The organism is Rufibacter sp. JT3400010 (assembly GCF_054956755.1).
On sequence record NZ_JBUDXA010000013.1, the window covers coordinates 1 to 115,343 of the forward strand.

Genomic DNA, 115,343 nt, shown 5'->3' on the forward strand with positions numbered 1-115,343 from the left:
CTCCTCCCATTTGTCATCTTGGAAAGATCTTGTGGGCGAACTAGAAAGGCGTTTTAGTTACGCTAATACTGCTCGATCACAAGGTCCTTACAGGATGACATAAGAAGGGGAATAGTATTGAATAATAAGGTTTAGAGGAAAGAGCAAATGAAAGCCAACTACACTTAAAAACCTGTCCCTGCTGTTTCAAGCCTGCTTTCCCAAAAACTACCCTAAACCAGCAACCTACTTCTTACCCAAACAAGCTATTAGTGAACTGCACCTTGATGCCCAGTTGAAAATCACTTATGGTTTTGAAGATTTCCTTCAGGGTGACTTGCTCAATTTTGGTCAGGCTTTGAACATCCAGGTAATTGTCTGGATCTTTTTTGTCGTGCATGATTTGGCTGGCCTGTTTACGGAGGCGCAGGCCCATGAGGTAGTAGTACGACTGCATGAGTTCCTGGCATTGTTTCTCCGTGAAAACACCAGCTGCGGCTAAGGCTTCAATCCGCTCGCCGGTGTTGGTTTTGAAGATACGGTTTTGCAGGGCGTACACCCGTACCAGATCCACAATGGGGGTCATGGCCTTCTTGATGTCGAAGACCTGTTGCGAGCCCACGGTGAAGGTTCTGATATTTTTGAAGAATGACGTGAGCGGCGGTTCGTACTGCAGGGCGTTGTTGGCCATGTGGTAGAAGAGGCGCGGCATGGGTTTCTGCAGTTCCTCGTCTAGGAAAGAAACCAGCTCTTTCATGATTTCGCCATCGCCGTAGATGAAACGGCAGTCAAAGAAGGTGGAGAACTGGATAGCGGTTTCGGGCACAATTTCCTGCATCCAGGCGTGGTAGTTGCGTTTCCAGTGCGAAAGCGAGTGCGTCCATTTGGGGTTCTTGGCCATATAGCCGCCGGTGCAGAAACTGAACCCGATGTAGTCCAGCTTTTCGGAGACCATATCGGCGAAGCGCAGGAAGTATTCCCGCACCAGTTCGCGTTGCTCGTTGGCTTTGTCTTCGTACACAATGGCGTTGTCCTGGTCGGTTTTGAGGGTTTGCTCTTTGCGGCCTTCGCTGCCCAGCACCATGAACACGAACTTGGCCGGGGCCGGACCGCAGATGGCAATTACTTCCTCAATCACTTTCTGGGCAATAGTATCGGCTACGGTGGTGATGACCTGGTTGATGATCTCGGGTTTGGCGCCGCGCAAAAGCAGTTGCATCACAATTTCGGGCACCTGCTGCCACTTGGCCCGCAGTTCGTTCCCGGAGCGCGCCAGCTTCACCGATTGGATGAACACGAACGGCGACTGGGCCTGGTCGCTCAACAACTTGCTTCGGCTAATCATGCCTATGTATTCTCCTTGTTCCTCAATGAGCAGGTAACGGGTTTTGGTGCGGAACATCAGTAGAATAGCCTCATACACGTAGGCGTCTTTCCGGATGGACACAATGGGATTGTCCATGATTTCCTTCACCGGCCCGCGTACGTCTTCCTGCGCAGCCACCACGTTATCGCGAAGCGTGATGTCCGTGATATAACCTACAATATGCCCAACCTCGTTCTTCACGAAAACACAGCTGGTCTTGTTTTCCGCCATGAGACGGGCCGCAGTGTAAATAGGGGTGGTAGTGGAACAGGTAATAATAGTACGGTACTCCACGCTTTCAATACGGCGGGAATAGAGTTGGTCGGTGGCAATGTAGTTTTCCTCAAAGGAGGTGGGCCGCTTCACGAAATGGGCGAACTCCTCATTGAGCATGCGCAGGCCGAACTCATGGGTGAAATGGTGCAGGAAGCCCTCATTGGCTTTGGCCAGTGCCCTAAAGTCTCTGCGGTGCAGAAAGTACACCACGGTTCCTTTCTTGGCAATGACGGTGCGCAACGACTTCTTGCGGTTGAGCAACATAGAAATGCCACCGTAGCAATAGCCGGGGCCGTGCGGTTCCAGCACGCGCTTATTTTGGGCACTATCATAGAAAAACGACTCATATTCGCCTTCCACAATCAGGTCCACGCCCCGTAGTTTGGTCACGCCCTGGTGGTAGATGAGCGTGTCTTTGGAGTATCTTACTTCCTGCAGTAGGTCTATGACCCCTAACAGAATGTCATCTCCTAACAGGTGGAACGGCTTTACGCTTTTTAGAAATTGCAGACGGTCGTTCATAGCCAGTAAATAAGTAAAATGATGAAAAGTAAAGCTCCCAGTCCGGCTCCAAGCCAGAGCAGGATGGAGCGTTTAGGCTGTGGTTGTTTGTTAGTGGTGTAGCGTTTTTCCTGTTGTTGGGCAACGGACTCCTCCGTCACCACCCTGCGTTTACGTAATTCAAAAAAACTTTCGGCAGTGGCGCGGGCATCGGTCACCGCGTTGTGCTGGTTCTCCAAGGATTTATGAAACAGGTGGCTGTAGAGTTCGCCCAGGCGCAGGTGCTTTTTACGGGGCAGGTGCGTGAGCCCTGAAGATGCAATCATGGTGCAGAACACCGGCAGGTTCTCAAAAGGATTAGGTAATCCTTCACGGTAGAAGTCAGCACTGAGAACGTGGTAATCAAACTGCATGAAATGCCCAATGACCATGGGTTTGTAACGCTGCAATTCTTCCTGTAATAACAACAGCACTTCCCTTCTGCTTTGCCCGTTGCCGTGCAAGAAGTCGGGTGTAAGATGGTGTACGGCAATGGACGAAGGCTTCACCTCAAAGCCCTCGGGCCGGATGTAGTGATTCTCGCTTTTTACCTGCTGCCCGTCTTTGGTATAGACAAACCAAGCTACCTGCACGGTATGCGGCCAATTCTCCTCATCAGAGTAGGGCACATCCCAATGTTCGGGCAACCCCGAGGATTCAATGTCTATAAACAGCAGGTGGTCTTGCATGGTACGTCTCTCTTCCTAAGCGCATCTGCCGAAACAGATTCCTAAACTTACGTATTCCGCGGCAAAGTCCGCTGGCATTGCAGAAAGTAGGGGCAATCCCTTGTGGTTGCCCTTGCGTTTTGCAACGACATCGGCACAGACGCTCGCAGGTCCTCCGGACGCTACGAGGTCTTTTGAGTTAACGGCATGCTCCTCCATTTCGGGCATTCACTTTCATTTATAGGGAATTCCCCTTCCACGAAGGAGCAGGGGTGGGTAGCATTTTGCAGCTACTTTCCTGAAAACAGCCTTAAAACAGCATCGGCTCCCATTTCTGAGAGCCGATGCTGTTTTAATTATCTGTTCATCTGGTAGAACATTTCGCTCCAGCGAAGTTCGTTCTTCAGTTGGCTTAATTTGGTGTCTCTGCCGATGACCACGCACTCAATGCCGGCCATCTCCGCGAAGTCTTGTAATTGCTCTGCGCTGATGTTCTGGCTGTAGCAGGTATGGTGGGCTCCTCCGGCCAAAATCCAGGCGGCGCAACCGGTTTTCATGTCCGGTAACGGTTTCCAGAGAACGCGGGCAACTGGTAGATTCGGCAAATCGTTCTGCGGCTCTACAGCTTCTACTTCGTTCACGATTAACCGGAAACGGTTGCCCATGTCTACCACCGATGCGTTCAAAGCCGGACCAGAACCTGCGTTGAAGACCAAACGAACCGGGTCGGCTTTACCACCAATGCCTAAGGGGTGCACTTCGCAGGAAGGTTTGTCAACGGCCAAGGCTTCGTCAACCTCCAGCATGTGCGAACCTAATACCAAAGAATTGTTCGGATCGAAGTGGTAGGTGTAGTCTTCCATGAAGGCGTTGGCACCCGGTAAGCCGCTGCCCATTACTTTCATGGCGCGTACCAACGCGGCGGTTTTCCAGTCGCCTTCGCCGGCGAAACCGTAACCATCGGCCATGAGGCGCTGCACGGCAATACCTGGTAACTGCACCATGCCGTGCAAATCTTCAAACGTATCGGAGAAGCCTTTATAACCTCCTTTTTCCAAAAAGGTGCGCAAGCCTATTTCAATTTTAGCGGCCTCGCGCAAAGAAGCCCGTTGGGCACCACCTTCCAGCAGACCTTGCGCTACGGTGTATTTGGTTTCATACTCCTGCACCAGTTGGTCCACGGCTTGATCGGTCACCTCGTTGATTACCTGCACCAGGTCGCCAATGCCGTGGGTATTCACGGCGAAACCAAACTTCAATTCAGCCTCTACTTTGTCACCTTCGGTTACGGCTACGTAGCGCATGTTATCCCCGAAACGCACAAACTTGGCCCCTTGCCAGTCATGCCAGCCGGCGGCCACGCGGCACCAGTTGTTGATGTCCTGAATCACTTCTGGGTCTTGCCAGTGACCTACCACCACTTTGCGGTCTTTGCGCATGCGTGATACCATAAACCCGAACTCACGGTCGCCGTGAGCGCTTTGGTTCAGGTTCATGAAATCCATGTCAATGGAATTCCACGGAATATCGCGGTTAAATTGGGTGTGCAGGTGCAGCAAAGGCTTCTTCAGGATAGACAGACCTCTAATCCACATCTTAGCGGGCGAGAAGGTGTGCATCCAGGTAATCACGCCAATGCAGTTTTCAGCAACGTTGGCATCCTGGCAAACCTGGAAGATTTCTTCCGTGGTTTTCACCGTTGGTTTGAAGACAATCCGTACCGGAATCTGCTCAGCGCTATCCAGACCTTTCACTATCTCCTGCGAGTGGGCAGCAACTTGGTTAAGGGTTTCTTCGCCGTACAGATGCTGACTTCCGGTAATGAACCAGACTTCAAATTGTTTTAAGTCAATCATAGTATAAAGTTTAGAGCCGAAATCTCCTTTGGGAGAAAAGAGATTCACGGAGTGCTTGTATCGTTTCTAGTTGATATTACTGGCCGTAGTAAGAATCTGGCCCGTGTTTTCTCTCAAAGTGCTTCTTGATGAGCGAGTCCTGCAGGCGGGGAACTTGTGGTCTTATCTGCTCCGTCAGGAACGCCATGCGGGCAATTTCTTCCACTACGGCGCTGTTGTACACCGCTTTCTTAGCGTCTTTGCCCCAAGTGAATGGTGCGTGGTTTCCTACCAATATCATCTCCACCTCTTCATAGCTCATGCCTTTCTCCTGCAGGTAGTTCATGATTTGGAAGCCGGTCTCGTACTCATAGTTGCCCTGAATCATGGCATCATCCATGGGTGGGGCACAAGGTACATCGGTGGTGAGGTGGTCGGCATGGGTGGTGCCGTAGATTGGAATATCGCGTTGGGCCTGGGCCCAGGCAGTGGCGTAGGTGGAGTGCGTGTGTACAATACCGCCAATGGTTGGCCAATGCTTGTAGAGCACCGCGTGGGTTTTGGTATCGGACGAAGGTCGCAAAGTACCTTCTACCGTGTTGCCGTCAAAATCCACAATCACCATTTTCTCTGGTGAAAGGTCTTCGTACGGCACGCCGCTGGGCTTAATGGCAAACACGCCCTGTGACCGGTCTACCGCGCTCACGTTCCCGAAGGTGAATAAAACCAGCCCTAGTTTGGGCAATTGCATGTTGGCCTGGTAGGCCTCTTCTTTTATGTGTTGGAAAGAACTCATGGGTGCTTATCGGGTAGCCTCAGAAAGGCCTTGCAGTGCTTCTTGGTTTTGAATAGATTCTCTGGTCTGGCCGTCCTGGGCTGGGCTGCTCACTTCTGGCAAATCAGACAACGTAGTCTGTTTAGCAGACATGCTATGAGTTTCCAGGAAACCGCCTAGTTCGGTGTATTTCTGGTAACGCTTGGCGTACAGGTCTACTTTCTCAGGGTTAGGGAAATACTCCAGGTCAAAGCCTTGGCCCATGGCCTCCATGGCCTCTTCTACCCTGGTGTACAAGCCAGCCGCGGTAGCCGCGAACATGGCCGCGCCAATGGCGCAGGTTTGCTCTGATTTATGTATCCGGATGGGCATGTTCATCACATCAGCCATCATCTGCATGATGAACGGCGATTTACGCGCTACGCCACCCAAACCGATAAGGCCTTTTACCGGCACGCCTTGTTCGTTGAAGCGGTCTACAATCTTTTTGGCACCAAAGCAAGTGGCTTCCACCAAAGCTCTGAACACACGCGGGGCATCACTGCCCAAGCCTAGTCCGGAGATAGCACCTTTCAATACCTGATTGGCATCTGGCGTCCGGCGACCGTTGAACCAGTCAATGGCAAACTCGTTGTTTTCTGACAATGGAATTTGATCAGCGGCAATGCTCAACTCAGGGATGATTCTAGCGGATACTTCCTCTACCAAGGCCTCGGCGGTAGCGGCGTCAATGACTTGGGAGCTAGCCAGCAGGTTCTGCAACGGCCACAGCAAAATCCGCTTGAACCAGGCATAGGTATCACCAAAAGCCGATTGACCTGCTTCTAGTCCCATCATGCCTGGGATGACAGAACCAGGTACCTGGCCGCAGATACCATTTACTAACGTATCACCAATTTCTTCTAAGGGAGCTACCAGCATGTCGCAGGTAGAGGTTCCCATTACTTTGCTCAGGTGGTACGGCTCAATTTGTCCGCCCACGGCGCCCATGTGTGCATCAAAAGCACCAACGCCCACCACTACATCCGTGGACAAGCCCAGGCGCTCGGCCCATTCTTGGCTCAGCTGGCCCGCAGCCTGATCTGCCGTATAGGTTTCTTTGAACAAGCGGGAAGTGAACCCATCCAACACCGGGTCTAAAGAAGAGAAAAATTCATTGGGTGGAAGTCCGTCAAACTCTTCAGCCCAAAGTGATTTATGACCCGCCGAGCAAACGCCGCGTTTCATGGCATCTACATCGGTACCACCGGTTAACAAAAATGGTATCCAATCGCAGTGCTCTACCCAGGAATAGGCAGCTTCGCGCACTTGGGCATCTGCCCGCAACACGTGCAACAGTTTGGCCCAGAACCACTCAGATGAATAGATTCCGCCCACATATTTCAGGTAATTCGTATCGAATTTGGTGGCGTGCGCGTTGATTTCTGCCGCCTCCTGCACGCCGGTGTGATCTTTCCAGAGCACGAACATGGCGTTCGGGTTTTCGGCAAACTCCGGCAGCAAAGCCAACGGCGTTCCTTGTTTGTTCACCGCTACGGGTGTAGAACCAGTGGTATCTACCGAGATGCCTTTCACGTTGGCAGCTACTTCGGCCCCGGCTTTCTGAAGGCATTCCTTAATGGTTTTCTCCAGCCCTTCCACGTAATCTAAAGGATGCTGCCTGAATTGGTTTTCAGCCGGAATACAGTAAGCCCCTTTGTTCCAGCGGGGATAGTTGAACACAGAAGAAGCTACTTCCTCCCCGTTCCGGGCATTTACCAGGACTGACCGTACTGAGTCTGATCCGTAGTCAACACCAATTACAAAAACATCTTGCGCCATATCTATATTATTGATGTCAAATTAACGCTTATTTACTTATTGCCAAATTCTTGATAGCAATCTTTTATTGAATTTAGAATTCTGCTACGTACTAAGGCATTTACATTACAAGTATAGCAACAATATTTTACAAATGTAAATATGACACTTAATTTAATTTTCAAGCGTCCTCCTTGTAAACCAAAAATCAAACAACGCCAGATTCACTTCATTTAACTATTTCATAACCAGCAATTCCCGTTTAGAGGCTGGTTTCAATAAAGTAACCTCTAGACGGGAATTGCTACAAATGCTGTAGGGCTTGATTCCTCTTCCCCACTGCGGAACGCCTACATCAAGAATTTCTCTGGGTTGGGAATAAACTTCAGGAACGCCTCAAAGTTATCGTAGTACTTCTCTTTGTCTAGTTTAAAGTAGAAGGCACCTTTTCTGGAGCTTTCTTTGTCTTTGTCTTCCTGCCGTACTAGCAGGCCAGTGGAAAGCACCTTCCGGCTGAAGTTCCGCTTGTCAAAGGTAGTTTCGTAAAGTTTTTCGTAGAGAATCTGCAGCTTGGGAAGCGTGAATTTTTCGGGCAACAATTCAAACAGGATAGGGTGCAAAGCCGCTTTGTATCTGAGTCGCATTTTTGCCATCTCTACCATTTTGTTGTGGTCGAAAATTAAGTCTGGCATCTCAGTGAGCAGGAACCATTCGGCGTGGTAGTCTGAGCTTAGCTGGGTTTCGTATTTGTGGATGTCAATCAGGGCGAAGTAAGGTACCACAATGGTGCGCTCCACGGGGTCGCGGCTGGGTTCACTGAACGCCGGGATTTGCTCCAGGTACACGCCTTCTAAACCGGTGAGCTGTTTCAGGACGCGCTGGGCACCCGCCTCCAAACTTTCGTCTGATTGGACGAAACCACCCATCAAACTCCATTTATTTTTCTCCGGCTCAAAGCCACGTTGAATCAAAAGAAGTTTGAAGTTCTCTCCGTCAAACCCAAATATGATACAGTCTACCGCAACAAGGACCCTTGTCTGGCCCGAATACTCCATCATTCCGCTGATATTTTATTACGAAATCCCTTAGTTCAAAATAGAGGCAAGCGCACAAGGAAGCTTTTTATTAGAGTCTTCCCCTACACTCGTTGCCCTGTGTAAACTTATTGGCCTCTTAGAAAAAGACCGAATGTTATCGTTGGTACCAAGAAAGAATACTTCCTTAATCCAATTCTGAAGCAAATAAAGAAATAGTAGGTGATTTTTAAGCTATTTTAAAGAAAACGACCTAAAAACAGGTACAATCCGCAAGTGCCCCATACCGAAGGCGAATCTATCAGCCACAAAAAATCCCTGAGACTCCTATAGCAGGAACACCCAGGGATTTTTGTTAGACGAAAACCCAAAGCTATTTAGCAGAGAATTTGTGCACGGTGGTGGTGTTATACGTCTGCCCCGGCTTTAACACAGTAGACGGAAAAGCTGGGTGGTTAGGAGAATCTGGGAAGTGCTGGGTCTCTAAACAGAAAGCCGTTCTGAATTCATCCTTTACGTTGGTTTTAAGGGTGTGTGATCCTTCCATGAAGTTACCGCTGTAAAACTGGATGCCTGGCTCCTGGGTCCGGATTTCCATGGTAATACCGCTCTTGTCACCGGTTACGGTAGCGGCTAATTTCATCTCCTTGCCCGCGTTTCCGCCAGTCAGCACATAGTTGTGGTCATAGCCATTGCCGTATTTTAATTGCTGGTTCTGCTCTTTAATTCTGGCTCCAATGGTAGTTGGCTGCTGGAAATCAAACGGGGTCCCGGCCACTGGCTCAATACCCGTTGGGATCAAAGTTGAATCTACCGGATTGTAACGATCAGCGTTTATCTGCAAGGTGTGACCCAGCACGTCGCCGCTTCCTTCGCCGTTCAGGTTGAAGAACGTGTGGTTAGTAAGGTTTACAATAGTGGTTTTATCAGTAGTAGCCTGGTAATTCACAATCAGTTCGTTCTCGTCGGTAAGGGTGTAGGTTACTTTCACGTTCAGGTTGCCCGGGTAGCCTTCTTCCATGTCTTTGGCCAGGTAAGTCAGCTCCAGAGTTTTGTCATCTACCTGCTTGGCATCCCACACTACGCGCGAGAAACCTTTCACACCCCCGTGCAAATGGTTAGCTCCGTTGTTGGTGGCCAAGGTGTATTCCTTGCCATCTAGGCTGAATTTTCCTTTGGCGATGCGGTTGCCGTAACGGCCAATAGTAGCCCCAAAATACGTATCGGCACCTTCGGTGTAATCTTCCACGTTGGCAAACCCGATGGACACATCGGTTAGCTTTCCATTTTTGTCTGGCACCAATAGGCTTACCACGCGACCACCATAGTTGGTGATGGCGGCCTGTACGTTGTTCTTGTTTTTGAGCACAAACAGGTCGGTCTGTTTGCCGTCTATGGTCTTCTGGAAATCGGCGCGGGCAGGTAGTTTCACTTCGTTGGCAGTGTTTGTGGTTTGGTTTTCAGTGTTCGCTGTTTCCTGTTTGCCGGCGTTCTGATTACAGGCGCTCACTAGCAGCATAGAAGCTACCAGTAACGTGGAAACAGGTCTTAGTACGTATTTCATAGACGAGTTATAGGGTTAAACGGATTATTTTTTGAATGTAAGATTTTTTCCGACGATTTCAGCCGTCCGCAAAAATTCACCGGATTATTGCGCAATGGCAACCACCGGCCATTGGTCTTTGCCCCAGGTTAGTTTCTCTATTCTGAGTTTAGGCCTTCCGTTTTCAGCGGCGTCATACCCGTGGAAGATGATGTAATCTGTCTTGTCAAAGGTATACACCGAATTATGTCCTACCCCGTTCCATTTCTCGTTTCCTTCTAGCAAAATAGTACCGCCACCGGCATCCAGGGCTACGCCGTTTTTATCCAGGTAAGGCCCCTGCACGGTTTTAGCCCGACCCACAATCATTTTGTAGTCACTCTTGGCGCCTTTGCAGCAATAGTCAATGGAAGCGAAAAGGTAATAATAGCCGTTTTTCTTGAAAACGAAAGGCGCTTCAATCGCATTTCCACCCGCATCGGCGGGGTTGCCCGGCAGTGGGGCCGGATTGGTTTGCATTGTCAGACCTTTTCTGCGGCTGGCGATGGTGGGGATTTTGGAGATGTCCTCGGCCACACTCAGGCGGTCTTTGTTCATTTTCACCAGCTTCAGCCCGCCCCAGAAAGACCCGAAGGTCATCCACGGCGTCCCTTTTTCATCCGTCACAATATTCGGGTCAATGGCATTCCAGTTGGTTTGTCCCGGAATAGACTCAATGATTTTACCATGATCCACCCACTTAAATTTCTTATCCTGTGGATCTAAGGTAGTGTTCGTCGCCAGCCCAATGGCTGAGGTGTTTTTCCCGAAGGCCGAGATAGAGTAGTACAGGTAATATTTCCCGTTGTAGAAGCTGATGTCCGGCGCCCAGATGTGGTTGTTCTTGAAACCAGCAACGGCCTTAGTAGCCCACTCCGGGGCCGTGGCGAACACAGGCGCTTCCTTTTTCCAATTCTGCATATCGGTAGAAGACCACACCGAGATGCCGTTTCCCGTACTGAACAGATAGTACGTTTTGCTCTGCTTGGCCATAACTGGATCATGTACCGTTATGTTGCTCATAGGCCGAACTTCGCCTATTTGTTGTCCCTGCGTTTGCTGCGCCTGCACAGAACCAATGCCCGTAAGCAAGAGTATACTGAAGATGAAATTCCTTACCATCATATCAATCCTGATTATCTTTCGTTTTGTAGCTGTTTTAGCCAAAATGCACCAGAAGCAGGCTTTACCTGCCTTAGCTTAATTGCCTATTCCGCCGTTGGCGCTTTTGTCAAACACCATCACAAATCCACCGTTAGGTTTAAGTTCTACCGTGGTTTTTCCGTTGGCGGCAATCTCTACTGCTTTTTGTTGCATGCCCGAGGCATCGGTACCATCAGAGATATAAGAGCCTTTTTTGCCTTTCAGGAAAGCTAAATCCAATTCCAGGGTTTTGGCGGAATTCTCACCGTTGATGCCCGCCACGTACCACTTGCCATTCGCCTGACGCGCCATGACCACCTGCTTGCCCGGATAACCGTCAATAAACTTGGAGTCTTCCCATACGCTGGGCACTTCCTTCAGGAAATTCTGGGCATAGACGGGTGCCTTGGCCATACCCTGCGGAATATCCACGTAATGCTGAATGCCGGAGATAAACAGAACAGACAACGCTAATTCAAAGCCTTTGGTAGTTCTGCGGTTGATTCTCGGAATCTGGTCTAAATTCACCGGCGTAAAGTCCATGGGGTCAAAGACGTTGCGAGTGAAGGGAATTACCGTGGCGTGCGCGGCTTCTTCATCGGCATTTTGCTGCTCAAAAGTGATGAACTCGAAGCCTTTGATAGACTCCATGGTCATGAGGTTAGGATAGGTGCGCTGCCAGCCTCGGGGCAAGGTACAGCCGTGGAAATTCACCAGCAGTTTGTTCTCGGCGGCGTCTTTCAGAATGTCTATGTAATACTGCATCACGCTCTGGCCGTCGCCTCCGAAGAAGTCAATCTTTACGCCTTTGATGCCCATGTCACGTATTCTGGCAAACTCCTGCATACGGCTTTCATGCGTAAGCATTTTGTCTCTGGGGGTGTAAGGGGCCGTGTTCCAGGGTCCGGCCGAGTTGTACCAGAGCAGCAAGCCTACGTTCTTGGTTTTAGCGTAATCAGCCAATTCCTTCATTTTGTCATAGCCAATCTTTTGGTCCCAGTTAACGTCAATGAGCGAGTAAGACCAGTTCATGCGGGCAGCGTAGTCAATAAACCGTTTCTGCACATCGTACACAATGGAATCATCCTTCAGCAAGGCCCAACTCCAGGCCGCTTTACCAGGTTTTATGAAGCTTTGGTCTATGTTTATGGCTGGTTTTGCCAAATCAGTGCCCAAGGTAGACTCTGCAATGGTTTTGAGAGAGCCCACGGCAACAATGCGCCACGGCGTGTACCACGGCAACTCAGACTCGGGGTTCACCACGCCACCGGGCATTTTCTCAGCTTCCTGCGGAAACGCGAGGCGATACTCGCCGCCTGGCGCGTTCTGTGCCAGCCTGGAAGCACAGTAATTCCCCTCGGGCGCCGTCTCCGTGATCAAAGCCCAATTCTCGCCACTCTGAAAAAGCGCTGGGAACACCCAACCCGCCTTTATGGGCGACGGCGTACCTACCGGAATGCCTTTCAGGTAATATTCTTCATAAGACGGGTTGGTGCTCTCCCAGCCAGTCTTGGCATCAGACATGGGTTGCAACCAACCTTTCGCGCCCTCCGGAAACTTGAAAGAGGTCAACTCCTGACTGATTTTCTTGATTCCCGCGCCCTGTCCCGGAAAGTAGTACCGGAACGCCACGCCGTCATTAGACACCTGGAAGATGACATCCATCTGCTGCCCTTGCGCATTCTTCAAATGGAAGGTTCGTTTATTGGCCCGGTAGGAGTTCTTCTTCCGCTTGGCGGTCAGGATCTCATAATCATCTTTCACAGACTCCATTTTGGAAACCGAAGCCAGCGTTAAGCCTTTAGTCAAATCCGCGTCTTCCATGCGCACCCCCAACCTAGAATCTTGCAGTACCTCTGTTCCGTTGCGTGAGATGGCGTAGGTGGCGCTCTGATCAGGCGCAAGACTAAACCGCACCGCAATGCTTTTATCAGGGCTTTCTACCAAGTACTCTTTTTCAAGAGTTGAACTACTGGTACTACTGCTTTTTTGCGCGCAAGCAACCACCACCAGCAGCATAAGTGCTGATAGAGTGGCCTGTAGCTTGTTGAATACAGATTGGTTTTGTTTGTGTGGGAAGAACATGTACGTTTCTGTTAACTGGGGGAAGCGTTTTAGGGCTAGTTTTTAGAAAGAGGCGGCTAGCAGCATTTTTGGACATTAGTGCCCGAATTTACTTCTGGACCTGAAGCAAGCTCCAGGAAAGCCACGCCAATAAATCAGCGCCACAGAAGAAAAGCAAAGAGCGTTTACAAGCCAGATTTTCAAAAACAGCTTGTAAACGCCCACTCCTTTTACTTTGTATTCAACGAGTATTGTCCCGCGTTTGGAGTCACTTTCACCTTAATCACATTCACCGAATAAGGCTCCAGTGCCAACTTTACGCGTTTGTTTTTCACCTGCACCGTTTGCTGCACCGGGCTGATGGCTGTAGGATTGGCGAAGGAGTTCATCTGCTCCAGGTTGTTGCTTCTCAGTTTCAGCACGGTGCCTTTGCTTTGCGTGCTCTTCACGCCATCCAGCACAAACTCTCCGTCCTGCGCTTTGTCTGAGGTATTCACCACTTTCAAGATTAGCTCGTTCGTTTTCTGGTTAAGGCTGGCCGAGGCAAAGAGTTTGTCCTGACCGGTCACGTTGGCGTTGTTGCGCTGGATAGGCACCAGGTGCGTACCCACGTTGGTGGAAAACAGCTTCTGCACGTAGTAGTTGGGTGTCCCGAAGGATTGCAGGTTGTTTACCCAGATCATGTCTGGAGTCCATTGCCAGCCTTCTTCATGGGCAAACAAGGGGGCGTAAGAAGCCATCACCACTACATCGGCGTTGCGCTCCAGGCCGGTCATAAACGCGGCTTCTGACAAAGCACCTTTCCAGTTGTTCTTGTTGTCTGGGCTGGCGATGGCTACGGTTTGCGACGCGTATTCCCCGGCGAAGATTTTAGGGCCTTTGCGGTCATAATTGTCGTAGCGGGTCACGTTCTCCTGGAACCACTCCGGGGCACGATAGTAGTGCTCGTCAATGATATCCGCGTTGAGGCTGCGCATGGTTTTGTTCAGGTAATCGAACTCGGGGCCATCCGGGAAAGGACCGGTAGTGGTAATCAGCTTCACGTCTGGGTACTTCGCCCGAAGGGCTTTCTCAAATATTTTGTAGCGCTCTACGTACTGCTCACCCCACTGCTCATTGCCCACACCCAGGTATTTCAGGTTGAACGGAGCCGGGTGCCCCATCTCTGCTCTTATTTTCCCCCATTCAGAAGTAGCTGGACCATTAGCGAACTCAATCAGATCCAAGGCATCCTGAATGTAGGGGTCTAGTTGGTCTAAGGGCACTACCTCACCAGTGTTGAACTGGCAGGCCATGCCGCAATTCAATATAGGAAGCGGCGCGGCGCCAATGTCTTCGGCTAACTGGAAGTACTCAAAGAAACCCAGCCCGAAGGTCTGGAAATAATCTGGCGTGTGGCGGTGCTTGAACTCGGTGTTCCAGCGGTTCACCAAGGTAGCGCGGTTCGCTACTTCGCCAATGGTTTTCTTCCACTGGAAACGCTCATCCAAAGTACGGCCTTCTACAATACAGCCGCCCGGAAAACGGAGGAAACCCGGCTTCATGTCGGCTAATAACTGCACCATGTCAGCGCGGAGACCATTAGGGCGTTGCTTCCAGGTATTCTTCGGGAACAGGGAAATCATGTCCAGGTCTACTGTGCCTTTGCCTTGCGCCACTACTTGCAAGCGGGCTTTGGGGTCTGTGTTGGTAGCGGTGATGCTGGCCTTGTATTCTTTCCAGTCGGTACCGGTTGGGGTGATGGTGGCTGCGCCTAGCTTTTCGCCTTTGGCGGTCAGTAACTCCACCACTACCGGCATGCTGCTGCCGGGTTGCTGGCGGGCCATTACGGTGAAGTTGTACTGCTCTCCTTTCTTGATACCCATGCCCCGGAAGCCCTCGTTCAAAACACCGTAGCCACCCTGGTCTGATTTAGAGGCCAGGCGCAGAAACCGGCGGTTGGCGCCGTTGAGCTCGCCGCGGTTGTGCACCAGCAAGCTGCCCTCGGCGTTGTTTTGCTTTTGTTCTTTCCAGCCCATCAAAGGCGTATCGAACTCAAAAGAACGGTTCTTCACCAACTCGGCGTAGATACCGCCATCGGCTCCCAGGTTGATGTCCTCAAAGAAGATGCCGTACATGGTAGGGGCAATCTCGCCGTACACCTGGTCGGCTTTCACCTGGAAAGTCTTCACTGGAGATTTTGTCTGCGCCGACAAGTTGAAGGCCATCATACAGCCCGCAGCCAGGGCAACAAAGGAAAAGGGTTTGTGCGTCATGGGGTTCACTAATAAAGTATTCTCAATTTTGAGTATCAAACTGGCAGCCTAGTAAGCCACCTTCAATGCACAGGAAAGCACTTATTTTACTAACCTGACCTCGTAGATGCCGGCTGTGGAGGAGCCTTCGTTTGCCTTGAACTTCACATTCAAGGTATTGTTCGGGGCTTTCGTCAACACCTCCGCAGGAATATCATATTCCACGTCAACAAACTTGTCACCACCGGAACCGTCGGTTTCCACGGTTTTCACCAGTTTGTCATTGATCAATATTTGGAAGTTGCGGCCTTTATCTAACCCGAAATAAGTTACCCGCAGTTTGCGAGGTCCCTGACCTTTGTTCTTTAAGTTATAGCTGAACCAGCCCTGAGCATGGCGCCAATGGCGGTCCCGGTGCACGCCGGTTTCAGTGCGCTCGCCCTGGAAACCGTGGTCTGATTCTGGTTGCTGCTCGCCGGCTGCCACCTGGTCTACCGTCCGTTCGGCCAAGGCCAACTGCTCTTTTTCTTTTTCTTTAATGGCGGCTTTACGGGCTTCTAATCCTTCTGGGGTAGTGACCGGAAAGTACACCATGTAGCGGGCATCATGAATCTGGTAAAATGGCACCAACTCCAGCTTCTGCTCTGAGTTTTGCCCAGTCACGCCAGATAAAGTGAAAGTAAAAGGCTTATTAGGTAAGGGAGAAAGATGCGTGGTAAGGTCTTTACTTGAAGACACCAGCAAAGGCGCTTCTTCCAGTGAATACAGCTTGCCGTTGGCCACGTGCCCCATGCGACTACCATCGGCTAACAAGCCAGGGAGGTCTGATGTGCTGGTCACCGCTGCTAACACAATAGGGCCGTGCACAAAAGAAATCCAGGGAGAATTATCAGGCAGAGGCTCGGCTTTAGTTTCCATGGGCAGCAGCACCGTTACTACGTCACCAGATTTCCATTTGCGTTCAATGCCCACATAGCCGTTGGTGGCAGTGCTTGGGCTAACTTCTTTGCCGTTCACCAGCACTTTCAGCTGGTCTCCTTTTACCCACTCGGGCTTCCGGATGAAGAATGTAAATTTGTTTGCTCTTTTCAGCTTCAGCTTCACCTCTGTTTTTTCTTCAAAAGGGAAACTGGTTGTTTGGGTGAGTGTGAGGCCTTTCTCTTTCCACTCCAGCTCCGACGGGATGAACAGGTTCAGGTAAAGGTTTTTGTTTGCGTGCGCGTAGATGAGCTCGCCGTACTTGCCGTGATTTTCCAGGCCAGAGCCTACGCAGCACCAGAAATCTTCTTGAGGATTAGAATACACCCGGTAGTGTTGCGGGCGCATGGAGGTAAAATATACAAAGCCGCCTTTGGTGGGGTGCTGCGAGGAAAGAATGTGGTTGTAGAGCGCGCGCTCATAATAATTGAGGTAGCTGGCCGATGCGCTGTTCAAATACAATTGCTTCGTGAGTTTAAGCATGTTGTAGGTGTTGCACGTCTCGGGGCCTTCCTTGCTTTCCATCATGGACGTAAAGTTATTGGCCGGGTGGAAGTGCTCGCTCACGCTGTTGCCGCCAATAGACACCGTGCGGTTATTCACCACTGTTTTCCAGAAGAAATCAGCGGCGTTGGTCCAGGTTTTGTCCCCAGAAACTTCGGCCACCCGCTGGTAACCAATTACCTTCGGGATTTGGGTATTGGCGTGCATGCCGTTCAGTTGGTCTTTGCCTTGCAGCAGAGGATTGAGCACCGAGGTCTGGGAAAAGCGCTTCGCGAGGGTCAGGTATTTCTGATCTCCGGTAATCTCAGCCACATCGGCAAATACTTCGTTCATGCCGCCGTGCTCGCTGCGCAACATGTCCTGGATTTGGGCATCAGTCAACTTAGCCGTGATGTCCAGGGCCCAATCTGTGAGTTTAACAAGCATGTTTTTGGCCTTCTCGTTTCCGGCAAACCAATAGGCATCGCGCAGGCCCGAGTAGGTTTTGTGGATGTTGTACAAAGGCACCCACTTCTTGTTTAGATCAAAGCTTCCGGCGTTTATTTTGCCCGCTTTAATATCCTGCCACATCTGCTTGCCGCCGGGTGTTCCACCCAGGTAGCCATCACCGCTCTTTTGCTGACAGGCTTCCAGTTGGTCTACCATGTAGTTGATGCGGCGCAGAAGTTCGGGGTTACCCGTGGAGGCGTACATCAGAGACAAAGCGGAAAGATAATGCCCACCAATATGCCCGTCTAGTCCGGTATTTTCCCAGTTGCCGTAGTTCTCAGCCTTCGGCTGAATTCCGGCTTCTTTCTGAAAAGGAGCCAGTAAACGGTCCATGTCCAGAGCCAAGATGTACTTCAGGTCTGTTTGCTGCGCCTGTTGGAAAGGGCTTTCCAGCAGCCGGACAGAAGATAATGGAAAGCTTTCTAATCCCTTTTCTTGGCTAAAAACAGAAAAAGGAATTAGAGAAAAAAAGCAGATGTATAAGCTTATAAATTTTGTATTCATAGCGATAATAAGCAATGTTGAATCGACAAGATTTAGTAGAGTACTTGGGTGACTAATACACTTTTTTACCCCACAATGGTAGCCCACTTGAGGTTAGCCCAGAATAAGTGATGGTGGTGTTTCGTGGGGAAGCTTCCCAGTCCCATGCATCTGAAAGCAGAAGCTTATTCTCATTAATAGTGAGAGTACCTTTAGTACTATCAAAAGACCAGGTACCCGTTATGCTTCCACTCACCTTTTTATCTGCACTTAACACAATTCTGGCAGACCTTTGTATTGTCTGGTATTGATACTGCATGGTGATTTCCTCCCAAGTTCCTACTAATGCTTTCTCTGTGATAGTAGTTTTTGGCACTCCTGCATACCTTTCAGGCACTACAACCGGCCAACCATCTTCTGTCCATTGCATTTCTCTGACCTGGCCCATCATGACTGCATTGGAAACATTTATACCTGGCACTCCCACAGGCAACCGGCCCTGGGAAGAGAAAAACCATTCTTTTGTATCTGGGTTCTGAAACAGGGCGCAATGAGCTATTCCTACCCAGCCAGTATGGTTTCCAAAACTATAAGGGTGTGTTAACATGGGCCAGCACTCTGCTCCCTCAGTAACATTACCTCCATCAATTCCTAGGTAAGGCCCTGTAATACTTCTTGACCTTGCTACACGGGTATTGTAAGCGATTGAGAGCTCGTCATACGCCAGGAAAAGGTAATAATACCCTGTCGCCTCATTATAAATAATCTCCGGCGCCTCCAATGCTTGCCAACGGTTGGTACTCACATTTCCCCGCCCTGCAATCCGCACACCATAATCCTCTATATTCTGAAGTTTATCAGGTTTACCGGTAGTTGCATTAAGCTTCAATGCGGCCACACCAGAATGCCAGGAGCCATATATCAACCAATGCTCCCCTTCTGGAGTAACTATAAAGCTAGGATCAATGGCGTTGAATTTATAATATCCATTCCAATCATTTGCCCCGTCTCTTATAAAATCCACAACACCATCTGGCTCTGAACTAACAACCATTCCTTTATCGGTCCAGACATTACTAGCAAGATCATCTGTCTCAGCAAGGCCAATGAATGCTCGCTCTGTCCAAGAATTCTCAAACTCGGAACCCACTATTGGATTGTCCACTATTACACTATAATACATTCTGAATTTAGCACCAACCTTTCTGATACAAGGAGCCCAAAAGCCATATCTTGGGTTTACAATTGGAGGAAGGTTGATTCTGGCTCTCTTGTTATTTAAAGAGTCTTTTATCCAAGCAGGAGGGGTTTTAAAAGCCATTCCTAAAAACTCCCAGTTTACCAGATCTTTTGAGCGCCTGTAAGGGTAATGCCCTTGCCCTTCATGCGAATTCCCATAAGAAGCATCTGTCTGATACATGTAATAGTAATCACCGCTCTTTGCTATTGTAGGATCATGCACATTGGCCAACCCCCACTGAGAACGTTGTGCCCAAGAAGCCACCGAGGTATAATTATCTGGGTAAGCAGGACCTTTGAAAGTACTTAGTACAGGAGCAGGTGCTACCATTTCCTCTTCTTTGTCCTTACAGCCTGCTATACCAAGCACAACACCTAAAACAAGCACTAATAATCTGTTGTTCAACTTTAGCTAATTTAGAGCTTCCCCTATCGGGCTTACTTAGTTTTTTAATAAAAAAATTCCTATCCACCCCTAATCACTCTACTCCAATAGAAGCTATATCCTTCTCTGAAGATATTTAATGCCACCCCCTCCTATTTACCATAAGAAGCTCCAACAGGTAGCTGAAGCAATCAAGCTGTGTTGGTTATATTCTAAGCAGGGTCTCCCATAGCAACTTCCTTTGTTTAGCCTGCTTTTAGGAAAACAAGTTAAAAACGTTTTCACCCAAGAGTTTCTTTAAATGAAAATGCAAGCAAGAGAATGTGTAACCAGTACAGGCTCTACCATTTATGAGGTTTTCTATTGTTGAGCTTTTTTGGCACCTATATAAAAGAGCTGTATGAGCAATGTTGCTCCTCCGCAACTAAACCAACCTAACCTTTGGTTAGAGAAGGCTCTGTATAGAGCAATGAACACACTTAAAGCATCTGGCAGAACAAACCATGCCCTCTGATGCAAACCCTTCTAAAACGCCAAACTTAAGTGTTAACACTACAATTATTTATTTTTCATAAATGTAGCTTCATTTTGAATTTTTAGCAACAAAAAAATAAATAACTGTGTATTCCCCCATATTTTAGGCTTTTAACAACCCCAACACCACCCGTTAACCAGAGGCTACAAAGTCTATACACTTGATTATCAGATCAATTCCATCAATACACATCATTGATTTCCATTTTTATATGTGGGGAATCATCAAGAAGCAGTGTTTCTTCTCATAGAGCTTACAGATTCTCAAGTTTCGTTCTTATAGATTTGAAAATAAACTTGTGCCACCGCAAAAATTATTTGATAAAACATGATTAATATTTCTTTATTATTGATATTATTGCAAAGCATTTAGGTCCTTCTGCCCCAATATTAACAATGTCATAAAGAGGAGTTCTATGCCAAAGCATGATTTTTCATGCTTTTTTTAGTACCTATCCAAATAAATGTATTATGCACACTTATTTAGAACTTATAATAGAAGCCACCTGGTAAAGAGTTCATCAAGGCATTGATGTTTGGTACTGTACAAAGAGCACACACCATTCACCCAGATGAAATCTTTTGATCTTACTGAGATGGAATTAATTTTTTATAAGGTTGACTATTTAGAAAGGAGGGAAAATCAAGGAAATGCGAAAAGATTACCCACTTAAATTAATTGGGGATCTTAGCTACTCATGCACAAGCACAATTTTCATTTAAGAATTTTAAAATCAACCATTTAGAAACATGAAAAAAAAACTACAATGTTCTTTAAACAAGATAAGGTACTTGCTTGTACTTTGTTTTAGTGTCTTTGAAATCTATGGAGCCTTTGCCCAAGGCGTTCCTGTTACCGGAAAGGTAGTGGATAAAAATGGAGGTGCTTTAATAGGGGTAAGCGTATCTGTAAAGGGTACAACCGTAGGTACTAGTACAGATGCGAATGGCAACTATTCAGTACAGGTCCCAGACAGAGAAAAGACACTCGTATTTTCGTATATAGGTTACATTTCGCAAGAGGTACCTATAAATAACCGTTCCACAGTAGACGTGACCCTTGCCTCTGATGCACAACTAGTGGATGAGGTGGTAGTTGTTGGTTATGGTACCCAGTCAAAAGAAACGTTAACAGGTGCGGTTAGCAATATCAGATCTGAAGACATAACCAGAACAACTTCCGTTACAACATCTGGGGCTCTGGTTGGAAAAGTAGCGGGTCTTAATGCGCGTCAAGCTGATGCAAGACCAGGTTCAGGTACAACGCTGCAGATAAGAAATATGGGCACTCCCCTCTATGTTATAGATGGAATCCCTTCTGACGAAGGAAGCTTTAACAACTTAGGGATCAATGATATTGAAAGCATTTCTTTGCTTAAAGATGCATCTGCCTCTATTTATGGATTAAGAGCTGCAAACGGGGTAGTACTTGTTACTACTAAAAAAGGCAGAGCAGATAAAACAACCATTAACTTATCTGGCTATTACGGTTTACAAAACTTTACTCGCTATCCAAGACCCGCAAATGCTTATCAATATGTACGCGGGCTTGCTGAATCTGACCAGAACAGGGGCATTAGAACCACCTGGACTCCTGAGCTTCTGGAGAAATGGAGACAAGGAACAGAACCGGGCTTTCAAAGTTTTGACTACTATGATTTTGTTATCAAACCAAATGTTCCACAGTCCTATTTAAATGCAAGTGCTTCTGGTGGCTCTGATAAGATGAAATATTACTTTTCTGTAGGCCATCTTAATCAAGAAGCAATGATTGAAGATTTCAACTTCAACCGCTCTAATATTCAAGCCAATTTAGAAGCAGGGTTGGCAAAGGGGTTAAAAGTTGGAACACAAATCAGCGCAAGAATTGAGGATCGTCACCAAACAGGCGTACCAGGCTTAGATGACTATTTCAATCCATTCTTGAGTATTTTCACTATGTGGCCTACGGAGCGTCCTTATGCAAATGACAATCCTAACTACATTAATGGTGCGGTGCATAATGTGAACGTAAACCCTGCTACCTATAAAGAAGATATTACAGGTTATGTGGATGATACTTGGAAAGCCTTCAGGGGGAATCTCTTTGCTGAGTATGATTTTGGTTTTGGGTTAACAGCAAGAGGAACCTACTCCTACACTTATACAACTAATGTCTTCGAAGGCTTTGAATATACCTATGATGCTTATAGATATATTGCAGAAACGAATAGCTATGAAACTTTTGGAGGGAACCCTAATCCTTGGCGAAACAAACGGAGAACTGATCTTAATGAACGTGTAGCTCAAATACAGTTGAACTATGCAAAGCAATTTGGCGATCACAACTTTGCAGCCTTATTAGGTTATGAGCGCTCTGATAGGGAAGAGACTTTCTTACAGATTGCCACCAACCCACCTAACAACTACATACCACTTCAGCGGTTTGAAAACCAGATTGGATTAGCCGATACCTGGAACATACAGGCAAGAGCAGGCTACATTGGTCGTATCAACTACAATTACAAAGAAAAGTATTTGTTAGAGGTTTTGGGGCGTTATGATGGCTCTTTCCTTTTCCCTAAAGACAGCCGTTACGGTTTTTTCCCAGGTGTTACCGCTGGTTGGAGAATCTCAGAAGAGTCTTTCTTAAGGGACAATGTAGGGGATTGGCTATCAGAGCTAAAGCTGAGAGGTTCTTATGGTGAAACAGGGGCTGATGTGATCAATAACAACTTCATTGTTTCACCCTTCAGCTACCTGGGAGGAACTACTTATGGAAATGGAAGCTCTGTACTTGATGGCGTACTGATTACAGGGTCACGCCCTAGAGGCATTCCTGTCACTAATCTGTCTTGGGTTACCAATATATCTAAGAACGTTGGTATTGACTTAGGCTTCTTGAACAACAAGATTACAGCCCAATTTGATGTTTTTGAGAGAAAACGCACAGGTTTACCAGCTGCAAGGTATGATGTACTGCTACCAAGTGAAGTAGGGTACGGTTTACCAGCAGAAAACTTAAACTCTGATGCTATAAGAGGCTTGGAAGGTATGGTCATGTACAGGAACTCTATTGGTGAGTTTAGCTACAGCATAGGTGGCAATGCAACTTTTGCCAGATTGAGAGTACTAGAGACTTATAAGCCAAGATTTGGAAACTCATGGGGTGAGTACCGGTCATCTATAGAAGACAGATGGGCTAGCGTGAACTGGGGCTACGAGTACATTGGCCAATTCCAGTCACAAGAAGAAATTGACAATTATACTGTTGATATTGATGGCAGGGGCAATACAACCTTATTACCAGGTGATTTGATCTATAAGGACATTAACAATGATGGCCTCATTAATAATTTGGATGAACGGCCAATAGGCTATGCTCAGGGTGCTACTCCTTACTTCAGCTATGGTATAAACGGCAGTGTGTCTTGGAAGAACTTCTCCTTGGCAGTTGACTTTGCCGGGGCGAGCAACCAAAGCTATACGCGTGAATGGGAACTTAGATTTCCCTTCCAGAACAATGGTAACTCACCAGCCTTTATGCTTGAAGACCGGTGGCATCGTGAAAACCCATTTGATCCAAATAGCGCTTGGGTAGCTGGCAAATACCCCGCCATCAGAAAAGATGATAATGGCCACTCAAACTATCGTCATAGCACCTTCTGGCTAACAAATGTGAAATATATCAGACTAAGAAATCTAGAGCTTGGATATAATTTCCCTAGTGCATGGATTAATAAAATGGGAATATCTGCCTTAAGAATTTATGCTAACGGCTCTAATTTGTTCTCAATTGATAATTTGAAAGATTACGAGATAGATCCAGAGGTGGCTTCAGGCAATGGTTTGGTGTATCCTCAGCAACGGGTATATAATTTCGGTTTCAATCTTTCCTTCTAACTGTTATTTAAATGAAAAATATACTAAAGTGCTTTTTATTAAGTGCCGTTCTAATCACTTCCTCCTCTTGTGAGAAAGATTGGCTAGATCGTGATCCTCAAGAAATTATAACAGATGCCCAAACCTGGAACGATCCAGATATCATCCTATCGGTATTAGCTAACTATTATGATCGCATTCCAGCTCACCAGTCGCTTACGGGTGGTTGGCAAGCATTTGCAGAGTATGATGAGGCTATGTGGTCTGGCTTTGGCAATGACGAGTGGAGAAACAACCAGCCCATTTATAATTATGATAGAATGAGGTTGTGGAATTATGACCTTGTTAGGGATATCAACCTTGCCATAGAAAAAATAGGCGCCTCCACAACTCTGACCGAGGCTCAAAAGAATGCATTCATAGCTGAGCTAAGGTTCTTAAGGGCTCTTAACTATTTTGAATTAGTTAAGAGAATGGGCGGAGTACCTCTGGTAACAACTCAATTGATATATGATTTTAGCGGCGATCCTACCCCTTTGCAGGTAGCAAGAAGCAAGGAAGAAGCTATTTATGATTTTATTTCTAGCGAAGTAGATCAGATAAAGGACCAATTGGGAAATGCAGGCAGCAAGACGAGGGCAAATAAATTCACAGCCCTAGCCCTTAAGTCCAGAGCTTTGCTTTATGCTGGCTCAATAGCAAAATACAACAACCAAATGGGTTCCCCCATTACTACTCCCGGTGGTGAGGTGGGAATACCTGCCTCTAGAGCAAATGAGTACTTCACAGAATCTCTTAAAGCCTCAAGAGAAATCATTACATCAGGTTCATACTCTTTGTATCAGGGCAATCCAGATAAAGGGGAAAACTTTTTTGAGGCTTTGACCAAGAAATCAAGTAATCCAGAAGTGATTCTGGCGCAAGATTTCGCTAAGGGAAAAACCCATTTCTTCACGTATGACAACATCTTTTTCTCAGCAAGAGAGGATAACCTTAGCCCAGGCGCCATCACTCCTTCTCTTAATTTAGTAGAAAAATTTGAGTACTTAGATGGTTCAGTGGGTACGTTAAAAACCAGAACAGCCGATAATAGCGACTATATCTATTATAATAGCCCTGAAGATATCTTTGCTAATAAAGATGCTCGCCTATATGGTACAGTTATCTACCCAGGAACGTCATTCAGGGGAGTAAAAGCAGAAATACAAGCTGGTGTTAAGGTTTGGAATGGTTCTAGTTACCAGAATGTTGAAGGCAATCTTGGATCAAGATATACAGATGGAGGCTTGTTAACAGGTGCTGATGGGCCACGCCGTTCACAACTGGAAACCACCAATACAGGATTTTATCTTAGAAAATACTTAGATCCTCAAGCAGGGGCTGGTTCACGCAGTCAACTAAGTACTATGTGGTGGGTAAGATTCAGGTTTGCTGAAGTGCTATTGAATGGGGCCGAAGCTGCGCTTGAACTTAACTTACAGAATGAAGCCGTAGGCTATGTGAATAGAGTAAGAGAGAGAGCAGGTTTTGGCGCCAACAGCTTAGCCACTTTAACAATGAATAGGTTAAGAAATGAACGTACGGTAGAATTAGCCTTTGAAGATCATCGTGTATGGGATGTTAAGCGCTGGAGAATTGCCCATGAAATATGGGATGGAAATGCAAATAGCCCAGATGCCGTAATCTATGCATTATACCCTTACAGAGTAGTACGCCCTGGTTCTCCACAACATAATAAGTATGTTTTTGAGAAACTGAGAGCGCCTCGCTTTGTTTCTCCGCATACCTTCAGATTAGGTAATTACTACTCATCTATTGATCAAAACGTGATCAATAACAACCCTAAAATTGTAAGAAACCCCTTCCATTAATAGAGGAATCATGAGAATTAAAGCAATATTTTTTCTGATGCTGGCATTTGGAATAATGCTAGTCGGATGCAATGAACATGACAATTTTGAACCACCAAAGTCAACGCTTACAGGCCGTGTTGTTTATAATGGGCAACCGATTAGTCTTAGAAGCGGAGGCGTACAGTTAGAGCTTTGGCAAAAGGGTTATGCCCTTCGTGAAAAGATACCTGTATATGTAGCGCAAGATGGCTCCTTCTCTGCTACTTTATTTGATGGCAACTATAAACTGGTATTACTGCGAGGCAATGGACCTTGGGTAAATAATAGTGACAGTATAGATGTACAATTAAAAGGCTCTGCTAATGTAGATGTTCCGGTACAGCCTTATTACGTAATTGAAAACGAAAAATATCAGCGCAATGGAAACAATGTTACAGTCTCACTTAACGTGCGACAAATAACTCCAGGAAGGCAAATTGAAAGGATCACGTACTACTTAGGAAAGACCACAATTGTAGATGCTGGAGATTGGGCAGCCGTGACTGATATTTGGTGGCCAACTCCTGAGTCACTTACTAATGCGCAAACACTTACACTAGCTGTTCCAGCTGCCCTTGCGAGTAAAGGCTATGTTTATGCAAGAGTAGGTTTAAAAATGGCTGGTGTAGAGGAAATGATTTATGCTCCTGCCCAAAAAGTTCAAATTAATTAAATTCCTTTAAGGCATTTTCTTATACAATAAAAAGGGCCTGATCTATATAGAACAGGCCCTTTTTATTGTATAAGAAAATCTAAATGATCATTCTATGCATTCTTATTCACCTGAGCTATGCTTTTCCAATTATAGAAATTTGCTGTTTTATTGATGATCTTCAGATAACAAGCCAAGAACCTGCGACAAATGATGCGGAGGTTGTCACCACTGCACTGTGGCAGTACGCTACTTAGGTGGCAACATAACTGCGGCTAGCATCTACATGCAGCAGCACCTAAGATGCCAACGCACAAGGGCAACCCTGGAAGGCACTCTCATGCTCATTTTAGCTTATACAGTAAATAAAGGCATTGAACTGCTTTACGTTACTTACTAAAACAATGAATCTGTAGACTATTTCTATATACTTTTTATCACAAATTCTTAAGCTATCCTTTAATTAATCATTACTTTATTATTGCAAAGCAGAAGAAGTCCTACATCTAACCTTTTAAACACGCAAGTACAAACCTGTATTATAAACCTAAAAATTCTACAAACTTTATTTTATAATTGTAATAAACACACTTATATTTATTACAAATTTAGTAGTTCGGCAACCTGCACGAGTAGTCACTTTGACATTAACACCAATGAATAAAGCTAAAAGTATGAAGAACGCAATCCTGAGTTTCCTCCTTGTTTTAAGCAGCCTGGGCGCTTACGCGCAAAATACGGCCACGCTCACCATACCCGCCAAACCAGACCGAACCATCAGCAGACACATTTACGGGCATTTCGCAGAACATTTGGGCCGCTGCATCTATGGTGGTTTCTATGTAGGAGAGAACAACACCAAGATTCCGAATAAGGATGGCGTGCGGCTAGATGTGGTGGATGCCTTGAAAAAACTGAAAATTCCTAACCTGCGCTGGCCGGGCGGCTGCTTCGCCGATACGTACCACTGGAAAGACGGCATCGGCCCGAAAGCGCAGCGACCAACCATTGTGAATACCTGGTGGGGTGGCGTGACCGAGAACAATAGCTTCGGGACGCATGACTTCCTGAACATGTGCGAACTATTAGGCACAGAGCCTTACTTGGCAGGCAACATGGCTACCGGCGGGGTGCAGGAACTGGCAGATTGGGTGCAGTACACCAACTTTGCAGGCGTAAGTCCTATGTCTAAGCTCCGCAGGGAAAACGGCCGGGACAAACCCTGGAACGTGAAGTACTGGGGAATTGGCAATGAGGCCTGGGGCTGCGGCGGCAACATGACTCCTGAGTACTATGCCAACGAATACCGCAAGTACGCCACCTTTGTCTCTGATTGGACTAACTCTGGCGGAATATTCCGGATTGCCTCCGGCGCTAACTCTGCTGATTATAACTGGACCGAGGCTATCATGAGAATTGTGCCTAAAAACCTGATTGAAGGCATGGCCCTGCACCACTATTCTGTTATTAAATGGGATAAAAAAGGCCCATCAACCACTTTTAACGAGCAGCAGTACTTTAGCACCATGAAAAGCGCGCTGTTTATGGACGAGCTGATTCAGAAGCACAGCGCCATCATGGACAAATACGATCCTGGGAAAAAAGTAGCGCTGGTAGTGGATGAATGGGGCGGCTGGTACGACGTTGAACCCGGCACCAACCCCGGTTTCCTGTACCAGCAGAACACCATGCGCGATGCCATGATTGCCGGTTCTACCCTGAACATTTTCAACAACCACTCAGACCGCGTACGCATGGCTAACCTGGCCCAGGCAATTAACGTGCTTCAGGCCGTGATTCTAACCGACGAGGAAAAGATGCTGTTGACGCCCACGTACCATGTAATGGAGATGTACAACGTGCACCAAGACGCCACCTATCTTCCTTTCACGGTGAAGAGCGCCGATTACACCTTGGGCACCGAGAAACTGACCGCGGTGAACGGCTCGGCTTCCCGTGACAAGAACGGCCTTACGCACGTATCGCTCGTGAACATAGACCCTACCAAGAAACAAGCGGTTACGGTCAATATTGAAGGAGCCAACTACAAATCCGTGTCGGGCCGAATTCTGGCTTCCAAGACGTTGCAGGACCACAATACCTTCGCGAAGCCAAACCTAATCACTCCTACTGCTTTTAAAGGCGCTAAACTGAAAGGCAATAACCTGACAGTAGAACTTCCGCCGTTCTCAGTGGTGGTGCTGGAGATGAGATAATTAGAAACAAGCGTGTTTGAGGCAATGAACCTGCTTCAAACACGCTTGCCCTGTTTAAAGGCAGAATTTCCAAAAACAGGCTAAAAATACCAGCTTACTTCCGGTTCTTCGGCACTTTCAGAAAAGCAGGCTTTAAACCCAAGGGCTGCTCTGCGCATTGCTTCACTCAACCTTTCACCAGAATGAAAAACATCCTTGGCTTTCTTTACGCTTCCGCGTTTGCGGCGGCGCTTTCAACCTGTTTCACGGGCGAAGTATTGGCTTCTGCCCCAAACGTGGCTGACACCACCATCAAAGCGACCAGCAATCCCATTTTCACGCATAAGTACACGGCAGACCCGGCTGCCCTGGTCTACAAAGACAAAGTGTACCTATACGCCGGCCATGACGAGGCACCTGCCCGACAAGAACGCTATGTGATACATGAATGGCTGGTCTTTTCCTCGCCTGACATGGTTACCTGGACCGAACATGCGGTGCCTCTGCGCGCCAAAGATTTTGCATGGGCCAAAGGGGAAGCCTGGGCTTCACAGGTGGTAGAGCGGGACGGAAAGTTCTTTTGGTACGCCACCGTAGAGCATGGATCCATCCACGGGAAAGCCATTGGGGTAGCGGTCTCAGATAGCCCTACCGGTCCGTTCAAAGATGCCCGCGGCTCGGCTTTGATCACCAATGACATGACCAAAGAAGCCAAAATCAGTTGGGATGACATTGACCCTACTGTTTTCATTGATGATGATGGGCAGGCGTACCTTTTCTGGGGAAACACCACGCTGCACTATGCTAAGTTAAAAAAGAACATGACAGAACTGGACGGACCGTTCCACAGCATCAAGCTTCCTAACTTCACAGAAGCGCCTTGGGTACACAAGCGCAAAGGTTGGTACTATCTTTCCTATGCCTACCAATTCCCCGAGAAGATTGCGTATGCTATGAGCAAGAACATTAATGGTCCCTGGGAATTTAAAGGAATTCTGAACGAGGTAGCCGGCAACTCTAACACCAACCATCAGGCCATTATTGATTTCAAGGGGAAATCGTACTTCATTTACCATAACGGCAGCATCCCTACTGAAGGCGGAAGCTTTAGGCGCTCAGTCTGCATAGATTACCTGGATTACAACAAAGATGGCACCATGAAACGAGTAATCATGACTTCTGAAGGCGTAAAGCCTGCGAAATAGAAGACCAGAAGTACTCAATGGTAAAAGCGCCAACACTGCTTCAAAATTTAGAGCATGTGTTTTAAGCCTCATTTCACTAAAAGACATCAAAAAGCCTTGCAGGTTAAACTTGCGAGGCTTTTTGATTGCATCTGGGCAGCACTAACTCCGCTTTTTGGCACTTACTAGTTTGGTGAGCGTCTCCTGGTATTTCAGATGCGTGGTTCCCAGCCACTCGTCCCAGTACCGGAAGTAGAGCCCGTAGTTGCCTTTGAAGAACTTGTGGTGCATGTTGTGGTTGGTGGAGGTGTTCAGCCACTTCCCTACCTTACTTTCTACCAGCCACTGCGGGTAAATCTCGTACCCCAGGTGCCCGTACACGTTGTACACCGTCATCAGGAACAGAAATAGCACAATGGCTACCGGATGAATGGGAATGAGCAGCGCTACTACAAAGATGATTCCGCCTTCCACTACCGCTTCTAAGGGACTGAAAGAGAAAGCCGCCCACGGCGATGGATTCACTGATTTATGATGCGTTAAATGAAAAAGCTTAAACAGGCGCGGGTGGTGCATGAGCCGGTGCGTCCAATAGAAATACGTATCATGGATCACCAGCGCCAAGAGCACACTTATCCCAAAATAGCCCCAGCCGTGGTCAGAGAAGTTGGTATACACCTGCGTGTGGGGCAAAATAACCGGAGAAGATAAGATCACCCCGTACAAGGCGAACACCACAAAGGTGAAGAACGAATACCCCACCTCCCTCATGTAATCTTTCCGCTTCGGGAACAAGGCCTGTATCTTTCTCGGGGCGAACTTATGGGGCAGAAAAACATAAAACACCAGAAACGGCAACCCGGCAACTAACAGGTAACGGGCCGCCAGCACGGCATAGAGTAGCCAAAATTGTGCTTTCATTTCAAATTGTAAACTTAGTGAAAGAATAAAGCTATAATTATAATTACCTTTAGTGGTGGAACATTTCAATACCATTGATAAGTTTACTGAACATCAGACATATACTTCCGACGAAGAATACAAAAATCCTGTCTTTTTCACTGATAAATCCTTTTACAAATAATATAACTATCGCCAAAGCTGTCTTTATCCTTACATAATTACCGATTACACTTCGGCAAACAAATTACTTTCCAGCTGGTCTATACAAGGCTTCCTTGATTAATCTATCCTAGAAAACTGAATTACCCACATCCTATTACCTATTAGATTCCATTTTTCAGCTCATGCACATTCAACGCACCCTGTTTGGCGCTTTTCTGGTCGCTTTTCTCAGTCTTCTGTTCTTTGCAGTAGTGGCTTATTTCAATCTGAAAGAAAATGAAGCCCTTGACCACCAGAAAGAAGTCTCCTTGCGGGTACTTAAATCGGCGGAAGGGCTTTACCACAACTTGCAGGACATAGAGGCAGGCACCACTTCTTTTATAACTACCCGCCAGAAAGCGGCTTTGTTAAAGCAACAGGTAGCTTTATCTCAGTACACGCAGCACTTACGGGAACTCCAAAGCGCGGGCGTAACAGATAGCGTGGAAAAAAGCCAGATCAAGGCCATTGCCACGAAAACAAAAACCTTTATACAAGCGGCAAACCAACTGGTTTCGCAGGTAAGTGCCCCTGCGGCCACCCCAGGCCGTACGATGTCCAGTGACCAATTGAAGAATCAGCTAAGCTCTATTGGCTTTCTGGTGCAGACCGTGGAGGAAAAAGAGAGAAACATGCTCCATTTCGCAGACGCTGAAGCCACTGTCAAAACAGAGCACATGTTCTCCTCTTTTGTAGTCTTCTCTGCATTCATGTTCTTTTTTCTCATGACTACTTATTGGTCTATTAACAGAACGCTGGCCAACAAAAACAAAGCCGCCGCCATTCTCAGGGAGAAAGAACAACTCTATTCGGGCCTGTTCTACAAAAGCCCAGTCATGCTTTCTCTGGTAGAGGCCGCTTCGGGTAAGATCATAGACACCAATGAAAGAGCCCTTGATTTCTTCGGGCACACCCGTGAGCAGGTCATAGGTACTACCGCAGAAAGTGCAGCCATTTTCATGGACCCTTCTGCCAGGCCGGCCATGCTCCGGCAATTAGCCCAAGACCAGAAAGTAGTACGGTTTGAGACGCAAGTAAAAGCCAGAAACCAAATCAGAGACGTCATCTACAACATTGAGAAAGTAGAACTAGGCAACCAGGAGTGCTTTCTACTGGCTTTTGAAGACATTACCGAACAGAAAATAGCCGAGAAGAAACGAAAGGAAAGCGAGACCCTTTTCTCTACCATCTTCTACAAAAGCCCCATCATGAAATCTATCTCAGAGGTGAGCACCGGCGCTTACCTAGATGTAAATGAAAACTACGCCCACTTCTATGGTTATGAGCGAGAGGAATTCATAGGGAAAACCAGCAGTCAGATGAATATCTGGAAAAAGGAGGAAGATCGGGTTGCCCTTGTCACAGAGCTGCGGAAAAAAGGAACCGTGAAGACGTTTGAGGTGGAAACCAGAATTAGAAATGGCGAATTCCGGCATGTTTCCGTTCACGCAGATTTAGTGCAATTGGAAAACAAAGAATGTCTGGTAGGGGCGTTCATAGATATTACCGAACAAAAAAAGGCCGAGGAACTGATAAAAAGCCTCAATCTCTCGCTGGAGAAAAGCGTGGCCAAGCGCCTCAAAGAGATTTCTGACTACAAATACGCGCTGGACCAATCTTCCATAGTAGCCATTGCCGACACAAACGGAATTATTGTTTTTGCCAATGATAACTACTGCGCCATTTCTGGCTACACGCCGGAAGAACTTATTGGGTCCCATTACAGCATCACAGACTCTGGGCAACACCCGGACGAGTTTCTGCCTTACCTCTGGAAAACGGTTTCAAGCGGCAAGATCTGGAAAGGCGAATTGAAAAGTAAAACTAAAAGTGGTACCTTCTACTGGACAGACGCCACCATCATTCCAATTCTGGACGAAACCGGCACCCCTTACCAGTACATGACCATTAGGTGGGACATCACCGCCAAAAAGAATACCGAAGCCGCTTTGCTGCAAGCGTTTGATGAGCTCAGGAAAAGCGAGGCCCGGCTTAAACAGGCGCAGGCGTTATCACATCTGGGTAGCTGGGAATACACGTTTGAAACCCAGGAGTTACTCTGGTCAGACGAAATTTACCGCATCCTGGGCACCACGCCCGCTGAAACCGAGGCTTCTTTCTCCGCTTATCTGCAATTCATCCATCCGGAAGATAGCGCCATGGTAGAAAAAATAGTGCGGAAAACAATTGCCTCTACCTGCACCTCCTGCCAGTATTACTGCCGAATAGTGCTCCCAAATGGTGATATCAAGTACCTTTTCAATGAATTCACCAAAGAACCTTCGGTGCCAGGGCAACCCGATAAACTTTTAGGCATTATTCAGGATGTCTCTAATGAAAGCCGGGCTCAACTGGAGAAAGAACGCATCACTTCTGATTTGCTGCAACGGAACAAGGACCTGGAGCAGTTCGCCTACATTGTCTCGCACAACCTCAGAGCCCCCGTCGCCAATATCATGGGTCTGTCTAATCTCATGCGCACCCTGGCCCCTGGCACGCCTGCCTTCTTTAAATCTATGGAAGGTTTGCAGATCTCCGTCAATAAACTGGACGCCGTTATCAATGACCTGAATAATGTCTTGCAAATACGGCAGGAAGTGAATGAGCGCAAAGAACTCGTCAATCTAAACCAACTGGTAGAGGATATCAAAACAATGACTTCTGGCTTAATGGCAAAGGAAAATGTCTCCATCAGCACCAATTTTTCTGATGTAGACAAACTCTACACCATTAAAAGCTATTTGCATAGCATTTTCTCTAACCTTATCTCCAACAGCATTAAGTACCGGCAAGCCCACCAGGTACCCGCCATTGAGATTCTGTCCTACAAGAAGGACGGCAAGAAGATCATCACCTTCCGCGACAATGGCTTGGGCATTGACCTGAAAACCCATCAGCACAAGATCTTCGGGTTGTACAAACGGTTCCATTTCCATACCGATGGCAAGGGCATGGGCTTGTTTATGGTAAAAACCCAGGTAGAAGCCTTGGGCGGTAAAATCCATGTGCAAAGCCAGATAAACCAGGGCACCGAATTCTCCATTGAGTTTGACGAGACCTACACCTAAAGACCTTTCCACATATCGCGTACTTATTTAATTCGTTTTAAGTCTGATTTTTCAAAAGCAGCTTGAAAACATGCCTCTGGTAAACCACGCCAGCAACAAGCCTTGTCAAGCAATTGGATAAGTACCTGGTTACGGTAACCGGCGGGCGGAAGTATTCGCTGTGGGGTTAGCTTTTACTTTCAGTGCATTGACTTCTGAGCCATCTGCCTTATATTTCTGGAACAGAACCAAATAGCGGTACTTTTAACAGCTAGGAGCATTATGCAGCCGTTCTGCTTCGGAATTCGTTTTTAGCGTTCTTTGGCAAAAAGGCCTAAAAACGGAATGCGGTACTTGTTTCTAAAAAGGCTTTCCCATGATGAAGACATACCTTTGGCTTGATATCTCCTTTTCTTTCCTACTTGGACTGGCTGGCTGCCAGAAATCTGACGACGAGGTGAAAGCTGATCCGGTGCAGCAGGTAGCTCCTTCAAAAACGCCGGTTGTGCCCATGATTCTGGAAGCCTCTGGCATAACCGACAGCAAAACCGTTCCGGGCCATCTTTGGGTGCAGGAAGACAGTGGCAATCCGGCTCAACTTTATCTGTTAGCGCATACCGGAGCCGTCTTAAAGAAGGTTCCTCTAAAAGGAGCCGAAAACAGAGATTGGGAAGACATGGTCCTTTCCGGCGACCAAGTATATATCGCAGACATCGGGGACAACAATCAGACGGCCAAAGAATACTTTATCTACCACTTCAAAGAACCATCTGCGGCTACAGATACCATCAGAAACGTCTCTGTCATCAAATTCCAATACCCCGATGGCTCTCATGACGCAGAAGCTTTTCTTGTAGACCCTAGGAGCAAGGATATCCTGATCTTTACCAAAACAGACACCAATTCCCGTCTCTACAAACTGACGTACCCTTACGCCGCCACTTCCCTGAACACGACAACATTGGTAGGAAACCTGCCCCACCCCTACGTGGTAAGCGCCACCCTCTCCCCCAACGGAAAGGAAGCCATTATCAAGACTTACGGCGCGCTGTACCGCTACGCGCAAAAAACCAATGAACCCCTAGAGGAGTTTCTACTGAAAGACTACACCACCCTGCCCTACACCATAGAACCCCAGGGAGAATCTGTCACCTTCGCCGCAGATGGTTCCGGGTACTTCACGTTAAGCGAGAAAGGCTTGGCTTCTGCGGTGCATCTGTTCTTTTATAAGCAGTAGGTATTGTTGCAGTTAAACTCTGAGGTGTAAAAACAGAAAAGCCGCGCACTGTGGCACATATACGCCTCAAAAGGTTTAACCTTACAAGGCTTTCTACGCTTCAGCAGTCATCAACTTTTCCTTCTTGGCCCTTTTTTCTTCCTTATTGCCTTACTTATAGTTTTAAGTAAGGCATCACGTTTACTATAGAGCTTTTCAATAGAATACTCCAATAAAGTATAGGCATCTATAACATCCCCTCTTTCAACTTTACCAATATGGCTACCGCTATTTCCAATCCACTTTATTGCTAAGAGATGATCAGCAATATCTGGCTGCTTTGTTTTAAATTTCTCAATCCGAGAATGCAGGTTCAGCCTTAATCTTTCCTTCTTTTTTGTGATAATTGTCTTCTGTACTCTTTGTTGATCCATTATTAACTCTAGAGTAGATCTGATTTTATTAACACAAGAAGCCGTGTCACACCAGTATAGTTTGAAAGATGCTTCTGTTTCGTTTCTTATTTCTACAGGACAATTCTCATTGATTCTAAATATGTGAAGAGCAGGAACAAAGAACTCAGGTTTGAATTCATCGGTATACCCACCTACCTCATCATACAAATACTCTACAGAACCATAACCAGTAAAAATTACTACGTCTTTACAATATTTGTTTGTACATTTTAATAATCCAATGAATCTATATCTTATAAATTCAAAATCCCAATCAGGTTCATCCTTCAACCTTCTAGATTCTGCAGTTTCCTCTTTTATAAAATTTTCTTCTAGTAGCCCCAAAGAACCCTTTTGACATATTGGGCATGGCCAAGAGGGAATATTGTCTAAAGTGAAACGATCCTGCTTCCAAATAGCTTCTTCCATGATATTGAGAATGTAAAACAGCTTACAATATATTCCACAAAAATGAAAATGCTTGTTATTGCCCTATTACTCACACAATAAAAAAAGCCCTGTAAATATTTAATTTACAGGGCTTTTTTACTACTCAATAAGTACCAGGAGCGGGAATCGAACCCGCACTTCCTAATGGAAACAAGATTTTAAGTCTTGCGTGTCTACCAGTTCCACCATCCCGGCAACCTCGTTTCTGGGCAGAAACGAAATAGGCAGATAAAGAAAAGACGTTACCGGGGTAACGTCTTTTTTCTTGGAGCGAAAGACGGGGTTCGAACCCGCGACCTCGACCTTGGCAAGGTCGCGCTCTACCAACTGAGCTACTTTCGCGTTTTGTTTTCTAATCCGCTGTTTGAATTAGTGATACAAAGGTAAGCACAAAATTCACGAAGTCAAGTCCTGCCACCAAAAAAATCTTCTCAAAAAGCTAATGTTTCTGAAAATCAGGGAGAAAAATTTTCAAGAAACTTGGCATACAACTGCATTTACAGCCTTTTCCCTAAAAACAGATGCCAAATGTAATGCCTCTTTTGAAACTCACACACTTGTTCAAAAGAAAAGCAGCTAAACTTTCGCGGTGAAAGCAGGGCCAAAACGTAAAAACCTGTGAGGTCTCCAATATCTCACAGGTTTAAAACAGTTCAATCAACTGGCGCGGGACTCCTGTCTAGTGACTTAGGATGAAGCGAGTCGCCAGACTCGCCGGAAACCTCTGGCAGGTGATTAAGACTTAGGAGAAGTATTCTTATTAAAAGAAGAAAGTAAAGTACATGCCCACAAAAAAGCCGTATTTAGCTTGTTTTCATCAAAACAGCCCAAACACGGCTTTTACAAAAGCTGACCTAACTCAGGACTCAGAACTATAGACTCAGAACTACTTCCTATCTACCAGCATCTTCAGCTCATTCAGCTTTAAGAGTGCCTCTACCGGTGTAATGGTGTTGATATCCAGCTTTTCGAACATTTCTTTGATACGCACCAGTTGCGGGTCGTTGAGTTCAAACATGCTGAGTTGGTACGGCTGCTTGGGCAGGCTTTTCAAAGTTTCCTGCGGGTCTTGGTGCGGATGGCTGATTTTCTCCTGCTCCAAATGGTGCATAATCTCGTTCGCCCGTATCACAATGCTGTTGGGCATTCCGGCCATTTGCGCCACCTGAATCCCGAAACTGTGGGCACTGCCGCCTTCCACCAGTTTGCGCATGAACAGAATCTTTCCGTTGCTTTCCTTCACGCTCACGTTGAAGTTGCGCACGCGCGGAAAATCTTCGGTCAATTGGTTCAGCTCATGGTAATGGGTGGCAAAGAGCGTTTTGGCCCTCCCCTTTGGGGCGTTGTGCAGGTGCTCTACAATGGCCCAAGCAATGGAAATCCCGTCATACGTACTAGTACCACGGCCAATCTCGTCCATAAGCACCAAACTTCGGTCCGAAAGGTTGTTCAAGATGCTGGCCGTCTCGGTCATCTCCACCATAAACGTACTCTCGCCGCGGCTCAGGTTGTCTGAGGCGCCCACGCGGGTGAAAATCTTATCAATGACGCCAATCTGCGCTGCCTCGGCGGGCACAAAGGAGCCAATCTGCGCCATGAGCACAATAAGGGCGGTTTGCCGCAGCAGGGCACTTTTACCGGCCATGTTGGGTCCCGTAATGATAATCACCTGCTGGTCCTCGTTGTCCAGCCTGATGTCATTTGGCACGTAGCGCTCGCCCAACGGCAACTGTTTCTCAATAACCGGGTGCCTACCTTGCGTGATGTTGAGGACGGTGCTTTCATTTACCTCGGGCTTTATGTAGTTGTTCTGCGTAGCCAGGTGTGCGAAATTGGCGAGGCAGTCCAGCATGCCAAGGGCTTTGGCGTTCTGCTGAATCTGCGGCACAAACTCGGCGGTGCTTAAGACCAGTTCATTGAAGATGCGTTGCTCAATCACAAACAAGCGGTCTTCGGCGTGCAGAATCTTTTCCTCGTAGGTTTTCAGTTCTTCGGTGATGTAGCGCTCGGCGTTTACCAAGGTCTGTTTGCGCATCCAGGTGCTGGGCACTTTGTCTTTGTGGGCGTGGGTAACCTCCAGGTAATACCCGAACACTTTGTTGAAAGCAATTTTCAGCGAAGAAATTCCCGTATTCTGCACCTCGCGCTGTTGAATCTGCAGCAGGTAATCTTTCCCCGAGAACGCAATCGCGCGCAGTTCATCCAGTTCGGTGTCAATGCCATTTTGCACCATGTTGCCTTGGTTGGTCAGCATGGGGGCGTCGGGCTTGAGCGTGCGCTGGATTTCATCCCTGATGGACTCACACGGCAACAATTGGTCAGCCAGTTTCTGCAGGGCGGGCACGCCGCTGACCGCCAGCAGTTCTTTAATGGGTAACGTAGCTTCCAGCGCACGCGCCAATTGCAACAATTCGCGCGGGTTTACCCGGCGTACGGCTACTTTGGAAATGAGCCGCTCCAGGTCACTTATTTGCTTTAAATAATGCTGAATATCCTGCAGCAAATCTGGCCGGGCTTGCAGGGCTTCTACGGTATCTAAGCGGCGCTTAATCTGGGCAGCATCTTTCAATGGCAGCACCAACCATTTGCGCAGCAACCGTCCGCCCATGGGCGTGATGGTAGAATCCAACACGTCAATCAGGGGAACACCCTCGGGGTGCTGCGGATAAATCAGTTCCAGGTTACGGACGGTGAAGCGGTCCAGCCACACGTATTTGTCTTCTTCCAATCGGCCCAGAGCCGTGATGTGGCGTAGGTCGTGGTGCTGGGTTTCGGCGAGGTAATGCAGAATGGCTCCGGCGGCGGTGATGCCCTCGGTCAAAGCCTCCACCCCAAAGCCTTTCAAGGATTTGGTATTGAACTGCTTGGTGAGCGCCTCTTGTGCGAAGTCATAGTTGTACACCCATTCATCCAGCGCGTAATGGCAAAAGTCGGCCCCAAATGTCTGGAAGAAGTTTTCTTTCTGGCCTTTGCAGAAAAGCACTTCGGCCGGGCCGAAATTCTGCAAAAGTTTGGCAGCGTACCCGGCATCACCCTGGGCCAACAGGAACTCGCCGGTGGAGGCGTCCAGCAAGGCAATACCCATCTGCCCTTTCCCGAAATGCAGCGACGCCAGGTAGTTGTTCCGTTTCTGCTCCAGCACCTGGTCGTTAAACGAAATGCCGGGCGTTACCAGTTCGGTCACCCCGCGCTTCACAATGCCCTTCACTGTTTTGGGGTCTTCCAGTTGGTCGCAGATGGCCACGCGCTCTCCGGCCCGCACCAGTTTGGGCAGGTACGTGTCAAGCGAATGATGCGGAAAACCCGCCAGCGCCGTCTCAGACGCTGAGCCGTTGCCGCGTTTGGTGAGCATGATGCCCAGAATCTTACTGGCCTTGATAGCGTCTTCGCCGAAGGTCTCGTAAAAGTCCCCTACCCTGAACAGCAACAGCGCCCCGGGGTGTTTCGCCTTGATGGCGTTGTATTGTTTCATCAGCGGCGTAGCGCTGAATTCTGCGGTTGTCTTAGCCAAAGCGGTTTTTATGTGCTAATAATCTGATGTGCTCTTTTAAGCCTCTCTTGAAACGCTGTTCGTTTTAAAGGTGGTTTTCCAAAAAGAACCTGAAAACAGCCTCTCTCCCGGCTTCCTTGCTTTCTGTTTTAGAGCTGCTCCCTGAAAAGCAGGCCCAAAACACAGGTATTCCTGTAATGTCTTTACCTTTGCAGAACATTTTGGCCGGTGGCCGATGAACAGTTCTGTTATGCGTAAGTTAAGCATGGAAGACCTTCAACGCGATTCAGTGGAGGATTTCAAAAATAAGCAAAAAAATCCGTTGGTGTTGGTGCTGGACAACGTGCGCAGCCTGCATAATGTGGGATCTGCGTTCAGGACCGCCGATGCGTTTGCCGCGGAGAAGATATATTTATGCGGTATTACGGGCACGCCGCCCAACAAAGAAATCCATAAAACTGCGCTGGGCGCCACGGAGTCGGTGGAGTGGGCGCACGTGGCGAGTACGCTGGAGGCGGTGGAAGGCCTGAAGCAAAACGGGTATCAGGTGTGGGCCGTAGAGCAGGCCGAGGGAAGCACTTCTTTAACAGACTTTCGGCCAGCGGCCGACGCCAAATATGCGTTTGTATTCGGGAATGAGGTGTTTGGCGTGGAGGAAGAAGTGATTGCCGCCGCCCACGGCGTGCTGGAGATTCCGCAGTTCGGGACCAAGCACTCGTTGAACATATCAGTGACCGTAGGCGTGGTGGCTTGGGATTTTCTGAGTAAAACGCTGGCTGGTTCTACTTCAACTTAACTTTCTGCAAAAGACCTGATAATCGTTTTTGACATACCTACATAAAAGAAGAAGGCCTACCCAGTTGGGACAGGCCTTCTTCTTTTATGGCAGCAGCTTATTACTTCTTGCTGGTTTTAGTTACTTCCTGTACCATTGACAGGAAGTTGCCTTCTGGCTTGTTTTTGAATTCTGAATAAGCCTCTACCTGACGGCTGTTCAATACCTTGAATAATTCATTTTCAAAGTTGGCGTCAATTTCCTGCAGACGTGCATCGCGGGTAGCGGCGTCATTGCTGTACGTTTTGGCAACCTCAGCGGCTTTGGTCAAACGGTTCAGGTTTAGGGCTTTGATCTGGATGTATTCGCTTTCATTTAAGCCGATAGACTGCATCATGGAGCGGGTAACAGAATTGGTGGTTTTCTCCAGGGCCGGGTTAGCCGGACCATTCTGGGCAACTACGTTCATTACCAACGCGAATACAAAGCAAAGGGTAAGAGTAAGGTTTTTCATGGGTGTAAACGTTTAAAAATTAATTTTTGGGTTTAGTGTAATGGGCAGCACCGTATGCGGGTGCCTGAACAGTTTAGTTATGTGAAAGTGTTACTGCTGTTATATTTTCTATTAACGATTTGCGAATTGCTTCTCTAACTGACTTGTGGCCACCTTTAAGGCATATTCCGCCTCGGGGTGATGTGGGTGATACAGGAGGAACTGGTTTAAATCTGAGATGCTTTCCTGCACCTTGTTCAGTTCCAGCTTTACTACCGCCCGGTTGTACAAGGCTTTGGAATGCTCTGGGGCCATTGCAATCACCGCATCCAGATCGCGGATAGCCCCGAAGAAATCGTCTAAGTGGTACCTGGCCACCGATCGGCCATACAGGCCTTCGGTTACCGTGGTTTGCTCAAGGGCGGCCTCAAAATCTTGCAAAGCTTCTTTGAAAGCACCTATCTGCAGAAACGCATTTCCCCGGTTGGTAAGCAAATCTGTTTTATTGTCAGAAGACAGATTCAGCGCCTTTGAATAATCTTTGATGGCACCGAAGAAATCTTCATTCTCTACTCTAGCGGCGGCGCGTTCGGCGTAGGCCTGGGCATTGGCGGGCTGAAGCTTTATCTGCTGCGAAAGCTCTTTTATTCTGATTTTAGGCTCTGTATCATTTAAAGCAGGCAAGGAGATGGCCGAAGCTTGCAAAGAGGCTATCACCAACACCAATAGGCTTATCATCTTAAAACGTTGCATTCTTCTACTTTCGGCTTAAAACAAGGTGGTTGTACTAGGTTGCTTTCCTTTAGATGAGCAGAGGTTTTATCTACTAGAAAATGTCAATTACTTAAAGGAATGTGACAAATATAGAGAAACATTCAGAACGAAAGCAAGAACAGATATAAAAAAAGTCATTAAATAATGAACTTTTCTCTAAAACATGCCTAAAATCGCTAAAAATGGGGTTTTCTGTTCGAAAAAATTTTAACTAATTTTATCAATGATCTGTGATTTGGTCTTAAAACCTATAAACACCAGACAAAACTACATTCATATAATTACATATATTCTAACATCCTATGGTTAATTCAGTTAAAATTATGCTTTTCCTAGCATGATTTTAACTGCTAACAGAAGTTTTAACTCGCTAAAACATAGCATTAGCATCATATTTAATTATAACATACCTACAAACAAGCGTTTACCTCATATTCAAACTTTCTCTATAAGCGTTTGGAGAAACCTATTGGAAGCAGACGACTTCATGTAACCTTTCACAATACCTAGTTTCGGCACTATTTTCATAAAACATGTCACAAAAGCGATTTAACCCTAAACTGGCTAATGGAAGATAGGACTGCGTTACCGGCATTTTGAGAATAGAATTTTGAAAGCAGTCTTAAAACGCACTTGATCAGGTTTGGCGCACTCGTTTCACCGTAACGAGGTACGTGTGCAGAGGAAACAAGCCCTGCCTCCTTAGCCTGATGGTCATCCACCTTCCCTTTCGCGCACCCTTAAAGCTTTGGGAACTTCACTAGCAGAATACCCCAAACGCAAAAAGGCCCGGCTATTGTAGCCGGGCCTCTGTCAAATAAAGAAATTTGCAAGACTATGATTTCACCGTCACTTCTTTCATGTTGTCGGCTGGATTTCGGTCAATAAGTTTGATGTAAGGGTCTACTCCCGCTTTCTGGGGCTTTTCCTTCACCGTCACTTCCAGCTTGTTCTGACCAGCCTTGATGCGTTGTTTCTGCAAGTATAATGGTACGTCTTGCCAGTTGCCGTCAATCTTTTTACGGGTGGTTACTGCCACGTCTACAAAGTCATTCAGATTAGCCACTGTCTCATTACCCAGGCTATCGGCGCGGAATTTCTTGGCGTCTACGGTGAAGGTAACTTTGTAAGAGCCGTCCTTCTGCTTCACCGCTGAGGCCTCGGTGGCTTTGTTCTCGTACAGCGTGATGTTCTCAAACATGTCCTCTACCAGATACTGCAATGAATCTGGCGTGGCTTTCTTGATGTAGCTCAGAAACTCTACGGAGTTAGTGTATGGCGCTTCTTGAAACGCCACTTGCTGCACGTATTCTTTCAGGGCGGCGTTCAGTTTGTCTTCGCCAATGTAATCCGCCAGGGCGTACATGACCACAGAGCCTTTGCGGTAATGGATGTACTGTTGGTTTTCTACCAGATACAACGGCAGCTCTTTCTTGCGCTCTCCGGCCCGGCCGGTCAGGTAATTGTTCATCTCATATTGCAGGAACTTCTTCATACGCTCGGGGCCATATTCCTTTTTCATCACCATGAGGGCCGCGTACTGACTCATGGTTTCTGACATAAGCGTGGAGCCCTGCACGTCTCCGCCGATGACTTGGTGCGCCCACCATTGGTGCGCCACCTCGTGGGCCGTCACGTAGAACGGATAGTCAATGTCTTCGGGGTCTTTGTCGTCCACATCGGCAATGAACCCGATGGACTCTGAGAACGGGATGGTATTGGGAAACGCCTGCGCAAACGAACTGTACCCCGGGAACTCCAGAATACGCACCTGCCGGTGCTGGTACGGGCTGAAATTGGCGGTGTAGTAATCCAATGATTTTTTCACGCCCTTAATCATGCGGTCCAGGTTGTACTCATGGCCTTTCTGGTAGTACACCTCAATGGCGACATCGTTCCACCTGTCCTTTTTCACCTCATAATCCGCGGACAGGAAGGAATAGAAGTTCAGGATTTTGGAATCCATCTTATAATGGAAGTAACGGCGACCGTCTTTGATCCACTCTTTTTGCAGATAACCCGGCGCCAGGGCAATCTGGTCTGGTACCGTACTCACCACTGTTTCAAAGGAAATCCAGTCGGCGTCATTGCCCAGGTAGGTGTTCTGACGGGCTTTCAGGTCATTGACTTTGGCCATGCGTTCCTTCGGCTTCAGGCCGTGTTCTTTGCGGGTATCGTCCTCGCCCAACTCAAACCCTTCCTGGTAGCCAATGTGTGGCAGCAACTGACTGTTAATGAACGTGCCGTTGTACACGATACCCGTGTTGTAGCTGCGCTGCTTGAATCCTTTGGTCTGGTACAGCAAATCCAGGTTCAGCTTGATGGAATCACCGGGCAGAAGCGGTTGCGCCAACCGGAAGATATGATAGCCCATGGTTTTGTCAAACAGTACCGTTTTGGCCGGACGCGCAAAGGCCAGTTGCTTAATCACGGCATTTTCATCCAGCATGAGATGCACCGAGTCAATGGCGACGTTGGTTTTGTTTTTAAGCCAGTAATATCCTTTGAAGCGGAATTCGCGCTCTTTGGGGTACAAGTCGGTCTCCAGGTACACATCTACCAGCCTCGGCTGAGGCAGATTCTGGTATTTCTTGTACGTTTTCTCAAAAGCGGCCTGCAAACGCTCATTGTCGTCAGAATCGCGGTACTCGTGCAGGATGTTGGTGTTGTAGAAGATGAACCCGCCGCAGATGATGAACACCGTGGCCGCCGAGGCCAGCACCAGCATGGTAGATTTGTGTAGCTGCAGCGCAGCCAGTTTGAAACGACCTTTAATGCTGGCTGCGGTGCCGCGCACCCACAACAGGTTAGACACCAAGGCCAGCATGATGGCAAAGGCACCCCAGTACACTTTGAACAACAGGAACGGCTGCACAAAGTGCCCGTACCCGTTCATGGCCGAGTACGGCGTGCCGGGGTCTGAGTTGAAGGAATACAGCAAGTGCTCAAAACCTAACTGCCCTTTGAAAATATTAGCCAGGTAATACACCACCATGATAAAGTGCCCCAGGTACTTGTTGTTCACCAGCACCTGCACCAGCATGGCCAGCACACTCATCAGCAGAAAATCAATCAACTGCAGCCCGAACAAGCTTTTCACATACAGCCCCAGCTCAAAGTTGAAGTACCCTTTGGCCGCCTGAATCACAATTCCGCAGAGCATGACCACCGCCATCAAAATCACCTGAACCCCCATGAGGGCAATCAACTTAGACGTGAACGGCACCCAGTTGGGAATAGGCAAAGCATCATACAACTGATTCATGCGGGCATCGCGCTCGCGCCACACCAATTCCCCGGAGTAAAACGTGATGATGATGAGCATAAACAGCGCGAACGTGCCGCCCAGCATAGAAACTACTTCTGAGGTAACCGGAAACGTGTTGGTGCCATATAACTTTCCAATCTGCGAACCGGTGGACAACAGAAAAACCAAGCCCGACACCACAATGGCGATGAAGTACACACTGCGCACAATGCCTTTAAACTCCAGTTTGGTCAGTTTCCAGAACTGGGCAAAGCTGCGGGCGAAGGAGAACTCCTGGCTTACTTTGGAAAGCGTTATTCTGGTGGAAGTAGCCGCAATACCCGGCGTTTCTTCCCTACGTAATTTGCGGGCTTTTCCGTCTGAGGCGAAGAAAGAGAAGCTGAACCGCCAGAAACAGAAAACCAGCAAGAGCACCCCAATGCTTCCCCACAGCAAGCGGTTCCACAGCAGGTGCTGACTGAATGGCAACAGCAACGTGTTCTGCTCGGCGGCTGTCCAGTAGCGGGTAGTCAGGTGCACGGCCGTGGCTCCAAACGGGTCTACCAGATTAGAGATAGTTTCATTGTCCAAATCGGCGGTAAGGGAACTTGCCACTCCGTAGAGCACTAACACCAGCACACTGCCAATGTATACGGCCAGCATGTTGCGGGTAAGCGTCCCCAACGCGAAGAAGATAGCCCCGGTAAACAACAGGTTCGGGATAACGATGACCAGGTACGGCTGCACGTAATGCATCAGGTTGAAAGGTCCAAACTTAGACGCTTCCACTCCTGGGAACAGCGGCGCGATGGCCGAGGCAAAGAGGTACCCAAATGCGATACCCGAAAACACCAACAAGGTCACTACAAACGAACCCCAGAAACGCCCGCCCAGATAACTCCACTTAGAGATAGGCGTGGTAAAGAACAGGGAATGGGTTTTGTGCTCAAAATCACGGTACACGGGGTTGCCCATCATGGCCGAGGTCACCAGCACGCCAAACCAACTCAGGATGGTAATCACAAAGTTAATCTGGTACGGTGCATTGGCTTTGAGCGAAGCGCCGCTACCGCCGCCAATAATGACCGTTCCGCCAAACACGCCGCTCACGCCAAACACGCACAGCAGCGCCATGAAAAAGAAAATGAAAAAGTAGATATAGGTAGCCGGCCGCTTCAGGCGGTATTTCAGCTCAAACAGAAAAATATTCAGGAACATAGCAAAGTCGTTTTAGGTCTGATTTTAGAGAAATAGGAGTAAAACAAACTATGCAATGACTTCTTCGGGCTGCGGCTGTCTGGCAACCCCACTAATGGTAGCGAAGTACACGTCTTCCAAATCTGGCTGCACTGGCTCAAACTCCAACCCCGGACGGGCGTTGGCGTACACGTGAATGATGGTTTTACCAGCGAACAGACGGGAGGAAATCACCGCGTGTTCAGCTTGGTGCTGCGCCAATTCTTCTTTTTTGATGAATTTCCGCCAGATCAGGCCGTTCATCTGGTCAATGGCCTGCAGCGGCTCGCCGGTGGCCAAGACTTCGCCTTTGTTGATGATGGCCATGTTCCGGCACAAGTCACTCACGTCATCTACTATGTGGGTAGACAGAATCACAATGATATTCTCGCCAATCTCGCTCAGCAGGTTATGGAACCGGTTCCGCTCTGCGGGGTCCAGGCCAGCGGTGGGCTCATCCACGATAATGATTTTCGGGTTTCCTAGTAAGGCCTGTGCAATCCCGAAGCGTTGTTTCATGCCGCCGGAGTAGCCGCCCAGGTTCTTCTTGCGCACTTCATAGAGGTTGGTCTGTTGCAGCAGCGAAGCCACCGTTTCTTTCCGCTCTTTGCTGTTATGGATGCCTTTGAGCACCGCAAAATGGTCCAGCAATTCCTCGGCACTCACCTTGGGGTAAACCCCGAATTCCTGCGGCAGGTAACCCAAGGACTTCCGCATTTCGTCTTTCTCCCGGAACACGTCCAAGTTCCCTAACCTGATGTTGCCGCTGTCGGCCTCCTGCAAGGTGGCAATGGTGCGCATGAGCGATGATTTTCCGGCCCCGTTTGGCCCTAACAGCCCGAACATGCCCGTCGGGATGGTCAGGTTTACATTCTTGAGCGCCTGCACGCCATTGGGGTACGTTTTGGAAAGGTTCTGAATGATGAGTTCCATGAAGAGTTTGGGTTTAGTTTGTAGACAGAGTGATTGATTTCTAGAAGATTAGTAGAAACAACAGACCATAAATTACAGAAACACCGCAGAAAAGCCTATTTCTTTTCAGGACAGTTCTAAACCTGCTTTTCTGAAAACAGCACCTAAACCACAAGCCTACTCCACGCCTTCCCAATGGCACTAAAAAGCCGATGCCCTGTCTCTAAAAGAAACAGGGCATCGGCTTTAGAAAAACTATGATAACTCTACCTACACGTAACGGAGCACTTGCTCCTGGAAGGCACGTTTCAGGTAGGAGCCTTTGAAATTCTCAACCGGCTGTACTTTGGCTATGGCCGGCAGCACGGCTGGGTCGCCGGTGATATAGGTAAGCACCAGGTCGAAAACATGGTGCATTTCAATGCGGTTGTTAGCGCCGTCGCAGATAGGGAAGAAATTCTCGAAAGAGACTTCGCCGGTCTCAGGCAAAAGGTTGTATTTGGAAAGCACGGATTTCACGATAGACTGGCCTCTGGCGGGCTTTGGCGTTTTCACAATGCTCTGCCCCATAATGAATTTACCGTGTAGAAAGTGTAGGCACTGCGTTATTTTAGCAGACCCTACGTAAGAAAAGTAGAAGAGCACCTCATGGCCCACCACATCCAAGTCCTGGTTTACGTGGAATTCGGGCTTTCCTAACAGCTGCTTCGCCTGGCGGATAGTCGCCCCAAAAGCCAAGCCTCTAAAGGTAACTTCCTGCTGCGTATTGGTTTGAAGATTCTTAGGCGCAGATAACACGTTGCGCATGCTGGCCACGGTACGCACATAATTCACTCTATCAAAATAGTCCTCTTTCGTTTGACCTCCCACATCCAGCCTGTTTTTAGACTTTCTTAATACCAACGTTTTCCAAACAGAAGTAAACATCATCAACAAGATTTAATAATATAGCTTTAATTTCCTGATTTAGCCATTTTTTTTGATAAGACAAGTTCTTGTTTCACTCCCGCTTCCCTTATCAACTTAGATTTTACTTACGCTATTTACAGACTATCTACAGCTACTCAAAGCACTTCTTAGAAGAATATAACAACTTCCTTATTCTAGCTAAAACTTAATTTCACCAACAGAGTAGCGTTCAATCCCATTCCCATTTAGATACTATTTAGCTAAGAGTAGCTATTTTCAGAACTCCCCATTCTCTAAGTTAACATCAGAATAATAGAGGCAGAAAATCAACTCTTAACAAAAAAGCAGCCCTGAAACGGAGACGTCTCAGGGCTGCTACTGCTATTATCTTTTGGTTAAACCGATTATCCGGCGCGGCGTTTTTCATCCTCGGCCCCGCCGGTGCGGCGGCGGGCTGGAGCCACTTGGTTTTTCCCGAACCGGTAAGTAAAGCTGATAGTAGCCACTCTGGTATCTCGGCGCTGGTAGAACCGCTCAAAGTACGAGGATAGCTCTGTGGTGGCCCTTACTTTGTTGGAGTAGAACACATCGGTTACGTTCAGTTTTATGTCGGCTTTTTTGTCCCAGAGTTGTTTTTGCACCCCCACAGAAAGGTGTTTGATGGGCCGGATATCCAGGAACGCATAAATCTCCCGGGATTGATACACGCCAATTACCTCGGCAGACCAGTTCCGTGGTAAGGTGAATACGTTATTTGAGTTGAGGTTGACTGTAGGCCTTCCGTTGCGCAAGTTGGTGCCCACCAGATTACCCTGATACAACCCGTAATAGAATTCAATGTTATTGGTACTGGTAAACCATCGGGCCACTGAAACCGGCACGGAGAAGCTGGCGCCATAGTAATGGAACCTGGCCAGGTTTCTGTCTTGCTGGATCACCACCGGAATCTGTTCCAGATCGGTCTGGGGCTCGGGGGACAGCACCGAGATGATGACGTCTGAGGTATGGCTGTAGCTGAGTTTGGTCACATACTTATCTTTGAAGGTATGGGTGAACTCAAACGCATAGGTGGTTTGCGGCAACAGGAACGGGTTACCCGCCGACTTGGTGCTGGGGTCTATGAAGTACACAAACGGGTTCAACTGATTATAAGTAGGTCGGTCAATGCGACGGCTCACCGAGAGGCCAAGGTCATGTGTTTTACTCACCGTGTACCCAAAGAAGGCACTAGGGAAAAGCTGCGTGTAGTTACGGTCAAAGGACCGCTCTCCTTCTACCTGCGCATACTCAGCCACCTGCTCGCCTTTGGCAATGGTGTTTTCTAACCTCAGGCCCAACTGCAGGCTTGTCTTCGCCCATTTCTTGTTCACGTTGAGGTAAGCCGCATTGATGTTCTCGCGGTAGATGAAGTGGTTGCTGCGGTTCGTGTCCAGGGTATTGCGGCTACTGGTGCGGTCATAGAACCTGAGGTCATTGTCTGCGTCCACCAGGCTGCTTTTGAGACCGGCCTCCAGTTTGGCGGATATGGCTTTTAAGGGCTGGGAATAATCTACCTTTACAGATTTAATGGTCAGCTTTCCGTCAAGGTCGCCGTACAGGAGAGAGTCTGGCATGGGCTTCTCGGTGTCAAAGTACCGGGTAATGAAGTTCTGCACATCCCCGGACTGGAACGCGGCGTAGTCCACATCGGCGGAGATTTCCCGACCCGTGCTGTCTATGCTGTGCTTCAGGTTGAGGTTCAAAGCCTGGGAATTCCGGTTGGTTCCGCTGATGGCATCGGTGGTGGTGTATTTGTCGTACTGGCGTTGGCTGTCGTAGAAAAAGGATTGGTTGGCTGTTGCCCGGTTCACATCGGCGAAAACGCCGTTGGCTACCAACCCCACTATGGTTTTGGGCGACAAATTCCAGTCAAACCCGAAACGCCCGTTGTGGGTGTTGATCTGGTGGGAGAAATTGTTGTTTTGCTCGTTGATACCCTGCAGGCTACGGGATTCGTTCCGGTTGAAGAACTCGCGGTACATATCCAGCTTGCTGAAGTCTTTGCGGTGCACGTAGTTGTAAGAGCCAAACACGTTGATTTTTCCGTTTCGGTGGTTTAGTTGCAGGCCCTGGTTAGACTTGAAGCGTTTCCCCTGCCCAAAGGACGAGGTAATGCTGCCGTTGGTGCCCACCCGGTCATCTTTCTTCAGTTTAATGTCAATGATGCCGGCATTTCCGGCCGCGTCGTATTTCGCCGATGGGTTGGTGATCAGGTCAATCTTGGACACCTCGTTGGCGTTGAGGCCCCGCAGCATGGTTGCCAGTTCGGTGCCGGACATGGGCACCCGTTTGCCGTTGATCATCACCATCACGCCTGTCTTGCCGCGCATGCTCAGGTTATCGTTCTGGTCTATCCGCACGCCGGGCGCTTTCTCCAGCACCTCCAGCACGTTACTGCCCGCCGCCGAGATGCTGTTCTCCACGTTGAGCACCGTTTTGTCAAAATGCTGCTCCACAAACGGCTTCTGCGCCTCTATCTTCACCTCTTTCAAGGCCACTGCCCGCTCTGCCAAGGACACCACCCCCAGGTCTGTATTCTTCTGCAGGTGAATGGGCCCTGAGGTATACAGCGCGTAGTCATAGTGCAGCACCATGAGTTTGTAATTCCCGGCAGGGATGTTGCTGAACAGGAAAGCGCCGTTGGCATCAGACACTTCCACCTTCACCAACACTTGGCTGGAGTCCTTCACCAATTGAAGGTTGGCGGCCACCAAAGCCTCTCCTTTCGGGCTTTTGACCGTTCCCTTGAGGTCAAACTTGTTCTGCGCCTGGCTCAGGAAAGCGCAACACATCAGGAGAAGCGTAAACAGAGCGAATTTCTTTTTCATAGACATGGCAAGGTATATGGAAGATGAGGAAATATCGGGTTTCGAGCGCAGCAGTTCCTAAAAGACAAACAAACTCCTGACTGGCTGCACGTACTCGTTAGAAAATACCTTCCAACTCTCGTGCCACTCACTATTACACCTGTTTATCAGCCATTTACCATAATTCCAGCATAAACTACTGTTCAGAAGTGGACAGAAAATTTCCAATTCCGAACAGTGTTCCTCGTTGTTATCCATACTTGCTATTTAAGAGCCGCTTTTGCCGAAACTGGCCTAAAACGTCTTTCGGCAACTAGCGAAACAATCGTTACCTTTACGGCTTCGTTTCTAAAGAACAAATACAATGCTTCGTTCACACACCTGCGGCGAATTGCGCCTCGAAAATGTTGGTCAGGAAGTGACCCTGACCGGTTGGGTACAGAAATCACGCGACAAAGGCGGTATGCTTTGGGTTGACTTGCGCGACCGTTACGGCATCACGCAGTTGAGCCTGGAGGAAGGTGTTTCTGATCCGCAGGCTTTGACGCTGGCCCGCAGTCTGGGCCGCGAGTTCGTGATCAAGGCCATCGGCACCGTGATTGAGCGCGTGTCTAAAAACGACAAAATCGCCACCGGCGACATTGAGATAAAAGTAACCGCGCTGGAAGTCCTGAACCCTGCCAAACTGCCTCCGTTCCTGATTGAGGACGAGACTGACGGCGGCGACGACCTGCGCATGAAGTACCGTTACCTGGATTTGCGCCGCTCGCCGGTACGCAAGAGCTTAGAGTTGCGTCACCGCATGGCCCAGCAAACCCGCTCGTACCTGGACGGGCAAGGCTTTATTGAGGTAGAAACCCCAGTGTTGATTAAATCTACCCCCGAAGGTGCCCGTGACTTTGTGGTACCTAGCCGCATGAACCCTGGTGAATTCTACGCCTTACCACAATCGCCACAGACGTTCAAGCAGTTGTTGATGGTATCGGGCTTTGACAAGTATTTCCAGATTGTGAAATGCTTTAGAGACGAGGACCTGCGCGCCGACCGCCAACCGGAGTTTACCCAGATTGACTGCGAGCTTTCCTTCGTGACCCAGGAAGACATCCTGAACACGTTTGAAGGCTTGGTGAAGCACCTGTTCCGTACCGTAAAAGGTATTGAGCTAGCAGATTTCCCTCGCATGACCTACGCCGAAGCCATGCGTCTCTACGGCTCAGACAAACCAGACACCCGTTTCGGAATGCAGTTTGTGGAACTGAACGACGTGGTGAAAAACAAAGGCTTCAAAGTATTTGATGATGCCGAGTTGGTGGTGGGCATCAACGCCAGCGGCAGCGCTTTCTACACCCGTAAGCAGATAGATGAGTTAACTGATTTCGTGAAGCGTCCGCAGGTAGGTGCTACCGGTTTGGTGTACGCCCGCGTGCAGGAAGACGGCAGCGTGAAGTCAAGTGTAGACAAGTTTTACTCGCCGGAAGATCTGCAGCAATGGGCCCAGGCCTTCAACGCCCAACCCGGCGACTTGCTGTTGGTATTAGCTGGCGGAGCCGATAAAACAAGAAAAGCTTTGAATGAGCTTCGTCTGGAAATGGGAACCCGTTTAGGCATGCGCGACAAAGACACGTTCTCCACCCTGTGGGTGCTGGACTTCCCGCTCCTGGAGTGGGATGAGGAAAGCGGCCGCTACCACGCCATGCACCACCCGTTCACCTCGCCCAAACCTGAGGACATGGACCTGATTGATACCAATCCGGGTGCCGTACGCGCCAACGCCTATGACATGGTCATTAACGGCGTGGAAGTAGGTGGCGGTTCTATCCGTATTCATGACCGTGCTGTGCAGTCCCGCATGTTTGATTTGCTAGGCTTTACGCCTGAAGAAGCACAAGCGCAGTTCGGCTTCCTGTTGGATGCTTTTGAATACGGTGCCCCTCCACACGGCGGTATCGCCTTCGGGTTTGACCGTCTGTGCTCGTTGTTTGGCGGCGCTGATTCCATCCGGGACTTCATCGCCTTCCCTAAAAACAACTCCGGCCGTGACGTCATGATTGATGCTCCTTCTCCTATTGCTCAAACGCAGTTGGATGAGTTGCAGATTGACACTCGGTTGAAAGGATAATTGCTGATAGTTTATTGCTGATGGCTATAGAAAGCCGGTGAGGTCCTAGAGACTTCACCGGCTTTTTCGTTTTTAAGCTGTTTTGTGGAGAGTAGGCCAGAAACGTAGCGTCGTTACCCTGTAACGACGTGGCTCTACGCAGCAATACCATTCCAACCCGTTAAGAACCTTCTTCAGCAATGTTGTTTTAAGTATAGGTCAGAGGCGAATCATGGGTTATTGTTCCATGGAAACACGTCGTTACAGGGTAACGACGCTACATTCCTGTTTTCGGCTTTTTTCGTTAAAACAGCCTTAAAGCGCTTTCCTAATCTTTTCTGCCGTTCACACCGGCCTTTTACCGCTCATCATATTTCACTTCGCACACCGGCCTTCATACTGCACCTTTGTTTCAATCAATCACAGAAACAGCTAAACCTCATAAAGCCATGAAAGCAAGAATTACTTCTATCCTTGTTCTATTCTTATTCCTCGCCATTCAAGTGCAGGCTAAAACGCCATCATTCAAAGTTGTGAAAGCGGGGAAAGGGCCCGCAATGATTTTGATTCCGGGTCTGAATTCGGCGGGGGAAGTGTGGGACGAGACGGTGGCGCATTATCAGAAGAACTACACCTGCTATGTCTTGACCTTGCCAGGCTTCGCGGAGCAGCCAGCGGTGAAAACAGACCACTTCCTGAACAGCGTGCGAGACGAGATTATCGCCTATGTACAGGAAAACAAACTGAAAAAACCGGTACTGGTGGGGCATAGCCTGGGCGGCTACATGGCGTTGGCGTTGAACGTGAAAGCGCCTGAATTATTTGGGAAGACGGTGGTGGTAGATGGCTTGCCTTTCATTGGGGCCGTTCAGAATCCTACCGCCACGGTAGAAACCATCAAACCGATGGCCGAGCAGATGAAGAAATCCATGGGCAAGCTTAGCCCAGAGTTGCAGCAACTGATGGAAGCCAGCTACGGCGTCTCTATGGCCACTGACTCCGCGCACATCAGGAAGATTATTGAATGGGGCAGAAAGTCAGATTACCACACCACCAGCCAAGCCATGTACGAGATGTACCTTTCTGATCTTCGCGCAGACATCGTGGCTATCAAAGCGCCGGTGCTGGTGCTTGGGGCATGGTCTGGATACAAAAATTACGGCGTCACCAAAGACATCACCACCAACATGTATAAAGCACAATTCGCTAACTTGCCTACGGCTGAAATAAAAGTAGCAGACACGGCCAAGCATTTCATCATGTATGACGAGCCCACCTGGATGTTCGCGCAGATGGACGCTTTCCTGAAGAACTAATTGAACACGCCACGCATGACCACTTCCCGTCAGCAAAAATGGTATTGGGTCTGCCAAGCAATTGGTTGGACCTTTTACCTTTGTATAGGGCTCCTGATGAGCTTCCTGTTCTTCAAGAAGCAGCAGGGCATGTATGCGGTGCAGTTTGTGGGCACGGGCATTTTCTTTGCCCTCACGCACCTGCAACGCCACCTAAGCCACAGATATCGCTGGATAAACCTGCCCGTAGGTAAATTGGCCTTGCTGGTACTGGCCTACAATGCGGTGGCGTCTATTACGTGTCAGTTGCTGGTGTGCCTCTTCATGCTGAGCATTGGCATGTTCACGCTAAAGGAATTCAGCTTCGGGTATCTGGTCATGTACTCGGCGAACGGTCTGGTGATTCTTAGTTTCTGGTCTACCATTTACTTTGCGTTCCAGGCCATTCAGCGCTGGAGGGAGAAGGAAGTAGAAGCTTGGAAACTGCAACTGTCCTTGAAAGAGGCCGAATTGCAGGCTATCCGGTCGCAGCTGAACCCGCACTTCCTCTTTAACAGCCTCAACAACATCCGGTCTCTGGTGCTGGTAGACCAGAACAAGGCGCGCGAGATGATTACCCGGCTTTCGGCCATGATGCGTTATGTGATTGGCTACAACCGCAATAATCTGGTGAGCGTGGCGGAGGAGTTGGATTTCCTGGATAATTACGTGGCGCTGGAGAAGATTCACTTTGAGGACAAGCTCGATTTTTCCTCGCAAGTGGAGGCATCAGTTAGAAATGCAGCCATTCCGCCACTGGGCATCCAGTTGCTGGTGGAGAACGCCATCAAACACGGCATCGGGAATCAAGCCAAAGGCGGAAAGATTCAGCTTTCCCTCCATCGGCAGAATGGCCACTTACGGGTACAGGTAGAGAATACCGGCATCCTGGACGCGTCCTCTGCTTCCAAAGGCATTGGCCTGCAACGGCTGTTAGAACGCGTGGCGCATTCCTTGGACCAACCCGGCACCTTTGCCCTCACTCAAACAAGCGACAACAGCGTGACCGCCACGCTCACCCTTCCTTGGAAAGACTATGAAAATCTGCATCGTTGAAGACTCTCGGCTGGCCCGCCTGGAACTGAAGCACCTCCTAGCCAAATTCCCTGCCCTGGAGTTAGTGGGTGAAGCCGAAAACGCCGAAGAAGGCATTGAATTGATTGAGTCCCTTCGGCCCGATTTACTGTTCCTAGACATCCATTTGCCCCAGAAAAACGGCTTTGAACTGCTGGCAGCGCTGGAGTACACGCCGCAAGTCATCTTCACCACCGCTTACGACCAATACGCCCTCAAAGCCTTCGAACGCAATGCGCTGGATTACCTCATGAAACCCATTGAGGAAAGTCGCCTACGCCAAGCCGTGGAGAAAGCGATAGTAAAGCACGAGTCAACTAAACCCGCCGCTCCTACTTCCCTGCTGAAGGAAGAAGACCGGGTGTTTGTCAAGGACGGAGAGCGCTGCTGGTTTGTGGCCTTGAAGCAGGTACGCATGATGGAGTCTAACGGCAATTACGCCTTTCTGTACTTTGATAACGAGCGCCCCTGCATTCTCAAAACCCTGAACTACCTGGAAAGCCGCTTAGACCCGAAGGTGTTTTTTAGAGCCAACCGCCAGCAGATCATCAACCTCAATTTCATTGAGCAGATAAACCCGTGGTTCAGCGGCAGCATCAAGATCCAGTTGAAGGGCGGCGAGGAAGTGGAAGTTTCGCGCCGGCAGACGCAGGTGTTTAAAGAATTGATGAGTTTGTAACTTCTATGTGTTTCGGACTTGTTTTCTAAAAACAACCTAAAAGACCCATAAAGCAGAAGAGGCACTCCATGGAGTGCCTCTTCTGCTTTAAAAATAGATAACTTAAAGCTTAAAGCAAGTCGTTGAACAAGCTAGGTACAACGCCCATCAGCACAGTTAACACCACTAGGGAAATCAAGGTGAAAGTAGCCAAAGGGTCTACGGCGATGCGCGTTCCTTCTGCGTCTCTCATGTACATGGCGATGATGACTCTGAAGTAGTAGTAGATACCCACGGCAGACATCAGCACGGCTACGATAATCAGCCAGACCATGTCTTGCTCCAAGGCAGCCGAGAACAGGAACACCTTCCCGAAGAAACCTCCGGTTAACGGAATACCGGCCAAAGACAGCATGGCAACGGTCATTACAAACGCCAGCAGCGGATTGGTTTTGCCTAAGCCATTGAAGGCAGAATACTCATCTGAGCCACGCTCATCAGCTACGTACTTCAACACGCCAAAGGCAGCAATGGTAGCTACGGCATACGCAAGAGAGTAGAACAAAATGGCGTTCTCAGAGCGGTCGTTGAAGGAAGTCAAGGCAATCATCAGGTAACCGGCGTGCGAGATACTGGAGTAGGCCAGCATCCGTTTCATGCTGTTTTGTGCTACCGCTCCAATGTTACCAATCAACAAAGTCAGAACGGTGATGGCTACTACGGTTGGGAACCACTGGTCATACACGCCTCCAAAGGCGGCAGACATCAATTTGTAGAAAGCTGCAATACCCGCAGTCTTCACTACGGTAGACATGTAGCTGGTGAAAACGGTGGGCGTTCCTTCGTACACGTCTGGGGTCCAGAAGTGGAAAGGCGCGGCGCCAATCTTAAAGGTTACGCCAATTAGTACCAGCAATAAGCCCATCAACAGCAACGGTGCGGTGGCAGGGTCCATGTTGGTAGCAGCAGCGGCAATGTCAGTCAAGTAGAAGGCGCCGGTAGCTCCGTATAGTAAAGCAATTCCGAATAAGATGATGCCAGTGAAGAACGACCCCATCAGGAAGTACTTCATGGAGGCCTCGTTAGACAGGATGTTGCGCTTGTCAGAACCGGCAATGATGTACATACTGATAGACATAATCTCGATGCCCACAAACAATATCAGCAGGTTTTCATACGACACCATCATGATACCGCCCACTAAAGAGAACAGCAACAGCGAGTAGTATTCTGCCAGGTTGGAATCTTCAGCAACCACGTAGCTGCGGGAGAACGGTAGAATGAATAAGGTGGATACCACCATTACCGCGGTAAAGCCTACGGAGAAGTTGTCGGTGGAGAGCATGTTGCTGAAATAGCTTTGCGGCTGGTTCCAGTCAAACATGGTCGCGCCCAGAGACACTGCCAAAAACAGCATCACCACGGGCATGAGCACCTTTTTGGATTTCATGAAACCTACAAAGAGGTTCAGAATACCGAATATGGAGAGTAGAATAATTGAGGTCATGAGCAGGTAATTTCCTGGGTTAAAATAGCGTCAGGGTTAGCGTTTGATCACGTCCAGTAGTTTCAGAACGGCAGGCTCAGAAATCATCAGGAACGTATTTGGGTGCAAGCCAATCCAGAACACCATCACTACCAACGGCACCAATACGGCTTTCTCGTTGAAGGTCAAATCCGTGAAGCCTTGGGTGATTTCGTTCTTTTCGCCAAACATCACGCGCTGGAACATGCGTAACATGTACACGGCTCCCAGAATAATGGTCAGACCGGCAACGGCGCCCATCCAACTGTTGTATTGGTACACACCCATCAACAACAGGAATTCGCCCACGAACCCATTGGTCAATGGTAAGGCCACCATACCTAGCAACAATACCAGGAAAGTAACCGATAAGAAAGGCGTGTTTTGCGTGATGCCGCCCAAGGCTGCAATCTCGCGGGTACCGGTACGGCTCTGGATGATGTCAATGATAAAGAACATACCCACTACGTTCACCCCGTGGCTCAGCATCTGAATCATGGCTCCCTGTAATCCGTGATGGTTCAGAGTGAACAAACCAGCGGCAATCAGGCCCACGTGCGAGATGGAAGAAAACGCCACCAGACGCTTCATGTCCTGCTGACGAATGGCAATGACAGCACCGTAGATAATCCCGATGATGGCTAATACCAACGCCACATTTGCCCACAGGCTTACACCTAACGGAACCACCGGCAATAACCAACGTAATGCGCCGTAAATACCCATTTTCAGCATAATACCAGATAAAAGCATGGTACCGGCAGCCGGAGCCGTGGTGTAGGTATCAGGTTGCCACGTATGGAACGGGAACACTGGCATTTTAATGGCAAAAGCAATGAACAGGAACCAGAACAACCAGCTTTGGGTACCGGCATCCAGTACCAATTGGTAGAAAGCAACCTCTTCAGAACTGTGTGTGCCCGGGGTCTGGAAATACAGGTACACAAACGCGGCCAGCATGAACAAAGACCCGAAAACGGTGTAAATAAAGAACTTGAACGTAACACGCACCCGGTTCTCACCACCCCAAATTCCGGCAATGAAATAGATAGGAATAAGCGCTACTTCCCAGAAGAAGTAGAACACAAACGCATCCAACGCGGTGAATACCCCCAGCAAACCCGTTTGCATGAACAGGATGAGCGCGTAGAAAGAAGAAGGCTTCTCGTAAGTGTGCTTGGCCGTAGATAAGATAATTAACGGAACCAGGAACACGGTCAACAATACCATGAGTAAGCTGATGCCGTCAATGCCTACCTTGAACATGATGCCAGCATTGGCAATCCAGGGTTCATTGAGCAGGAATTGGGTACTTCCGTTCGGGACGAAGTTAATCCAGGCCCATACGCCCAGGACCAGTTCCACCAAGGCAGCCCCAAAAGCGACTTTCCGAGCGCTGTCCCCTTTTACCAACAGTACCAGCAGTGCGGCCAACGCGGGCCATAAGATTATTAAAGCGGTTAACATGTTTGGCAGAATCAGAAAATAAAGTTCAGCAATAAGATTAACGTGATGCCCAGCACCATCAGGAGCAGGTAAGAACCGGTAGCACCGCTCTGCACAAAGCGCATCGAGCGACCTCCGCCTAACGTGGCTTTCCCGAACCCGTTCACAATGGGGTCAATGATGCCTTTCTCCACGAAGCGGTACAGCCCGGTAGACAAGCCCATCACTGGTTTCACAAACAGCCAGTTGTAGAGTTCATCCACGTAGTATTTGTTATACACCAGTTTGTGCAGCGGCGACAAAGCAGCGCCTTCCTCGGCGGGAACCGTTCTTTTCTTGCCGTAGATGAAGTAGGCCATAATAATAGCTACTACAGCCACCAACACAGATACCGCCATTAAGATGTACTCCATTTCGTGCGACAGGTGATTCTCAGCAAAAGCACTTGGCACAGCTCTTCTGGCCAGTTCATACACCGGCGACAAGAAGTTGCCCAACATGTGGTTTTCGCTAAATACCGCTGGCAAGCCCATGAACCCACCAATAGTGGAAAGGATGGCCAGGATAATCAATGGAATGGTCATCACGGCCGGAGACTCATGTAGGTGATGGCGCTGCTCCTCAGTTCCCCGGAAGTTTCCGTAGAATGCCAGGTACAACAGCCGGAACATGTAGAACGCGGTCATGAACGACGTCAACACCCCGAAGCCCCACATTACTTTGCTATGCACAAACACGTGGGCTAGCAACTCGTCTTTAGAGAAGAAACCGGCAAACGGCGGAATACCAGAGATCGCCAGCGTTCCGATTAAGAAGGTGATAAACGTAATCGGCAAAGCTTTCTTCAAACCACCCATTTTGCGCAAATCCTGTTCACCGCTCATGGCGTGAATCACGCTACCCGCACCCAAGAAGAGAAGGGCTTTGAAGAAGGCGTGCGTTAACACATGGAACAACGAAGAAGAATACGCCATTACGCCCAACGCCAGGAACATATAACCTAACTGGCTCACGGTTGAGTACGCCAATACTTTTTTGATGTCGTTTTGGAAAAGACCGATGGTAGCGGCGAACAAAGCCGTAGCTAGACCAACAATAGCCACAATCTCCAGGGTATCTGGTGCCAGCGTGTAGAGCACGTTGGAACGGATGACCATGTAAATACCGGCGGTCACCATGGTAGCCGCGTGAATCAAAGCAGAAACCGGGGTTGGACCGGCCATCGCGTCTGGTAACCAGGTGTAGAGCGGCAACTGTGCCGATTTACCCATGGCTCCTACAAACAGCAACAAGGTAATGGCAATTACTACACCGTCGTTCACTTCGCTCAGTTGGGAAGCTTGGTTGAACACCTCGCCGTACACCACGCTGCCGTAGGTTTGGAAAATAAGAAAGATGCCTAATAAGAAGCCTAAGTCCCCGATGCGGTTGATGATAAAGGCTTTTTTAGCAGCGTTGTTGTACGGAGTGACTTTGTTCCAGAACCCGATGAGCAGGTACGAGCAAAGCCCTACGCCTTCCCAACCCACGAACATCATCACGTAGTTAGACCCCATCACCAACAGGAGCATGGAGAACACGAACAAGTTCAGGAAAGAGAAGAATTTACCGAAGTTCTCGTCATGGCTCATGTAGCCCGCCGAGTAAATGTGAATCACCGACCCCACACCCGTAACCAACAGCAGCATAATCAGCGACAATTGGTCAATCTGAAACGAGAACGGAATGCGCAGGGCACCTACGTGAATCCAGTTGAAGATATCTGTGGTGTACGGACGGTTTCCGTAGCCTTCAAACCCGAAGAACAGGTACAGTGACAGCAGGAATGAACCTATCACGGTGGCACAACCCACCAGTCCCGCCAGCCCTTTCGGCAATTTCCGGTTACCCAAACCGTTAATCAGAAACCCGATTAGCGGCAGGAGCGGAATCAGCAAACACACCCAGGTCATCTCAGCGTTGTTTGCCGGCAAAATAAATTCTTGCATTTGTTAAAACGTAAATGGAACGGTATTCTTTAGAGATTCAGTAGAGCAGGAAACCCGCTTTACCATTTCAATTTGTTCAGGATGTTGATGTCTGTGGAGCGTACGTTCCGGTAAATCATCACGATAATGGCCAAGCCCACGGCCACCTCAGCGGCAGCCACCGCCATGATGAAAAACACGAAAATCTGCCCGTTGGGGTCTGAGCGATAAGACGAGAAAGCCGTCAGCAACAGGTTCACAGAGTTCAGCATTAACTCTATGCACATGAAAATAATAATGGCGTTGCGGCGGGTGAGAACCCCAATAATCCCGATACAGAAAAGAGCGGTGCTGAAATACAGGTAATAGTTCAGCGGGATGGTCCTTATGACCTCAGGAATATCATTCATGATAAATACGTTGGTGAAATAAGCGTTGGACGCGCTTGACAACAGTGCCCAAAGTTATTCCCATTTTTTGGTAAAACCATATGAAAAGCCACCCTCAACCAGGCAGCCTGTATTCTTCTTGTGGCGTTTCAGGGCTATTTTAGAGAAAAAGCCTCTGAAACGATTAACTTCTTGCCAAAGCTGCAATTTTAATTTCGGCCGGTTTTCAAGAAATCGGCCTTAAAACGACTTGCGGCAGCGGCAATAAAAAAGGACAACGTGGATAGCTGTCCTTTTTCAGCCTCTTGAAAGAGACTTAGAATCTATTTTGCTCGCCCGGCTCGCGCTTGCCTAGCATCACGGCACCAGCCATAGCCGCCAGGAACAGAACCGATGCTAACTCAAACGGCAACAGGTAATCTCTGAAAAGCACTTTCCCCAGGTTCTCCACCATCCCAATCTGCGAGTCAAACACAGCGGTAGTAGTCATTTGGGTGTTCACGTCCTTCAACGCAGCAATCATTACCACAAACAAGATACCACCGGCAATGGCCGCGGCAATCTTGCTCAGCAAAGGCTTGTGTTGTTCGGTGTCTTCGCGCATATTCAGGAACATGATCACGAAGAGGAACAACACCATGATGGCGCCCATGTACACAATGAAGTTTACCGCCGCCAGAAACTGGGCATTCAACAGAATGTAGTGTCCGGTTAAGGCAAAGAATGTCAAAATCATGAACAGAACGCTGTACACCGGGTTTTTGGAAGCAACTACCCCAATGGCCGCGAACAGCGTTAAGAAAGTGAGAAAGTAAAAGAAATTACCCGTCATAGTTTTGGATGATATGCGCTTGTTATCGGCGGATTATTGGTTTTGAATAGGCATGGGCTCTACCAGACGGTCTTTGCCGTAGATGAACTCATCGCGCTCGTAGCGGGCCGGAGCCACTTTGTCGTTCTGCAGGAAGATGGCCGCTTTAGGGCAGGCTTCTTCACACAGACCGCAGAAAATGCAACGCAACATGTTAATCTCGTAGCTGATGGCATATTTCTCTTCGCGGTACAGATGCTCCTCCCCCCGCTTGCGCTCACCAGAAACCATGGTAATGGCCTCGGCCGGACAAGCCACTGCGCACAGACCACAGGCCGTGCAACGCTCTCTGCCTTTCTCGTCACGCTTTAACACGTGCAAACCACGCCACACCGCACTCATCGGGCGGGTTTCCTCGGGGTATTTAATGGTAGCTTTCTTCTTGAAGAAGTGACGCATGGTGATAGACAAGCCCTGGAAAATTGCCGGGAGATACATTCTCTCGGAAAAATTCATGGGTTTCTTCTCCAGCTTTTTCGCTCTATTACTAAGTGATTGCATGTCTCTTATAAACTTTAAATGATTGGAAGAAGAGCTTAAACTCCTCTTCTACTCATACTGTCTTTAGAACAACTCTGCCTTTAACAGAATGGCTCCGCCGGTCACGATTACGTTCAGGATAGACAACGGAATCAAGATTTTCCAGCCTAGGTTCATCAACTGGTCATAGCGGAAACGCGGCAAAGTCCAGCGTACCCACATGAAGAAGAAGATGAAGAAGAAAATTTTAGCGAACAATACCACCGTTCCCAGGATGGTCACCACGTTGTGCGGCAAGCCTAGCTGGTTCATGAACGGAAAGTTGTAACCGCCAAAGTAAAGGGTCGCCATTACCGCCGAGGCCACGAAGATGTTCACGTACTCTGCGAACAGGTACAAGCCCATGCCCATAGAGCTATACTCGGTGTGGTATCCACCAACCAATTCGGTTTCGCACTCAGGTAAGTCAAAAGGAACCCGGTTGGTCTCAGCGAAGGCACAGATGATAAAAATCAAGAAGCCTACCGGCTGATAGAAGATGTTCCAGTTCAAACCAGATACGCCAAACAGCTCCTGGCCTTGCTGGGCGGCAATGTCACGCATAGAAAGCGTACCCGTTACCAGTAATAAGGCAATGATGGACATCCCCATCGCCAGCTCGTAGCTGATGTTCTGGGAAGCCGCCCGTATAGCGCCTAACAGGGAAAACTTGTTGTTAGAAGCCCAGCCTCCAATCATGATGCCGTAAACGCCCAAAGCTACAATGCCAAATACGTACAGAATCCCGATGTTCACCTCAATAGCTTGTAAGTGAATGGCTTCACCACCAATGATTAAGGTACCACCAAACGGAATGACCGCACTGGACATACAAGCCGTTAACATCGCCAGCGAAGGACCCGCAATGAACAGGAACTTGTTTGCATTGGCCGGAACGAACTCTTCTTTGAAGAACAGTTTCACCGCATCTGCCAAAGGCTGCGCCAGACCAAACGGACCCGCACGGTTAGGGCCTACGCGGTCCTGGATGAAAGCAGCCACTTTCCGCTCAGCGTAGGTGGAGTAAGTGGCAATCAGCAACGTAATACCGAATACGGCAAAGATGATGAGCCCTTTGATTAATAAGATGTCTAACTCCATTATACGTGTCTTCCTAGGTTAAAAGGAGTGGATTCTAAGTCTTCTTCGGTTGAGCCTGGCAAGTTCGGAATCACGTTCACGTTCAATACCGGTAACTCGTAGTGGTTGGTTGAAATCACCGACGTACGGGAAATCTTGCGTGGGCCTTCAATGGTCCAGTCGTTCGGGTCTTTCTTGTCGAAACGGCACGTGTTACAGATGAACTCCTGCACCTCGTTGTACTCGTCTTTGCGGGCTGTTACACGTAACACATCGTTTCCGCGCATCCATAGCACCACTTTACCAGAGCAAGTAGGGCAATCACGGTGCGCATCAACTGGTTTGGTGAACCAAACACGGTTTTTGAAGCGGAAGGTCTTGTCGGTTAAGGCTCCTACCGGGCACACATCAATGATGTTACCAGAGAATTCGTTGTCGATTACTTTCTCCACGTAGGTTCCAATCTCAGCGGCATCGCCACGACCCAAAACGCCATGCACACGCTTCTCAGTCAACTGGTCGGCAGTGTACACGCAGCGGTAACACAGGATGCAACGCGTCATGTGCAACTGCACCAACGGCCCGATGTCAATTTTATCAAAAGTGCGGCGCTCTTCTTCGTAACGGGTGCCGGACGTGCCGTGCTCGTAGGCGAAGTTCTGCAAATCACACTCCCCTGCCTGGTCACAGATAGGGCAATCCAGCGGGTGGTTGATTAACAGCATTTCCACTACGCCTTTGCGAGCGGCTAATACATCTGGGTTGGTCGTGTTTTCCACCACCATACCGTCTTGTACAGGGGTAATGCAGCTCGCTACCAATTTAGGCATTGGGCGCGGGTCTTTCGCGGAACCAGCTGCTACCCGAACCATACAGGCGCGGCATTTTCCGCCGGTTCCTTTTAAAGGGGTATAGTAGCACATGGCTGGGGGCACCACCTCGCCGCCGATTTTACGGGCTGCGTTGAGGATGGTAGTTCCTTCTTCTACCTCCACCTCTATGCCATCAAACGTTATTTTTACCATGTTAAATTTATCGTTGATTGCTGATGGTTGATTGTTTTCACCATCCACAATGGACTATTAATTTGATTAATGTTTAGAGCCTCTTTTCTGGAAAACAGTTTCTAAACGACACTCTTATTCTCTTCTTCTATTCAAAAAGCTTCTTAACATTTTCAGTCAAAACAAGCTCTTCTGTTGTATTACTTCTTCCAATCAGCATTTGCCAAAAGGTACTTGGTGGCTGCTCTTCCCTAATGATTTGAAACAGCTGCTGCCCCTTCAACTCCTTCGGAAATAACACTCTTGAATCCCATTGCGTTGAGTTAGCCAAGCTTGTACAAAGTTCACAGCTTAGCTTTTTACTTAACTGTTGCCAAAATCCGGTGTCCTTCACAGCTTCATTTGGAGCTTCATACCATTCATCTTCTTTCTCTGCGAAGACAAAAAAGTAATCATCTAACCAAGGTCCATCTACCGTGGTGTATTCACCAATGACTTTAATCTTATCTATCTCAATCCCCCACTTGTCTGTTGGGGAATGTTCAAATACAAGCTGATTATCATTGATGAAAAGCTCCATGGATTACAAGGGCTAACTCTTTTAAAAAGAACTTAGAAGCGGCTCTTCTAATGATGTGTTTCAGGCCTGCTTTCTTTAAAACAGGCCCAAAACAAATATTTACGCTAATACAGATTCAGATTTGTTGAACACCGCGCCCGGAGCCGTAGCTGCTTGTGGGTGTTTCACGTGCCACTCAAATTCCTCGCGGAAGTGACGAACCGCTGCCGCAACTGGCCAGGCAGCCGCATCACCCAACGGACAGATGGTATTTCCTTCTATCTGCTTGGCAACGCTCACTAATAGGTCGATGTCGTGCATGTGGCCGTGGCCGTGCTCAATGCGGTGCAATACTTTCTCCATCCAACCAGTTCCTTCACGGCATGGGCTACACTGTCCGCAAGACTCGTGGTGATAGAAACGGGCAAGCGTCCAGGTATGGCGCACGATACAAGTCTGGTCATCCATCACGAAAAATCCGCCGGAACCTAACATGGTACCCGTCGCAAAACCTCCGTCAGAAAGCGACTCATAGGTCATCAAGCGGTCTTCACCGTTGGCGGTTTTCAGGATTAACTCCTTAGGCAGAATTGGAACGGAAGAACCTCCGGCAATGACTGCTTTCATGTCACGACCTTTCCAGATACCGCCGCAGTACTCGTCTGAGTAGATGAATTCCTCCACAGGAACACCTAATTCAATCTCGTACACGCCTGGCTTGTTGATGTTACCACCAGCAGAAATCAGTTTGGTACCAGCGCTACGGCCAATCCCGAATTTCGCGTATTCAGCAGCGGTGTTGGTGATTATCCAAGGCACAGTAGCAATAGACTCCACGTTGTTCACCACGGTTGGGCAGCCGTAAAGGCCCCAAACCGCCGGGAACGGAGGCTTGTTACGTGGGTTTCCGCGCTTGCCTTCCAGAGATTCCAGCAAAGCAGTTTCCTCCCCGCAGATGTACGCGCCACCACCTGGGTGCACGTGCAAATCCAAAGAGTAACCGCTTCCTAAGATGTTCTCACCCAGGAAACCGTTGGCATACGCTTCCGCGATGGCTTTCTCCAGAATGCGCAGTACATACAATAACTCACCCCGGATGTAGATATAAGAGGTACGGGCACCCAGCGCGTAGCTTGAGGTAATCATCCCTTCAATCAACAAATGCGGCAGTTTCTCCATCAAATACCGGTCTTTGAAAGTACCCGGCTCTGATTCATCGGCGTTGCAAACCAAGTAGCGCGGCTTGCCTTCTGGCTTGGCCAAAAAGCTCCACTTCATTCCCGTAGGGAATCCGGCACCACCCCGGCCTCTTAAGCCCGAAGCTTTCACTTCTTCCACCACTTCCTCAGGAGACATGGTTTTCAAAGCTTTCTCTACAGAGGCGTAACCGCCGTGCTTGCGATAGACGTCAAAGGTGTGAATGCCTTCAACGTTGATATGTTCAGTTAATAATTTTCTTCCCATGGTTTCCTTACGGTTAAGGCTTTCAGGTCTTCCAGCATCTGGTCAGCGCGGGCAGGGTCCAGGTTTTCATAGAATTGCTCACGCACTTGCAGCATCGGTCCGGTGCCGCAGGATGCCAAACATTCCACTGTTTTAAGGGTGAAGTTACCGTCAGCCGAGGTCTCCCCTACTTTGCAGCCTAGACGGTTCTCCAGATGCTCAATCAGTTGGTCAGAGCCACGCAGCATGCAAGGACCCGTGCGGCATACTTCCAACACGTGCTTGCCTACCGGCTTCAGGTTGAACATGGTGTAAAAGGTAGCAACCTCGTACACTTCAATGGGCTGTATGTTCAGGATTTCGGCCACTTTGTCCATCGCCTCAGGGCTTACCCAACCACCAAACTCCGCTTGCGCGATGTGCAGGATAGGCAAAATAGCGGACTTTTGACGGTCAGCCGGATAATGAGATAAGTAGCGCCGGATTTCGGCCATGGCCCCTTCCGAAAACTGTATTTTGTTTACACTTGCTGTTTGCTCCATGTACTTTTTTGCTCCTAATGCTCTTCTAAGGGAACACTAATCGAGGTTTGTATTTAATGCGGCTATCGCATTTGCGACCACACGTTTAAGTTCAGGCAGGTTACTTTCAATGATTTGCCAAACCAGCCGGTCACTCACTTTGAAGTATTCGTGCACCATCAGATTGCGGAACGCTTTCACATTGCGCCAATCAATGGAGGTATATGCTGCCTTGGTCTCTTCTGAAAGGTGGCCTGCTGCCTCTCCAATTATCTCAAAGCACTTCACACAGGCCAAGACCATCATGCGGTTGCTTGAGAAAGCATCAAAGGTAACACCTTTTGTGAAGGCCTCTATTTCAGAAATAGCATCGGCGATGTGTTGCAGACGCTGAACATCACCCAGCTTACTTCGCATAAATAAGCTTCTTTTCTTTCTCTATGAAAGGCTGCAAATGGCGCGACACTCCGTCTGAGGGCACTACATCTACTTTTCGCTTCAATAACTCCTGTAAATCCTGGTGCATTCCGAAGAACTTGTATCCAATCTCTACAGAGTAATCTAAGTCCACTAATAAATCAATGTCACTGTCAGCATCAGCCTCGCCACGGGCATACGACCCAAACAGGTAGGCATTCAAAACAGGCTGTTCTTTGAAGTACTCCCGAATTTTTTCCAGTTCCTGTTCTGTTAGCTCCACTTTTAGTTATCAGTTTACAGTTTTTAGTTGTCAGTTCTACTTACCTCCACTCACCCCGCATCTGCTTTTGGTATTCTAAAGGCTCAATGGAAATTTTCAGCTTTCCGGCAAACTTCAGTATATTCTTCTTAGGAGTCTTAGTAAAAACCGTTGCAAGCTGTTTTTCTATTTCCTCCTTAGGAGTTCCTTTCTTGATGACAGTCACCATCTCTCAAGTCCTCCAACCTTTAAACGCCTTTCTATTCGCCCACAAGTTCCTTTCAGGATGACAAAATAGAGAAGGAATTTGGTTTTACTTTATTACTAATAACTAAAAACGAACAACTATCACCTACGCCGCTAGGCGTCTAGCTCACCGGCAATCACGTTCATGCTGGACAGGATTACAATTGCATCTGACAACTGCGTGCCCACTACCATTTCTGGATATGCCTGGTAATAGATGAAGCAAGGTCTTCTGAAGTGCAAACGGTAAGGCGTGCGGCCTCCGTCAGACACTAGATAGAAACCTAACTCCCCATTACCGCCTTCCACGGAGTGGTAGACTTCGCCAGCCGGAGCGTCAATCTCGCCCATCACAATCTTGAAGTGATAAATCAAGGCTTCCATGTTGCGGTACACGGCCTGCTTTGGCGGCAGGTAGAACTCTGGTGCATCAGCGTGGAACGGACCTTCAGGAAGGTTGTCCATGGCCTGCTGGATGATGCGTAAGCTCTGCCAGATTTCCTCGTTACGCACCATGAAGCGGTCATAAGTATCACCCTTGGTACCTACCGGAATCTCGAAATCGAAATCTTGGTAAGATGAGTAAGGGTTCATGACGCGCACATCATAATCCACACCCGCGGCTCTCAGGTTAGGACCGGTAAAGCCGTAGTTCAAGGCACGTTCAGCGGTGATAGGGCCAACGTTCTCCACCCGGTCAATGAAAATCCGGTTGCGGTTGAACATGGTTTCAAACTCGCGAAATACCTTAGGAAAGTCACGCAGGAAGTCTCTGATCTTCTGGATAGCTACGGGAGATAAATCACGCTCCATACCGCCTACTCTACCCATGTTGGTCGTCAAGCGGGCTCCGCAGATCTCCTCGTAGATTTCGTAGATTTTCTCTCTTTCCTGAAAAACGTACAGGAAACCTGTAAAGGCTCCGGTATCTACCCCAAGAATAGAGTTACAAATCAAGTGGTCAGCGATACGGGCCAGTTCCATCACGATTACCCGAATGTACTCGGCACGTTTTGGAACGGTCACACCCAACAACTTCTCTACCGTCATCCACCAGCCCATGTTGTTAATGGGCGAGGAGCAATAGTTCATGCGGTCGGTAAGCGGGGTGATCTGGTAAAAGTTACGGCGCTCCGCAATTTTCTCGAAGGCGCGGTGGATGTACCCAATCGTCGGCACGCCAGACACAATCTTCTCGCCATCCATTTGCAGGATGTTCTGGAAGATGCCGTGCGTGGCAGGGTGCGTAGGTCCTAGATTCAGAGTGGTTAGCTCCTGCATGTAGGAATCTGGGGTAACTAGTTGTGTGTTCTGTTTGGCTAACTCCATGTGGGAACTTAGTAGTAAGCAGAAACGCCGGCGGCCTGTCTCTAGAGCAAAGCCGTTGGCGTTTATGAAGTTTATCTTCCGAAGAAGGTATTTATCTTGTCTTCGCGGGTCTGGTCTTCCAGCGGAAACTCTTTCCGCATAGGAAACGCCTCCATCTCCTCCACATTGAGAATGCGGATAAGGTTAGGGTGACCTTCAAAGCGGATGCCGTAAAAGTCAAAGGTTTCGCGCTCCATCCAGTTGGCGGTTTGGTACAGGTTGGTAGCGGTAGGCACCACGGCATCATCCTCAGAAAAGAAGATTTTGATTCGTAGCCTTATGTTGTGCACCAGGCTGTGCAGGTGGTAAATCACGCCTAATTCCTGCCCCTTGTTATCTGGGTAATGAATACCGCACATAGTGGTCAGGAACTGAAATTGCAGAAAGGCATCATCATACAAAGCCTGTAGCATTGGGATGATGTTTTCCCGGGTAGTGGTTACGGTCACAAGCCCGTAAGGCTCATGGATATCAAACAACTGGTCGCCAAATTTCTCTTGCAGCGTTTGTACCAGCAGTTCGTTGGTTAGTTCGGCCATGCCTTATTTAATGTTGTAAGAAGCCAGTAATGCTTGATATTCCGGAGAGTTCCGGCGGCGGAGCGACTCATTCTCAGCTAAATCCTGGATACGCATTAAGCCATCCAGAATCTGCTCAGGGCGTGGCGGGCAACCCGGCACATACACGTCTACCGGTATAATGCGGTCAATGCCTTGCAACACGCTATATGAGTCAAAAATACCACCACTGGTAGCGCAGGCGCCTACGGCTATTACCCAACGTGGCTCGGCCATCTGCTCATACACCTGTTTCACCACCGGACCCATTTTCTTGGCAATGGTACCCATTACCATCAGAAGGTCGGCCTGACGGGGCGAGAAGCTTGGGCGCTCAGACCCGAAACGGGAAATATCATAATGCGAGCCCATGGTAGCCATGTACTCAATACCGCAGCAAGAGGTAGCAAACGGCAACGGCCACAAAGAGTGCTTACGGGCCAAGCCTACTACTTTCTCCAGGGAAGTGGCGAAAAAGCCGGTTCCTTCTACCCCTTCTGGGGCGTCTACCATGGTTAAATTGCTATTGTTATCGCTCATGAGTCGTTTTCGCTTAGTTTTCAGAGAATCAGGCCAAGAACCGGCCTCTTTCTGAACACTTTATCGCTTGTAAAAGTTTGCCGCCTTCGCGACGATTTCTGGTGCTATTCCCACTTAAGAACGCCTTTCCGGATTACGTAGTAGAAACCGGTTAAAAGCAGTCCCATAAACATGAGCATCCAGACGAAGCCATCCAAACCTAAGGCTCTGAAGTTCACGGCCCAAGGATACAGGAAGATTACTTCCACGTCAAAAAGTACAAACAGGATGGCAATCAGGAAATACTTGATGGAGATAGGGGTACGGGCGTCACCTTTCGATTCAATACCACACTCCCAGGAAGCATTTTTCACCTGACTTTTGCGCTTGGGGCCAATCAGGTGAGTTACCACCATAGAGAACACCACAAAACCCAATGCCGCCACAAATTGAATCACTATTGGGAGATAATCTCCCGGTAAATATTGTGCAGGGGCAGTTGTTTCCATATTATAAAGCTATTTGGTGCAAAAGTAGGCACTTAAACCTAAGATTCAAACTAAATTACATTCTCTCATTGGCTTTGTGCGTCTAGCATATTCTAACGAACAACCGTTCTGTTTATTTTGCAAAATCTGCGTTATAAAAACGTTGTTATTTAAAAATATGAGAAAATATTTGGGATTCATGTAATAAATTTCAATGTTTAATGACTCATGTGCATGAAGAGTGTAATTCACTTTTCCAAAGCAGCGGGTTGTCCCCTCCTCCCGCTGTTGACAAAGAGTTTTTAGTAAGTTTTCTTCTCCAGATAAAAGCCCATCTACTTTAGTTGGGCTTTTTCCTTGTAGGGCCAGATTGAAAAAATCACTTTCTAAACTACCTTTGCCGCCTGCCGGAACTTAACGGCCCAGAATTTGCATTGGCCTGTTACGTCATTTCAGGCGTGTTTTTATGAATATGAAGAGAAACTATCTTTTTGCGTTGCTATTGCCCCTTACCTTTCTGCTCGCGTTTGCCCCCAAACTGAAGAAAGTGACGGTAGCCAAAAACGTAACGCTGTCTATACCACAGAACTTTGAGGTGATGCCTGATGACGGCATTGCCCGCGAATACCCCGCTGCCCGCAAACCATTAGGCGTGTTCACCAGCCCCGATGGCCAGGTAGACATCAGCGTAAACCAACGCCCCAGCACGTTCCCGGCAGATGACATCAACATCTTGTCGCCTTTCTACAAAGCATCCATCCAGCGGATGTTCACCGAGGTACAGTTCCTGCGTGAGGAAAAACAAACTATCAACGGTCGTGATTTTTTGGTGTATGAGTTTGTGTCTACCGTACGTGACGAACGCCGCACCCGCAACATGGCTCCGATTCGCAAGTACACCTACATTCAGTACACGTTCCAGAAAGATCAGATGGTGATATTCAGCTTTAACGCGCCGGTGCAACTGCAGAAAGAATGGCAGGAAACTGCCCGCGCCGTGATGGCTACCGCCAGCGTGAAGTAGTTTCACGGTAGGAAATAATTGCTTTTGTTTGGGGCCTGTTTTGCAGAAAACAGGCCCCAAACGCTTTCTACACAACCAAAGAGGCTGTAGCCAGTAAAAAGAGGTTACCGTTTCCAAACAAATTAGACCTGTGCTAAGCATCCATTCAGACGAACACTTCATGCGCGAGGCCTACAAGCAAGCGCAATACGCCCTGGAAGAAGGCGAAATTCCCATTGGTGCCGTGGTGGTGTGCCAGAACAAAATCATCGCGCGCGCCTACAACCAGACCGAGAAACTGAATGACGTAACGGCCCACGCCGAGATGCTCGCTTTCACCGCCGCCGCCAACCATTTGGGCAACAAATACCTGCATGACTGCACCCTGTACGTGACCGTGGAACCCTGCGTGATGTGCGCCGGCGCCAGTTACTGGTCCCAGTTGAAGCGGGTAGTGTACGCCACCGCTGATGAGAAACGCGGCTACCGCCGAACCGGTGTGAACCTGCTGCACCCCAAGACCGAACTAGTCACCGGTATCCTGGCGCATGAGTGCGCGCAATTGATGACCGAGTTCTTTAGAGCGAAAAGAATTTAGTTTATCTTTGGCCCGTTCCGTATTAGTAACAGAACCATTGTATTTCTAACCTATAACCACATAAAACTATGGCATTTGAACTTCCGCAACTTCCGTATGCGTACGATGCGCTTGAGCCGCACATCGACCGTCAGACTATGGAAATCCACCATACCAAGCACCACCAGGCGTACACGACTAACCTGAACAACGCGATCCAGGGCACTGAGAAAGAAAATCAGTCTATTGAGGAGATCCTGCGTGATGCCGCTAAAACTCCGGCTATCCGTAACAACGGCGGTGGTTTCTACAACCACAACCTGTTCTGGACTATCCTAAGCCCGAACGGTGGCGGAAACCCAACTGGTCCGGTAGCAGAGGCGATTGACAAAGCATTTGGTTCTTTTGACGCGTTCAAAGAAGAGTTCAGCAAAGCCGCTACTACCCGTTTCGGATCTGGTTGGGCCTGGCTTTGCGCGGTAGAAGGCGGTGGCGTACAAATCTGCTCTACCTTAAACCAGGACAACCCCTTAATGGAAGGTGTTGATTCTTGCGGCGGCGTTCCAATCTTAGGCTTAGACGTTTGGGAGCACGCGTACTACCTGAAATACCAGAACCGCAGACCAGAATACATTGCCGCGTTCTTCAACCTCATCAACTGGGACGAAGTAAACCGTCGTTACGCTCAAGCCAACGGCTAAGCGACAATAGATTTCAAAATCTGCCAGAAGGCCTCATCTTCACTGATGAGGCCTTTTTTGTTTCTGCCAATTTGAAGAGCACTGCGTTTAAAGCTTGTTTTAGCGGAAGAATGCTAAAACCCCAAATTACTTTCGGTGGCGCGAGCCTGCGGTCAAATGTAGGCGCAACACCTTGTGGTTGCCCTTTTCGGTAGAGCATGCAAAAGAGCAACCGCAAAGTGTTGTCGCTACTTAACTACAGCTTGCGCAATAACCCGAAACCCACGCGTTTACATTTGTGGCACGATATCCCTGGGGCAACGACACCTGGACTTTCTCCTCCAAACATTCCACCTTTTGGCAGTTCAGGCACCTAAAGTGAAAATGGTCATGCGTATGGTGGTTCAGCTGACAACCATGGCAAAGGGCGAAATAAGCCTTCCCGTCATCGGAGACGATGCGGTGTGCTAAGCCATCTTCGCAGAAACGGTTCAGGACCCGGTAAATGGTTACTCTATCGGCCTCGCCTTTCATCTTTTGCTCAATCATGTCCTGACTCAAGGCCGAGTCGGAAGTTTGGAGCATGCCTAAAATTGCCTGTTGGGCAGGGGTGGTTCGTCTTTTCATCTCAACTAACGCAACAATGTTGCAATAATAGAAAACTTTTCTACATTTGCCAAAAACAATTCACCCATGGCAACTTTCCCGGAAGAGACTTTTTCAACCGCAGAAGAGTAACAACTTCTGTACTTCCTTCGGGTGGAAGCCATACAACTAAAGACATCCAATGGCAGAAAGAACAGATTTTGACGTCATCATCATCGGCGGAAGTTACGCCGGTCTTTCCGCGGCAATGGCGCTGGGCCGGTCTCTCAGGCAAGTCTTAGTCCTAGACAGCGGTAAACCCAGCAATTGGCAGACGCCGCACTCGCACAACTTTCTTACAAGAGACGGCGAAACTCCAGCCGCCATCGCGCTGATTGGCAAGGAACAGGTATTGGCTTATCCCACCGTAACTTTTAAAGCCGGCAAAGCCGTGCAGGTGACCGGGCAGAACAACGCTTTTAAAGTAACCACCGAGACCAGCGCTACTTTCAAGGGCAGCAAGCTCTTATTCACGACGGGTGTGAAAGACCACATGTCTGAATTGAAAGGATTCACGGAGTGTTGGGGAATCTCAGTGTTGCATTGCCCGTATTGCCATGGTTATGAGGTACATCATCAGGAACTGGGAATTCTGGCCAACGGCGATATGGCATTTGAAATGGCCAAGTTGATTTCTAACTGGTCGCCTCGCCTCACGGTTCTCACGAACGGGCAACATACGCTTACAGAAGAGCAGTTACAGGCTTTACAGAAACACCAGATTCCTGTTGACGAGAGGGGAATTGCCTCGCTGAGCCATGAACAGGGATATTTGCAACATGTGGTGTTCACCGATGGCTCCATACTTCCGCTGAAAGCCATCTACGCCAGACCTGCTTTCACCCAGCACTGCCCCTTACCACAGGAAGTAGGGTGTGAACTAACACCAGCAGGACACCTGAAAGTGGACCTCCTTCAGAGCACGACGGTGTCCGGTATTTACGCAGCCGGCGATGCTACCATCATGATGCGCTCAGTTTCAATGGCTGTCGCAGGTGGTACCATGGCCGGAGCAGCCATCAACAAAGAGCTGATTGACGAACGCTTTTGAGGTAATTTCTGGGAAATAGCCTTAAATAAAGCGCAGCACTTCCCTGCGCACGTTTTACCAGATAAAATTGTAATATAGAGCCTTGACAATAAAGGGCTTTTATGGAGGTATTACTGCTTATGGTGTTGGTGGGGCTGGCGCTTTGGTTTGGAACCAGTGTATCGAGGCATTTTGTGCAGCACCACCGAGACATGCAGGATATGCGGGAAGAACTGGCTCGGTTGCGGGAACAGCTCAGCCGCTCCACGGTTCGCCCACCGGTAGATGCCGCCCAGGAAGCCATCCGCCGAGATGCTGCCCATGCAGCTGCTTCGCCCTCCGCCGAAGCTTCAGCTCCACCTGTAGCACAACCTGTTCCTACGCCTCCACCGGTTTTCACGCCACCTACACCAGTTCCTGTTGAAACACCGTTTGCGCAACCTAGCCTAATTCCGGCTCCTGAACCAATCTCAACCGCTGCTTTTACCTCCGCTCAAGAGGCTTCTGTTCCGCAAGAGGCAGAATCCACCAAGCCTTCCATTTTCTCGCGCAAGTTGGATTGGGAGAAGTTCATTGGCGAAAACCTTATCAACAAACTGGGCATTGGTATACTGGTGCTGGGTATCGGGTTCTTCGTAAAGTATGCCATTGACCAGGATTGGATAAACGAAGTAGGCCGGGTAACCATTGGGTTGCTCGCTGGTGGAGCGTTGTTGGGCATTGCGCACCGGCTCCGGAAAGAGTATAAGGCCTTCAGTTCTGTGCTCATTGGCGGGGGCATGGCAGTTTTGTACTTCTCTATCGCCATTGCCTTTCATGAATACCAGATTTTCAGCCAGACGGTCGCCTTTATCTTGATGATGGCCATTACGGGCTTCACCATCTTCCTGTCCATTGCTTATGACCGCGTGGAACTAGCAGTACTGGCGTTGGTGGGTGGTTTCGGGAGTCCGTTCATGGTGAGTACCGGTGAAGGCAATTACATTGTGCTGTTCGTCTTTATCTTGCTTCTGAACGTGGGCATTCTGGTGCTGGCATACTTTAAGAAGTGGAACCTGCTCAACCTGATTGCCTACCTCTTCACCATCATTCTGTACGGTGGTTGGTTCGGGACCCGGGTGGTGGACTTTCCCAATGCTCCTTACGTGGGTGCGCTGGTCTTTGCCACGCTCTTTTACCTGGTGTTCTTTTTGATGAACCTCATTTACAACGTGAAGGAGCGCCGCCGATTTACCGGTCCTGAGATCATGCTGCTGTTGAGCAACACATTTCTTTACTACGGGGTAGGCATGTACATCATGTCGCAGGTGGCCGGGGGCAGTTACCGAGGCTTGTTCACCATTCTGTTGGGCCTTTTCAACTTCGTGTTCGCGTACGGGCTGTACCGCAGCAATCGCGTTGATCGCAACTTGGTGTATCTGCTTATTGGTCTGGTGCTGACGTTCCTGAGTTTATCGGCGCCTATTCAGTTGGAAGGCAATTACATCACGTTATTCTGGGCTCTGGAGGCGGTCTTATTGCTGTGGCTCTCGCAGCGGTCGGGAATTCAGCTGATGAAGCATGCCTCGGTGTTGGTGCTGGTGTTGATGCTGGGCAGCTTGGCCATGGACTGGCTGGATTATTCCATCGCCCGCGAAGGGCTGCCGCTGCTGCTGAACAAACTCTTTATTACGGGTGTGGTGGCAGTGGCCTCTTTGGCGGGAACCTGGTTTTGGCTGGGGCAAGAGACGGAGACCACTACTTCGCCTGTTAAATTCTTTAGGGTGTACCGAACCTTGGTAGGGTTGGCGCTAGTGCTGTTCCTGTACCTGGTGCTATTACTGGAACTGCAACACCAACTCACTCATTCTACCCTGAGCGTTGATGTACAGATACAGTTGCTGGGCTTCTTCCATTACCTGTTCCTGTTGGGTTTACTGGCGTGGAGCGGTCATTTAGAAAATTCGGTATATGGCCGAGTGGTCATGGGACTGTCTTTGGTGGCCTTGCTGGCGTACCTGACCAACTTGCAGCCCTCAGCGAGCTACATCCGGAACGGGTACCTTTTCAACCAAACTGAAACCTTGACCGGGTTTCTAAGCCATTACTTGCCCCTGCTCACGCTTGTCGTTTTACTGGCTGCCGTACTCAGGAAGGTGCAGCAGCAGTTTGGGTTCGCCAGCAGGTTGGGGAAAATCAGTTTATGGTTGGCCAGTGCCGCGGGCGTCTTTCTGCTCAGCTTTGAATTGGTGCATCTGTGGTTACTGAAGTCGCACCCCACCTCTGCCGAGCTGTATACCTCCATGAGCCACATCCGGAAAATCGGCTTTCCTATTCTGTGGGGCGTGATTTCATTTGCGCTCATGATGGCGGGAATGTCCAAGAAAATCAAGACGCTGCGCATCATCTCGCTTACCCTGTTTTTCCTGACCTTGCTCAAGCTCTTCCTGTTTGATGTGCGGGATATGTCTGAGGGCGGTAAGATTGCGGCCTTTATCTGTTTGGGTGTGCTGTTACTGGTGATTTCGTTTATGTACCAAAAGCTCAAAAACCTTATTTTAGAAGGGGAAACCAAGCCCCTGGAGGCTAGCCCTGTTCCCAATGAAGAGTAAACTGCTGTTCTTTCTTGCCGGATTTCTATGGCCTACGCTACCTGCCAGAGCACAGGACTTTGCATGGCAGGCCCAACTGGCGCCGGTCATGCAACCCGGCTATTACCGCATGCTGCTTCCGCCGCAGGTGACGGGGCACTTGCAACTGAATCTGGAAGACCTTCGGTTATTCAACAAAGGTGGAGAAATTGTGCCGTATCTGGTTCGTGCCGAGGCTCCTGTTCAGTACCGCAGGTTGTTCAGGCCGTATGAGATTCTGGGATATAGCCGGCGGCCGGGCGGCGTGTCAGAGCTTTTGGTGCACAATCCGGAAAAAAGGCGCATAAACAACATCAGCCTGCAGATTGGCAATGCCGAGGTCCGCAAACAGGTTTCTCTAAGCGGCAGCGATGACCGGCAGAATTGGTACGTGCTGAAGGAACAGGACGTGCTGTACGCCATCAAGAACGCCAAAAGCACCGCCGAGGTAAAGCTGCTTGACTTTCCGCTGAGCAATTACCGCTACTTCCGGATCCAGTTAAACGATTCTATGAGTGCTCCGCTCAACATCTTGCAGGCTGGGTATTATGACACCTATTCCGAGGCCGGTAAGTACACCCGCATCCCAGTGCAATCGTTCACCCGCAGAGACAGCGCCGCAAACCGCACCACGTATCTGCGACTTCGGTTTGGGCAACCGGTGTATCCAGAGCAAATCACCTTCCATATCTCGGCACCGCATCTGTACCTCCGGCCGGGGCAGGTAATCATGGGAAAGCGAAAAAGGTATGAACGCCGAAGAAAGAGACGCCGCGCCCGCATGGAGGAGGTTTCTGTCCCGCTGCTACTCCATTCCAACGCGCCTGCCGTACTGGACTTACCACGCCGACGGGTAGAGGAACTGACCATTCAGATTGAGAACGCCGACAACCCGCCACTGACCATTGACTCGGTGCAAGTGCTGCAACTCAACCGCTACCTAATTGCGGCGCTGGAACCCAGCCAGACGTACACGCTGCGCTTCGGGAATGAGAAACTGGCCGCGCCAGATTATGATCTACAGTTCTTCCAAGACAGCATTCCCGCCGATCTTCCGCTTGTTCCGGTACAGCGTATCAGTGTTCTTTCTGGGGTGAAATCTGAAAAACAGCCTAAAAGCTCTAAGATTCTGATTTGGGCAGCTATTGCGGTGTTGGCGGTTGGGTTAGGCTACATGACGGTGCGGCTGTTGCGTGATATGGACAAGAAGAAGGGGTAAGTTTTCTTTTCTTATTTGGCCTCTTTTATAGGAATTGGCTCTTACAGACATCTAGAATGGAACATGTACTTTGAATTGCTTTTGAATTGTGCATGGGGTTTGCCTGTCGCTGGCGTGGCGGTGGGTTGATGCGGTGCCCTTATGCTTTGTTGTTGCATGGTTTCCCTCCGTGCGCTCACGGCCGCGAGGCCCCGTCTTCCCCTCTCGCACTGCCCTTTCGGCCTGCATTGTCTATCTCTCTTAGTAAGTGTCTATCCAGGGCCAAAAGCGAGGCGCGCTCGGGAAAGACTGGAAAGGAGGAAAGTAGCAATAGGTCTCTATCTTTTAAAGAAGAGATTCCCCCTTTGAAGGGGCAAAGGGGGATGTTTACACCTGCCGGTTACACGCGTTCCAACTACTAACCATGGTTCAAGTCTGTGACTTGGACCCATAATGACCGTAAGTTTGCAACTTCCGTGAGGCGATAGTCCCAAACTAGTATTGCTGAATTACGTTTCCAGCCTGTTTTCTGCAAGACAGCTCCAAAGACCTCGTAGCGTCCGGAGGACCTGCGAGCGTCTCCGATAATGCCATATCCAGCCTATTTCCCGCAAAACAGCCCTGAATCGTAAACCTATCCTGCCAGTTCCACTACGGGTGCTTCCTGCTGCACTGGCAGCAGGCTCATCTGGAAGGCGAGCATTTCTTTCTTCAGCTGAAAACATCTTTCCCACGTGGTGCCTACATAAATATCAAGAGCCTCGGTTAAGAGGGAGATTGCCTCGTTTTCGAAGCCCTTTTCGGTGAAGTATTGGTGTTGGTGTGCCATGTACGTTTCCAGTTTGGTTTTCTGTTCAGGAGTCAGGCAGCGGGTGTAGGTGGTTTCCTGCAGCAGTTGCTGCAAGCGCTCTTTTAAAGGCTGCTCCTGTTGGTTCACCTCTTGGATGATAGCTTTGGCGGTTTCAATGGCCATATCTGACGTGAAAACCGGGCTTAGAGTGGTGTGGATGTTCTGGTAGCGTTTGGTGTCTTCTTCGGCTTCAGCGGTAGCAGTGAACAGGTGCTTGTACATGGCCACAAGGTTTGTTTTCTTTTCCTCGGCCGGGGCCTGTTGCGCGAAGAATTGGAATACGTCTTTGTCTACTTGCTCTAGCCGCGCTTGGGCTTCCTGCAGCTCCTGCTCTAATATAGCTTGCACTGTACTGGCTTCTTTGGCACTGTACTTCTGTCCGTCAAAGTCAAAGGTTTTGATGTCATATTCGCCTTTGGCGATTTGCTGCACCACATTCAGATCCTTTTCCAGTTGGTTGATCTTTTCTGGTAGCTGCGTAGTAGCCTCAGTGAACAGGTCATCAAAGTGAAGTACGGGAAGAACGTTGGCTTGGATGGCGGCTTCTTCCAGGTCGAAGGCTTTCAGGATGCGGTTATCGTAGAAGCCCTGGTAGGCTTTGTCAAAGTTGCGTTCGCTCCGTTCAGAAGCTATTTTCTGGGTGAAGGCTACCAGTGAAAGCAGTTGCGGGTTCCCCTTGAACGGGGCACTCTCGTAAATCTGCTCTGTCATCTGTCGTTGCACCTGTTCGGCTTGCCGGAAGAGTACCCACGCGGGCTCCTGCATCATTACGGTGGGAATGTTGAGGGACAGCAGATGCGCCTCCCGGTCATCAGTGCTGGGGTGTGAGGCCCATTGGTCTTTGATCACCAACCTGCTTTGACTGAACGACGCCAGCGATTGGGCATTCACCTGCAAAAAGCCGTGCGCCATAGGAATGTTGAAATCAGCGGAGAACTGGTGCATGAGTTCCTGGTGCTGCGGATACATGTTGTCAGCTTTCAGGTTTTCGCTGAGCCAGGCATTGTATTGGTTAAACAGTTGCGAGTAGCAAATATCGGCGGCTTCAATGCGGCGCAGGCTGGTGATGAGCGGCTCGGAACCGGTCACAAAAGCGGCCACAGAATCGGCGTGGAACTCCATCTGGCGGGATAAACTCATGTACGGCTTGTTCACCACCACGTAGGCTTTCTGCAGCACCCATTGGATTCCTTTCACAATCTTCACGGTAAGCCCCGCGAAAAAGGCGAAGTAGCCACTGATGTTAGACCATTTCTCTAGGGTTCTGCCGTAGCCTTCGTTGTCATACAGCATGTTATAGATGGCTTTGTTCACGTTATACACGTAAGAACCCAGCTTCATGCTGCGCTGCGAAAAGTGCCCGAACTCATGGGCCAGAATGGCTTTAAACTCGGTGATGTTCACGCAATTGACCAGGGCCAACCCAATTACCAGGTTTTTCTTCACGGGCAAAAACATGCTCCAGAAACTGGAATCATAGAAAACGGCGGCGTTTACCTCGGCAGAAAGGTAAATGCGCTTAGGAAAAGGCGTCTGGGTTTCCTGCGTAATGTTCCGCACAAATGCGAACAATTCCGGCTGTTCCGCTTCTGTGATTTCCACCATGCCAGACCGGTCCGTTTTGCTGCGCTTGAAGATGAACTTGAGCAGGAAGAACAACACCATCAGCCCCAGACCGGCCAGCCCCAAACCCAGCATGAGTGTAATGAAAGCAGGTTTCAGCAAGACCAACATCACTCCGGCATAGCCACATAAAACCGCCAAGGCTACCGCGGCGGCCATCAAAGCCACGTAGACCACCGCAAAAAATGCAATGGCACCTGCTACTTTAACCACTTCTTGCTTGAATGCCGCCGAGGGAGCAATTACCTGCTCATTTACGTGCTGGGGCATGGGCGGGTAAGGAAAGGATGTGTTCATGTTTTTGGCTTCTTTTTAGAGAAGTAATATAAAAAGAAGCTGGCACTTTAAAACAAGTTAAAAGCCGTTCTCATATAAAATTTTAAAGAATCTTTCTTTCAGGATATTTCTTTTGCTTCACGGAAGCCGGGCACTCCAGATGCGCTCTGTTTTGCGCCTGTTTTAAGTAAATCAGGGCAAAAACATCTTTTCAGAGGCTGGCAAAGCAAGGCAGCTCCCCTCTCCTTCATCTTAACTACCCGTTTCTGGAGTGTTTTCCCGGAAATAGGTAAGAACTAAGGGGTTCTTTTCGCTCCTTCTCAATTTTTCAGTAGCTTACTGCCTCTATTCCACTACCAGACCCAAAACCTACGAACATGCAAACACCTTTACCTCATCGGTTCTTCCGGCAGTGTCTCCCCCTGCTGCTAGGCGGAATCACCCTTCTGGCGCCACTTTCCTCTGAGGCCCAGAACCAAAAGAAACTCAAAACCAGCACTTCTAAAAACAATAAAGCAGCCCAGCAGGCATTTCCTGAAAAACTCTACAAAGGGCTTACCTGGCGCACTATTGGACCTTACCGGGGTGGCCGTTCGGGCACAGCGGTAGGGGTACCGGGCCAGCCAAACTTGTTTTACTTTGGAGCCACAGGCGGCGGCGTTTGGCGCACCAAAGACGGTGGTTCTAGTTGGGAGAACATCTCCGATAAGTTTTTTGGCGGCTCTATTGGCGCCGTGGCCGTGAGCGAGTCTGACCCTAACGTGATCTACGTGGGCGAAGGCGAGAAAACCGTGCGCGGCAACGTGTCCTCGGGCTTCGGGATGTGGAAATCTGAAGATGCGGGCCAAACTTGGAAACACATCGGGCTGAAAGACTCCAAACATATTCCTCGAGTACGCATTCACCCTAAAAACCCGGATATCGTATACGCTGCTGCTTTGGGAAATCTGTATGCACCCAATGAGCAACGCGGCGTGTACCGCTCTAAAGACGGTGGTAAGAACTGGGAGCGCGTGCTGTTCGTGAATAACGAAGTAGGTGCGTTTGACCTGATCATTGACCCGGTGAATCCACGCAACCTGTACGCCACCACCTGGCGCCTACAACGCACACCGTACAGCCTATCTTCGGGTGGACCAGGCTCCGGCATCTGGAAAAGTACCGACGGTGGCGATACCTGGAAGGAAATTTCCCGCAACACCGGCTTGCCTAAAGGAACGCTCGGCATTATCGGCGTAGCCGTTTCTCCGGCCAACAACCAACGCGTGTGGGCCATGGTAGAAGCCGAAGACGGGGGTCTGTTCCGCTCTGATGACGGCGGCCAGAACTGGACTAAAACCAATGATGACCGCAACCTGCGCCAGCGCGCCTGGTATTATACCCGCGTGACCGCCGATCCTAAGAACGAAGACGGCGTGTACGTGATGAACGTAAGCTACCACCACTCCACAGATGGCGGCCGCACTTTCAAAAGCAACAACGCGCCGCACGGAGACCACCACGACCTTTGGATTGCTCCGGAAGATCCCAAGCGCATGATCATCGCCGATGACGGCGGCGCGCAGGTGAGCTTTGACGGTGGCGAGAACTGGAGCACCATGGACAACCAACCCACCGGCCAGTTCTACCGCGTGGTAACGGACAATGCTTTCCCGTACCGCATTTACGGGGCACAGCAAGACAATTCTACCTTGCGTATTGCCCACCGCACCACGGGCCGCAGCATTGGCATCCATGACTGGGAAGAAACTGCTGGCGCTGAAAGTGCGCATTTGGCCGTGGACCCTACCAACCCTGAGATTGTGTACGGCGGAAACTACGGCGGCTTCCTGGCCCGCGTGGACCATTCCACTGGTTTTGAGCGTACCATCAATGTGTGGCCAGACAACCCTATGGGCCACGGCGCCGAGGATTTGAAGTACCGCTTCCAGTGGAACTTCCCAATCTTCTTCTCGCCGCACAACCCTAAGAAGATGTACACCACGTCCAATTATTTGCACGTGACCACCAATGAAGGACAATCCTGGCAAGACATCAGCCCAGACCTTACGCGCAATGACAAGTCTACCTTAGGTCCGTCTGGCGGCCCAATTACCAAAGACAATACCAGCGTAGAGTACTACGGCACCATCTTCGCGGCGGCTGAGTCTCCGGCCGAGGAGAACGTGATCTGGACCGGTTCTGATGATGGCCTAGTACACGTCACCCGCGACGGCGGCAAAACCTGGAAAAATGTGACGCCTAAGAATCTGCCAGACTGGAGCATGGTGAACAGCGTAGAACCGCACCCTACCCAGAAAGGCGTGATGTACTTTGCGGCTACTTTGTACAAAAAAGGCGATTTCCAGCCGCTGTCGTTCAAGACCGATGACTACGGAAAAACCTGGACCAAAATCACCAAAGGCATTGCCGATACGCATTTTACCCGTGTGGTACGCGTAGATCCTAAGCGTGCCGGTTTGCTGTACGCCGGCACTGAGTACGGCATGTACGTTTCTTTTGACGATGGTAAAAACTGGCAACCGTTTCAGATGAACCTGCCGTTGGTGCCCATCACAGACCTGACCATCAAAAACGACAACCTTATTGCCGCTACCCAGGGCCGTGGCTTCTGGTTAATTGATGATCTTACTCCTTTGCACCAACTCACGCCCCAGGTAGCCAGCAGCAAGTTTCACCTCTACAAACCCATGCCTTCATATAGAATGAACGGCGGCAATGTGGCTAATACTAAATTTGAGGGCCAAAACCACCCGGGAGGCGTACTAGTACACTTCTACTTGCCAACTGCCCCAGATTCTACCTCCAAGATTTCCCTGGAGATCATGCAACAGGACGGCAAGCTGATTAAGAAGTATGACAACAAAGCCAAAGAAAACGCCAGCAAGCTGGAAGTGAAGGAAGGCATGAACCGTTTCGTGTGGAACATGATGTACCCAGAAGCTTCCCGGTTTGAAGGAATGATTCTGTGGGGTGGTGGCACCCAAGGCCCTAAAGCGGTACCCGGCACGTACAAAGCGCGCCTCACCGTAAACGGACAACCGCAGGAAACCGAGTTCCAGATTTTGCAGGACCCACGCAGCCAGACTCCGCTCGCAGATTTGCAGGCACAACACACCTTCCTGATCTCGGTACGTGACAAACTCACCCAGACCAATGACGCCATCAGCAAGATACGAGAGGCCCGCACCCAGATCAACGGGGTGACGGCTCGTTTCCAAGGCCGTGACGACATGAAGGTCGTACTGGAAGCCGCCAAGACTCTGAATAAGAAAATGACCGAGGTGGAGGAAACCCTATACCAGACCAAGAACCGCAGTGGCCAAGACCCGCTTAATTTCCCTATCAAGCTGAACAACCGACTGGCGAACCTTGCGTCACAAGCCTCAGTGGGGGATTACCGTCCAACCGATCAGATGTATGCTTTCCAGAAGGAAGTAACTGCTGAAATAGATGCTCAGCTACAAAAGCTAAACCAAGTCTTCGCCACCGATTTGCCGGCCCTGAACCAGCTTATCCGGAGCAAGAACGTAGACGCCATTATGCTGAAAGAAAAGAAGGAAGCCTTGTAAACTCGCTTCCGCTCCAAACGAAAGTCCCGCACCCAAAAGGCTGCGGGACTTTTTTGTTTTTGGGCTACTTTTCAGAATTCAGGCTTCGTAGAGGCAATCCCTTGTGGTTGCCCCTTTTCATTCCCCCGCTATTCCAGAGAATGTACAGACAGGTCGCGACCTGTCCCTGCGATATCATCAGCCAAAGAGAAGGGCAACCACAAGGGATTACCCCTACATCTCATCATATCTTTGGTAATTATTACCAGAAACATCGCATTACCATTATATTGCTTTCCTCACTATCTTCTCCTATGAAATTCTTCCTCTCCTTACTGCTCTTATGCCTTTTTGGACATTTGGCTGTGGCTCAAGCTGCCCCAACCAAGCAAGCTTCAACGACCAAAACCATCACGCCCGCGGCAGTTGATTCACTTCAAGTAGAGTACGTGCGCACCCAGCCAGATGCTGAACTCTGGCTGCAGCCCGGCGACCGGTTGAATGTGCGGGTGAAAGCTAGAACGGGCCTTAAAGTAAGCCTTTGGAACAAGCACCCCTTGCCGGAACTTCCGGCCGCGCAGAACAAAGGCGAGACCGGTTTATATGTGGGTTCTTACATTGTCCAGACCGGCGACAAACTCCCTAACCTGAACCTGTCGGTGCTGGTAGATGACACCACAGATTTGTACCCTTATACCGTCTTTAGCTCCACCAGCAAAGTCACTATCCTTAACCCTGCCCAACCCCTGTATGGCCTTACCCAAGGCAAAATGCCGTACATGAACTATGGCTTGGGCGAGGATCGGTTAGGCGGGGCCAAAATGGGCTACTTAGATTCTCTGGTGCGGGTGCAGATCATCGGCAAGATTGGGCGGTACTACAAGATCAAACTTTCCAGCACGCTTAACGCCTATATTCCGCAACAGCAGGTGAAACTAGAAGGCCCCAGCACCTACACCGGCGAAAGCCTCACCAGCTCCTGGAGCGTGACTGGCGACGACGCCAAAGGCAAATATGACTACGTACGGGTTGCGGTAGGCCAGCGCCTGCCTTATACTTCTTACCTGGACGTGGATCCTTCGCGCATTATCGTGGATATCTACGGCGCCGTTTCCAATACCAACTGGATGACCTTGCACCGCACCTTGCGCGAGGTAAAGAACGTGCAGTACCAACAGGTGGCTTCAGACGTGTACCGCATGATCATCGACCTGAAACATCCGCAGGCTTGGGGGTACAGCGTCGGCTATCAAGGCACTTCGTTGGTAGTGAAGGTGAAACGCCAACCCGAAAAACTGAAACTGAAGCACCTGACCATTGCCGTAGACGCCGGCCACGGCGGCACCAACGTAGGCACCAAAGGCAAAACTGGCATTCCTGAGAAAGAGATCACCCTCAAGATAGCGCAACATCTTAAGAAAGAACTGGAGCAACAGAAAGCCAAGGTGATCATGACCCGGGAAACCGATGTGACGCTAGACAACTCTGTACGCATCCAGAGGCTGAAAGAAGCGCAACCAGATTTGCTGGTGAGCGTGCACGTAAATTCCTCGGGCCGGGCCGAGGTGCAGGGAGCCAGCACCTATTACCGCCACCTGGCTTTCCGGCCGTTGTCGCAGGCTTTGTACGAAGAGGTACTGCAATTGGGCCTGAAAGAATTCGGGAACATTGGGGGCTTCAACTTCGCGCTGAACGCGCCTACGGAGTACCCTAACGCTTTGGTAGAAACCGCCTTTGCCTCCAACCCCGATGACGAGCAACGTCTGATCAACCCACAGTTTCAGGAAGATATGGCCAAACAAATCAGAAAAGGCTTGCAACGGTTTTTGAAAGAAACCAAAAGACGCAAATAAATGAAGGCGAAGGAGATAGCGTATTGCTTTATGTAGATTAAATCCTATATTTAATACAAACTAATCCCTACCCTTCTTATGGAAAACACTCCTACCCAAGATTCTTTCTTCTCAGACATTTATGAAACCGCATACATGCCGGTGTATGCAGGCTTCTGGATCAGGTTTGTGGCCTACCTGATTGACATGGTAGTGCTTGCCATTCCTAATTGGATCATCAGCATGTTTATGGTAGGTGGCACAGTCGCAGTGATGGACACCGACAATCCTTACGCCATGATGGCTGCCATGTCTGGCTCTATGGGTATCACGTTTTTGCTGAACTTGCTATACTTCTCTGTCATGGAGAGTTCTTCCTGGCAAGGCACGCTGGGCAAAAGAGCCTTAGACCTAAAGGTGGTTGGTGAACGGGGCGAGCAGCTTTCTTTTGGCAAGGCCTTGGGAAGAACCCTTGCAAAATACCTGTCTGCTCTTATCCTGCTCATCGGGTATATCATGGCGGCTTTCTCTTCCCGCAAGCAAGCCCTGCATGACAAAATCTTGGGCACCTTTGTGGTGAAAACACGTTAATCCAAACCCTGAGTTTTACCGTACCTTTCTCCATTCAAAACCATAAACAGCATCATATGTCAGTGATAAAAGAGTTTAAAGAGTTTGCCATGCGGGGCAACGTGATAGACTTGGCCGTGGGGGTAGTAATTGGCGCGGCCTTCGGGAAAATTGTTACTTCCTTGGTGGAAGACATTATCATGCCTCCTTTAGGCCTAGTGATAGGCGGCAACCATTTCAGCGATCTTAAATTAATCTTGCGTGAAAACGTATTGGGTGCCGATGGCAAGATGTCTAACGTTACCCTCAACTACGGTTCTTTTCTGCAGAATGTGGTAGACTTTATTATCATTGCCTTTGCCATTTTTATGGTAGTGAAACTTATTAACAACCTAAAGCGCAAGAAAGCCGAGGCTCCTTCTGTACCGCCGGCTCCTACCAAAGAAGAAGTTTTATTAACCGAGATCAGAGATGCCCTGCGCAGCAAACCATTGTAGCGTTTTCAGGCGGGTTTCTTCAAACTAAGCTTAAAACAAAAAGAGCACCGACCAACATCGGTGCTCTTTTTGTTTTATCAGGGAAAGCCAGGCTTATACTTCTTCTTTCTTGTCTTTGATGGCTAACTGTCCGCAAGCGGCATCAATGTCTTTGCCCCGGCTGCGGCGCACGTTCACCTGCACGCCTCTATCGGCCAGGTAGCGCATGAACGGCTCCAGACGGTCATCCTGTGATTTTTGGAACTGCCCACCGTCAATAGGGTTATACTCAATAATGTTCACTTTGCAAGGAATGAGTTTGGAGAACTGCAGCAGTTCTTTGGCGTCTTCCAGGTTGTCGTTGAAGTGACTCAGCAAGATGTACTCATACGTTACCTTCCGGCCGGTTTTCTGGTGGTAGTACACCAGCGCATCTTTCAAAGCCTCCAAAGAGTTCGTCTCGTTGATGGGCATGATCTCGTTGCGCTTGGTATCATTGGCGGCGTGCAAGCTCAGGGCCAGGTTGGCTTTGATGCCGTCATCGGCCATTTTCTTGATCATCTTGGCAATACCGGCGGTACTTACCGTGATACGGCGGGCCGCCATGTTCAAGCCATCGGGCGCAGTGATGCGCTCAATGCTCTTCATCACGTTGGCGTAGTTCAACAGCGGCTCGCCCATGCCCATATACACAATGTTGGTCAAGGCACGGTTATAGTTCTGCTCAGACTGTTCTTTGATGCGCACTACCTGATCATAGATCTCATCGGCGTTGAGGTTGCGGATGCGGTCCATCTTACCGGTAGCGCAGAAAGAACACGTCAAGGAGCAACCTACCTGGCTGGAAACGCAGGCCGTCATGCGCTTAGGGTGCGGAATGAGCACGCCTTCCACAATGTTGTCGTCAAACAGCCTAAAGGTAGATTTTATGGTATAGTCTTCGCTGAGCTGGCTGGTGTTTACTTCCACGCTGTTGATGGTGAAGGAACGCTCCAGTTTCTCGCGCAGCGGCAAACTGATGTTGTTCATCTCTGAAAATGAGGTAGCCGTCAGTTTCCAGATCCACTCGTACACCTGTTTGGCGCGGAAAGGCTTTTCGCCCTGTTCCGTCATCCAGGCCTTTAGCTGGTCCAAAGACAGTTTCCGGATGTCCTGCCGGTTCAGAATCTCTATATCTGGGATCAATGTGGTACTCATACTACAAAGGTACAAAATATCTCATGCTTTAGTTTCCAGACGCTCCAGCGCTTCTTGCGGGACTGTTTTCAATTTTCGGGCGCTGTAATCAAAGCACAGCATCCCGGTTTTAGCGTGCGCTATTTCTTTGTTGTTCTGGTTGGAAAGCCGGTAAACCAAGTCAAACCCGTACTTACTGAACTCAGTAGCCTGAATCTGCACTGTCAGCACATCGCCGTAGAAGCCCTCGCCTCTGTACACAATGCCCACATCACTCATAATCAGACCAGCGCCGGCAAAGTCCATTTCTGTGTAGCCGTGCTCCTGCAGGAAACGCACCCGCGCCTCATGCAGCAGACTAAGCAATGCATCGTTGCCTAGGTGCCCACCATAGTTCAGGTCGGTGATGCGGATGGGCAGTTCGGTTTGAAAAGAGTAATTAGCGGGAAGGTCTATTTTGATGCGGGCCACTTTGTAATTGAGAATTAGGAATTTGGCAAAGATAGAAGACCGTCATGGCATGGAAGCGTTTTGGGTTTAATTTTCAGAAAAGAGACAAAAAACAGGCTGTCTCTTCCGCCCGAAAAGGACTCGTAAAAATTTCCTACCTTGAGCGCTCATATTACAGATCAGTTTACCCGTGATTATTCCCGCTCTACAAGAAGGTGATGCCGTTGGCATTGTTTGCCTAGCCAGAAAAGTAAGTTTAGAAGACATTCAGGACGGCATCCAGCTACTGGAGACCTGGGGTCTGCGCGTGGTTCTTGGCCAGAGTATAGGCGCGGAGGACGGTTACCTAGGAGGTCCGGATGAACTGCGGAGAGCAGATTTCCAGCAGATGCTGGACGATCCCGAGATCAAGGCCATCTTCTCGGCGCGGGGCGGCTACGGCACCACCCGCATCCTGGACCAATTAGACTTCAGCACTCTTCAGAAAAACCCAAAGTGGATCATCGGGTTCAGTGACGTGACGGCCCTGCTGTGCCATTTGCAAACGTTGGGCCTGGAAAGTACGCACGGCACCATGCCCCTGCTCATGGGCAAACCCGATACCCAGGAAGCCGATGAATCGCTGCGCCGAATCCTATTCCACGAGCCGCTTTCCTACGCTGTTCCGGTTACTCCTTTGAACGTGCCGGGCACCGCTACTGGGCCACTGATAGGCGGCAACCTTATTCTCCTGAACAACATAACCGGCACCGCCTCAGACGTGGACTATACCGGCAAGATTCTGTTTTTGGAAGATGTGGGCGAGTATTACTACAACATAGACCGGGTATTGGTGCACCTGCGGCGACTGGGAAAACTGGAGAAACTAGCCGGACTTATCGTAGGCCAATTCTCAGACATGAATGACACCGCCGTTCCGTTCGGGAAAGACGTGCCGCAGATTATTCTGGAACATTGCGGCAGCTATGGCTACCCTATTTGTTTTGATTTCCCCGTAGGGCACGTAGACCGCAACCTGGCACTGGTAGTTGGCCGTGAGGCGACGTTGCAGGTGAATAAAGAAGGCGTTTCGCTGGAATATACGCTGTCTCGTTTTTAGCCTGGTTTTCCAGAACAAGCCGTTAAACGGAATCCGTTTTCCTTCGGCAGAAATAAAAAAGCCGTTTCCCGATTAAATCTCGGAAAACGGCTTGTAAATAGTTGCTGCGTTACTTCTACTGTTCAGTCATGACTACGTGCAACACGGTCTGACCAACGGCTTTCAAGGTATTGCGGTCAATGATGTCCATGTTATCTAGCTGCCGGTGGTGGTACGGCCCGAAGAACCCGTCTGGGCTAGTAGGGTCATAGGCAATGATATCGGCCATTCTAATGTTGGCGTGCTGGATCACGTAGGTGTGGTCATCCGTAATACCGGGGCTGTCCTGAAACGGAAAATAGTCTGAGTAGCCAATCTGGTTGGCGGTGCGCCACACTTTCTCCACCACATCGCCGGCGTACGCCCTGCTGGTTTCTTCCCGCGCAAACCGAGAGCCCTTCGCCCCTACCATGTCCAGCAGAATGCCGTAGTTGGCGCTGTACCCTTGCGGCATGAGGTTCTTCGCCCAATGTTGCGAGCCCAGACACCAAGTATCTTCTTTGTATTCCCCGGCATTGTCTGGCTGACCGTAATCTTCGCCGTCAAAGAGCATGAGGTCTACGCCCACGTTTCCGCTTAGCGGATTGGCTTGTAGTTGCCGCGCTATCTCCAGCAGAACCGCTACACCGCTGGCACCGTCATTGGCCCCGTCATTGGGCTTGGTAGGGTTCTTCGGGTCTTTGTCGGCTACGTGGCGCGTGTCCCAGTGGGCGGCAAGCAGAATACGTTTGCTGGCTTTGGGGTTGAACTGCGCCATGATGTTACGCAAACTCAGGGCGGTGCCGTCATAGGCGTTGGCGGTAAAGCTTTGCACCTGCATAGTAGCTCCGTAGCCTTCCAGTTTCCCTATCAGGTAATCGCCGCAGGCGCGGTGCGCGGGCGTATTGGGCACACGCGGTCCGAACGCCACCTGCTTGGCGACAAACTGGTACGCCGAATCTGCGTTGAACGCCGGAACATTCACCGCTGCGGCAGCCGCCGGTTGCTCCGCAGTAGCGGTGTCAGAGTTCGTCTTTTTATCGCAGGCCGGTAAACTGGCGGCCAGCAGCAGGCCTAAAGCCAGAACTTTCATGTTATTCTTCATAAGCCCAGTCAATACCGGTTTTCATGTCTTTGATCACAATGCCCTGCCCTTTCAGTTGCGCCCTGATGGCATCTACCTTGCCGTAATCTTTGGTTTCCTTTGCCTCTTTGTAAAAGCCCAGCACCACTTCCAACAATGATTGGGCATCGGCGGTTTGCTCTACTTTCAGGCCCAACACGTCTAAAACCAAGGCGCGGTATTGGGTGCGCATTTGCTCAAAGGTCTCTTGAGAAATGGTCTCCAGCTTGAAGCCGCCGGTGTGCATGCTGTTGATTTTCTTGAGCAGGTTGAACAGGTTGGCAATGGATTTGGCGGTGTTCAGGTCATCGTTCAAGGGTACGAACAACTCAGCGGTCAGCTTTTTGATTTCCTCCTCGGCTTTCGCATCTACCGCATCAGCTCCTTCCGGGCGTTGCAACTGGTCCAGAATGCGGAGGCCGTTCATCACTTTGAGGTAGCCTTTGCGGGCCGCCTGTAACGCTTCATTGCTGAAATCCAGCGTACTGCGGTAGTGAGCCTGCAACACGAAGAACCGCACCGTCATAGGTGTGTAGGCCTGCTGTAGCAATTCGTGCTCTCCCGTAAATAACTCGCGGAGCGTGATAAAATTGCCCAAAGACTTACCCATCTTCTTGCCGTTCATGGTGATCATGTTATTGTGCACCCAATAGCGTGCGGCATCTGTGTGGTTGTGGCTGGCCTGGCTCTGAGCGATCTCGCACTCGTGGTGCGGGAACATCAAGTCCAGTCCGCCCCCGTGAATGTCAAATTGCGTGCCTAGGTATTTCCGGCTCATGGCCGAGCACTCCAAATGCCAGCCCGGAAACCCTTCTGACCACGGCGAAGGCCAGCGCATGATGTGGGTAGGCGAAGCTTTTTTCCACAACGCAAAATCTAGCGGTGAACGTTTTTCTTCCTGCCCTTCCAAGTCTTCGCGGGTGTTCGTCATCAAATCCTCAATGACCCGACCCGAAAGTTTTCCGTAGTTATGCTGCTGGTTGTAGGCAGGCACATCAAAGTACACCGACCCATTGGACACGTACGCCAGGCCATTCTCCAGAATTTCCTCAATCATTTGAATCTGCTCAATGATGTGGCCTGAAGCCCGAGGCTCTATGTCTGGGGAGATGACGTTCAGTTGCGCCAGATCTTCGTGGTAACGATTGGTGAAATGGTGCACCACTTCCATGGGCTCCAGTTGATTGGCCTTCGCGAATTTCTGGATTTTATCTTCACCGGAGTCAGCATCGTTCTGTAAGTGGCCTACATCGGTGATATTGCGCACGTAACGCACTTTGTACCCAACGTATCGTAGGTACCTGGAAAGCACGTCAAACACCACGCCCGCCCGGGAATGGCCCAGGTGGGCGTCGCCGTAGACCGTTGGTCCGCAGACGTAGAGGCCCACGAACGGGCTTTCTATTGGAGTAAACGGTTCTTTGGTCCGGGTGAGGGTATTATATAAAGACAATGGGTGGTTCATGCGGCAAAATTATAAAACTTACTGGTACTTGTGGTAACGGTACGAGGTTCATGGGGTAAAGTGCCGGTTTCTTTCAGATTGAGGAAGGAAGTTTGAGGGTTGTTTTCTGGAAAGAAAGTGTTTTGTGGGGAATGCCGTTTGCCTGTTGCTGGCGTGGCGGCGGGTAGATGCGGTGCCCTTATGCTGGATTGTTGCATGGTTTCCCTCCGTGCGCTCACGGCCGCGAGGCCCCGTCTTCCCCTCTCGCACTGCCCTTTCGGCCTGCATAGCCTTTTGCGTATAGTTTTGTCTGTCTAGGGCCAAAAGCGAGGCGCGCTTGGGGAAGACTGGAAAGGGGAAAGTAGCATGGACTTCTACCTTTCTAAAGCGGAGACTCCCCCTTTGAAGGGGGCGAAGGGGGATGTTTACACAAGTAGATTACACGCATTCCTTTCCCCTCTGAACATGGTTCAAGTCTGTGACTTGGACCTATCATGACCGGAAGTTTGAAACTTCCGTGGGGCAAGGCCTCAAAAGAATGTTCGCTGAATTAGAAGCCCATTCTTGGCCTGTTTTCAATAAACCAGCCCCAAAAAGTCAATCTCCCTCCTCTACAGCAGAAGCATTCAGCACGTAGGTAGACTCTATTGGAAAATGGTCGGTGAACTGGATTTGGTTGAGGACGTCGAACTGAAGTAGTTCCAGGCGGTCGCTGAAGAACTGGTTGTCTATTCTGATGGGGAGTTTGCCGTTGTAGGTGAACCCGAAACCGTTACCGCCTTCCTCGAAGCTGTTCTTCAGGTGCCTACGTAGTTGTTGGTAGGTGTAGGAACTAGGCAAATCGTTCAGGTCGCCGCAGAGCAGCACGGGGTGTCTGCTGGATTGGATATGCTCTAACAAACGTTCTACCTGGTGGCTGCGGGCAATGAAGCCGCCTTTGAGCCGCCGAGCCACGTTGCGGCCTTTGGTTTTGAGTCCCGCTTCGCTTTGCATGGCTTCTTCCACATCTTTTTCCTCAATGGCCATAGACTCCAGGTGCATGTTGTAGACGCGCAGGGTATCTTTGGAAGGTAGTTTCACATCTACAAAAATGACTTGGTTTTTGGTAGGCCGGTCAAAAGAGACGCTCCCTTTGTCAATGATGGGGTACCTAGAGAAAATAGCCAGGCCAAACTCGGCGCCAATGCTGTTGGTAAGGGCTTTCCCTACATAGATTTCCCGGTCCTGCTGTTTGCCTATCCGCTTGCGGCTGTTGTAGGTGTTCTCGGTTTTATCATGGTAGAACTCCTGCAGGCAGAGAATATCGGCGGGATGTTCGGCCACCCATTTCATTTCTTTTTCCGGCAGGTCTGGGTCTGCGGCGTGCAGATGCTGGTACACATTGAAAACGCGCACGTTGTAACTTAATACCTGAATGCGCTGCTCCTCAGAAGCCAGGCTTTCATCTAACGTGCTCAGGTTGAAGTAGCGGGTGTGCTGCCCCCAGAACAGAAAGATGAGCAGAGCCGGCCAAAGGGCCCATACTGGGCGTTGCCATAACCAAAGCAACAACAGCACTCCGTTTAACACCAACGCGCCCGGCAAAGACAGGGCAATGAAACCGGCCGGCCAGAAAACGTGCGGCGGCACGTACTGGCACGCCACGCCCAGCAGGAGCCACAGCGTGGAGAGAGAGGTAAGAAAAGAAAGAATCTTCCGGCGCACAGATGAAAATTTAATCGCAGAAGTAAACCTACGCAAAAAACCGGAAGTCGCTAAAAAAACGTAGGTTCTGGCTCCTTTGCGGGTATTTTCAGGAAAACAACGCAAAAATGGATTATTAATATTTAACTCGTTTTAAAATAGTCCCACCGCCTCTCCGTTTTAAACTTGCCCTGAAGTACCTAGTAATTGGAAATTATACCCTAATTTTACACCCTTAACACCTTATTAGTACAGCTATGTTGTTATCCAGCTTATTATTTATCGGCAACTTAGGAACCGGCGAGATGGTCGTTCTTGTGTTAATCGTTCTGTTGCTGTTCGGCGCGAAGCGTATCCCAGACCTGGCCCGTGGCTTAGGAAAAGGAATCCGGGAGTTCAAAGACGCCACCAAAGAGATCAAGAACGACATTGAGAACGCCGCCAGTGATGACCGGTATTCCAATACAAACCAGAACAGAAACAACTATAACAACGGCCCGGGCTATAACCCGAACCCAGGTTATACCAACCCAAATCCTGGTTATAACAATCCTAACTACAACAACGGGAACGCCCCATACAATAACGGCGCCCCCTACAACAATGACAACGCGCCTTACACCAATCCGCCTGTCAACCCGAACCCAACGCCCAACAACCCCAACGTTTAATACATGCGTTATACATCCCTTGACGCTATCCGCGAGGAGATAGGCAGAGGTACACTCTCTTGCCGTCTGCTAGTGGAGCGTTACCTACAGAACATCAACACCAAGCGTCATCTGAACGCATTTCTGGAGGTGTTTGAAGAGGAGGCCCTTCGGCAAGCCGAAGAAGTGGATGCCAAATTGAAAGCCGGTACTGCCGGCAAACTGGCCGGAATGGTGATTGGCATCAAAGACGTGTTGGCCTATGAAGGTCACGCGCTCCAAGCCTCCAGCCAGATCCTGAACGGCTTCAAATCCCTGTACACCGCCACTGCGGTGCAGCGCCTTCTGGCCGAAGATGCCATCATCATCGGGCGCCAGAACTGCGATGAGTTTGCTATGGGCGGTTCCAACGAGAACTCCGCCTTCGGACCGGCCCTCAACGAAGTAGATACTACCCGCGTGCCGGGCGGTTCTTCGGGAGGTTCGGCCGTGGCCGTGCAAGCCGATCTTTGTTTAGCCTCTATCGGGTCTGACACCGGGGGATCGGTACGCCAACCAGCCGCGTATTGCGGGGTGGTGGGCATGAAACCTACCTATTCGCGTATCTCGCGCTACGGCCTCATCGCGTACGCTTCTTCCTTTGACCAGATTGGCGTGATCACGCAGAGCGTGGAAGACGCTGCCCTACTTTTAGAAGTGATGGCCGGTGCCGATGAGTTTGACGCGACCGTGAGCCAGCGTCCCGTTCCTGCTTACAGCCAAAACCTGACCTTTGACCGCCCGGCCCGCATCGGGTTCATCCGGGATTCTTTCGAGAGCCCTGGGTTGAATATTGAGGTGAAAGCCGCCGTGCAAGGCGTTTTAGACCAACTGCAAGCCGACGGCCACACCGTGGAACCGGTGGAATTCCACTTCCTAGACTACATAGTACCCACCTATTACATCCTGACCACCGCCGAAGCCAGTTCCAACCTGGGCCGGTACGATGGGGTGAAGTACGGTTTCCGGAGCCAGAACGCGACGGATCTGGCCTCTATGTACAAAAAGACCCGTTCCGAAGGCTTCGGAAAGGAAGTACAGCGCCGCATCATATTAGGCACCTTTGTGCTTAGCGCAGATTACTACGACGCTTACTACACCAAGGCGCAGCAGGTACGCCGTCTTATCAAAGAGAAAACCGATGAGCTTTTAAGCCAATACGATTTTCTGATTCTGCCCACAACCCCTACTACTGCTTTCAAGATTGGGGAAAACACCAAGGACCCGCTGGCCATGTACCTGGAGGATATCTACACGGTGCAGGCAAACCTAGCAGGCATTCCGGCTATTTCGTTACCAATTGGCACAGACGCCGCAGGGCTACCGATTGGGGTACAGCTGATGACCAAAGCTTTTGGGGAAGAGCAATTACTGGCCTTCTCTAAACAACTGATGAACCATCAACCACACCTAACCGCCTAATGCACAAAATTACCTTTCTTACTGGCCTTGTACTTTCACTAGGCTTGGGCTCTGCCGTGCAGGCCCAGGAAACCCCGACACTGGATGTTCCAGCGGTGCAAGTAAAAGACACTACTAAGGTACTCGTTGATTCCGTTGAGTTCATTCCGGTAGAAACCGATGAACTCATCCAGGACCGCCTCAGCTGTCTGGAACAGGAGATTCCCCTGGAGTTCAACAAGCAGGTAAGAGGGTTGATTGACTACTTCACCATCCGGAACCGGAAGTATACCCGGCGCGTGCTGGAGCGCAAACCCATGTACTTCCCCATGTTTGAGAAGTACCTGGCCAAGCACAACATGCCCGATGAGTTGAAGTACCTGGCGGTGGTGGAATCAGCGTTATTGCCGAAAGCGGTTTCCTCCGCGAAAGCCGTTGGTTTGTGGCAGTTCATGGACTTCACCGGCCGTGATTTCCGTCTGGTGCAGAACCATTACCTGGACGAGCGCATGGACCCGGAGAAATCCACTGAGGCCGCGTGCAAGTTCCTGAAACAGCTGTACCGCATGTTCGGGAGCTGGGAAATGGCGTTGGCGGCTTATAACTGCGGTCCGGGTAACGTAAGAAAGGCCATTACCCGCTCCGGCGGAAAGACTACGTTTTGGGGCATTTATCCGTATTTGCCTAAAGAAACGCGGGCTTACGTGCCGTCCTTCACGGCTTTGGTCTACACATTGAACCACGCCGAAGACCACAACCTGCACCCAGCCAATGTGCAGATTCCTATTGCCGTGGACACCATGTTAGTTAGCCAGCCGGTAGATTTGAAGTTGCTAGCCAAGCAACTGAATTTGCCCGAAGACCAGATCGTGAACCTGAACCCGGCGCTCAAGCTGAAGCACATCCCGGAGAACGTGTCTAATTTCCCGCTGCGCATTCCGGCAGATGTTCGCCCTTTCCTGGCAGAAAATAGAATGGCGATTCTGGACTCTTCCCGCTACGTAGCGCCGTACAAAGCTCCGGCCAGAACCAAATTGCCTTCTTTGCAGGAAGTACCCACTACCATGCTGGCGAAAGCAGAACCAACCTCTGGAGACAGCACCGTCAGAACTACCTACATTGTGCGCCGCAACGACAATCTTTCCAAAATCGCGAAAGAGCAGAACGTAACGGTAGAGCAACTGAAAGCCTGGAACAAGATCTCCGGCAATATGCTAGTCGCGAATCAGAAGCTGGTGGTGTTCAAACCAGAGGCGAAGGAAATGCGATCGGTAAAATCTACGGAAACAGCGGCCGCTGAGACTACCTTACTGGCTTCGGCAGAAGAAGTTTCCACTACCGCAGGTAAAAACGCTGGCCCTAACGCCAATGGTGTTCCCAAAGAGAATGCAGCTATTGCCTTGGTTTCCAAGAAAACACTAGCAGCTAAGAAAGCAGAGGTAGAGAAACCGCAAACCGTGCACCACGTGCAACCAGGCGACACCCTCTGGAATATTTCCAAGCGCTACAACAACGTGAGCGTAGAGAAACTCAAAAAAGCAAACAAACTGAAAGGCGATGATTTAAAGCCTGGTATGAAGCTGATTGTAGGCTGATTCTGTACGTACTAAAAAGATAGCATCCCTGGCTTCGGCTTGGGATGCTATTTGTTTTTAAGGTGTTTTGCATAAATCAGGCGGTAAACCAGGAGGTGAGAACCCACGGCTTACTTGCTCAACTGAAAAAAAGATAGCAACTTGAATTATTCACCGCCCAACAAGCGTTGGCTTGGCGGCGGCCCCATAAAGACTACCACAACACGACAAAGAAGGACATGATTAAAATCAACAAGGAAGATGCGCTGAATTATCACAGCCAGGGACAACCCGGTAAGATAGAGGTAGTGCCTACCAAACTGGTGAGCACGCAGATGGACTTAGCCTTGGCGTATTCGCCGGGTGTGGCAGAGCCTTGTAAAGAAATAGCCGCCAACATAGACGATGTTTACAAATACACCGCCAAGGGTAACCTGGTGGGCGTGATCACCAACGGAACTGCCGTTCTGGGCCTAGGCAACATCGGCCCGGAGGCCTCTAAACCGGTGATGGAAGGGAAAGGAGTGCTCTTCAAGAAATTTGCGGGTATTGACGTATTTGACATTGAGATAAACGAGACCGATCCAGACAAATTCATCCAGATTGTAAAGTCGCTGGAGCCTACGTTCGGCGGCATCAACCTGGAAGACATTAAAGCCCCTGAAAGCTTCAAGATTGAGAATGCCCTTCGCGAGCAGATGAACATTCCGCTCATGCACGATGACCAACACGGCACGGCTATCATCTCCAGCGCGGCTCTGTTGAACGCGTTGGAAGTGGTAGGCAAAGACATCTCCCAAATCAAGATGGTGGTGAACGGGGCTGGCGCGGCCGCTATTGCCTGCACCAAACTGTATCTGGAGTTGGGCGTGAACATTGACAACATTGTCATGTTTGACAAAGACGGCATCATCAATCCAGAGCGCAATGACTTGGACATCTACCGCGCCCAGTTTGTGACCACCCGTAAAATCACCACTCTGGCCGAGGCCATGGACGGAGCCGATGTGTTTGTAGGCCTGAGCGCCGGCAACGTTTTAGCGCCAGAATTGGTGAAACTGATGGCAAAAGACCCTATCATCTTCGCGTTGGCCAACCCAGACCCGGAGATTGCCTACGAAACCGCGATGGCCACCCGTGATGACTTGATCATGGCTACCGGCCGTTCAGACCATCCTAACCAGGTGAACAACGTACTGGGCTTCCCTTACATTTTCAGAGGGGCCTTGGACGTACGGGCCACCGAAATCAACGAAGCCATGAAACTGGCCGCCGTATATGCTCTGGCAGATCTCGCCAAAGAAGGTGTGCCGGACATCGTGCACAAAGCCTACGGCGATAACTCCATTGCCTTCGGACGGACGTACCTGATCCCTAAACCGCTGGACCCACGTTTGATCACCACCATTAGCCCAGCGGTAGCCAAAGCGGCTATGGACTCTGGCGTGGCGCGTCATCCTATCACTAACTGGGAGCGTTACCACCAGGAACTGCAGGCCCGCATAGGTATTGACCAGAAACTGATGAACCGTGTGCTGACCCAGGCCCGTCAGAATCCTAAAACAGTGGTCTTCGCTGAAGCAGATCATTACAAAATCCTGAAAGCGGCCCAAACCGTGCTGGAGCAAAAACTGGCCTACCCTATTCTGTTGGGCGAGCGGGCCCGCATCCAGGAAATGATCACTGAGTTCAACATGGATTTAACCGGCAGTGTCATCATTGACCCGCGCGAAGAAGACGCCAAATGCGAGCAATTCGCGCACCTGCTGTATGAGAAACGCAAGCGCAAAGGCTTAACCCTATTTGATTGCCGAAAACTGGTGCGCGACCGCAACTACTTTGGTTGTATGATGGTGGAAACCGGCGAAGCCGATGCCCTCATCTCTGGTCTTACCCGGGAATACTCGTCCACTATCAAACCAGCCCTGCACGTGATTGGCGTAGAGGAAGGCGTGAACAAAGTGGCGGGCATGTACATTATCCAGAACAAGAAAGAGCCGTACTTCTTCGCAGACACCACCGTAAACTTGCAGCCTAGCGCCGAGGAACTGGTGGACATCATTGGCTTAACGGCCCGTTACGTACGTTTCTTTGACCGTGAGCCAAGAATGGCGGTGCTTTCGTACTCCAACTTCGGGTCAAGTTCTGGGCAGGTGCCTACCAAAACCCGCGAGGCTACCCGCCTGGCCAAGCTCCGCTACCCAGACCTCATCATAGACGGCGAGATGCAAGCCAACACGGCCTTGAACCCAGATTTGCTGCGCGAGCACTATCCGTTCAGTGAACTGGCCAACGTGGGGGCCAACACCCTCATCTTCCCTGGTTTGGCGGCGGGTAACATCGCGTATAAACTCTTGCAGGAAATCGGCGGCGCCGAAGCCATTGGTCCTATCTTGATGGGCATGCGCAAGCCGGTGCATATTCTGCAGCTAGGTTCCTCAGTGCGGGAGATCATCAACATGGTAGCCATTGCCGTGGTAGATGCCCAAACCTGCAAGGCAGAACTGTAGACCAAGAGGGCTAATTGAGAGGCGTTATACCAACAAGTAGGTATTTCTAGCCATCCCAGAAATTTCATATCCTGTTTTTAGGCTGTTTACTAAAAAACGACCTAAAAACAGGATATCTTTGTAAGCTGATTACACTTATCATTTTATGATTGCATATCTAGACGGTCGCCTGGCGCAGAAAGATCCAACTTTCGTCATTATTGATGTAGGAGGTGTGGGCTACGAGCTTCGTATCTCGCTCAACACCTTCGGGCAATTGCCGGAGGGCGAACGTTGCCGTCTGTACACGCACCAGCACATCAAAGAAGACGCGCACACGCTGTACGGTTTTGCCACTCTGGCAGAGAAAAGCGCCTTTTTACATCTGATCTCTATTTCGGGGGTGGGGCCTAATACCGGGCTCATGATTCTTTCCTCTTTGACCGTGCAGGAAGTGCAGCAAGCCATTGTGCGGGAAGACGTACGCACCATTCAGCAGGTGAAAGGTATTGGAGCCAAAACCGCCCAGCGTATTATTCTGGAACTGCGCGATAAATTCCGGAAAGGGCTGGGTGCCGATGCGGTAACGGTCTCTTTTGGGGCGCACAATACGGCCCGCGAGGAGGCGTTATCTGCATTAGTAACCTTAGGCTTCGCGAAGAATGTCGCCGAGAAAACCTTAGATACAATCATTAAACGGGAGGGTGCTACCCTAACCGTTGAAGAAATGATTAAGTTTGCCTTGAAGTCTTCCTAAGTAACTTCCCCATTATTTGTGTTTTATAAACAGAAGCCTCACATTCTTGCAGCCGCGGTAGGGTTGGTGTCGTTGATGGCTTGGCTTTCCCAGGCCGAGCCCATGAGTTTATCTATAGCAGGTGTTAGCACCTCGCTAATGATGTTGTCTGAAGAAGAAGATAAAGAAGCAGTACAAGACACAGTAAAAAATCAGGGATATATTCCTTCCCGACGTCCGAAGCTCATTTTTGACGACCGCCGGGGCGATCCCTTTTCTAACAGAACCACGTTGTCGCCGCTGTTGCTGCCGTTGCCCAAAAACGTGCAATTGAACGTAGTGCCAGATGACAGTCTGAAGCGGTACCAGATCACGGAGCAGATTGGCGGGTATGATTACCGCGATCCCAGCACCATGACCTTTGAGGAGTATTCCCGCTACCAGCAGCAGAAAGCTATCAGAGATTACTGGCGCACCAAATCGGCGAGTCTGGACGAGCAGAACCCGGCCGCGCCTAGCCGCCGTCTGGTGCCTACTCTAAACCTGGGTGGCCGTACGTTTGACCGCTTGTTTGGCGGAAACACCGTAGATATACGGCCCAACGGGTTGGCTACGCTTAAGTTTGGCGCGCTCTTCAACAAAAATGAGAACCCGGCCATTCCGCTACGTCAGCAGAGCATAGGCGATTTTGAGTTCGATCAGAGCATCGCCCTGAACATTGACGGCCGCATTGGCGAGAAAATGCGCATCACGGCCAACTGGGATACCAAAGCCAACTTCGACTTTGAGAATAACCTGAAGCTGGAGTATACGGGCTATCCTGAGGAAATCATCCAGAAAATAGAAGCCGGTAACGTGAGCTTGCCGCTCAACAACTCCCTTATCTCGGGCGGGCAGAACCTCTTCGGGTTAAAAGCGCAGTTACAGTTAGGAAAGCTATCAGTGACGGCCATTGCCGCCAACCAACGCGGTAGCATAGATGCGGTAGATATTCAAAACGGGGCCCAAAACAGACGCTTTGAGTTACGTGCCGATGATTATGACCGCGACCGGCACTTCTTTTTGGCCCAGTTCTTCCGGAACCGGTATGACCAGGCGCTCCGCAGTCTGCCGCTGGTGAATTCCGGCATTGTGATCAGACGTCTGGAAGTGTACATCACCAATGACAACCGGGCCACCCAAAACCTGAGAAACGTGGTGGCTTTAATGGATTTGGGCGAACCGAGCCCTTTCAGAGCCCCCTTCAGCAACAATTTACCCGCCAACTCCGGGGCCGGAAACAACCAGAACAACCTTTACGGCAGACTAGGTAACCGAAGCAATACGCAGATAGACAATTTTCTGGAAGGTTTCGGGTTGCAGAAAACCGTTGACTTTGAACACGTACGCGCCCGCCGCCTGGACCAGACCGAGTATAAATTCAATCCGCAGTTAGGCTACATTTCCCTGAACACCACGTTGCTACCAGAGCAAGTGCTGGGCGTAGCGTTTGAATACACCTTGAATGGCCGTACCTATAAAGTAGGTGAGTTGCAGGAAGACTACCAGAACGTGCCCGAAGACCAGGTGATTTTCCTGAAGTTGCTGCGCGCCACCAACCCCGGTTTGAACACGCCTACCTGGGATTTGATGATGAAAAACGTCTATGCCCTTAACGCAAACCAGATTGAGCGGCAGAACTTCCAGCTGAACATTGCCTATAAAGACGATGCCACCGGCGGCGACCTGACCAGTTTACAGGATGAGTCCAGCTTGAAAGGCATTCCGCTGATTCAGGTTTTCAACCTGGACAACGTGAACACCAACAATGACCCTCCGCGCGACGGTAACTTTGACTTTTTAGCTGGCATTACCATTGACCCAGAGTCTGGCCGCATCTTCTTCCCGCAGGTAGAGCCGTTTGGGTCTTACCTCCGTTCCCGCTTCACAACGGGCACAGAAGATCAGTTCATCAACAAATACGTCTTCCAGGAGTTGTATGACTCCATCCAGACAGATGCCCAGCAGTTCGCCCAGAAGAATAAGTTCTTTATTCAGGGCCGTTACCAGGCTTCCAGTACAGATGAGATTACGCTACCCGGTATCAGGATTGCCGAAGGTTCTGTGGCGGTCTATTCCGGCGGTACGCGGCTGGTAGAAGGCCAGGATTACCAGGTGTTTTATGATTTGGGCCGCGTAAAGATCCTGAATCCCAGCTACCTGAACAGCGCCAGCAACTTGCGCGTCACCTACGAGAAAGCCGACATTCTGAGCGTCCAACCCAGAACACTCCTGGGAGCCCGTTTTGATTACCGGGTAGACAATGACCTCATCTTAGGCGCCACAGTACTGCACCAGGGAGAACGTCCGTTTATTCAGCGCGTGAACATTGGCGATGAGCCCAGCAACAATACCATCTACGGGTTTGATATCAATTACCGGCGTGATTCCCGTTTGCTCACCATGCTGACGGATAAGTTGCCGTTCTTGGAAACCAAGGAACCTTCGTCCATTACCTTAGGAGCCGAGGTAGCCCAGTTGGTGCCTCAGAAAACTACTTTTGTGGGTGAAGATGGGGTTTCGTACATAGATGACTTTGAAAATGCCAAGACGCCTTATTCCCTAGGAGGTTTCAACACTAACGCTTGGCGGTTGGCTGCAACTCCGGTTACCTTGGCCAATGGTGCCACCGGACTGGCGAATGCCTTTACCCGGGCCAAGTTGGCTTGGTATACCATTGACCAGATCTATTATACCTCCAATGGTCTGCGGCCCAACAATATTTCTAAGGAAGAACTGGAGAACCACTATGTACGGGGTATTCAGCGCCGCGAGATTTTCCCCAACCGCGACCCGGAGACCAACAACTCGTTTGAGTACACTTTTGACCTAGCCTATTACCCACAGGAACGCGGGCAGTACAACTATACTCCCAACGTTCAGCCTGACGGCCGTTTCTTCAACCCTAACGTTGATCCCCGTAATAACTACGCAGGTATTAGCCGGGAAATCTCCTTTGACAACAACTTTGACAACGCCAACATTGAGTATCTGGAATTCTGGATGTTGGACCCCTTCATTAAAGGAGACCGGGGCCGGAAACTCATCACGGGTTTAGATGATGCGCAGAACAGCCGCGATGAAAATGGAAAACTGGTCTTCAACTTAGGTAACATCTCTGAAGACCTCCTGAAAGACCAGCGGTACGAATTTGAGAACGGCTTACCAACCGACGGGAACCTCCAAGCCACGGAGCCAACCGCTTGGGGTCGGGTGACCCGCAATCAGTTCCTGACCGATGCCTTTGACAGCAATCCCGGTTCCCGCCAGTTCCAGGACATAGGTTTGGATGGTTTGAATGACAATGACGAACGCGCCTTCTTCCAGGGAATCTACAGCACCGTAGAGGACCCGTCTGCTGATAACTTCCGCCACCACTTAGACGGGTCATATGATGCCGCCAATGTAGGGGTGTTGGGCCGTTACAAGAACTTCAACGGTATGGAAGGCAACTCACCGGTTAACAGCAATCTTTCGTCCAACGCTTTCCCAGATAAGGAAGACCTGAACAAAGACAACGTAATCAGTGACACCGAGCAGTACTATGAATACAACATTGACCTGCGACCAAGCCGTCTGGCGGTAGGTGACAACTACATTGTAGACAGAGTAGACTCCACAGATGCCAACGGCAACAGAGTAAGTTGGTACCAGTTCCGGATTCCGGTGAGAAAGCCCACCAACAACGTGAACAAGATGCAGGGCTTTAAGTCCATCAGGTTCATGCGGATGTACATGACGCAGTTTGCGCAACCCGTAGTACTCCGGATGGTGCAGATGCAGTTTGTGTCCAACCAGTGGCGTACGTACAATTCCATTCTCTCCAACGGCGCTCCCTGCGTGGGCGACTGTGACTCTGATGCCTCGGCTTTTAGTGTCTCTTCGGTGAGTATTGAGGAAAACGGTGAGGTAGATGCTGGGAACATTCCGTACGTGGTGCCTCCGGGGGTAGAACGCCAGCGCGATTATTCCTCGGCCAACAACCGCCGCCAGAATGAGCAGTCCTTGCAGTTGAACGTAGAGAACCTGAGAGACTCTTTCAGCAAAGCAGTGTACAAAAACGTGAGCCAGGACATGCTGATCTACAAGCGCCTGAAAATGTACGTGCACGCCCAGAGCCCCAGCGGTACCCAGGACAATGAAGTAAATGCCTTCATCAGAATTGGTACTGACTTTACGCAGAACTATTACGAATTCTCTATACCGCTGAAGATGACGCCGCAGGGCAGCCGTGACCCGTACCAGATCTGGAACGAGCAGAACTTCATTGACGTAGCTTTTGATGAGTTTGTCCGATTAAAATCCAGACGGAACCAGGCAGGGTTCCCCTTGAACCAAGTCTTTACCGAATCCCGTGAAGACGGAAAAGTGTTCAGAGTAGTAGGTAACCCAGATTTCAGTGATGTGCAAAGCCTCATGATTGGTCTGGAAAACCCCGCCACGCCAGACAAAGCGGCTCATTCAGTTACGTTGTGGGTGAATGAACTGCGCGTATCTGACTTTGACCGTACCGCCGGTTGGGCAGCCACTGCCCGCGCCAACATCAAACTAGCTGACTTCGCCAACATCACCGCTACCGGTTCTTACACCACCGTGGGCTTTGGCGGTATTCAGCAGCGGGCGGCGCAAAGAGCCCGGGAAACCACAGGGCAGTTTGATGTGACAGCCAACGTGGCGGCCGAGAAACTTCTTCCTTCGGGTTTAGGGTTAGTGGTTCCTTTATCTGTGCAGTACGGAACTACCACCAGCGAACCTCGCTATGACCCGCTGGACCGTGACACCGAACTGGACCTTTCCCTGCAGAAGTTTGAAGATGGCACAGAAAAGGACAGATACCGCAAGGAAGTGGTCAGCCAGACCACGACCAAGAGCATCAACTTACTCAACGTCCGGAAGGAGAAAACCAACCCAGAAGCCAAGAACCATATCTATGACATAGAGAACCTCTCGTTCTCCTATGCTTATACAGAGGTACTGCACACGGATATTTCTACGGACCGTAACTTCTCTAAAACCTACAACGGTGGCATTGCCTATAACTACACCAATGCGCCTAAGAGCTACACGCCATTTGCCGAGGTGAAAGCTTTCCAGTCGCCGTACCTGCGGTGGCTGAAGGAGTTCAACTTCTCGCTCATGCCAAGTAGAATCTCCATTAGAGCAGACCTGGACCGGCGCTACAACGAGACGTACCTGCAAGGGCGTACCTCGCCGTACAGTTTACCAGACACGGCCGGTTTCCTGCCTACTTTCCAGAAAGCGTTCTTCTTTAACCGCATCTATGACGTGAAGTGGGACTTAACCAAAAGCCTTACGCTGGATTATACCGCCACCAACCGGGCGGTGGTAGACGAGCCTAACGGCCGTATCAATGAAGAAATAGATACGCTGCGCTGGAAGAACGAGGAAATCTGGCACAACCTGAAACGCTTCGGCCGTAACACCAACTTCAACCAGGTAATTGCCGCCACCTACCGTTTACCGCTAGACAAATTCCCGCTCACCGACTGGGTTTCTGCCGATGCGCGGTACCAGGCAGGTTTCACGTGGACGTCGGCCTCTACGGCACTCAGCAGAAATGACACGCTACAATTGGGTAATACCATTGAAAACAGCACCGAAACGAGCCTGAGCGGCAAACTGGATTTAGTTCGATTGTACAATAAGGTGCGGTTTTTGAAGGCGGCCAATGAAGCCTCCCCTAACCCGGGAGTGCGGCAACAATCGGTGAAGCCAGGGCAGGAGGCAACTCCAGATTCTACCCGAAGCGGCGGACGGCAGGTAATAAACGGAATCCTGCGGGCATTGATGTCGGCGCGTTCCGTCAACTTCACGTATGCGCGTACCGAGGGCACGTTGCTGCCGGGTTTCCTGCCTACCACCAAAAACTTCGGCTTAGCCGATGGCTTTGGGGCCCCGGGTCTGGACTTTGTGTTAGGCAAGCAGTTTGAGTTGCATGACCTTTACGAGCGCGCCAACCGCGAAGGCTGGTACACTGATAGCAGCCAGTACCTGAACACGCCGTTAAGCTCCCTCAAGTCGGTGAATTTAACGGCCCGCGCCACCATTGAACCGTTCCGGAACTTCATCATCACCTTAGACGGAGTCATGAACAAGTCTGAGATTGATGAGGTGTATTACCGCCGCGACTCAGCCTTGGTAGTGCAACGCCAGAACCCGTTCACCACCGGTTCTTACCGCGTTTCGTTTATCTCACTGCAAACCATGTTTGAGTCAGGTGCGGGAAGCAACTCGGAAGCATTTGAAAACTTTATTAGGAACCGGGCGACTATTGCCAGCCGATTGAATGCGGCCAGTGGCGGACCAGGGGTCTATCAGTTGAACTCGCAGGATGTTTTGATTTCTTCGTTCATGCACGCTTACCAAGGCAAAGATGTGAACGGGTACAAAGCCAAACCGGCTAGTCCGTTTGACGCTATACCGTTGCCTAACTGGAATGTGGTGTACAACGGTTTGGCGGCCCTGCCGTTCTTCCAGCAGTACTTCAGTTCCTTCACCCTGAACCACGCGTACCAATCTACGTTCACGGTGTCTAACTTCAGCACGGCCCTGGATTACAGCTTTAAACCGGCAGGCTTCCCTACTCTGGCAGATGAACGCACCGGCGACGTGATTCCGTACTACATTGTAAGCCAGGTAGCCATCACGGAGAGCATGTCGCCGCTGATTGGGATTAACTTCCGGACCAAAGGCCAGATTACCGGCCGTATGGAGTACAGAACCCAAAGGAACCTCTTGCTGAACATGACCAACGCGCAGATAACTGAGAACGGCATCAAAGACATGGTAGTAGGCATTGGCTATAGCGCCACCAACTTCAAGCTTCCGTTCAAGATTGGCGGCAAACGTACCTTGGAGAATGAGCTGACCATGCGTCTGGACTTCACCATCAGGGACAATGAAACCATTCAGCGCACCATTGCCGTAGACACCAACGGCAACGAATACCAGAACAACCTGACTACCGCCGGGGCTTTGCAAGTGCAGATACGACCTACCATTGATTACGTGGTAAGCCAGCGCCTGAACCTGCAGTTCTACTTCACGCAGAACATCAATGAACCCAAAGTGGCCAATGCCTTCCGGAACACGGTGACGGAGGGCGGCATCCAGCTCAGGTTCAGTTTGTCTGAGTAATTAGTATTGAGAGAAACGTTTCGGGGCTGATTTACAGAAATCAGCCCCGAAACTATTTTTAGACAGTCTCTGCACAGTTTCATACGCCAGGCTTGCGGCAGGTGCCAAAAAGAATGTAATTTTGACCCGAACTTAACTTTATACCTTATGAACTTCCCTGAGGAACTGAAATACACCAAAGACCACGAGTGGATTAGAATTGAAGGCGACGTAGCGTACGTAGGCATCACAGATTTCGCACAGCGCGAATTAGGCGACATTGTGTACGTAGACATTGACACCTTAGACAAAGACGTAGCCAGAGAAGAAGTATTTGGCACGGTAGAAGCCGTGAAAACCGTTTCTGATTTATTTAGTCCGTTAACCGGCCAGGTTTTGGAAATCAACGACAAACTGGACGGCAGCCCTGAACTGGTGAACTCTGATCCTTACGGCGATGGCTGGATGATCAAGATGTCTGTTGCTGAGCAAGGCGAAGTAGCCGAACTGCTTTCTGCCGCGGCATACCGCGAACTAGTAGGCGCGTAAGACGTTTATTGTGCGTTTCTCTTACTACGCCCTGGCGCTGGGGTGGGCAGTCATTCTTCTAATCCTGACGTTGCTGCCCGCCCAGGCGTTACCTCCCGGTCCTAAATGGGACATCCTTACCTTTGATTCTCTGGTGCACGCTATCCTATTTGGGGTACAGTTGCTGCTCCTGCTCTACGGCCTCCAGCGCGACCCTTCGGTTCAACTGAACAAACGCTTACTCATGGGCTCCTTTCTGTTGGTGGTTGCCTTCGGGATTCTGGTGGAAATCTTGCAGGGTGCCATGGGCTTCGGCCGCCAGGCAGACCCGGTAGACGCCCTCAGTAATTCTATTGGTGGCGTGATCGGTTTGCTGGTGTGGTCTCTGGTGGGCCGCCGTTTAGGGGCTAGTTCCAGAAAACTAAGTTAAAAACATTTCTATGGTGCGGTACCGCTGGTTTTCCTTTGCGCTCGTTTTACTCTGTTTTCAGGGAAAAGCCCAGGAAATGGCCCGGGTGCGCCAAACCATTGCTGATCTTTCTGCCCCGGCCCTGCATGGCCGGGGTTATGCTTTTAAAGGCGACAGCCTGGCCGCTACTTACCTGCAAAAGCAGTTTGAAACCATAGGTCTGCGTTCTTTCACGCCCGGCTACAAGCAGCCATTTACGCTCCCTGTCAATATTCTGGAAAACCGCCTGCAATTAGCAATAGACGGCAAAACCTTGGTTCCCGGTGTCGATTTCATTGCGCACGGTGCCACTGGCCCCGGAACGGGCGAAGGAAAAGTATATGCCATTGACACTTTGGTTCTGCAAGACGTAGACGTGGCTCAGCAATTCCTGACCAATAATCTGCGGAACAAAGTAGTAGTGGTGCACCAGCGGCACTTTCAGGAGTTACTTTCTTTGCCAGAACCTTTTCAGCCCCAGTTAAGAAGTGTTGCGGCCATCTTGGTGCGGCAACCAGGCCCCAAACTGATGGGCACCGTACGCGGAGAGCAGCTTCCGTTCCCGGTGCTGGAAGTATTGGAAAAAGCCTGGCCCAAAAACGCCAAGAAAATCTCTTATGCCGTAGATGCCCGCCTGGAACCGAACTACCGAAGCCAGAACGTGGTTGGCTTTGTGCCCGGCAAAATCAAGCCAGACTCTTTTGTGGTGGTCACTGCGCACTATGATCACTTGGGACACCAAGGCAAAGACCTTTACTTTCCGGGTGCGCATGACAATGCGAGTGGTACGGCTATGCTATTGGAACTGGCCAACTATTATGCCCAACCCCAGAACGCGCCTGACTATTCCATCGCGTTTATGGCCTTTGCCGGGGAAGAAGCAGGTTTGGTTGGCTCCCGTTTCTACACCGAACATCCGCTTTTCCCGTTAAGCAAAATCAAATTCCTGTTGAACCTGGACTTGATGAGCACCGGCGAAGAAGGCCTAATGGTGGTGAACGGCAGCGTTTTCCCAAAGCAGTTCTCGCTCTTGCAGCAACTGAACCAGCAACACGGCTACCTTCCCCAGATCAAGAGCCGGGGCAAAGCAGCGAACTCTGATCATTACTTCTTTTCAGAGAAAGGCGTTCCTTCTTTTTTCTTCTACACCCTGGGCGGCACCACCACAGAATACCACCATCCGCAGGACAAACCAGACACCCTGCCTCTTACCAAATTCAAAGAGGTGATCAGCTTGATCCAAGCGTTTATCAAAGCACTGTAGCCTATTTCTGTTTTTGCCGAGTTTTCCTGAAAATGGCCTGGAAAGTATCTCAGGTTGCCTTCATTATTCTGGCGCAAGCGTCCGCTTGTGTCCTCATCTTGCAGATCAGCTATGCGTGCGGACACAAGCGGACGCTTGCGCCAGAAAGCTTTGGAAGAAAGGAGATACTAGTAGAATTCCTCTTAGGGTAGTAGAGTGGGTTTACATTTCCAAAAAACACCAACTGAATTAGCCATTAAAAAGCAGAACCCCGGTAACCAAAAGCTACCGGGGTTCTGCTTTTAAGCATTACTAAAAGGTCTACTGCATCAGCATTACTCTACGGACTACTACGCCTTTGTCAGTTTGCATTCTGATGAGGTAGAGACCGTTTGCTTGGTTTTGGAGCGTGAATTGCAAAGACTGGCTCCTGACGTGGCGGGGAGTTGAAATCTCTTGCAGCACAGTTCCTACCGCGGTGCAAACCTGTACACTGGAGATACTAGCTTCCGGGGAACTGATAGAAACAAGGCCGGTGGTAGGGTTTGGGGCTACTTTCACGGCTAACTGGGCACGCTCTTCTTCGGCACCTAACAGAGAATTCCCGTCTACTTTCACATCATCTAAGTAGAGGTTGTTCTCAAAATCAGTGATGTGCCGGAACTTGATTAGGGCGGTTTTAACCGAGGCAAAGTTTGCCAGATCCAATGTTTCCTGTCGCCATTGCAATGCGGTGGGAATAAATTCGTCGGTGGTGAAGTAAGGCGTGGCAGTAGTCAATTCCTGGCCAAACTTCTGGAAGATGCGTTGATAAGTGCTTCCGCAGTCAGAAGAAACCCAAACCTCCAGCGTATCAGAATACTCGGTCTCAGACAGTAGGGAGTAAGCTACCTGGAACGTTAACTTGGGCATGGTGCGGGAAGTCAGATCCAACGGTGGCAAAACCAATTCGTCTACCAGGCCATTGGCGGTATAGGCAATGTTCCGCATCACCGCCGAGGCAGTACCTGTTTTGGCGGCTTTGGTAGTGCGTTCCCACGTTAAATCAGCATTGGGGTTATGGATGGCCCAGCCCGCCGCCGGAAACGTAGCACCTTCAAAGCCTTCCTGCAGCGGCAAGGCTATTCCCTGCACCTGGAAAGAAGCAGTTATGGCATTATTGTCCGCGTTTGCATCCGTACTGGTATTGTTTCTGGAGGCAATGGTAAAGGCAATGGTATGCAACCCAGGGGTAGCCGTAAGACTAGGGATGGTCAGCGTAATGCTCTGAAAAGAGGCAAGGGAACCAGTCCAATCATAGGTTTGCACGGGGCCATTGTCAACACGGTACTGGATCTGGGCCGAAGTCAGGGTTTGGGAACCTCTGTTACGTAGCACAACAACCGGAGCGAAAGCGGGAGCGCAAAGCACGTTTGCCGGAGAGGTCACTTCAACCAAAGCGGCGTCCAGTTCGGGCACCTGTACTTCCGTGGCGCCTAATGAGGTAAGAATACCCGGACGGTACTTGGCAAGGGCCTGTTGCATCACATTCTTCTGCCCAGTGGTAAACAGGTTCATGCAGGCATCATTGGTGTAGTCCATGTAGTTCATGAACATGTCACCTTCATTATTACAGCTAGCCTTGGGGAAAGTAGGACAACCTGTGTTTTCGGCCGCCTGGGTGGGCGTATCTGCTACCTGGTCATCGCCGCATTCTTCATCGCCCCAGATGTGGAAAAGGTTGAGCCAATGGCCAATCTCATGGGTAGCGGTACGGCCTTGGTTAAAAGGTGCTTTGGCTGTTCCGGTTGTCCCGAAGTACCGGTAGTCAATCACTACGCCGTCTGACGCCGGGGAACCGGTATTGGGAAACTGGCCGTACCCCAGTACGTCTTCGTCTTTGTTGAAGTTAACTATCCAAATGTTCAGGTATTGGCTTGTGTTCCAGGCCGCTTTTCCGCCGGAAGAGGCAGCTTTCATAGCATCGTCTACCTTGAAATCTGCGGCGGTGGTTCTGGTGCGGGTAATGCCGTTGGTGGGCTCGCCATCTGGCGTGCGCCGGGCTAACTTGAATTCAATCTCCGTGTCGGCGGCTACTGCTTTGAAAGGGGCAGGCGTATTGCTGGCATCGGCGTTCAGCCGCCGAAAATCTTTGTTCAGGACTTCAATCTGAGACGCGATCTGCTCCTCAGAGATATTCTGCTCATCGGTGTTATAGACCACGTGCACCACCACCGGTATGGTGATGACGCCCCCCAACACCCTCTGCGCGTTTGCCCCTTTGAAATTGTTGCCCGCTGCTTTTGCCTGTTGCTGTAACTGAACGTGCAGGTTGGGCCTGTCCTTCTCCAAGTGCTTCAGATGCTCCATGGTGCCACAGGACCGGGTCTGGCTTATGGCTTGGCTGATAGTACACGTGAAGAGAAAAAAAACAATCAGTAATCTTTGAGCCATTTGCTTCTGCGCTTTAGGGTTGTTTTCAGGGAAACAGGCTGAAAACAACCCCCTTTTACAGAATGTTGTTCAGCTGCTCTTTGATCTTCTCCAGTTCTTCTTTCATCTCTACCACCAGGTGCTGAATGGTGGCATCATTGGCTTTGGAACCTATGGTGTTAATCTCACGGCCTATTTCCTGCGAGATGAACGCCAATTTCTTACCAGTTGGTTCAGGAAGATAGACAGTCTCTGCAAAATAATGCAAATGATTCACTAATCTCACTTTTTCTTCGGCTATGTCTAACTTCTCAATGTAGTAGATCATCTCCTGCTCAAAGCGGTTCTGATTAAACGACTCTGAGGTGCTTATTTCGCTTAAATGAGCCTGTATGCGCTGTTTGATGTGGTCTACCCGGCTAGGGTCGTGTTTGTCTACTTCGGCCAACAGGATTCTAATTCTATCTATGTAAGATACAATTTCAGTAGTAAGCGCCTTGCCTTCATCTGCCCTGAACGTGTTGAAATTGTCAATGGCTTCCTGTAAAACGGGCGCTACCTGCTCCCAGGAAACTTCTTCGCCTTTTTCTTCGGTGCTTTCGGTCTGCAGTACCTCGGGCATGTGCAACGCCAACCGGAACAGATCTGGAGATTTCGCGCCCAAGGCAATAGCAGCGGCCTCCAATTCTTTGAAATAGATCCCTAACAGTTCTGTGTTGATTCTACTGCGGCTGGAACCAGTCTTGCCTCTGGTAACCTCTATGGTAAGGTTCACCTTGCCGCGTACCAGGCTTTTGCCTATCAGATTTCTGATTTCAAGCTCTTTATCTGACAGACTGCGCGGAATACGCAGGCTCAAGTCCATGGATTTAGAGTTAAGTGACTTCAGCTCAATGGAAATGGTAGAACCTTCTGTCTCTAGGTGGGCAGACCCAAACCCGGTCATGGATAATAACATACTGCGTCATTAAAGTGGAAAAAGGTAAATCTATGAAAAAAGTCCCATTCCCTCCCTATCTTGCCGCCTGCGGTTTCTGTGACGCGTTCCTTTAATAACCTGCGTATTTTCTTTATCTTTGCTCTATGAAATTTGGAGTTGTCGTTTTCCCAGGGTCCAACTGTGACCAAGATGTCATTGATGCGTTGCAACACACCACCCAAAAGGAAGTTGTAAAGCTTTGGCACAAAGACCATGATTTGCAGAACTGTGATTTCATAGTGCTGCCCGGAGGTTTCTCTTATGGTGACTATCTGCGTTCGGGCGCAATTGCCCGTTTCTCCCCTATCATGCAGGAAGTGGTGAAATTCGCCAATTCTGGTGGGTACGTGTGGGGCATTTGCAATGGCTTCCAGATTTTGACGGAAGCCGGCCTTCTGCCTGGTGCCTTACTCCGGAATACGAGCCAGCAGTTCATTTGCCAGAACGTTTACATCACCCCTGAGAACACCGATGCCCTGCCTACCGCTCTATTGGAGCCCGGCAAAGCTTACCAAATTCCGATTGCGCATGGCGAAGGCCGGTTCCACGCCGATGCCGATACGCTGAAGCAACTGGAAGACAATGGTCAGATCATGTTCCGCTACTGCGATGCCAACGGAGAGGTAACCGAGGTTTGCAACTGCAACGGAAGTTTGCTGAACATTGCCGGCGTAAGCAATAAAAACAAAAACGTATTCGGTATGATGCCTCACCCAGAACGAGCCGTTGACGCAGAACTCAACAACACCGATGGCCGTCTTCTG

80 protein-coding genes and 2 tRNA genes (1 of these 82 running past the window's edge) are annotated in these 115,343 nt (G+C 49.6%); 33 read left to right on the forward strand and 49 right to left on the reverse strand.

The features are described from left to right. Positions 1-232: 232 nt before the first annotated feature. From ACY0JR_RS13060 to ACY0JR_RS13115, 12 genes are all read right to left on the reverse strand, one after another. Complete coding sequence (locus ACY0JR_RS13060) at positions 233-2,143, reverse strand: DUF294 nucleotidyltransferase-like domain-containing protein (protein WP_462634541.1); 1,911 nt, start codon at positions 2,141-2,143, stop codon at positions 233-235. Then, positions 2,140-2,850 carry a 3'-5' exonuclease gene (locus ACY0JR_RS13065; protein ID WP_462634542.1) on the reverse strand — a complete coding sequence of 237 codons (711 nt, stop codon included), beginning with the start codon at positions 2,848-2,850 and terminating at the stop codon, positions 2,140-2,142. The genes ACY0JR_RS13060 and ACY0JR_RS13065 overlap by 4 nt, the downstream gene beginning before the upstream one ends. A 335-nt stretch (positions 2,851-3,185) precedes the next feature. Next, on the reverse strand, positions 3,186-4,685 hold the full coding sequence (araA, locus tag ACY0JR_RS13070; RefSeq protein WP_462634543.1) for an L-arabinose isomerase: 1,500 nt from the start codon (positions 4,683-4,685) through the stop codon (positions 3,186-3,188). A 76-nt stretch (positions 4,686-4,761) separates the two neighbouring features. Continuing rightward, positions 4,762-5,460: an L-ribulose-5-phosphate 4-epimerase gene (locus tag ACY0JR_RS13075; RefSeq protein WP_462634544.1), complete on the reverse strand. Its 699-nt coding sequence runs from the start codon at positions 5,458-5,460 to the stop codon at positions 4,762-4,764. A gap of 6 nt (positions 5,461-5,466) precedes the next feature. After that, positions 5,467-7,260: a ribulokinase gene (locus ACY0JR_RS13080; protein WP_462634545.1), complete on the reverse strand. Its 1,794-nt coding sequence runs from the start codon at positions 7,258-7,260 to the stop codon at positions 5,467-5,469. Positions 7,261-7,589: 329 nt separating this feature from the next. Continuing rightward, positions 7,590-8,297 carry an NUDIX hydrolase gene (locus ACY0JR_RS13085; RefSeq protein ID WP_462634546.1) on the reverse strand — a complete coding sequence of 236 codons (708 nt, stop codon included), beginning with the start codon at positions 8,295-8,297 and terminating at the stop codon, positions 7,590-7,592. Positions 8,298-8,646: 349 nt separating this feature from the next. After that, positions 8,647-9,837, reverse strand: a complete 1,191-nt coding sequence (locus ACY0JR_RS13090) for an aldose epimerase family protein (RefSeq protein ID WP_462634547.1) — start codon at positions 9,835-9,837, stop codon at positions 8,647-8,649. An 84-nt stretch (positions 9,838-9,921) separates the two neighbouring features. Beyond that, on the reverse strand, positions 9,922-10,980 hold the full coding sequence (locus ACY0JR_RS13095; protein ID WP_462634548.1) for a family 43 glycosylhydrolase: 1,059 nt from the start codon (positions 10,978-10,980) through the stop codon (positions 9,922-9,924). Positions 10,981-11,055: 75 nt separating this feature from the next. Continuing rightward, on the reverse strand, positions 11,056-13,083 hold the full coding sequence (locus tag ACY0JR_RS13100) for a glycoside hydrolase family 97 protein (protein ID WP_462634549.1): 2,028 nt from the start codon (positions 13,081-13,083) through the stop codon (positions 11,056-11,058). Between the two features lie 209 nt (positions 13,084-13,292). After that, a complete protein-coding gene (locus tag ACY0JR_RS13105) occupies positions 13,293-15,317 on the reverse strand; it encodes an alpha-L-arabinofuranosidase C-terminal domain-containing protein (RefSeq protein WP_462634550.1) in 2,025 nt (674 codons plus the stop codon). A gap of 81 nt (positions 15,318-15,398) precedes the next feature. Further along, positions 15,399-17,771 (reverse strand): beta-L-arabinofuranosidase domain-containing protein, encoded by a 2,373-nt coding sequence (locus tag ACY0JR_RS13110; protein WP_462634551.1) that lies wholly within the window; start codon positions 17,769-17,771, stop codon positions 15,399-15,401. 52 nt (positions 17,772-17,823) lie between these two features. Continuing rightward, complete coding sequence (locus tag ACY0JR_RS13115; protein ID WP_462634552.1) at positions 17,824-19,395, reverse strand: arabinan endo-1,5-alpha-L-arabinosidase; 1,572 nt, start codon at positions 19,393-19,395, stop codon at positions 17,824-17,826. A gap of 1,263 nt (positions 19,396-20,658) precedes the next feature. Here ACY0JR_RS13115 and ACY0JR_RS13120 point away from each other — a divergent pair. The 5 genes from ACY0JR_RS13120 (at position 20,659) to ACY0JR_RS13140 (ending at position 29,713) form a co-directional block, all read left to right on the forward strand. Then, entirely contained in the window at positions 20,659-23,790 is a 3,132-nt protein-coding gene (locus ACY0JR_RS13120) for a SusC/RagA family TonB-linked outer membrane protein (RefSeq protein ID WP_462634553.1), read from the forward strand. Positions 23,791-23,801: 11 nt separating this feature from the next. Then, the gene (locus ACY0JR_RS13125) at positions 23,802-25,640 is read left to right on the forward strand and encodes a RagB/SusD family nutrient uptake outer membrane protein (RefSeq protein ID WP_462634554.1); all 1,839 of its coding nucleotides are present in this window, start codon (positions 23,802-23,804) and stop codon (positions 25,638-25,640) included. Between the two features lie 10 nt (positions 25,641-25,650). Further along, entirely contained in the window at positions 25,651-26,334 is a 684-nt protein-coding gene (locus ACY0JR_RS13130; RefSeq protein WP_462634555.1) for a DUF3823 domain-containing protein, read from the forward strand. 653 nt (positions 26,335-26,987) lie between these two features. Continuing rightward, positions 26,988-28,529: an alpha-N-arabinofuranosidase gene (locus ACY0JR_RS13135; RefSeq protein ID WP_462634556.1), complete on the forward strand. Its 1,542-nt coding sequence runs from the start codon at positions 26,988-26,990 to the stop codon at positions 28,527-28,529. 182 nt (positions 28,530-28,711) lie between these two features. Further along, positions 28,712-29,713 (forward strand): glycoside hydrolase family 43 protein, encoded by a 1,002-nt coding sequence (locus ACY0JR_RS13140; protein ID WP_462634557.1) that lies wholly within the window; start codon positions 28,712-28,714, stop codon positions 29,711-29,713. Between the two features lie 141 nt (positions 29,714-29,854). On the opposite strand, the gene ACY0JR_RS13145 is transcribed toward ACY0JR_RS13140, so the two are convergent. Next, a complete protein-coding gene (locus ACY0JR_RS13145; RefSeq protein ID WP_462634558.1) occupies positions 29,855-30,613 on the reverse strand; it encodes a sterol desaturase family protein in 759 nt (252 codons plus the stop codon). Between the two features lie 326 nt (positions 30,614-30,939). Here ACY0JR_RS13145 and ACY0JR_RS13150 point away from each other — a divergent pair, with 326 nt between their 5' ends. Together ACY0JR_RS13150 and ACY0JR_RS13155 are read left to right on the forward strand one after the other, a co-directional pair. After that, complete coding sequence (locus tag ACY0JR_RS13150) at positions 30,940-33,864, forward strand: PAS domain S-box protein (RefSeq protein ID WP_462634559.1); 2,925 nt, start codon at positions 30,940-30,942, stop codon at positions 33,862-33,864. A 355-nt stretch (positions 33,865-34,219) separates the two neighbouring features. Next, positions 34,220-35,080, forward strand: a complete 861-nt coding sequence (locus tag ACY0JR_RS13155; RefSeq protein WP_462634560.1) for a hypothetical protein — start codon at positions 34,220-34,222, stop codon at positions 35,078-35,080. A 110-nt stretch (positions 35,081-35,190) separates the two neighbouring features. Here ACY0JR_RS13155 and ACY0JR_RS13160 read toward each other — a convergent pair whose 3' ends face one another. The 4 genes from ACY0JR_RS13160 to mutS all read right to left on the reverse strand — a co-directional run bounded on the left by ACY0JR_RS13160 (position 35,191) and on the right by mutS (position 39,436). Further along, positions 35,191-35,943: a DUF4145 domain-containing protein gene (locus ACY0JR_RS13160; protein ID WP_462634561.1), complete on the reverse strand. Its 753-nt coding sequence runs from the start codon at positions 35,941-35,943 to the stop codon at positions 35,191-35,193. A 132-nt stretch (positions 35,944-36,075) separates the two neighbouring features. Continuing rightward, positions 36,076-36,159 (reverse strand) — tRNA-Leu (locus ACY0JR_RS13165). Positions 36,160-36,230: 71 nt separating this feature from the next. After that, positions 36,231-36,306 (reverse strand) — tRNA-Gly (locus tag ACY0JR_RS13170). Between the two features lie 544 nt (positions 36,307-36,850). Further along, the gene (mutS, locus tag ACY0JR_RS13175) at positions 36,851-39,436 is read right to left on the reverse strand and encodes a DNA mismatch repair protein MutS (protein WP_462634626.1); all 2,586 of its coding nucleotides are present in this window, start codon (positions 39,434-39,436) and stop codon (positions 36,851-36,853) included. 283 nt (positions 39,437-39,719) lie between these two features. Between mutS and ACY0JR_RS13180 the strand changes: the two genes are divergently transcribed. Further along, positions 39,720-40,250 (forward strand): RNA methyltransferase, encoded by a 531-nt coding sequence (locus ACY0JR_RS13180; RefSeq protein ID WP_462634562.1) that lies wholly within the window; start codon positions 39,720-39,722, stop codon positions 40,248-40,250. A 100-nt stretch (positions 40,251-40,350) separates the two neighbouring features. Here ACY0JR_RS13180 and ACY0JR_RS13185 read toward each other — a convergent pair whose 3' ends face one another. The 6 genes from ACY0JR_RS13185 to ACY0JR_RS13210 form a co-directional block, all read right to left on the reverse strand. After that, positions 40,351-40,743: a hypothetical protein gene (locus ACY0JR_RS13185; protein WP_462634563.1), complete on the reverse strand. Its 393-nt coding sequence runs from the start codon at positions 40,741-40,743 to the stop codon at positions 40,351-40,353. 111 nt (positions 40,744-40,854) lie between these two features. Continuing rightward, the gene (locus ACY0JR_RS13190; protein ID WP_462634564.1) at positions 40,855-41,460 is read right to left on the reverse strand and encodes a tetratricopeptide repeat protein; all 606 of its coding nucleotides are present in this window, start codon (positions 41,458-41,460) and stop codon (positions 40,855-40,857) included. Between the two features lie 871 nt (positions 41,461-42,331). Beyond that, positions 42,332-45,961: an ABC transporter permease/M1 family aminopeptidase gene (locus ACY0JR_RS13195; protein ID WP_462634565.1), complete on the reverse strand. Its 3,630-nt coding sequence runs from the start codon at positions 45,959-45,961 to the stop codon at positions 42,332-42,334. Between the two features lie 48 nt (positions 45,962-46,009). After that, positions 46,010-46,912 (reverse strand): ABC transporter ATP-binding protein, encoded by a 903-nt coding sequence (locus ACY0JR_RS13200; protein ID WP_462634566.1) that lies wholly within the window; start codon positions 46,910-46,912, stop codon positions 46,010-46,012. Between the two features lie 249 nt (positions 46,913-47,161). After that, positions 47,162-47,761, reverse strand: coding sequence for a hypothetical protein (locus tag ACY0JR_RS13205; RefSeq protein WP_462634567.1), 600 nt, complete (start codon positions 47,759-47,761; stop codon positions 47,162-47,164). A gap of 443 nt (positions 47,762-48,204) precedes the next feature. Further along, entirely contained in the window at positions 48,205-50,667 is a 2,463-nt protein-coding gene (locus ACY0JR_RS13210) for an outer membrane beta-barrel protein (RefSeq protein WP_462634568.1), read from the reverse strand. Positions 50,668-51,010: 343 nt separating this feature from the next. On the opposite strand from ACY0JR_RS13210, the gene aspS reads away from it, so the two are divergent. The 4 genes from aspS to ACY0JR_RS13230 all read left to right on the forward strand — a co-directional run bounded on the left by aspS (position 51,011) and on the right by ACY0JR_RS13230 (position 55,831). Next, positions 51,011-52,765 carry an aspartate--tRNA ligase gene (gene aspS / locus ACY0JR_RS13215; protein ID WP_462634569.1) on the forward strand — a complete coding sequence of 585 codons (1,755 nt, stop codon included), beginning with the start codon at positions 51,011-51,013 and terminating at the stop codon, positions 52,763-52,765. A 428-nt stretch (positions 52,766-53,193) separates the two neighbouring features. Continuing rightward, positions 53,194-54,060: an alpha/beta fold hydrolase gene (locus ACY0JR_RS13220; protein ID WP_462634570.1), complete on the forward strand. Its 867-nt coding sequence runs from the start codon at positions 53,194-53,196 to the stop codon at positions 54,058-54,060. Positions 54,061-54,075: 15 nt separating this feature from the next. Beyond that, positions 54,076-55,134 carry a sensor histidine kinase gene (locus ACY0JR_RS13225; RefSeq protein ID WP_462634571.1) on the forward strand — a complete coding sequence of 353 codons (1,059 nt, stop codon included), beginning with the start codon at positions 54,076-54,078 and terminating at the stop codon, positions 55,132-55,134. Then, a complete protein-coding gene (locus ACY0JR_RS13230; RefSeq protein WP_462634572.1) occupies positions 55,115-55,831 on the forward strand; it encodes a LytR/AlgR family response regulator transcription factor in 717 nt (238 codons plus the stop codon). Before ACY0JR_RS13225 ends, ACY0JR_RS13230 begins: the two co-directional genes overlap by 20 nt. 109 nt (positions 55,832-55,940) lie before the next feature. Here the strand turns inward: ACY0JR_RS13230 and ACY0JR_RS13235 are convergent, their stop codons facing one another. From ACY0JR_RS13235 to ACY0JR_RS13315, 17 genes are all read right to left on the reverse strand, one after another. Beyond that, positions 55,941-57,317 carry an NADH-quinone oxidoreductase subunit N gene (locus ACY0JR_RS13235; protein WP_462634573.1) on the reverse strand — a complete coding sequence of 459 codons (1,377 nt, stop codon included), beginning with the start codon at positions 57,315-57,317 and terminating at the stop codon, positions 55,941-55,943. Between the two features lie 36 nt (positions 57,318-57,353). Then, positions 57,354-58,802 carry a complex I subunit 4 family protein gene (locus ACY0JR_RS13240; RefSeq protein ID WP_462634574.1) on the reverse strand — a complete coding sequence of 483 codons (1,449 nt, stop codon included), beginning with the start codon at positions 58,800-58,802 and terminating at the stop codon, positions 57,354-57,356. Positions 58,803-58,813: 11 nt separating this feature from the next. Continuing rightward, complete coding sequence (gene nuoL / locus ACY0JR_RS13245; protein WP_462634575.1) at positions 58,814-60,769, reverse strand: NADH-quinone oxidoreductase subunit L; 1,956 nt, start codon at positions 60,767-60,769, stop codon at positions 58,814-58,816. A gap of 59 nt (positions 60,770-60,828) precedes the next feature. Beyond that, the gene (gene nuoK / locus ACY0JR_RS13250; protein WP_062543829.1) at positions 60,829-61,158 is read right to left on the reverse strand and encodes an NADH-quinone oxidoreductase subunit NuoK; all 330 of its coding nucleotides are present in this window, start codon (positions 61,156-61,158) and stop codon (positions 60,829-60,831) included. Between the two features lie 295 nt (positions 61,159-61,453). Then, positions 61,454-61,969: an NADH-quinone oxidoreductase subunit J family protein gene (locus tag ACY0JR_RS13255; protein ID WP_462634576.1), complete on the reverse strand. Its 516-nt coding sequence runs from the start codon at positions 61,967-61,969 to the stop codon at positions 61,454-61,456. Positions 61,970-62,002: 33 nt separating this feature from the next. Further along, the gene (locus ACY0JR_RS13260; protein ID WP_218918701.1) at positions 62,003-62,464 is read right to left on the reverse strand and encodes a NuoI/complex I 23 kDa subunit family protein; all 462 of its coding nucleotides are present in this window, start codon (positions 62,462-62,464) and stop codon (positions 62,003-62,005) included. Positions 62,465-62,572: 108 nt separating this feature from the next. Beyond that, positions 62,573-63,628: an NADH-quinone oxidoreductase subunit NuoH gene (nuoH, locus tag ACY0JR_RS13265; protein ID WP_462634577.1), complete on the reverse strand. Its 1,056-nt coding sequence runs from the start codon at positions 63,626-63,628 to the stop codon at positions 62,573-62,575. Then, on the reverse strand, positions 63,628-64,632 hold the full coding sequence (locus ACY0JR_RS13270; RefSeq protein ID WP_462634578.1) for an NADH-quinone oxidoreductase subunit G: 1,005 nt from the start codon (positions 64,630-64,632) through the stop codon (positions 63,628-63,630). Before ACY0JR_RS13270 ends, nuoH begins: the two co-directional genes overlap by 1 nt. Before the next feature lie 127 nt (positions 64,633-64,759). Further along, positions 64,760-65,191, reverse strand: coding sequence for a hypothetical protein (locus ACY0JR_RS13275; RefSeq protein ID WP_462634579.1), 432 nt, complete (start codon positions 65,189-65,191; stop codon positions 64,760-64,762). A 99-nt stretch (positions 65,192-65,290) separates the two neighbouring features. After that, the gene (gene nuoF / locus ACY0JR_RS13280; protein WP_462634580.1) at positions 65,291-66,634 is read right to left on the reverse strand and encodes an NADH-quinone oxidoreductase subunit NuoF; all 1,344 of its coding nucleotides are present in this window, start codon (positions 66,632-66,634) and stop codon (positions 65,291-65,293) included. Next, the gene (locus ACY0JR_RS13285; RefSeq protein WP_462634581.1) at positions 66,616-67,155 is read right to left on the reverse strand and encodes an NADH-quinone oxidoreductase subunit NuoE family protein; all 540 of its coding nucleotides are present in this window, start codon (positions 67,153-67,155) and stop codon (positions 66,616-66,618) included. The genes nuoF and ACY0JR_RS13285 overlap by 19 nt, the downstream gene beginning before the upstream one ends. 36 nt (positions 67,156-67,191) lie before the next feature. Next, positions 67,192-67,551 carry a HepT-like ribonuclease domain-containing protein gene (locus ACY0JR_RS13290; protein ID WP_462634582.1) on the reverse strand — a complete coding sequence of 120 codons (360 nt, stop codon included), beginning with the start codon at positions 67,549-67,551 and terminating at the stop codon, positions 67,192-67,194. Beyond that, on the reverse strand, positions 67,541-67,834 hold the full coding sequence (gene mntA / locus ACY0JR_RS13295) for a type VII toxin-antitoxin system MntA family adenylyltransferase antitoxin (protein WP_462634583.1): 294 nt from the start codon (positions 67,832-67,834) through the stop codon (positions 67,541-67,543). The genes ACY0JR_RS13290 and mntA overlap by 11 nt, the downstream gene beginning before the upstream one ends. A gap of 339 nt (positions 67,835-68,173) precedes the next feature. Continuing rightward, positions 68,174-69,388: an NADH dehydrogenase (quinone) subunit D gene (gene nuoD / locus ACY0JR_RS13300; RefSeq protein WP_462634584.1), complete on the reverse strand. Its 1,215-nt coding sequence runs from the start codon at positions 69,386-69,388 to the stop codon at positions 68,174-68,176. 71 nt (positions 69,389-69,459) lie between these two features. Next, a complete protein-coding gene (locus ACY0JR_RS13305; protein WP_462634585.1) occupies positions 69,460-69,966 on the reverse strand; it encodes an NADH-quinone oxidoreductase subunit C in 507 nt (168 codons plus the stop codon). A gap of 3 nt (positions 69,967-69,969) precedes the next feature. Next, positions 69,970-70,524: an NADH-quinone oxidoreductase subunit B gene (locus tag ACY0JR_RS13310; protein WP_462634586.1), complete on the reverse strand. Its 555-nt coding sequence runs from the start codon at positions 70,522-70,524 to the stop codon at positions 69,970-69,972. Positions 70,525-70,628: 104 nt separating this feature from the next. Further along, entirely contained in the window at positions 70,629-71,012 is a 384-nt protein-coding gene (locus ACY0JR_RS13315; protein ID WP_462634587.1) for an NADH-quinone oxidoreductase subunit A, read from the reverse strand. A gap of 451 nt (positions 71,013-71,463) precedes the next feature. Between ACY0JR_RS13315 and ACY0JR_RS13320 the strand changes: the two genes are divergently transcribed. The 3 genes from ACY0JR_RS13320 to ACY0JR_RS13330 all read left to right on the forward strand — a co-directional run bounded on the left by ACY0JR_RS13320 (position 71,464) and on the right by ACY0JR_RS13330 (position 73,272). Next, positions 71,464-72,015 (forward strand): hypothetical protein, encoded by a 552-nt coding sequence (locus tag ACY0JR_RS13320; RefSeq protein ID WP_462634588.1) that lies wholly within the window; start codon positions 71,464-71,466, stop codon positions 72,013-72,015. 130 nt (positions 72,016-72,145) lie between these two features. Next, positions 72,146-72,592 (forward strand): nucleoside deaminase, encoded by a 447-nt coding sequence (locus tag ACY0JR_RS13325; RefSeq protein WP_462634589.1) that lies wholly within the window; start codon positions 72,146-72,148, stop codon positions 72,590-72,592. A 68-nt stretch (positions 72,593-72,660) separates the two neighbouring features. Further along, complete coding sequence (locus ACY0JR_RS13330) at positions 72,661-73,272, forward strand: superoxide dismutase (RefSeq protein WP_462634590.1); 612 nt, start codon at positions 72,661-72,663, stop codon at positions 73,270-73,272. 231 nt (positions 73,273-73,503) lie between these two features. Here ACY0JR_RS13330 and ACY0JR_RS13335 read toward each other — a convergent pair whose 3' ends face one another. Further along, positions 73,504-73,878 carry a Fur family transcriptional regulator gene (locus ACY0JR_RS13335; RefSeq protein WP_462634591.1) on the reverse strand — a complete coding sequence of 125 codons (375 nt, stop codon included), beginning with the start codon at positions 73,876-73,878 and terminating at the stop codon, positions 73,504-73,506. 160 nt (positions 73,879-74,038) lie between these two features. Here ACY0JR_RS13335 and ACY0JR_RS13340 point away from each other — a divergent pair, with 160 nt between their 5' ends. From ACY0JR_RS13340 to ACY0JR_RS13350, 3 genes are all read left to right on the forward strand, one after another. Continuing rightward, complete coding sequence (locus tag ACY0JR_RS13340; RefSeq protein WP_462634592.1) at positions 74,039-74,947, forward strand: NAD(P)/FAD-dependent oxidoreductase; 909 nt, start codon at positions 74,039-74,041, stop codon at positions 74,945-74,947. A 101-nt stretch (positions 74,948-75,048) separates the two neighbouring features. Then, complete coding sequence (locus ACY0JR_RS13345; protein WP_462634593.1) at positions 75,049-77,517, forward strand: DUF2339 domain-containing protein; 2,469 nt, start codon at positions 75,049-75,051, stop codon at positions 77,515-77,517. Beyond that, positions 77,507-78,754 (forward strand): DUF3999 family protein, encoded by a 1,248-nt coding sequence (locus ACY0JR_RS13350; protein ID WP_462634594.1) that lies wholly within the window; start codon positions 77,507-77,509, stop codon positions 78,752-78,754. The genes ACY0JR_RS13345 and ACY0JR_RS13350 overlap by 11 nt, the downstream gene beginning before the upstream one ends. Before the next feature lie 613 nt (positions 78,755-79,367). Here the strand turns inward: ACY0JR_RS13350 and ACY0JR_RS13355 are convergent. Then, the gene (locus ACY0JR_RS13355) at positions 79,368-81,503 is read right to left on the reverse strand and encodes a M48 family metalloprotease (protein WP_462634595.1); all 2,136 of its coding nucleotides are present in this window, start codon (positions 81,501-81,503) and stop codon (positions 79,368-79,370) included. Between the two features lie 356 nt (positions 81,504-81,859). Between ACY0JR_RS13355 and ACY0JR_RS13360 the strand changes: the two genes are divergently transcribed. The 4 genes from ACY0JR_RS13360 to mscL all read left to right on the forward strand — a co-directional run bounded on the left by ACY0JR_RS13360 (position 81,860) and on the right by mscL (position 87,932). Beyond that, positions 81,860-85,054, forward strand: a complete 3,195-nt coding sequence (locus ACY0JR_RS13360) for a WD40/YVTN/BNR-like repeat-containing protein (protein ID WP_462634596.1) — start codon at positions 81,860-81,862, stop codon at positions 85,052-85,054. 344 nt (positions 85,055-85,398) lie between these two features. Further along, positions 85,399-86,886: an N-acetylmuramoyl-L-alanine amidase gene (locus tag ACY0JR_RS13365; protein ID WP_462634597.1), complete on the forward strand. Its 1,488-nt coding sequence runs from the start codon at positions 85,399-85,401 to the stop codon at positions 86,884-86,886. Between the two features lie 78 nt (positions 86,887-86,964). After that, the gene (locus tag ACY0JR_RS13370; protein ID WP_462634598.1) at positions 86,965-87,456 is read left to right on the forward strand and encodes an RDD family protein; all 492 of its coding nucleotides are present in this window, start codon (positions 86,965-86,967) and stop codon (positions 87,454-87,456) included. A 56-nt stretch (positions 87,457-87,512) separates the two neighbouring features. Continuing rightward, a complete protein-coding gene (mscL, locus tag ACY0JR_RS13375) occupies positions 87,513-87,932 on the forward strand; it encodes a large-conductance mechanosensitive channel protein MscL (protein WP_462634599.1) in 420 nt (139 codons plus the stop codon). 93 nt (positions 87,933-88,025) lie between these two features. Here mscL and rlmN read toward each other — a convergent pair whose 3' ends face one another. Next, on the reverse strand, positions 88,026-89,108 hold the full coding sequence (rlmN, locus tag ACY0JR_RS13380) for a dual-specificity RNA methyltransferase RlmN (protein ID WP_462634600.1): 1,083 nt from the start codon (positions 89,106-89,108) through the stop codon (positions 88,026-88,028). Between the two features lie 21 nt (positions 89,109-89,129). Continuing rightward, positions 89,130-89,558, reverse strand: a complete 429-nt coding sequence (locus ACY0JR_RS13385) for an acyl-CoA thioesterase (RefSeq protein WP_462634601.1) — start codon at positions 89,556-89,558, stop codon at positions 89,130-89,132. Between the two features lie 169 nt (positions 89,559-89,727). Here ACY0JR_RS13385 and ACY0JR_RS13390 point away from each other — a divergent pair, with 169 nt between their 5' ends. Beyond that, on the forward strand, positions 89,728-90,636 hold the full coding sequence (locus tag ACY0JR_RS13390) for a S66 peptidase family protein (RefSeq protein ID WP_462634602.1): 909 nt from the start codon (positions 89,728-89,730) through the stop codon (positions 90,634-90,636). A 115-nt stretch (positions 90,637-90,751) separates the two neighbouring features. On the opposite strand, the gene ACY0JR_RS13395 is transcribed toward ACY0JR_RS13390, so the two are convergent. From ACY0JR_RS13395 to ACY0JR_RS13405, 3 genes are all read right to left on the reverse strand, one after another. Beyond that, a complete protein-coding gene (locus tag ACY0JR_RS13395; protein WP_462634603.1) occupies positions 90,752-91,747 on the reverse strand; it encodes a M28 family peptidase in 996 nt (331 codons plus the stop codon). A 1-nt stretch (position 91,748) separates the two neighbouring features. After that, a complete protein-coding gene (cysS, locus tag ACY0JR_RS13400) occupies positions 91,749-93,242 on the reverse strand; it encodes a cysteine--tRNA ligase (RefSeq protein ID WP_462634604.1) in 1,494 nt (497 codons plus the stop codon). Positions 93,243-93,818: 576 nt separating this feature from the next. Further along, positions 93,819-94,925: an endonuclease/exonuclease/phosphatase family protein gene (locus ACY0JR_RS13405; RefSeq protein WP_462634605.1), complete on the reverse strand. Its 1,107-nt coding sequence runs from the start codon at positions 94,923-94,925 to the stop codon at positions 93,819-93,821. A 236-nt stretch (positions 94,926-95,161) separates the two neighbouring features. Here ACY0JR_RS13405 and ACY0JR_RS13410 point away from each other — a divergent pair, with 236 nt between their 5' ends. The 9 genes from ACY0JR_RS13410 (at position 95,162) to ACY0JR_RS13450 (ending at position 111,209) form a co-directional block, all read left to right on the forward strand. After that, positions 95,162-95,575, forward strand: coding sequence for a Sec-independent protein translocase subunit TatA/TatB (locus ACY0JR_RS13410; protein ID WP_462634606.1), 414 nt, complete (start codon positions 95,162-95,164; stop codon positions 95,573-95,575). Between the two features lie 3 nt (positions 95,576-95,578). Further along, on the forward strand, positions 95,579-97,015 hold the full coding sequence (gene gatA / locus ACY0JR_RS13415) for an Asp-tRNA(Asn)/Glu-tRNA(Gln) amidotransferase subunit GatA (protein WP_462634607.1): 1,437 nt from the start codon (positions 95,579-95,581) through the stop codon (positions 97,013-97,015). Continuing rightward, complete coding sequence (locus ACY0JR_RS13420; protein WP_462634608.1) at positions 97,015-98,589, forward strand: lytic transglycosylase domain-containing protein; 1,575 nt, start codon at positions 97,015-97,017, stop codon at positions 98,587-98,589. The genes gatA and ACY0JR_RS13420 overlap by 1 nt, the downstream gene beginning before the upstream one ends. Positions 98,590-98,807: 218 nt before the next feature. Next, complete coding sequence (locus ACY0JR_RS13425; protein WP_462634609.1) at positions 98,808-101,078, forward strand: NADP-dependent malic enzyme; 2,271 nt, start codon at positions 98,808-98,810, stop codon at positions 101,076-101,078. A gap of 145 nt (positions 101,079-101,223) precedes the next feature. After that, a complete protein-coding gene (ruvA, locus tag ACY0JR_RS13430; protein ID WP_462634610.1) occupies positions 101,224-101,814 on the forward strand; it encodes a Holliday junction branch migration protein RuvA in 591 nt (196 codons plus the stop codon). Between the two features lie 102 nt (positions 101,815-101,916). Further along, positions 101,917-108,990, forward strand: coding sequence for a T9SS outer membrane translocon Sov/SprA (sov, locus tag ACY0JR_RS13435; RefSeq protein ID WP_462634611.1), 7,074 nt, complete (start codon positions 101,917-101,919; stop codon positions 108,988-108,990). Positions 108,991-109,137: 147 nt separating this feature from the next. Continuing rightward, entirely contained in the window at positions 109,138-109,518 is a 381-nt protein-coding gene (gcvH, locus tag ACY0JR_RS13440) for a glycine cleavage system protein GcvH (protein WP_462634612.1), read from the forward strand. Positions 109,519-109,528: 10 nt separating this feature from the next. Beyond that, a complete protein-coding gene (locus ACY0JR_RS13445; RefSeq protein ID WP_462634613.1) occupies positions 109,529-109,927 on the forward strand; it encodes a VanZ family protein in 399 nt (132 codons plus the stop codon). A gap of 10 nt (positions 109,928-109,937) precedes the next feature. Next, positions 109,938-111,209 (forward strand): M28 family metallopeptidase, encoded by a 1,272-nt coding sequence (locus ACY0JR_RS13450; protein ID WP_462634614.1) that lies wholly within the window; start codon positions 109,938-109,940, stop codon positions 111,207-111,209. A gap of 300 nt (positions 111,210-111,509) precedes the next feature. Here ACY0JR_RS13450 and ACY0JR_RS13455 read toward each other — a convergent pair whose 3' ends face one another. Together ACY0JR_RS13455 and ACY0JR_RS13460 are read right to left on the reverse strand one after the other, a co-directional pair. Further along, entirely contained in the window at positions 111,510-113,621 is a 2,112-nt protein-coding gene (locus ACY0JR_RS13455; RefSeq protein ID WP_462634615.1) for a M43 family zinc metalloprotease, read from the reverse strand. A gap of 55 nt (positions 113,622-113,676) precedes the next feature. After that, positions 113,677-114,558, reverse strand: coding sequence for a YicC/YloC family endoribonuclease (locus ACY0JR_RS13460; RefSeq protein ID WP_462634616.1), 882 nt, complete (start codon positions 114,556-114,558; stop codon positions 113,677-113,679). A gap of 125 nt (positions 114,559-114,683) precedes the next feature. On the opposite strand from ACY0JR_RS13460, the gene purQ reads away from it, so the two are divergent. Further along, positions 114,684-115,343: the 5' portion of a phosphoribosylformylglycinamidine synthase subunit PurQ gene (gene purQ, locus ACY0JR_RS13465; protein WP_462634617.1), read on the forward strand. It continues 33 nt past the right edge of the window; the window shows 660 of its 693 coding nt (coding positions 1-660); its start codon is at positions 114,684-114,686; its stop codon lies off the right edge, out of view.

Excerpts from the sequence above, each read along its gene's own strand:
- ACY0JR_RS13060 (WP_462634541.1), bottom strand. The coding sequence starts at position 2,143 with ATGAACGACCGTCTGCAATTTCTAAAAAGCGTAAAGCCGTTCCACCTG.
- ACY0JR_RS13065 (WP_462634542.1), bottom strand. The coding sequence starts at position 2,850 with ATGCAAGACCACCTGCTGTTTATAGACATTGAATCCTCGGGGTTGCCC.
- araA (WP_462634543.1), bottom strand. The coding sequence starts at position 4,685 with ATGATTGACTTAAAACAATTTGAAGTCTGGTTCATTACCGGAAGTCAG.
- ACY0JR_RS13075 (WP_462634544.1), bottom strand. The coding sequence starts at position 5,460 with ATGAGTTCTTTCCAACACATAAAAGAAGAGGCCTACCAGGCCAACATG.
- ACY0JR_RS13080 (WP_462634545.1), bottom strand. The coding sequence starts at position 7,260 with ATGGCGCAAGATGTTTTTGTAATTGGTGTTGACTACGGATCAGACTCA.
- ACY0JR_RS13085 (WP_462634546.1), bottom strand. The coding sequence starts at position 8,297 with ATGATGGAGTATTCGGGCCAGACAAGGGTCCTTGTTGCGGTAGACTGT.
- ACY0JR_RS13090 (WP_462634547.1), bottom strand. The coding sequence starts at position 9,837 with ATGAAATACGTACTAAGACCTGTTTCCACGTTACTGGTAGCTTCTATG.
- ACY0JR_RS13095 (WP_462634548.1), bottom strand. The coding sequence starts at position 10,980 with ATGATGGTAAGGAATTTCATCTTCAGTATACTCTTGCTTACGGGCATT.
- ACY0JR_RS13100 (WP_462634549.1), bottom strand. The coding sequence starts at position 13,083 with ATGTTCTTCCCACACAAACAAAACCAATCTGTATTCAACAAGCTACAG.
- ACY0JR_RS13105 (WP_462634550.1), bottom strand. The coding sequence starts at position 15,317 with ATGACGCACAAACCCTTTTCCTTTGTTGCCCTGGCTGCGGGCTGTATG.
- ACY0JR_RS13110 (WP_462634551.1), bottom strand. The coding sequence starts at position 17,771 with ATGAATACAAAATTTATAAGCTTATACATCTGCTTTTTTTCTCTAATT.
- ACY0JR_RS13120 (WP_462634553.1), top strand. The coding sequence starts at position 20,659 with ATGAAAAAAAAACTACAATGTTCTTTAAACAAGATAAGGTACTTGCTT.
- ACY0JR_RS13125 (WP_462634554.1), top strand. The coding sequence starts at position 23,802 with ATGAAAAATATACTAAAGTGCTTTTTATTAAGTGCCGTTCTAATCACT.
- ACY0JR_RS13130 (WP_462634555.1), top strand. The coding sequence starts at position 25,651 with ATGAGAATTAAAGCAATATTTTTTCTGATGCTGGCATTTGGAATAATG.
- ACY0JR_RS13135 (WP_462634556.1), top strand. The coding sequence starts at position 26,988 with ATGAAGAACGCAATCCTGAGTTTCCTCCTTGTTTTAAGCAGCCTGGGC.
- ACY0JR_RS13140 (WP_462634557.1), top strand. The coding sequence starts at position 28,712 with ATGAAAAACATCCTTGGCTTTCTTTACGCTTCCGCGTTTGCGGCGGCG.
- ACY0JR_RS13145 (WP_462634558.1), bottom strand. The coding sequence starts at position 30,613 with ATGAAAGCACAATTTTGGCTACTCTATGCCGTGCTGGCGGCCCGTTAC.
- ACY0JR_RS13150 (WP_462634559.1), top strand. The coding sequence starts at position 30,940 with ATGCACATTCAACGCACCCTGTTTGGCGCTTTTCTGGTCGCTTTTCTC.
- ACY0JR_RS13155 (WP_462634560.1), top strand. The coding sequence starts at position 34,220 with ATGATGAAGACATACCTTTGGCTTGATATCTCCTTTTCTTTCCTACTT.
- ACY0JR_RS13160 (WP_462634561.1), bottom strand. The coding sequence starts at position 35,943 with ATGGAAGAAGCTATTTGGAAGCAGGATCGTTTCACTTTAGACAATATT.
- mutS (WP_462634626.1), bottom strand. The coding sequence starts at position 39,436 with ATGAAACAATACAACGCCATCAAGGCGAAACACCCCGGGGCGCTGTTG.
- ACY0JR_RS13180 (WP_462634562.1), top strand. The coding sequence starts at position 39,720 with ATGGAAGACCTTCAACGCGATTCAGTGGAGGATTTCAAAAATAAGCAA.
- ACY0JR_RS13185 (WP_462634563.1), bottom strand. The coding sequence starts at position 40,743 with ATGAAAAACCTTACTCTTACCCTTTGCTTTGTATTCGCGTTGGTAATG.
- ACY0JR_RS13190 (WP_462634564.1), bottom strand. The coding sequence starts at position 41,460 with ATGATAAGCCTATTGGTGTTGGTGATAGCCTCTTTGCAAGCTTCGGCC.
- ACY0JR_RS13195 (WP_462634565.1), bottom strand. The coding sequence starts at position 45,961 with ATGTTCCTGAATATTTTTCTGTTTGAGCTGAAATACCGCCTGAAGCGG.
- ACY0JR_RS13200 (WP_462634566.1), bottom strand. The coding sequence starts at position 46,912 with ATGGAACTCATCATTCAGAACCTTTCCAAAACGTACCCCAATGGCGTG.
- ACY0JR_RS13210 (WP_462634568.1), bottom strand. The coding sequence starts at position 50,667 with ATGAAAAAGAAATTCGCTCTGTTTACGCTTCTCCTGATGTGTTGCGCT.
- aspS (WP_462634569.1), top strand. The coding sequence starts at position 51,011 with ATGCTTCGTTCACACACCTGCGGCGAATTGCGCCTCGAAAATGTTGGT.
- ACY0JR_RS13220 (WP_462634570.1), top strand. The coding sequence starts at position 53,194 with ATGAAAGCAAGAATTACTTCTATCCTTGTTCTATTCTTATTCCTCGCC.
- ACY0JR_RS13225 (WP_462634571.1), top strand. The coding sequence starts at position 54,076 with ATGACCACTTCCCGTCAGCAAAAATGGTATTGGGTCTGCCAAGCAATT.
- ACY0JR_RS13230 (WP_462634572.1), top strand. The coding sequence starts at position 55,115 with ATGAAAATCTGCATCGTTGAAGACTCTCGGCTGGCCCGCCTGGAACTG.
- ACY0JR_RS13235 (WP_462634573.1), bottom strand. The coding sequence starts at position 57,317 with ATGACCTCAATTATTCTACTCTCCATATTCGGTATTCTGAACCTCTTT.
- ACY0JR_RS13240 (WP_462634574.1), bottom strand. The coding sequence starts at position 58,802 with ATGTTAACCGCTTTAATAATCTTATGGCCCGCGTTGGCCGCACTGCTG.
- nuoL (WP_462634575.1), bottom strand. The coding sequence starts at position 60,769 with ATGCAAGAATTTATTTTGCCGGCAAACAACGCTGAGATGACCTGGGTG.
- nuoK (WP_062543829.1), bottom strand. The coding sequence starts at position 61,158 with ATGAATGATATTCCTGAGGTCATAAGGACCATCCCGCTGAACTATTAC.
- ACY0JR_RS13255 (WP_462634576.1), bottom strand. The coding sequence starts at position 61,969 with ATGACGGGTAATTTCTTTTACTTTCTCACTTTCTTAACGCTGTTCGCG.
- ACY0JR_RS13260 (WP_218918701.1), bottom strand. The coding sequence starts at position 62,464 with ATGAATTTTTCCGAGAGAATGTATCTCCCGGCAATTTTCCAGGGCTTG.
- nuoH (WP_462634577.1), bottom strand. The coding sequence starts at position 63,628 with ATGGAGTTAGACATCTTATTAATCAAAGGGCTCATCATCTTTGCCGTA.
- ACY0JR_RS13270 (WP_462634578.1), bottom strand. The coding sequence starts at position 64,632 with ATGGTAAAAATAACGTTTGATGGCATAGAGGTGGAGGTAGAAGAAGGA.
- ACY0JR_RS13275 (WP_462634579.1), bottom strand. The coding sequence starts at position 65,191 with ATGGAGCTTTTCATCAATGATAATCAGCTTGTATTTGAACATTCCCCA.
- nuoF (WP_462634580.1), bottom strand. The coding sequence starts at position 66,634 with ATGGGAAGAAAATTATTAACTGAACATATCAACGTTGAAGGCATTCAC.
- ACY0JR_RS13285 (WP_462634581.1), bottom strand. The coding sequence starts at position 67,155 with ATGGAGCAAACAGCAAGTGTAAACAAAATACAGTTTTCGGAAGGGGCC.
- ACY0JR_RS13290 (WP_462634582.1), bottom strand. The coding sequence starts at position 67,551 with ATGCGAAGTAAGCTGGGTGATGTTCAGCGTCTGCAACACATCGCCGAT.
- nuoD (WP_462634584.1), bottom strand. The coding sequence starts at position 69,388 with ATGGAGTTAGCCAAACAGAACACACAACTAGTTACCCCAGATTCCTAC.
- ACY0JR_RS13305 (WP_462634585.1), bottom strand. The coding sequence starts at position 69,966 with ATGGCCGAACTAACCAACGAACTGCTGGTACAAACGCTGCAAGAGAAA.
- ACY0JR_RS13310 (WP_462634586.1), bottom strand. The coding sequence starts at position 70,524 with ATGAGCGATAACAATAGCAATTTAACCATGGTAGACGCCCCAGAAGGG.
- ACY0JR_RS13315 (WP_462634587.1), bottom strand. The coding sequence starts at position 71,012 with ATGGAAACAACTGCCCCTGCACAATATTTACCGGGAGATTATCTCCCA.
- ACY0JR_RS13320 (WP_462634588.1), top strand. The coding sequence starts at position 71,464 with ATGAAGAGAAACTATCTTTTTGCGTTGCTATTGCCCCTTACCTTTCTG.
- ACY0JR_RS13330 (WP_462634590.1), top strand. The coding sequence starts at position 72,661 with ATGGCATTTGAACTTCCGCAACTTCCGTATGCGTACGATGCGCTTGAG.
- ACY0JR_RS13335 (WP_462634591.1), bottom strand. The coding sequence starts at position 73,878 with ATGAAAAGACGAACCACCCCTGCCCAACAGGCAATTTTAGGCATGCTC.
- ACY0JR_RS13340 (WP_462634592.1), top strand. The coding sequence starts at position 74,039 with ATGGCAGAAAGAACAGATTTTGACGTCATCATCATCGGCGGAAGTTAC.
- ACY0JR_RS13345 (WP_462634593.1), top strand. The coding sequence starts at position 75,049 with ATGGAGGTATTACTGCTTATGGTGTTGGTGGGGCTGGCGCTTTGGTTT.
- ACY0JR_RS13350 (WP_462634594.1), top strand. The coding sequence starts at position 77,507 with ATGAAGAGTAAACTGCTGTTCTTTCTTGCCGGATTTCTATGGCCTACG.
- ACY0JR_RS13355 (WP_462634595.1), bottom strand. The coding sequence starts at position 81,503 with ATGAACACATCCTTTCCTTACCCGCCCATGCCCCAGCACGTAAATGAG.
- ACY0JR_RS13360 (WP_462634596.1), top strand. The coding sequence starts at position 81,860 with ATGCAAACACCTTTACCTCATCGGTTCTTCCGGCAGTGTCTCCCCCTG.
- ACY0JR_RS13370 (WP_462634598.1), top strand. The coding sequence starts at position 86,965 with ATGGAAAACACTCCTACCCAAGATTCTTTCTTCTCAGACATTTATGAA.
- mscL (WP_462634599.1), top strand. The coding sequence starts at position 87,513 with ATGTCAGTGATAAAAGAGTTTAAAGAGTTTGCCATGCGGGGCAACGTG.
- rlmN (WP_462634600.1), bottom strand. The coding sequence starts at position 89,108 with ATGAGTACCACATTGATCCCAGATATAGAGATTCTGAACCGGCAGGAC.
- ACY0JR_RS13395 (WP_462634603.1), bottom strand. The coding sequence starts at position 91,747 with ATGAAAGTTCTGGCTTTAGGCCTGCTGCTGGCCGCCAGTTTACCGGCC.
- cysS (WP_462634604.1), bottom strand. The coding sequence starts at position 93,242 with ATGAACCACCCATTGTCTTTATATAATACCCTCACCCGGACCAAAGAA.
- ACY0JR_RS13410 (WP_462634606.1), top strand. The coding sequence starts at position 95,162 with ATGTTGTTATCCAGCTTATTATTTATCGGCAACTTAGGAACCGGCGAG.
- gatA (WP_462634607.1), top strand. The coding sequence starts at position 95,579 with ATGCGTTATACATCCCTTGACGCTATCCGCGAGGAGATAGGCAGAGGT.
- ACY0JR_RS13420 (WP_462634608.1), top strand. The coding sequence starts at position 97,015 with ATGCACAAAATTACCTTTCTTACTGGCCTTGTACTTTCACTAGGCTTG.
- ACY0JR_RS13425 (WP_462634609.1), top strand. The coding sequence starts at position 98,808 with ATGATTAAAATCAACAAGGAAGATGCGCTGAATTATCACAGCCAGGGA.
- ruvA (WP_462634610.1), top strand. The coding sequence starts at position 101,224 with ATGATTGCATATCTAGACGGTCGCCTGGCGCAGAAAGATCCAACTTTC.
- sov (WP_462634611.1), top strand. The coding sequence starts at position 101,917 with ATGAGTTTATCTATAGCAGGTGTTAGCACCTCGCTAATGATGTTGTCT.
- gcvH (WP_462634612.1), top strand. The coding sequence starts at position 109,138 with ATGAACTTCCCTGAGGAACTGAAATACACCAAAGACCACGAGTGGATT.
- ACY0JR_RS13450 (WP_462634614.1), top strand. The coding sequence starts at position 109,938 with ATGGTGCGGTACCGCTGGTTTTCCTTTGCGCTCGTTTTACTCTGTTTT.
- ACY0JR_RS13455 (WP_462634615.1), bottom strand. The coding sequence starts at position 113,621 with ATGGCTCAAAGATTACTGATTGTTTTTTTTCTCTTCACGTGTACTATC.
- ACY0JR_RS13460 (WP_462634616.1), bottom strand. The coding sequence starts at position 114,558 with ATGTTATTATCCATGACCGGGTTTGGGTCTGCCCACCTAGAGACAGAA.